At 46.2% G+C, this 112,474-nt stretch carries 110 protein-coding genes, 4 tRNA genes, 3 rRNA genes, 1 pseudogene and 1 riboswitch (2 of these 119 only partly in view); of the genes and pseudogenes, 64 read left to right on the top strand and 54 right to left on the bottom strand.

The window, feature by feature from the left end; all coding sequences use genetic code 11:
• Positions 1-228: the 3' end of a sodium/glutamate symporter gene (gene gltS / locus ACZ5ZC_RS03305; protein WP_006740924.1), read on the top strand. 999 nt of this gene lie to the left of the window's left edge; 228 of the gene's 1,227 nt are visible here — the last part of the coding sequence; its start codon lies beyond the left edge, outside the window; its stop codon occupies positions 226-228.
• 157 nt (positions 229-385) lie between these two features.
• On the top strand, positions 386-1,252 hold the full coding sequence (locus tag ACZ5ZC_RS03300; protein WP_124008201.1) for a glycerol kinase: 867 nt from the start codon (positions 386-388) through the stop codon (positions 1,250-1,252).
• A 91-nt stretch (positions 1,253-1,343) separates the two neighbouring features.
• Here the strand turns inward: ACZ5ZC_RS03300 and nagB are convergent, their stop codons facing one another.
• Entirely contained in the window at positions 1,344-2,144 is an 801-nt protein-coding gene (gene nagB, locus ACZ5ZC_RS03295; RefSeq protein WP_006740926.1) for a glucosamine-6-phosphate deaminase, read from the bottom strand.
• 374 nt (positions 2,145-2,518) lie between these two features.
• On the opposite strand from nagB, the gene ACZ5ZC_RS03290 reads away from it, so the two are divergent.
• Complete coding sequence (locus tag ACZ5ZC_RS03290) at positions 2,519-2,770, top strand: DUF3081 domain-containing protein (protein ID WP_005392042.1); 252 nt, start codon at positions 2,519-2,521, stop codon at positions 2,768-2,770.
• A 151-nt stretch (positions 2,771-2,921) separates the two neighbouring features.
• Here ACZ5ZC_RS03290 and ACZ5ZC_RS03285 read toward each other — a convergent pair whose 3' ends face one another.
• Positions 2,922-3,275 carry a MaoP family protein gene (locus tag ACZ5ZC_RS03285; RefSeq protein WP_005392041.1) on the bottom strand — a complete coding sequence of 118 codons (354 nt, stop codon included), beginning with the start codon at positions 3,273-3,275 and terminating at the stop codon, positions 2,922-2,924.
• Between the two features lie 148 nt (positions 3,276-3,423).
• On the opposite strand from ACZ5ZC_RS03285, the gene ACZ5ZC_RS03280 reads away from it, so the two are divergent.
• The gene (locus ACZ5ZC_RS03280; RefSeq protein WP_005374436.1) at positions 3,424-4,317 is read left to right on the top strand and encodes a LysR family transcriptional regulator; all 894 of its coding nucleotides are present in this window, start codon (positions 3,424-3,426) and stop codon (positions 4,315-4,317) included.
• An 81-nt stretch (positions 4,318-4,398) separates the two neighbouring features.
• Here the strand turns inward: ACZ5ZC_RS03280 and ACZ5ZC_RS03275 are convergent, their stop codons facing one another.
• The 3 genes from ACZ5ZC_RS03275 to ACZ5ZC_RS03265 all read right to left on the bottom strand — a co-directional run bounded on the left by ACZ5ZC_RS03275 (position 4,399) and on the right by ACZ5ZC_RS03265 (position 6,078).
• Positions 4,399-5,094, bottom strand: coding sequence for a pirin family protein (locus tag ACZ5ZC_RS03275; RefSeq protein WP_054866741.1), 696 nt, complete (start codon positions 5,092-5,094; stop codon positions 4,399-4,401).
• Positions 5,095-5,103: 9 nt separating this feature from the next.
• The gene (locus ACZ5ZC_RS03270; protein ID WP_006740929.1) at positions 5,104-5,547 is read right to left on the bottom strand and encodes a DoxX family protein; all 444 of its coding nucleotides are present in this window, start codon (positions 5,545-5,547) and stop codon (positions 5,104-5,106) included.
• 327 nt (positions 5,548-5,874) lie between these two features.
• Positions 5,875-6,078: a hypothetical protein gene (locus ACZ5ZC_RS03265; RefSeq protein WP_017633816.1), complete on the bottom strand. Its 204-nt coding sequence runs from the start codon at positions 6,076-6,078 to the stop codon at positions 5,875-5,877.
• Between the two features lie 194 nt (positions 6,079-6,272).
• Here ACZ5ZC_RS03265 and ACZ5ZC_RS03260 point away from each other — a divergent pair, with 194 nt between their 5' ends.
• The 3 genes from ACZ5ZC_RS03260 (at position 6,273) to ACZ5ZC_RS03250 (ending at position 9,038) form a co-directional block, all read left to right on the top strand.
• Positions 6,273-7,640 (top strand): AlkA N-terminal domain-containing protein, encoded by a 1,368-nt coding sequence (locus ACZ5ZC_RS03260; protein ID WP_464931772.1) that lies wholly within the window; start codon positions 6,273-6,275, stop codon positions 7,638-7,640.
• Positions 7,637-8,119, top strand: a complete 483-nt coding sequence (locus ACZ5ZC_RS03255) for a methylated-DNA--[protein]-cysteine S-methyltransferase (RefSeq protein ID WP_053809318.1) — start codon at positions 7,637-7,639, stop codon at positions 8,117-8,119. The genes ACZ5ZC_RS03260 and ACZ5ZC_RS03255 overlap by 4 nt, the downstream gene beginning before the upstream one ends.
• A gap of 100 nt (positions 8,120-8,219) precedes the next feature.
• Entirely contained in the window at positions 8,220-9,038 is an 819-nt protein-coding gene (locus tag ACZ5ZC_RS03250) for a hypothetical protein (protein ID WP_464931771.1), read from the top strand.
• A 79-nt stretch (positions 9,039-9,117) separates the two neighbouring features.
• Here ACZ5ZC_RS03250 and ACZ5ZC_RS03245 read toward each other — a convergent pair whose 3' ends face one another.
• The gene (locus tag ACZ5ZC_RS03245; protein ID WP_006740933.1) at positions 9,118-9,726 is read right to left on the bottom strand and encodes a DUF6198 family protein; all 609 of its coding nucleotides are present in this window, start codon (positions 9,724-9,726) and stop codon (positions 9,118-9,120) included.
• 201 nt (positions 9,727-9,927) lie between these two features.
• Between ACZ5ZC_RS03245 and ACZ5ZC_RS03240 the strand changes: the two genes are divergently transcribed.
• Entirely contained in the window at positions 9,928-10,323 is a 396-nt protein-coding gene (locus tag ACZ5ZC_RS03240; protein WP_005392030.1) for a GFA family protein, read from the top strand.
• A 37-nt stretch (positions 10,324-10,360) separates the two neighbouring features.
• On the opposite strand, the gene nhaD is transcribed toward ACZ5ZC_RS03240, so the two are convergent.
• Positions 10,361-11,791, bottom strand: a complete 1,431-nt coding sequence (gene nhaD, locus ACZ5ZC_RS03235; protein ID WP_005392020.1) for a sodium:proton antiporter NhaD — start codon at positions 11,789-11,791, stop codon at positions 10,361-10,363.
• Between the two features lie 420 nt (positions 11,792-12,211).
• On the bottom strand, positions 12,212-13,237 hold the full coding sequence (locus tag ACZ5ZC_RS03230) for an acyltransferase (RefSeq protein ID WP_464931770.1): 1,026 nt from the start codon (positions 13,235-13,237) through the stop codon (positions 12,212-12,214).
• 252 nt (positions 13,238-13,489) lie between these two features.
• On the opposite strand from ACZ5ZC_RS03230, the gene ACZ5ZC_RS03225 reads away from it, so the two are divergent.
• Together ACZ5ZC_RS03225 and ACZ5ZC_RS03220 are read left to right on the top strand one after the other, a co-directional pair.
• Complete coding sequence (locus tag ACZ5ZC_RS03225) at positions 13,490-14,080, top strand: TetR/AcrR family transcriptional regulator (RefSeq protein WP_005392013.1); 591 nt, start codon at positions 13,490-13,492, stop codon at positions 14,078-14,080.
• A gap of 130 nt (positions 14,081-14,210) precedes the next feature.
• A complete protein-coding gene (locus tag ACZ5ZC_RS03220) occupies positions 14,211-15,068 on the top strand; it encodes an alpha/beta fold hydrolase (protein WP_054866739.1) in 858 nt (285 codons plus the stop codon).
• A gap of 174 nt (positions 15,069-15,242) precedes the next feature.
• Here ACZ5ZC_RS03220 and ACZ5ZC_RS03215 read toward each other — a convergent pair whose 3' ends face one another.
• A complete protein-coding gene (locus ACZ5ZC_RS03215) occupies positions 15,243-17,789 on the bottom strand; it encodes a glycosyl hydrolase family 18 protein (protein WP_464931769.1) in 2,547 nt (848 codons plus the stop codon).
• Between the two features lie 369 nt (positions 17,790-18,158).
• On the bottom strand, positions 18,159-18,662 hold the full coding sequence (locus tag ACZ5ZC_RS03210; RefSeq protein WP_054866862.1) for a DUF2850 domain-containing protein: 504 nt from the start codon (positions 18,660-18,662) through the stop codon (positions 18,159-18,161).
• Positions 18,663-18,988: 326 nt separating this feature from the next.
• On the opposite strand from ACZ5ZC_RS03210, the gene ppnP reads away from it, so the two are divergent.
• Together ppnP and ACZ5ZC_RS03200 are read left to right on the top strand one after the other, a co-directional pair.
• On the top strand, positions 18,989-19,273 hold the full coding sequence (gene ppnP, locus ACZ5ZC_RS03205; protein WP_005392006.1) for a pyrimidine/purine nucleoside phosphorylase: 285 nt from the start codon (positions 18,989-18,991) through the stop codon (positions 19,271-19,273).
• Positions 19,274-19,404: 131 nt separating this feature from the next.
• Positions 19,405-19,686 (top strand): hypothetical protein, encoded by a 282-nt coding sequence (locus ACZ5ZC_RS03200; protein WP_005392005.1) that lies wholly within the window; start codon positions 19,405-19,407, stop codon positions 19,684-19,686.
• 3 nt (positions 19,687-19,689) lie between these two features.
• Here ACZ5ZC_RS03200 and ACZ5ZC_RS03195 read toward each other — a convergent pair whose 3' ends face one another.
• Positions 19,690-20,838 (bottom strand): GGDEF domain-containing protein, encoded by a 1,149-nt coding sequence (locus ACZ5ZC_RS03195; RefSeq protein ID WP_104973238.1) that lies wholly within the window; start codon positions 20,836-20,838, stop codon positions 19,690-19,692.
• A 533-nt stretch (positions 20,839-21,371) separates the two neighbouring features.
• Between ACZ5ZC_RS03195 and ACZ5ZC_RS03190 the strand changes: the two genes are divergently transcribed.
• Positions 21,372-22,712, top strand: coding sequence for an MATE family efflux transporter (locus tag ACZ5ZC_RS03190; RefSeq protein WP_464931768.1), 1,341 nt, complete (start codon positions 21,372-21,374; stop codon positions 22,710-22,712).
• A gap of 97 nt (positions 22,713-22,809) precedes the next feature.
• Here the strand turns inward: ACZ5ZC_RS03190 and ACZ5ZC_RS03185 are convergent, their stop codons facing one another.
• The 3 genes from ACZ5ZC_RS03185 to ACZ5ZC_RS03175 all read right to left on the bottom strand — a co-directional run bounded on the left by ACZ5ZC_RS03185 (position 22,810) and on the right by ACZ5ZC_RS03175 (position 26,087).
• Entirely contained in the window at positions 22,810-24,489 is a 1,680-nt protein-coding gene (locus ACZ5ZC_RS03185; protein ID WP_464931767.1) for an RluA family pseudouridine synthase, read from the bottom strand.
• Between the two features lie 117 nt (positions 24,490-24,606).
• Positions 24,607-25,227 (bottom strand): DsbA family protein, encoded by a 621-nt coding sequence (locus tag ACZ5ZC_RS03180; protein ID WP_182034272.1) that lies wholly within the window; start codon positions 25,225-25,227, stop codon positions 24,607-24,609.
• Positions 25,221-26,087, bottom strand: a complete 867-nt coding sequence (locus ACZ5ZC_RS03175; protein ID WP_464931766.1) for an MBL fold metallo-hydrolase — start codon at positions 26,085-26,087, stop codon at positions 25,221-25,223. The genes ACZ5ZC_RS03180 and ACZ5ZC_RS03175 overlap by 7 nt, the downstream gene beginning before the upstream one ends.
• Before the next feature lie 126 nt (positions 26,088-26,213).
• Here ACZ5ZC_RS03175 and ACZ5ZC_RS03170 point away from each other — a divergent pair, with 126 nt between their 5' ends.
• The gene (locus ACZ5ZC_RS03170) at positions 26,214-27,101 is read left to right on the top strand and encodes a LysR family transcriptional regulator (RefSeq protein WP_464931765.1); all 888 of its coding nucleotides are present in this window, start codon (positions 26,214-26,216) and stop codon (positions 27,099-27,101) included.
• A 95-nt stretch (positions 27,102-27,196) separates the two neighbouring features.
• Complete coding sequence (locus tag ACZ5ZC_RS03165; protein ID WP_046875603.1) at positions 27,197-28,000, top strand: Cof-type HAD-IIB family hydrolase; 804 nt, start codon at positions 27,197-27,199, stop codon at positions 27,998-28,000.
• A gap of 105 nt (positions 28,001-28,105) precedes the next feature.
• Here the strand turns inward: ACZ5ZC_RS03165 and ACZ5ZC_RS03160 are convergent, their stop codons facing one another.
• The 5 genes from ACZ5ZC_RS03160 to ACZ5ZC_RS03140 all read right to left on the bottom strand — a co-directional run bounded on the left by ACZ5ZC_RS03160 (position 28,106) and on the right by ACZ5ZC_RS03140 (position 32,579).
• A complete protein-coding gene (locus tag ACZ5ZC_RS03160) occupies positions 28,106-28,495 on the bottom strand; it encodes a hypothetical protein (protein WP_020838370.1) in 390 nt (129 codons plus the stop codon).
• Between the two features lie 24 nt (positions 28,496-28,519).
• Entirely contained in the window at positions 28,520-29,617 is a 1,098-nt protein-coding gene (locus tag ACZ5ZC_RS03155; RefSeq protein ID WP_464931764.1) for a GGDEF domain-containing protein, read from the bottom strand.
• A gap of 5 nt (positions 29,618-29,622) precedes the next feature.
• Entirely contained in the window at positions 29,623-30,078 is a 456-nt protein-coding gene (locus ACZ5ZC_RS03150) for a putative pterin-binding protein (protein ID WP_005391987.1), read from the bottom strand.
• A gap of 451 nt (positions 30,079-30,529) precedes the next feature.
• On the bottom strand, positions 30,530-31,369 hold the full coding sequence (fghA, locus tag ACZ5ZC_RS03145; RefSeq protein WP_464931763.1) for an S-formylglutathione hydrolase: 840 nt from the start codon (positions 31,367-31,369) through the stop codon (positions 30,530-30,532).
• Between the two features lie 61 nt (positions 31,370-31,430).
• Entirely contained in the window at positions 31,431-32,579 is a 1,149-nt protein-coding gene (locus tag ACZ5ZC_RS03140) for an S-(hydroxymethyl)glutathione dehydrogenase/class III alcohol dehydrogenase (RefSeq protein WP_054866733.1), read from the bottom strand.
• A 292-nt stretch (positions 32,580-32,871) separates the two neighbouring features.
• Here ACZ5ZC_RS03140 and ACZ5ZC_RS03135 point away from each other — a divergent pair, with 292 nt between their 5' ends.
• Positions 32,872-33,678, top strand: coding sequence for an arylamine N-acetyltransferase family protein (locus ACZ5ZC_RS03135; RefSeq protein ID WP_054866732.1), 807 nt, complete (start codon positions 32,872-32,874; stop codon positions 33,676-33,678).
• A 79-nt stretch (positions 33,679-33,757) separates the two neighbouring features.
• Positions 33,758-34,630 carry a LysR family transcriptional regulator gene (locus ACZ5ZC_RS03130; RefSeq protein WP_464931762.1) on the top strand — a complete coding sequence of 291 codons (873 nt, stop codon included), beginning with the start codon at positions 33,758-33,760 and terminating at the stop codon, positions 34,628-34,630.
• Between the two features lie 99 nt (positions 34,631-34,729).
• Here the strand turns inward: ACZ5ZC_RS03130 and ACZ5ZC_RS03125 are convergent, their stop codons facing one another.
• From ACZ5ZC_RS03125 to ACZ5ZC_RS03115, 3 genes are all read right to left on the bottom strand, one after another.
• Positions 34,730-35,503, bottom strand: a complete 774-nt coding sequence (locus ACZ5ZC_RS03125) for a siderophore-interacting protein (protein ID WP_464931761.1) — start codon at positions 35,501-35,503, stop codon at positions 34,730-34,732.
• Between the two features lie 211 nt (positions 35,504-35,714).
• The gene (locus ACZ5ZC_RS03120; protein WP_464931760.1) at positions 35,715-37,637 is read right to left on the bottom strand and encodes a S9 family peptidase; all 1,923 of its coding nucleotides are present in this window, start codon (positions 37,635-37,637) and stop codon (positions 35,715-35,717) included.
• Between the two features lie 255 nt (positions 37,638-37,892).
• Positions 37,893-38,477 carry a LysE family translocator gene (locus tag ACZ5ZC_RS03115; RefSeq protein WP_006740964.1) on the bottom strand — a complete coding sequence of 195 codons (585 nt, stop codon included), beginning with the start codon at positions 38,475-38,477 and terminating at the stop codon, positions 37,893-37,895.
• Between the two features lie 114 nt (positions 38,478-38,591).
• Here ACZ5ZC_RS03115 and ACZ5ZC_RS03110 point away from each other — a divergent pair, with 114 nt between their 5' ends.
• Together ACZ5ZC_RS03110 and ACZ5ZC_RS03105 are read left to right on the top strand one after the other, a co-directional pair.
• Complete coding sequence (locus ACZ5ZC_RS03110; protein WP_029862756.1) at positions 38,592-39,032, top strand: Lrp/AsnC family transcriptional regulator; 441 nt, start codon at positions 38,592-38,594, stop codon at positions 39,030-39,032.
• A gap of 215 nt (positions 39,033-39,247) precedes the next feature.
• On the top strand, positions 39,248-40,426 hold the full coding sequence (locus ACZ5ZC_RS03105; RefSeq protein ID WP_464931759.1) for a lytic polysaccharide monooxygenase: 1,179 nt from the start codon (positions 39,248-39,250) through the stop codon (positions 40,424-40,426).
• 116 nt (positions 40,427-40,542) lie between these two features.
• On the opposite strand, the gene ACZ5ZC_RS03100 is transcribed toward ACZ5ZC_RS03105, so the two are convergent.
• Genes ACZ5ZC_RS03100 through ACZ5ZC_RS03090 form a run of 3 tightly spaced genes read right to left on the bottom strand, consistent with a single transcriptional unit; the run spans position 40,543 to position 42,173 of the window.
• A complete protein-coding gene (locus ACZ5ZC_RS03100) occupies positions 40,543-41,163 on the bottom strand; it encodes an HAD-IB family hydrolase (RefSeq protein ID WP_046875594.1) in 621 nt (206 codons plus the stop codon).
• A 38-nt stretch (positions 41,164-41,201) separates the two neighbouring features.
• Positions 41,202-41,513: a cupin domain-containing protein gene (locus tag ACZ5ZC_RS03095; protein ID WP_054866730.1), complete on the bottom strand. Its 312-nt coding sequence runs from the start codon at positions 41,511-41,513 to the stop codon at positions 41,202-41,204.
• Between the two features lie 9 nt (positions 41,514-41,522).
• Positions 41,523-42,173 (bottom strand): Qnr family pentapeptide repeat protein, encoded by a 651-nt coding sequence (locus tag ACZ5ZC_RS03090; RefSeq protein ID WP_005391967.1) that lies wholly within the window; start codon positions 42,171-42,173, stop codon positions 41,523-41,525.
• Positions 42,174-42,669: 496 nt separating this feature from the next.
• Here ACZ5ZC_RS03090 and ompW point away from each other — a divergent pair, with 496 nt between their 5' ends.
• From ompW to ACZ5ZC_RS03075, 3 genes are all read left to right on the top strand, one after another.
• Positions 42,670-43,311, top strand: coding sequence for an outer membrane protein OmpW (gene ompW, locus ACZ5ZC_RS03085; RefSeq protein WP_054866728.1), 642 nt, complete (start codon positions 42,670-42,672; stop codon positions 43,309-43,311).
• A gap of 214 nt (positions 43,312-43,525) precedes the next feature.
• Complete coding sequence (locus ACZ5ZC_RS03080) at positions 43,526-44,551, top strand: HlyD family secretion protein (protein ID WP_054866727.1); 1,026 nt, start codon at positions 43,526-43,528, stop codon at positions 44,549-44,551.
• Positions 44,548-46,038: an MDR family MFS transporter gene (locus ACZ5ZC_RS03075; protein ID WP_253644219.1), complete on the top strand. Its 1,491-nt coding sequence runs from the start codon at positions 44,548-44,550 to the stop codon at positions 46,036-46,038. The genes ACZ5ZC_RS03080 and ACZ5ZC_RS03075 overlap by 4 nt, the downstream gene beginning before the upstream one ends.
• 96 nt (positions 46,039-46,134) lie before the next feature.
• Here ACZ5ZC_RS03075 and ACZ5ZC_RS03070 read toward each other — a convergent pair whose 3' ends face one another.
• Positions 46,135-46,380, bottom strand: coding sequence for a Rho-binding antiterminator (locus ACZ5ZC_RS03070; RefSeq protein WP_005460845.1), 246 nt, complete (start codon positions 46,378-46,380; stop codon positions 46,135-46,137).
• Positions 46,381-46,560: 180 nt separating this feature from the next.
• Here ACZ5ZC_RS03070 and ACZ5ZC_RS03065 point away from each other — a divergent pair, with 180 nt between their 5' ends.
• The 3 genes from ACZ5ZC_RS03065 to ygjK all read left to right on the top strand — a co-directional run bounded on the left by ACZ5ZC_RS03065 (position 46,561) and on the right by ygjK (position 51,717).
• A complete protein-coding gene (locus tag ACZ5ZC_RS03065; RefSeq protein WP_464931758.1) occupies positions 46,561-47,688 on the top strand; it encodes an MBL fold metallo-hydrolase in 1,128 nt (375 codons plus the stop codon).
• A 455-nt stretch (positions 47,689-48,143) separates the two neighbouring features.
• On the top strand, positions 48,144-48,911 hold the full coding sequence (locus ACZ5ZC_RS03060) for a hypothetical protein (protein ID WP_020841655.1): 768 nt from the start codon (positions 48,144-48,146) through the stop codon (positions 48,909-48,911).
• A gap of 115 nt (positions 48,912-49,026) precedes the next feature.
• Positions 49,027-51,717, top strand: a complete 2,691-nt coding sequence (gene ygjK / locus ACZ5ZC_RS03055) for an alpha-glucosidase (protein ID WP_258693044.1) — start codon at positions 49,027-49,029, stop codon at positions 51,715-51,717.
• 133 nt (positions 51,718-51,850) lie between these two features.
• Here ygjK and ACZ5ZC_RS03050 read toward each other — a convergent pair whose 3' ends face one another.
• The 4 genes from ACZ5ZC_RS03050 to ACZ5ZC_RS03035 all read right to left on the bottom strand — a co-directional run bounded on the left by ACZ5ZC_RS03050 (position 51,851) and on the right by ACZ5ZC_RS03035 (position 55,303).
• Positions 51,851-52,363 (bottom strand): O-acetyl-ADP-ribose deacetylase, encoded by a 513-nt coding sequence (locus ACZ5ZC_RS03050; protein WP_005391939.1) that lies wholly within the window; start codon positions 52,361-52,363, stop codon positions 51,851-51,853.
• A gap of 58 nt (positions 52,364-52,421) precedes the next feature.
• Entirely contained in the window at positions 52,422-52,847 is a 426-nt protein-coding gene (locus tag ACZ5ZC_RS03045; protein WP_005391937.1) for a VOC family protein, read from the bottom strand.
• 154 nt (positions 52,848-53,001) lie between these two features.
• Positions 53,002-53,844 carry a LysR family transcriptional regulator gene (locus ACZ5ZC_RS03040; RefSeq protein ID WP_464931757.1) on the bottom strand — a complete coding sequence of 281 codons (843 nt, stop codon included), beginning with the start codon at positions 53,842-53,844 and terminating at the stop codon, positions 53,002-53,004.
• A gap of 151 nt (positions 53,845-53,995) precedes the next feature.
• Positions 53,996-55,303 (bottom strand): DUF1254 domain-containing protein, encoded by a 1,308-nt coding sequence (locus ACZ5ZC_RS03035; RefSeq protein ID WP_054866861.1) that lies wholly within the window; start codon positions 55,301-55,303, stop codon positions 53,996-53,998.
• 141 nt (positions 55,304-55,444) lie between these two features.
• Between ACZ5ZC_RS03035 and ACZ5ZC_RS03030 the strand changes: the two genes are divergently transcribed.
• Positions 55,445-56,359 carry a LysR family transcriptional regulator gene (locus tag ACZ5ZC_RS03030; RefSeq protein WP_464931756.1) on the top strand — a complete coding sequence of 305 codons (915 nt, stop codon included), beginning with the start codon at positions 55,445-55,447 and terminating at the stop codon, positions 56,357-56,359.
• Between the two features lie 72 nt (positions 56,360-56,431).
• On the opposite strand, the gene ACZ5ZC_RS03025 is transcribed toward ACZ5ZC_RS03030, so the two are convergent.
• The 5 genes from ACZ5ZC_RS03025 to ACZ5ZC_RS03005 all read right to left on the bottom strand — a co-directional run bounded on the left by ACZ5ZC_RS03025 (position 56,432) and on the right by ACZ5ZC_RS03005 (position 60,658).
• Positions 56,432-56,917: a VOC family protein gene (locus ACZ5ZC_RS03025; protein WP_006740979.1), complete on the bottom strand. Its 486-nt coding sequence runs from the start codon at positions 56,915-56,917 to the stop codon at positions 56,432-56,434.
• Positions 56,918-57,055: 138 nt separating this feature from the next.
• Positions 57,056-57,373: a DUF4144 domain-containing protein gene (locus ACZ5ZC_RS03020; protein ID WP_025506254.1), complete on the bottom strand. Its 318-nt coding sequence runs from the start codon at positions 57,371-57,373 to the stop codon at positions 57,056-57,058.
• A gap of 99 nt (positions 57,374-57,472) precedes the next feature.
• Positions 57,473-58,183, bottom strand: coding sequence for an HAD family hydrolase (locus ACZ5ZC_RS03015; RefSeq protein WP_054866724.1), 711 nt, complete (start codon positions 58,181-58,183; stop codon positions 57,473-57,475).
• Between the two features lie 25 nt (positions 58,184-58,208).
• On the bottom strand, positions 58,209-58,745 hold the full coding sequence (locus tag ACZ5ZC_RS03010; protein ID WP_017447028.1) for a DUF924 family protein: 537 nt from the start codon (positions 58,743-58,745) through the stop codon (positions 58,209-58,211).
• A gap of 65 nt (positions 58,746-58,810) precedes the next feature.
• Positions 58,811-60,658: a M3 family metallopeptidase gene (locus ACZ5ZC_RS03005; RefSeq protein ID WP_464931755.1), complete on the bottom strand. Its 1,848-nt coding sequence runs from the start codon at positions 60,656-60,658 to the stop codon at positions 58,811-58,813.
• 283 nt (positions 60,659-60,941) lie between these two features.
• Between ACZ5ZC_RS03005 and ACZ5ZC_RS03000 the strand changes: the two genes are divergently transcribed.
• Entirely contained in the window at positions 60,942-61,304 is a 363-nt protein-coding gene (locus ACZ5ZC_RS03000) for a hypothetical protein (protein ID WP_047009761.1), read from the top strand.
• Positions 61,305-61,373: 69 nt separating this feature from the next.
• Here the strand turns inward: ACZ5ZC_RS03000 and ACZ5ZC_RS02995 are convergent, their stop codons facing one another.
• Positions 61,374-61,547, bottom strand: coding sequence for a hypothetical protein (locus ACZ5ZC_RS02995; protein ID WP_005391896.1), 174 nt, complete (start codon positions 61,545-61,547; stop codon positions 61,374-61,376).
• Positions 61,548-61,781: 234 nt separating this feature from the next.
• Here ACZ5ZC_RS02995 and ACZ5ZC_RS02990 point away from each other — a divergent pair.
• The 3 genes and pseudogenes from ACZ5ZC_RS02990 to ACZ5ZC_RS02980 all read left to right on the top strand — a co-directional run bounded on the left by ACZ5ZC_RS02990 (position 61,782) and on the right by ACZ5ZC_RS02980 (position 65,588).
• Positions 61,782-62,924 (top strand): annotated as a pseudogene (locus ACZ5ZC_RS02990) (sugar diacid recognition domain-containing protein).
• A 158-nt stretch (positions 62,925-63,082) separates the two neighbouring features.
• A complete protein-coding gene (locus ACZ5ZC_RS02985) occupies positions 63,083-64,435 on the top strand; it encodes a GntP family permease (RefSeq protein WP_065645272.1) in 1,353 nt (450 codons plus the stop codon).
• 16 nt (positions 64,436-64,451) lie between these two features.
• Positions 64,452-65,588 carry a glycerate kinase gene (locus tag ACZ5ZC_RS02980; RefSeq protein WP_432609845.1) on the top strand — a complete coding sequence of 379 codons (1,137 nt, stop codon included), beginning with the start codon at positions 64,452-64,454 and terminating at the stop codon, positions 65,586-65,588.
• Positions 65,589-65,684: 96 nt separating this feature from the next.
• On the opposite strand, the gene ACZ5ZC_RS02975 is transcribed toward ACZ5ZC_RS02980, so the two are convergent.
• A complete protein-coding gene (locus tag ACZ5ZC_RS02975; protein WP_464931754.1) occupies positions 65,685-67,121 on the bottom strand; it encodes an aminotransferase-like domain-containing protein in 1,437 nt (478 codons plus the stop codon).
• Positions 67,122-67,213: 92 nt separating this feature from the next.
• Between ACZ5ZC_RS02975 and ACZ5ZC_RS02970 the strand changes: the two genes are divergently transcribed.
• From ACZ5ZC_RS02970 to ACZ5ZC_RS02960, 3 genes are all read left to right on the top strand, one after another.
• Entirely contained in the window at positions 67,214-68,113 is a 900-nt protein-coding gene (locus ACZ5ZC_RS02970) for a DMT family transporter (protein WP_374071164.1), read from the top strand.
• 67 nt (positions 68,114-68,180) lie between these two features.
• On the top strand, positions 68,181-68,465 hold the full coding sequence (locus ACZ5ZC_RS02965; RefSeq protein WP_168187743.1) for a hypothetical protein: 285 nt from the start codon (positions 68,181-68,183) through the stop codon (positions 68,463-68,465).
• A gap of 238 nt (positions 68,466-68,703) precedes the next feature.
• Positions 68,704-69,231: a hypothetical protein gene (locus ACZ5ZC_RS02960; RefSeq protein ID WP_054866721.1), complete on the top strand. Its 528-nt coding sequence runs from the start codon at positions 68,704-68,706 to the stop codon at positions 69,229-69,231.
• On the opposite strand, the gene ACZ5ZC_RS02955 is transcribed toward ACZ5ZC_RS02960, so the two are convergent.
• From ACZ5ZC_RS02955 to ACZ5ZC_RS02935, 5 genes are all read right to left on the bottom strand, one after another.
• The gene (locus ACZ5ZC_RS02955; RefSeq protein ID WP_464931753.1) at positions 69,215-69,727 is read right to left on the bottom strand and encodes an N-acetyltransferase family protein; all 513 of its coding nucleotides are present in this window, start codon (positions 69,725-69,727) and stop codon (positions 69,215-69,217) included. The genes ACZ5ZC_RS02960 and ACZ5ZC_RS02955 overlap by 17 nt on opposite strands.
• A gap of 33 nt (positions 69,728-69,760) precedes the next feature.
• Positions 69,761-70,228, bottom strand: coding sequence for an HAD family hydrolase (locus tag ACZ5ZC_RS02950; RefSeq protein ID WP_104972190.1), 468 nt, complete (start codon positions 70,226-70,228; stop codon positions 69,761-69,763).
• A 118-nt stretch (positions 70,229-70,346) separates the two neighbouring features.
• Positions 70,347-70,817: a GNAT family N-acetyltransferase gene (locus tag ACZ5ZC_RS02945; protein WP_054866719.1), complete on the bottom strand. Its 471-nt coding sequence runs from the start codon at positions 70,815-70,817 to the stop codon at positions 70,347-70,349.
• A 1-nt stretch (position 70,818) separates the two neighbouring features.
• The gene (locus tag ACZ5ZC_RS02940) at positions 70,819-71,550 is read right to left on the bottom strand and encodes a glucose 1-dehydrogenase (RefSeq protein ID WP_006740993.1); all 732 of its coding nucleotides are present in this window, start codon (positions 71,548-71,550) and stop codon (positions 70,819-70,821) included.
• Between the two features lie 9 nt (positions 71,551-71,559).
• Complete coding sequence (locus tag ACZ5ZC_RS02935) at positions 71,560-72,075, bottom strand: GNAT family N-acetyltransferase (RefSeq protein WP_047009770.1); 516 nt, start codon at positions 72,073-72,075, stop codon at positions 71,560-71,562.
• A gap of 270 nt (positions 72,076-72,345) precedes the next feature.
• Between ACZ5ZC_RS02935 and ACZ5ZC_RS02930 the strand changes: the two genes are divergently transcribed.
• Both ACZ5ZC_RS02930 and ACZ5ZC_RS02925 read left to right on the top strand, forming a co-directional pair.
• Positions 72,346-73,440: a NapC/NirT family cytochrome c gene (locus tag ACZ5ZC_RS02930; RefSeq protein ID WP_005391870.1), complete on the top strand. Its 1,095-nt coding sequence runs from the start codon at positions 72,346-72,348 to the stop codon at positions 73,438-73,440.
• Positions 73,441-73,462: 22 nt separating this feature from the next.
• Complete coding sequence (locus tag ACZ5ZC_RS02925) at positions 73,463-75,910, top strand: trimethylamine-N-oxide reductase 2 (protein WP_464931752.1); 2,448 nt, start codon at positions 73,463-73,465, stop codon at positions 75,908-75,910.
• A gap of 69 nt (positions 75,911-75,979) precedes the next feature.
• Here the strand turns inward: ACZ5ZC_RS02925 and ACZ5ZC_RS02920 are convergent, their stop codons facing one another.
• The 8 genes from ACZ5ZC_RS02920 to thiD form a co-directional block, all read right to left on the bottom strand.
• Positions 75,980-76,705, bottom strand: coding sequence for a phosphatase PAP2 family protein (locus tag ACZ5ZC_RS02920; RefSeq protein WP_432609849.1), 726 nt, complete (start codon positions 76,703-76,705; stop codon positions 75,980-75,982).
• Between the two features lie 182 nt (positions 76,706-76,887).
• Positions 76,888-77,502 (bottom strand): thiamine phosphate synthase, encoded by a 615-nt coding sequence (gene thiE / locus ACZ5ZC_RS02915; RefSeq protein WP_029864819.1) that lies wholly within the window; start codon positions 77,500-77,502, stop codon positions 76,888-76,890.
• Positions 77,503-77,565: 63 nt separating this feature from the next.
• Positions 77,566-78,357, bottom strand: coding sequence for a hydroxyethylthiazole kinase (thiM, locus tag ACZ5ZC_RS02910; protein WP_464931751.1), 792 nt, complete (start codon positions 78,355-78,357; stop codon positions 77,566-77,568).
• Positions 78,358-78,375: 18 nt separating this feature from the next.
• Positions 78,376-79,038: a thiaminase II gene (gene tenA, locus ACZ5ZC_RS02905; protein WP_464931750.1), complete on the bottom strand. Its 663-nt coding sequence runs from the start codon at positions 79,036-79,038 to the stop codon at positions 78,376-78,378.
• 18 nt (positions 79,039-79,056) lie between these two features.
• Positions 79,057-80,007 (bottom strand): ABC transporter substrate-binding protein, encoded by a 951-nt coding sequence (locus ACZ5ZC_RS02900; RefSeq protein WP_464931749.1) that lies wholly within the window; start codon positions 80,005-80,007, stop codon positions 79,057-79,059.
• A 22-nt stretch (positions 80,008-80,029) separates the two neighbouring features.
• On the bottom strand, positions 80,030-80,830 hold the full coding sequence (locus ACZ5ZC_RS02895) for an ABC transporter permease (RefSeq protein ID WP_005391855.1): 801 nt from the start codon (positions 80,828-80,830) through the stop codon (positions 80,030-80,032).
• Positions 80,823-81,581 carry an ABC transporter ATP-binding protein gene (locus ACZ5ZC_RS02890; protein WP_054866714.1) on the bottom strand — a complete coding sequence of 253 codons (759 nt, stop codon included), beginning with the start codon at positions 81,579-81,581 and terminating at the stop codon, positions 80,823-80,825. The genes ACZ5ZC_RS02895 and ACZ5ZC_RS02890 overlap by 8 nt, the downstream gene beginning before the upstream one ends.
• On the bottom strand, positions 81,571-82,431 hold the full coding sequence (gene thiD, locus ACZ5ZC_RS02885; protein WP_464931748.1) for a bifunctional hydroxymethylpyrimidine kinase/phosphomethylpyrimidine kinase: 861 nt from the start codon (positions 82,429-82,431) through the stop codon (positions 81,571-81,573). Before thiD ends, ACZ5ZC_RS02890 begins: the two co-directional genes overlap by 11 nt.
• Positions 82,432-82,527: 96 nt before the next feature.
• Positions 82,528-82,635, bottom strand: a riboswitch (TPP riboswitch).
• A gap of 312 nt (positions 82,636-82,947) precedes the next feature.
• Here thiD and ACZ5ZC_RS02880 point away from each other — a divergent pair.
• Positions 82,948-84,333 carry a TldD/PmbA family protein gene (locus ACZ5ZC_RS02880; protein WP_464931747.1) on the top strand — a complete coding sequence of 462 codons (1,386 nt, stop codon included), beginning with the start codon at positions 82,948-82,950 and terminating at the stop codon, positions 84,331-84,333.
• On the top strand, positions 84,333-85,676 hold the full coding sequence (locus ACZ5ZC_RS02875; RefSeq protein ID WP_054866711.1) for a TldD/PmbA family protein: 1,344 nt from the start codon (positions 84,333-84,335) through the stop codon (positions 85,674-85,676). Before ACZ5ZC_RS02880 ends, ACZ5ZC_RS02875 begins: the two co-directional genes overlap by 1 nt.
• A gap of 80 nt (positions 85,677-85,756) precedes the next feature.
• Here ACZ5ZC_RS02875 and trmY read toward each other — a convergent pair whose 3' ends face one another.
• Positions 85,757-86,356, bottom strand: coding sequence for a tRNA (pseudouridine(54)-N(1))-methyltransferase TrmY (gene trmY / locus ACZ5ZC_RS02870; protein ID WP_005459965.1), 600 nt, complete (start codon positions 86,354-86,356; stop codon positions 85,757-85,759).
• 160 nt (positions 86,357-86,516) lie between these two features.
• Between trmY and ACZ5ZC_RS02865 the strand changes: the two genes are divergently transcribed.
• The 10 genes from ACZ5ZC_RS02865 (at position 86,517) to ACZ5ZC_RS02820 (ending at position 95,331) form a co-directional block, all read left to right on the top strand.
• On the top strand, positions 86,517-87,041 hold the full coding sequence (locus ACZ5ZC_RS02865; protein WP_054866710.1) for a DUF3087 domain-containing protein: 525 nt from the start codon (positions 86,517-86,519) through the stop codon (positions 87,039-87,041).
• Between the two features lie 505 nt (positions 87,042-87,546).
• A 16S ribosomal RNA gene (locus ACZ5ZC_RS02860) occupies positions 87,547-89,099 on the top strand.
• Positions 89,100-89,189: 90 nt separating this feature from the next.
• Positions 89,190-89,265, top strand: a tRNA-Glu gene (locus ACZ5ZC_RS02855).
• 2 nt (positions 89,266-89,267) lie between these two features.
• Positions 89,268-89,343 (top strand) — tRNA-Lys (locus ACZ5ZC_RS02850).
• 67 nt (positions 89,344-89,410) lie between these two features.
• Positions 89,411-89,486, top strand: a tRNA-Val gene (locus ACZ5ZC_RS02845).
• Between the two features lie 379 nt (positions 89,487-89,865).
• Positions 89,866-92,756 (top strand): 23S ribosomal RNA (locus ACZ5ZC_RS02840).
• A gap of 93 nt (positions 92,757-92,849) precedes the next feature.
• A 5S ribosomal RNA gene (rrf, locus tag ACZ5ZC_RS02835) occupies positions 92,850-92,966 on the top strand.
• Together the 16S, 23S and 5S rRNA genes with 4 tRNA genes alongside form the textbook arrangement of a ribosomal RNA operon.
• A gap of 100 nt (positions 92,967-93,066) precedes the next feature.
• A tRNA-Ser gene (locus ACZ5ZC_RS02830) sits at positions 93,067-93,157 on the top strand.
• A gap of 277 nt (positions 93,158-93,434) precedes the next feature.
• Entirely contained in the window at positions 93,435-94,196 is a 762-nt protein-coding gene (locus ACZ5ZC_RS02825; RefSeq protein ID WP_464931746.1) for a cytosolic protein, read from the top strand.
• A gap of 103 nt (positions 94,197-94,299) precedes the next feature.
• Positions 94,300-95,331 carry a hypothetical protein gene (locus tag ACZ5ZC_RS02820; protein ID WP_005374275.1) on the top strand — a complete coding sequence of 344 codons (1,032 nt, stop codon included), beginning with the start codon at positions 94,300-94,302 and terminating at the stop codon, positions 95,329-95,331.
• A gap of 161 nt (positions 95,332-95,492) precedes the next feature.
• Here the strand turns inward: ACZ5ZC_RS02820 and ACZ5ZC_RS02815 are convergent, their stop codons facing one another.
• Positions 95,493-95,849, bottom strand: a complete 357-nt coding sequence (locus ACZ5ZC_RS02815; RefSeq protein WP_005374274.1) for a YibL family ribosome-associated protein — start codon at positions 95,847-95,849, stop codon at positions 95,493-95,495.
• Positions 95,850-95,934: 85 nt separating this feature from the next.
• Positions 95,935-96,930 (bottom strand): 2-hydroxyacid dehydrogenase, encoded by a 996-nt coding sequence (locus ACZ5ZC_RS02810; RefSeq protein WP_054866878.1) that lies wholly within the window; start codon positions 96,928-96,930, stop codon positions 95,935-95,937.
• A gap of 289 nt (positions 96,931-97,219) precedes the next feature.
• Between ACZ5ZC_RS02810 and ACZ5ZC_RS02805 the strand changes: the two genes are divergently transcribed.
• Positions 97,220-97,702 carry a L,D-transpeptidase family protein gene (locus ACZ5ZC_RS02805; RefSeq protein WP_048624649.1) on the top strand — a complete coding sequence of 161 codons (483 nt, stop codon included), beginning with the start codon at positions 97,220-97,222 and terminating at the stop codon, positions 97,700-97,702.
• A gap of 35 nt (positions 97,703-97,737) precedes the next feature.
• Here the strand turns inward: ACZ5ZC_RS02805 and ACZ5ZC_RS02800 are convergent, their stop codons facing one another.
• Entirely contained in the window at positions 97,738-98,448 is a 711-nt protein-coding gene (locus ACZ5ZC_RS02800) for a glycerophosphodiester phosphodiesterase family protein (protein ID WP_054866988.1), read from the bottom strand.
• Between the two features lie 239 nt (positions 98,449-98,687).
• Between ACZ5ZC_RS02800 and ACZ5ZC_RS02795 the strand changes: the two genes are divergently transcribed.
• The 16 genes from ACZ5ZC_RS02795 to ACZ5ZC_RS02720 all read left to right on the top strand — a co-directional run.
• Positions 98,688-99,641, top strand: coding sequence for a lactate/malate family dehydrogenase (locus ACZ5ZC_RS02795; protein WP_054866880.1), 954 nt, complete (start codon positions 98,688-98,690; stop codon positions 99,639-99,641).
• Positions 99,642-99,711: 70 nt separating this feature from the next.
• Positions 99,712-100,377 (top strand): response regulator transcription factor, encoded by a 666-nt coding sequence (locus ACZ5ZC_RS02790; RefSeq protein WP_005393531.1) that lies wholly within the window; start codon positions 99,712-99,714, stop codon positions 100,375-100,377.
• The gene (locus ACZ5ZC_RS02785; protein WP_237305778.1) at positions 100,377-101,750 is read left to right on the top strand and encodes a sensor histidine kinase; all 1,374 of its coding nucleotides are present in this window, start codon (positions 100,377-100,379) and stop codon (positions 101,748-101,750) included. Before ACZ5ZC_RS02790 ends, ACZ5ZC_RS02785 begins: the two co-directional genes overlap by 1 nt.
• A 207-nt stretch (positions 101,751-101,957) precedes the next feature.
• On the top strand, positions 101,958-104,054 hold the full coding sequence (locus ACZ5ZC_RS02780) for a TonB-dependent siderophore receptor (protein WP_065645575.1): 2,097 nt from the start codon (positions 101,958-101,960) through the stop codon (positions 104,052-104,054).
• 74 nt (positions 104,055-104,128) lie between these two features.
• Positions 104,129-104,896, top strand: coding sequence for a DUF3450 domain-containing protein (locus ACZ5ZC_RS02775; protein ID WP_054574483.1), 768 nt, complete (start codon positions 104,129-104,131; stop codon positions 104,894-104,896).
• Complete coding sequence (locus ACZ5ZC_RS02770; protein WP_054866882.1) at positions 104,897-106,264, top strand: MotA/TolQ/ExbB proton channel family protein; 1,368 nt, start codon at positions 104,897-104,899, stop codon at positions 106,262-106,264.
• Entirely contained in the window at positions 106,264-106,818 is a 555-nt protein-coding gene (locus tag ACZ5ZC_RS02765; protein ID WP_017635540.1) for a MotA/TolQ/ExbB proton channel family protein, read from the top strand. Before ACZ5ZC_RS02770 ends, ACZ5ZC_RS02765 begins: the two co-directional genes overlap by 1 nt.
• Entirely contained in the window at positions 106,815-107,219 is a 405-nt protein-coding gene (locus ACZ5ZC_RS02760; protein WP_005374257.1) for an ExbD/TolR family protein, read from the top strand. The genes ACZ5ZC_RS02765 and ACZ5ZC_RS02760 overlap by 4 nt, the downstream gene beginning before the upstream one ends.
• The gene (locus ACZ5ZC_RS02755; RefSeq protein ID WP_006741220.1) at positions 107,219-107,839 is read left to right on the top strand and encodes an energy transducer TonB; all 621 of its coding nucleotides are present in this window, start codon (positions 107,219-107,221) and stop codon (positions 107,837-107,839) included. The genes ACZ5ZC_RS02760 and ACZ5ZC_RS02755 overlap by 1 nt, the downstream gene beginning before the upstream one ends.
• Positions 107,836-109,008 (top strand): tetratricopeptide repeat protein, encoded by a 1,173-nt coding sequence (locus ACZ5ZC_RS02750; protein ID WP_054866885.1) that lies wholly within the window; start codon positions 107,836-107,838, stop codon positions 109,006-109,008. The genes ACZ5ZC_RS02755 and ACZ5ZC_RS02750 overlap by 4 nt, the downstream gene beginning before the upstream one ends.
• Positions 109,009-109,142: 134 nt before the next feature.
• Positions 109,143-109,772, top strand: coding sequence for a PepSY-associated TM helix domain-containing protein (locus ACZ5ZC_RS02745; RefSeq protein WP_085344263.1), 630 nt, complete (start codon positions 109,143-109,145; stop codon positions 109,770-109,772).
• 21 nt (positions 109,773-109,793) lie between these two features.
• Positions 109,794-110,333 (top strand): DUF2271 domain-containing protein, encoded by a 540-nt coding sequence (locus ACZ5ZC_RS02740; RefSeq protein ID WP_006741224.1) that lies wholly within the window; start codon positions 109,794-109,796, stop codon positions 110,331-110,333.
• 15 nt (positions 110,334-110,348) lie between these two features.
• Positions 110,349-111,179, top strand: coding sequence for a DUF4198 domain-containing protein (locus ACZ5ZC_RS02735; RefSeq protein WP_054866886.1), 831 nt, complete (start codon positions 110,349-110,351; stop codon positions 111,177-111,179).
• Positions 111,180-111,221: 42 nt separating this feature from the next.
• Complete coding sequence (locus tag ACZ5ZC_RS02730) at positions 111,222-111,542, top strand: hypothetical protein (protein ID WP_046873904.1); 321 nt, start codon at positions 111,222-111,224, stop codon at positions 111,540-111,542.
• Positions 111,539-112,093, top strand: a complete 555-nt coding sequence (locus tag ACZ5ZC_RS02725; RefSeq protein WP_054866887.1) for a DUF6162 family protein — start codon at positions 111,539-111,541, stop codon at positions 112,091-112,093. Before ACZ5ZC_RS02730 ends, ACZ5ZC_RS02725 begins: the two co-directional genes overlap by 4 nt.
• Before the next feature lie 22 nt (positions 112,094-112,115).
• Positions 112,116-112,474, top strand: the 5' portion of a protein-coding gene (locus tag ACZ5ZC_RS02720; RefSeq protein ID WP_464931745.1) for a metal ABC transporter solute-binding protein, Zn/Mn family. Its footprint extends 568 nt past the window's final position; only the first 359 of its 927 coding nucleotides appear in the window; it begins with the start codon at positions 112,116-112,118; its stop codon lies beyond the right edge, outside the window.

The raw sequence follows: 112,474 nt of genomic DNA, 5'->3' as shown, positions 1-112,474 counted from the left end.
GTAACATTCCGCATGATGGGCAGTAATTACGATGCCGCGGTGATCGCCAGTGGACATTGTGGTTTCGGTTTAGGTGCCACACCGACTGCGGTCATGAATATGGGCTCTATCGTGAGTCGTTATGGTCCATCACCACAAGCATTTATGGTGGTACCAATTGTCGGTGCATTCTTCATCGACATTGTGAACTTAGTGATTTTGCAAGGCTGCATTGCTTTTATTAAATAGCCCCCGCTTCTTTCAACTTAACATAACAAAGCCAGTCCCTTGAGATTGGCTTTGTTATTTGTAACACGAAATCTTGTTTCTCTGACTTCAAGCCGTGAAATCAATACGTTACTATGATGACATAGTGTTCAGTTTTACAGCAGCATGAGGTACCCACATGTCTGAAAAAATATCGACGTCGGCATTAGCTAAAATGCGCAAGGTTGAAGCCAAGCTGTTGTTTGCCGATCTCAAACGTGCTGGCTACATTGTTCGCCAAGACGAAAAATGGATTCTGACGGAAGAAGGCGCCAAGTTTGGCGGCGAGTATGTGGATCACCCTAAATTTGGCCAGTTCATCGTCTGGCCGACCAATTTACATATTGAGCTGACTTCCAGCTCAGGGAAAACATTAAGCGCCACGCTGCTGGGTGAAAAGCTGAAACTGAATGCGAAGCGCATGAACCAACTGTTGAGTGAGTTGGGGTGGATCGCCAAATCTGAAGAAGGTTGGAGTGTCACTGAAGCTGGTATACGCGCTGGTGGCCAGCAAAGAACCGATAAAGAGACACAAAATACCTTTGTCGTATGGCACGATGTGGTGCTGCGTAATAAGCGTCTTAAGCAGTCTGTCATTGAATTTTTAGGGCAAGATGCGGAGTCACACTCCACGGATAAATCTTACTCAAGCTTTCGCCAAAAGTTTGAAGCCAAACACCGAACATTAGATGGGCATTACGTGCGCTCTAAGGGGGAGTTGCTCATCGACAACTGGCTGTACTTGGCTGGTGTGGTGCACGCTTATGAACGTCAGCTGCCGATTGACCAAGATGTCACCAGTGATTTTTATTTGCCAGGCGGTAAAGTCTATTTACAGTTTTGGGGAAGTGATACTGGGGAGATGGCTGAGGCTGACCGTGAGACCATTCGTACTGTTTATGAGCAGCATCATTTTAACCTTATCGAAGTCGAACCGAGTGAACTAGACAAGTTAGATGAAGTGCTGCCTAAGCGTCTTCGTCAGTTTGGTATTAAAGCTTATTAACGACTTAAGCCCGCTGTTCAGATAAGAAAAAACCCGTGATCAATCACGGGTTTCGTATTTTTAGCGTGCATCTAGGCTGTCATCCTATGGATTAAAAACCTTTGATGTTTTCCGCTTCTAGCTCCGAGAAGTACTTCACAGTCTTCACTTTCAGTTCTTGTTGAGCTGGCTCGTCACATACGATCACTGCTTTAGGGTGAAGTTGAAGTGCAGAAACCGTCCATAGGTGGTTTACACAACCTTCTACTGCTGCTTCAAGTGCTTGAGCTTTGTTATGACCTGTTACCAGAATCATCACTTCTTCTGCGTCTAGCAGTGTACCCACACCGATAGTCAGTGCGTATTTAGGCACTTGGTTGATATCGCCGTCAAAGAAGCGAGAGTTCGCAATGCGAGTGTCTTCAGTCAGTGTTTTGATGCGAGTACGAGAAGATAGAGATGACGCTGGCTCGTTGAACGCGATGTGACCGTCGTTACCCACGCCGCCCATGAACAGGTTGATCTTGCCGTAAGACTTAATTTTGTCTTCGTAACGCTTACATTCTGCGTCGTGATCGTCAGTGTTACCGTTCAGTAGGTTGATGTTTTCTTCTTGGATATCAATGTGATTAAAGAAGTTGTTGTACATGAACGAGCGGTAAGACTCTGGGTGATCCGCAGGGATGCCAATGTACTCATCCATGTTGAAAGTCACGACGTTTTTGAAGCTCACTTCGCCGGCTTGGTAAAGCTCGATTAAGGCTTTGTAGGTTGCTAGAGGAGTGCCACCAGTTGGTAGACCCAGAACGAATGGACGCTCAGCAGTAGGTTTAAAGTCGTTGATACGCTTAGCGATATGCGCAGCTGCCCACTTACCTACTTGTGCTGCTCGAGTTAACGGGATAAGTCTCATTTTGTGCCCCTAGTTATTGGAATTTACGATGTACCGAAACATTAATTCGCATTATAAAATAAGTAATGACGAACTGCTATTGTTTTAGGTCAAAATTTTGCTTTTTCTTTAACCAGTGTTGATTTTATCGACTGTTTTTATATCTAAATGCTTTTATAAGCCGATTTTTTACAAAGAAATTGCATTATGAAACTGACGAATTGATAGATAAAATTTATGATATAAATTAAGTTCTGTCTTCGCACTTAACCTTGTTTTTTAACAACCTACAGAGTGTGAAACCGCACACGAACTTCAAATATTATGGGATGGACATGGCACGACGCTCATTCCTTAACCATAATTGAAATGTGTAAACCAGTGAGGAATTCGGTATGAAAAATGAGTTAGATCCGAGCAAAGTACTACAGGCTTACGAATGTGTGATGAACAACGGTACACCAACCGAATTTGGCAAAATGTATGAAGGTGTAGAAGCGTTTTCCGATTACGACGGGTACAACGTTTTCTTACGAGGGAATGGTGTTGAGCTAAAGGTTGGCTTCCACAATACCTATCAATTGGAGTACGACCAAGAGCACTTGAAAGAGAGCTTTTTGAAAAAGATCGCGATGCTTGCCAAGTAGACTAGCACTAAATACTAAAAAAGCCCTTGGGAGAACGCGCCCTTGGGCTTTAGGAGAAGAAACGAGCTTGTTTTGCTCGCTCAGTCAAACCAAACGAGCTTTCGCCTACTGCCTACTGCTAGAAAAAGGCGAGAATTAGTTTATTTGGTTATTAATCGTCTTCGACCAAACTCTCTTCAATGTAATCTTCTGTCGCGTCAGGCTTATTACGACCATTTAGCGTGTGGAAGCGCTTGCGACCACGAGCAAGTTGGGTGTACTTTAGCCACGTACGCTCAAGTTTTGTTTTTGCTTTGCCTGGGTTTTCTAGCACCTTGATGAAGTGTTTCTCTTCGCTATTTTCAGGTGTTAATTCGCCTGACTCTAAGCCAAGCATAGTATCCCCATAAATTGTTAGGATTTCCTCTTCCGAGAGAGTAAAATCGCCAGACTTTGCAAAGCCGCGTGGGAATTTTACGTTGTCGTAAAAACGTTTTTTGCCATGACGGAATTCAGTGTCAGACATGTCAACAGCCTCTGTAACCGTTATTGATGAATGTAGTGAACTACGGCGAAAATTAGGCGTAAAGCTAACAAAAGAAAAACAAAACTTTTTTGTCGTCATGATTTTAATTAGTTGTTAATCTGGTTTTATATTAACCAGGAGATGGTTTATGGATGTAAAAGTCTTTCGAACATTTTTAGAGCTGGCAAGGGTTCGTCACTTCGGACGCGCCGCTGAGAATCTTTATATTACCCAAGCTGCAGTGAGCGCACGTATCAAACAATTGGAAAGTTACTTCGATACGCAATTGTTTATTCGTGATCGAAATAACATAAAGTTGACCTCTGCAGGTGAGCGCTTAATCAGTTATGCAGAGGTGATGGTCACCACATTGCAACAAGCGAAGCTAGAGTTATCGCTTGAAGATGGCAAAGCGCTGCAATTAACGTTAGGCGGTACGCCAAATATTTGGGACGCCTACTTGCAGAACTGTTTAAGTGTCGTCACGGATTCATTTGGAGGCTATGGCTTCATGGCAGAAGTGATGGGGCGGGAAATGCTCAGTCGCAGCTTGCTAGAGCGCACGTTAGATATGGCATTTGCGTTCGACCAAATCAAAGCTGATGAGCTTAACTGCAAAAAAGTGGCTGATGTTGTTCTCGTTCTGGTATCGACTGAGAAAGACTCTTTAGACACCGTTTTTGAAAACAAATACGTGTATGTGGATTGGGGAACGCGCTTCTCATCAGAACATTCTGAGCGTCACCCTAAGATCCCGGCTCCGTATCTGCGCACCTCAACAGCGCGTATAGCATTGGACTTTATTTTAGAGAAGGGCGGTGCCGCTTACTTACCCATCTCTCTGGTAGAGCCCTTTATCGCCAACGGGCAGCTTCACAAGGTGTCTGGCGTAGAAGATTGGTGTCGCCCTATCTATTTGAGCTATCGTAAAGCTAGCTCGTCTGTAGACGCGATTAAGCAAGTGGAAGAAATTGTCAAAGAGATTGATCCACTGACGGCTTACAGTTTTCAGCAAATTGGTTCCGGCACTTCCGACGAATAGCGTTGAGTGAAAAGTCAGAGAAATTAAAAAGCCGCCTTGGAAAATCCAGGCGGCTTTCTTTTTATCTCGATGAATCGATAGTTATGGCAAGTCAAATAGCAGGGCGGTTGTGCTCTCGTTTGATGTATTGCGTAAAACAACCTTACTTTGCTGTTCGACCTTCGCGCCGTCGCCCGCCGTCAAGGTGGTATTGTCGATGCTAAGGCTTCCCGTTACTTGGTGAACGAATAAGTTTCTACCCGATTCTATCTCAAAGTTAAGTTCGCTATTTGGTTCAAGAATTAACTGATGTAATGTGGCATCTTGCTTAATAAGTAGCGTACCGTTTTCTCCTGTTGGAGTCGCGATAGTTGTTAATCCAGGCGTGCGACCAAAGTCTTTTTGCTGATAACCTGGTTTGGTTCCAAATGTATTTGGCTGAATCCAAATTTGTAGAAAGCGCAGCGTGTCGCGGTTCGACGCATTGTACTCACTGTGGTAAATCCCTTTCCCTGCCGACATGAGTTGGAATTCCCCGGCGGGTAATGTTTTCACGTTACCTTCGCTGTCTTTGTGCGCGATAACACCTTCCAGCACATAGCTGATGATCTCCATATCACGATGGCCATGTGTATCAAAACCTGCGCCAGGTTGGACTACATCGTCATTAATGACTCTCAGCTCAGAAAAGCCCATATGTTGTGGATCGTAATAGCTACCGAAAGAAAACGTATGTTTGCTATCAAGCCAGCCAAAGTTTGCTCGACCTCGGTCTGCTGCATGTCTTACCGTAATCATAGAGCCTCCTTAAGAGAGCTTTTTGTTTAAGAAGTTATCTAATGCTGCTTTACCTGCGCCAGAAAACGCCAGTGAAACACTTGCTGCCAGTAAAGCTAAGCCAAACTCGTAACCGTTGTTTGCCATGAACAAACCGTTTTCAAAGTGGACGGAGAATATCGCTACCACCATCGTGAACGCTAAAGCAACGGCTGCTGGGCGAGTTAGCAGGCCAAGCAAGATGAACAAGCCGCCAAAGAACTCTGCGCTGCCAGCAAGGAATGCCATTAGCACGCCAGGACCTAAACCGATGGATGCCATCCACTGACCTGTACCTTCTAACCCATAGCCACCAAACCAACCAAACAGTTTTTGTGCGCCGTGCGCCATAAAGATAATGCCGATTGGAATGCGAAGTGATAGTGCGCTGTAACCTGCGTTTGAAGTGGTGATTTTCTGTAATAGTGCTTTCATGATTCTGTCCTCTGACTCTTTTCAATGAGTGGGAAGCGTGTACTCCCGTGCTGTTGAGAACAGTTTAGGTGGCGGTGAGAATAAAAATAACGGGAGTATTTTGATAAACTCGTTCTAAAAAATTGAATAATGGATTTTTGTTATTTTTAATCAGTTGCTTGAGTGTTTTTTATGAGTTTTTTTATGCCAGTTTTGTCGTGTTTTAAATCAGGTTCCATCATTATTTTCGATAAACATTTTTGCTGTTAAACAAAAAAAAGAGCACAGGTTGCTGTGCTCTATTGCTTTCGCTATTAACAAGGGAGAAAGGTGTGTTAAAGAAAACCGTCAGAGGTTCATTAAGCTCTCTAGTGACTCCTCTACATTGTTGTAGTGATAGGTTCGAATATTACGTCCATCCGTGGCATTAATTTGAATTTCTGAGATCTCGTTATCTGAGTCTCGTTCGATAATTCCAATTGAATGATCTACGGATTTACTGGTAATAACCTTTTGGTTTCTTAGTACAATTACGCAAGTGTGTAAGTCCATGCCAATTCCCTTTAGCCGACGTTGTTGTGATGTTCTGAATCTAACTTTAGTGTACAAAAGCGCTAATGCCAATAAATCTCAATATTGAGTTCCGAAAATGGCTAATGGTAGGCGCTTAAGCAAGCTACAATAACACTATATTGAACGATGCCTATGAACAATAAATGACAAAAGGCATGAGCAAGGAAAGCACTATGTTTATTCACCCCCATACCTCACTGACTTTCGAGCAGTGTCATAAGGCGCGAGTCGCGCGAGACAGCCGTTTTGATGGGCGATTTTATGTGGCAGTGAAAACAACGGGGATCTTTTGTCGCCCAATTTGTCCGGCTAATTTACCTAAAGAAGAAAATGTAGAGTACTTCACCGATAAAGCGCAAGCTCTCCAAGCGGGGTACCGTCCTTGCTTGCGCTGTCGACCTGATAGCGCGCCGGGTTCTTGGGCATGGAAAGGCGTAGAAACGACCTTTCAACGAGCGATTTCGTTAATTGACCGAGGGGAACTGCATCACCACTCGGTGTCTGAGCTAGCAGAGCGTGTTGGGATTTCGGATCGCTACTTACGTATGTTGTTTGAGCAGTATCTAGGCATGTCACCCAAGCAGTATGCGCAATATCAACAATTAATGTTCGCCAAACAGTTGCTTCATTCCAGTTCTATGTCGGTCACCGAGGTAGGGTTTGCGTCTGGTTTTAACAGTACGCGCCGTTTTAACGATGCTTTCCAAAAGTTTCTCAAGCTGACGCCTTCTCAAGTCCGTCGCAAAGAGTTTGACGGTATGGGTAGCAATCGAATTGCCTTGCCTTATCGAGGTGAATTGAATTGGCAGCACATGTTGAACTTTTACCGTTTACGAGCGATTGAGGGGGTTGAGCTGGTGAGTGATGAGAGTTATCAGCGCAACGTTTGTCTGGATACCAGTAAAGCGTGGTTTAAAGCAACCAAAGGTGAAGGGTACCTAGAGCTAGCGTTTGAAATTGAAGACGTAACGAAGCTGCAAAACTTGGTGTCTGACATTCGTCGTATGTTCGATCTCGACGCCGATATTTGTACTGTCGAGCAGCATTTGGATTATGTCGCACCAGGGCTTGTGTCGAGTAAAGGTATTCGGATTCCTGGTGTATGGAATGGATGGGAGGCCGGAGTTCGAGCGATTTTAGGCCAACAAGTGTCGGTTAAAGCGGCGATTGGTCAACTTAACTTATTGGTGACCACACTTAGTGGAGAGTCAGAAAAACGCTTTTTCCCGACACCAGATGCGATAGCGAATACCGACGTGAGCTTTTTGCGCATGCCGCAAAGCCGTAAAGAGACGCTAGTGCGCTTCGCCCAGTTCATGCAGGACAACTCAGAAGCCGACCCCCAGCAGTGGCTAGCTTTGAAAGGCATTGGACCTTGGACAGTCAGTTATGCTCAACTGCGAGGGCAATCTCAACCCGATTGCTTTTTAGATAAAGACTTAGTGGTGAAAAAGGCGATGCAGCGTTACCCATCACTGAATACGCACACTGCGGCCCCTTGGGGAAGCTACGCAACGTTTCACTTATGGAATCAATCATGAAAACATTTTATACCGAAATGCCGAGCCTATTAGGAACGGTGACCATCCAATCTAACGCTGAGGGCTTGCTTGGCATTTGGTTTGAAACATGCACCACTAAGCCGAGTGAACTGGGAGCGCGAGACGATCAACACCCAGTTTTGTGCCAAGCTGTTACCCAGTTGAATGAATATTTTTCTGGCCTACGCAATGAATTTGATCTGCCTTTGTCGGCTACAGGAACGGATTTTCAAAATCGAGTTTGGCAGGCACTAACGACCATTCCATACGGCGAAACGTGGAGCTATCAAGATCTCGCCAACGCGATTGGCAACCCTAAAGCTGTGCGCGCTGTTGGGTTGGCAAACGGCAAAAATCCTATTTCTATCGTGGTGCCTTGTCATCGCGTTATTGGCAAAAGCGGTAAATTGACAGGGTATGCTGGTGGAGTAGAGCGCAAGCAACGTTTACTTGCGTTGGAGCAAGGTACACCACTTTAAGTGAGGCGATTCTCATATTGTGATTAAGCGTGCTTCACAGGGGAAACGATAGTGTAGAGTTTCATATTCGTTATACGAATAGAAAAAGGATAATAAGGACATGCCTTTCAAAACGGATTTTGATGCATTCATGAGTGAGTGTTGGCAGCATCACGAAGCACAGCCCGAACAAACTTATGCTCAATTGGAAACGGCTCTGAGTGAGGTGGAAAACGTTAGCCACATCGAGCGAATATTCGCATTGATGCTGCACACCGCGATTGGGCACCTCCAGCGTCCAGAACCGTTTCTTGCTTGTTTAGAGCGCTTTGATGAACGCAAGGTTGCCGAGAGTTCGGCATTGCAACGCAGTATTGCCGTTGCGCGCTACTTCGTAGATGGCACTGACAATATGGAATTATTGGAAGAGCAAGACCAACGCCGAGTTTACGCTCTGATTTCGAATGAACTTTCTGCGCTTGCTCAGCTTGAACTGGCGAGCCAATGGCTGGAGAAAGCCGCGCTAGGTATGACACCACAAGATGCTGAAGGGCCGCTAGCGCGCTCTATCGCAATCACAGCAAACAACTTGGCGTGTCAGTATGAAGCGCTGGCTGAGCGCACGGATGTGGAAAAATCGAGGATGCTAGAAGCGGCGAAGCTCGCGTTGGATTACTGGAAAGTGGCGGGTGGTTGGATGCAAGAAGAACGTGCTGAGTATCGCTTAGCGATGAGTTTACTCAAAGCGGGTGAAGCCGGACAAGCCAAGCAGCATGCCGAGCGCTGCGAAGCCATTTGTCAGCAAAATGGTGGTGACGCGTTTGAGCTGTTCCATGCGCATGATTTGCTGATGCAAGTGCACTTCCATCTTAGCCAGAAATATAAAGCTCGAGTGGATGTGGGGATGCAGCAATACTGCACAACGAGTTCGTTGACATGATCTCAACGTTGAATAAAAAAGCCCCGAGCGAATGGCTCGGGGCTCATATTTTGTAAGTTCACTCATTACACGATGTTGATTATGCTATTTGCGCTTTTGCCTGGTATCGTCCTGGTTTATGGTTCATCGCCAAAATCAAGTTTGTCGCCACGGCACCCAGGACGGATAGAGCGATAAGGTGCACATCCACAATGAACAGCGACATCACTACGATGGCACAATCGAGCGCCATCTGAACTTTACCAGCTCGAATCCCAAAACGTTCCTGAAGGTACAACGCTAGAATGTTAAAACCGCCTAAACTCATCTTGTGACGGAAAATCACCAACATACCTATTCCAATTAACCCACCACCTAGAAGTGCTGCATAGAAAGGTTCGATTCGTGAAATTTCAATCACATGGTGCAGATGATCGACCGCAAAAGAAACAATCGAGACCGCAATGAAGGTATTAATGGTGAAGCGCCATCCCATGCGCATTACAGACAAAATATAAAAAGGGAGGTTGAGAGCGAAAAATATCTGACCAAAGCTGAAGTCACTCACTTTGGTAAGGAAGATCGCCAAACCAGCCGTACCGCCGGTGAGCAATCCTACTTTGCTGAAAAATATTACCCCAAGCGACACTAACGCACTGCCGAGCGTCAGAGCCAAGAGGTTCTCTCTTAGGCTATGATCTTTATCCATAAAATTTTTTCCTTGGTTTAAAAACCGCGCCGGAGACAACACGTCCATCCAGCGAGATAAACAGTTGCCAAAACAGCAACTAACAAATCGGCCAATAAAATGTCGCGAAAAGTGATGAATGTCGAGTTTTTGGACAAGATTGTGCTGATGCTAGCCTGTTTAACATAATGTACACAGGTAGAAAAACGACAAGGAAAAGTTATGATTAAGAAAGTCGGCACTACCCAAATCAACGCATTACATCGACTGAGTTGTCACTGCGGAAAAGTTGAGCTGGAACTTGCATTACCTAATGGTATTGAGAAGCCGAGACGATGTGATTGCTCCATGTGTCGACGTCGCGGCGCGATTGTGGCATCTGTGCCTCTGAATGGTATTCGTATCGTGCAAGGCGAAGACGTTTTGAAGCAGTATCAATTTAACACTCGCACAGCGAAGCACTTTTTCTGTGGCGAATGTGGTATTTATACGCACCATCAGCGTCGCTCTGACCCGAGTGAGTACGGCTATAATGTCGGCTGTTTAGAGGGCGTCAACCCATATGAATTGGGAACTATCGAAGTGATGGATGGCGTTAACCATCCATCCGACCGTTAGGTTGCATTGCAAGTTAAGTGACTAATTCTAGGTGTTTTTAAGTAAATAAACCGCTATTCATCCACAAGTGTACCGCAATACTGGCGGCATAACCCAAGGCGATGACGGGAGCCCATTTTAGGTGGCCAAAGAAGGTATATTGACCACGCGCGGCTCCCATTAATGCGACACCAGCAGCAGAGCCAATTGAAAGCAAGCTGCCCCCCACACCCGCAGTCAATGTGACAAGTAACCAGTTTCCCATCGACATGCTTGGTTCCATGGTCAGTACAGCAAACATAACCGGAATGTTATCGACGATGGCAGACAGAACACCAACCATCACGTTGGCCCAGACAGGATTCCATTGGTTGTACATGACGTTTGAAACCAGTTCGAGATAGCCAAGTAAGCTCAAACCGCCGACACACATCACTACGCCGTAGAAGAACAGCAAGGTATCCCATTCTGCTCGAGATACACGGTGGAACACGTCAAACGGAACGACTGAACCTAAGCGTTTTAATGCGTGATCGTCGCCATTGGCAATTGCCATGGCCGCTTTTTTTGCCAAGGAATGTTTGAGTGTTTGGCGTAAGAAGTAGCCGAAAAATTGTAAGTAGGCCAAGCCCATCATCATGCCCATAACTGGTGGGAAGTGCAGCAAAGCGTGGAAAGAGACTGCGGTGGCAATCGTCAGAATGAATAGTGCGACAATACGTCTCGCGCCGCGTTTCAGTTCTACGTGTTGGTGAATCGTATTCGGTTTGGTGTTTGGAACAAAGAGTGACATCAAAAACGCAGGAACCAAATAGTTCACCAGTGACGGGACGAATAACGGGATGAATTCAGCAAAGCTGACATGCCCGGCTTGCCACACCATCAGGGTCGTAATGTCACCAAATGGGCTGAATGCACCGCCAGCGTTGGCAGCGATAACAATGTTGATACAGGCAAGATTCACGAATCTAGGATTATCACCAGAGACTTTCATCACCACAGCGCACATCAAGAGGGCTGTGGTTAAGTTATCGGCAATCGGTGAAATAATAAAGGCGAGAAACCCCGTCAGCCAAAACAGCTTTTTGAAGCCAAAGCCTTTGCCGACCATCCACGCCTGTAAGGCATCGAAGAGTTTGCGCTCTTCCATAGCATTGATGTAAGTCATCGCTACTAACAAAAACAGCAGCAGTTCCGCGTATTCCAACAAGTTGTGTTCTAGTGCGGATTTGGCGATTTCTGGCTGGTTGTGTTGAGCAAAGGTGTAGCCAATCAGAATCCAAATTAACCCTGCTGCGAGCAGCACAGGCTTGGATTTTCTCATTTTCAGATACTCTTCCAACATAACCAGTATGTAAGCAATCGAAAAGATAATGAGAGCCGCGTAACCGACACCAGAATTAACAAGGTTCAGTTCATTGGTGGGGGCAGCAAAGGTGGCGCTAGAGAACAACAAACAGCAGAAAGCTACAATTGGATAGATTGGCATAGACATTTCTCCTTTGTCTGGTTGGAGAAATATTAGCCACAAATTAATGAGTTAGTTGTGAGAGAGCTCGAATTAACAGTAGGAGTTAGGAAATGATAGTGTGCGCCACTATTTTCTGAGTGACGCAATGCTTGCTGCGCCAAATAAAACCACAGCGGCATACAAACCGTAAGTTAACCAATGGCTAATCTCTAAAAAAGGAACGAGTCCTTGACCTGCCCACATACAGCCTCCGTTTAATGAGCAATGTTGTAATAGTCGAGCCAATTTAAAGGAAATGAACAATGTTTTTTGTGAGTGACGGCAAATTCTGAAGGATTAGAAAGTCAAAAATTGGTCAGTGAGAGAGAAATCTCATTTTTAACTGGCTAGCTCTAACCCTTTTGAGCTAGAGCTAGCTATATCGAGCGCTGAATGGATTTAGCGCAGCAGCCATTTTCTCAACGGCGAAGCCTCAATTGCTTTCACAAGCAGTATGGTTGCGACAATCGTTGTAGGATAAATAAATGCGTCTTTCGCGAGGTGTTGCAACCCGATAAATCCAGCGACATTCATCATAATAATTATCACAAGCAGATGGCTAACATAAATGCCTAACACGCTAGGAGATAGTTTGAATACCCAAGGCATATCGCCAAAATGTGGGTGGACTAAGAGCCACATGAAGACACCCACGGCCCAGATAACAGTACCAAACAGGAAGTCGTGAGAATTAAAAGCGACCTCGTGTTGCATTAGCCAATAAGCTTCACCAAAATGCAGCGCCATACCAAGAAGAATGCATCGAATCGTATTGTTTCGCGACCATCGCCACTGTTCTTCTCGTGCTAGATAACCCAGTGTTACCAGCAAAGTACTGAAAAACGGCCCATTACGAGTAAAGAAAGGCGCTGGCAGATCGGTAATGGTCGAATAACTGCCAGCAAACACGCCGTATATGTATAGCAATACGGCGGTTGGCAGTACCAATTGAGCCATATTGATATGCACGAGGAAGGCAATTAAGGCAACGGCAATGACCAGAGCTGGAATAAACCACAGGTGAACGAGCCCGCCTTCGACGAGTGAATTGAACGGGGTCGACATTAAGTAGCCCCAGTAGCCCTGCCTTTCGGCGAGATACCCCGCCTCAGCGACAGTTTGCCACTGGAATGGCATCAATAAACTGATCACGCTCCAAATGAGCCAAACCTTCATCAGTGGTTTGGCGTAGTTTTTTAGTGTTTCGATAGGTGCGCGGCTTAACTTGGGCTGGATAAGATAACCAGAAATGAGAAAAAACAGTGGCACAGCAAAACGAGCCAATTGGTTGAGCATATAACCAACCCACGGTATTCCATCCCATTGCCAGTATGTCAGGGCCATCTGGCAGTGCAATCCTATAATTGCAAACATCGCAATAATACGCGCAAACTCTAAGCTGGCTATTTTTTGTTTCTTTGCCATTACATTACTTACCTAAATAAAAAAAACTTAGGTGAAAGTAGCAGGTTGTGGCTGAATTAATGCGAGAAAAAGTCAACAGACTCGCGCTTACACTGAAGCTGTGTTTAAATTTAAGACTTACTTCAAACTTCTTAATTATTAACCTATTAACCAACTCAATACGTGATTAGCGAGTCGAAAATGACACTAATGTATGGTTAGACCAGTTAACTCTAGATTGAAAAAAAGAACGATCGTGCTAAAAATAAGATTATGCAAAAAGGAAAAGTGACAAAAGAGTTTATTCTGCAACGGGCTTTTGAGATCGCCAGCGAAGACGGATTAGAAAGTCTTACGATTGGTGAGTTAGCCAAGCAATGCGGTATGTCGAAAAGTGGTCTGTTTGCCCACTTCAATTCGAAGTTGAATTTACAACTATCGGTATTGGAGCACGCCAATAAAGTGTTCGCCGCCCGAGTTATTGAGCCTGTTCGTGAAGCAGGGGATGGCAATATCGAACGTAAAATTCGAGGGTTGCTCGACTCTTGGATGACTTGGAACCACGCATTTCAAGGAAGTTGTATGTTTCTAGACGCTTGGAATGACACGGCAGATAAAGATTGCCCACTTCAGGCCGGACTGCGTAAATCCATAGACACTTGGCTGAGCTACTTGGAGATCCAAATAACGAAAGGCAAAGAGAAGCAAGAATTTGCAGCAGACTTAGATACACGCCAAGCAACGTTTGATTTATACGGTCTTTATTTGAGTGCGCATGTTTTTTACTCAATTAAAGGTGAGGAAGAAAGCTTGCGCCTGTTTTGGCAAGGGATCGACAACTTATTTTCTCGCTGGAAAGGCTGATACCAGTTATTCGCTTTCCAGATTTGTAGACATAAAATCATAAAGAGCGGCTGAGTTCGCTCTTTCTTATCAGTATAAAAAGCACGACCGTTCTATTTTTTGTGCGAAGCTGATAGTTAAGGACATAATCATGAGTGAAAAAATTTACTTTAATACATCGCAACGTTTCAGTATTAAGCGCAGTTTGGTGAACATCAGTACGCGTTTACACCATACGCTGGCCCCTTCCCATGCAAAGAATACCGCGCGTAAGTTGCTCCTGACACCTGCTCGCTCAGCACCTAAAAACACCGAACCTCAAGGACTTGCCAAGGGTGAAATTAAAGGGCATGCAGGCATTATCAAAACCTACACTTTGGGCTCTGGACCTATTTGGGTGCTAACTCATGGTTGGTCTGGCACCGCAAGTCAGTTTTATCCGTTGATGGAACATATTGCGTCGAAAGGGTTCACCGCTTTGGCATACGATCATCCAGCACATGGTGAGAGTGAAGGGCAGTATGGGCACATTCCGGGTTTTGTCAAAGGGTTAGAAGATGTGTTAGATACGGTAGACGATATTGTTGGTCTAGTTGGGCACAGCATGGGCACCGCTTCTGCTCTTGAGTGCAGACATAGCAAATTAGAAAACAAGCCTTTACTGCTTATTGCACCGGTATTGAATTACGTAGAGAACCTATTCGGTAGCATTGCGCGTTCAGGTTATTCGATGAAGCTTTTTAATGCTGTGGTTTCAGAAGTTGAAGATCAATTTGGTTACCCATTACAGTCAATTGATCCGCTGAAGCGTTTGGCTGAGCGCTCGTCTCCAGCCATCATTGTTCATGATGAGCAGGATAAGTTCACTAAGTACAGTATTTCTGCACAAGCCGCTGAAGAGATTGAAAATGTTGAGTTAGTGACAACGCAAGGTCAAGGCCATGGCCGAGTGATGAAGTGTGGACAAGTCTTCAGTAGTTTTGACCGTTTACTCGATCGTGCTTGGTAATCTTCATGCTTGCTAATTGGCTCGGTCCGTTTTGGGCTAATTCGATTTGAAATCAATACCTCGGATTGTTTTTCGTCTATGGTATCGCTTTTCTCGTTATGAGATAAAAACAAAAAAGGACAGCCGAAGCTGTCCTTTGATCGTTAACTTTACAGAAAGTCTGCAAGGTTGGGCTTAGTTACAGTTAGCTACGCCAACTTCTTTCCAAACGCCCCATTCGCCAGATTGGCTAGGATCGTCACCCTGAGTCCACCATTTCGCTTCCCAAGTTTTACCTGCATGAGTGACTTGGTTGCCGCCTGTGTACACTGCGCTTGCATCCCATGCGTTGTCACAGGTACCAGGGTTTGGATCGGTTGTATGCTGTGCAACAACAACAGTTGCGCTTGCCGTTGAAGACGCTTTGCCGTCGCTCACACTTACGGTAAAGCTTAGGCTAGTGTCTTGCGGGTATTCAGCAGCAGTGAACGTTACTTTAGAACCTTCAACCGTTGCGTTCAAACCTTGAGGCAGCGTCCAGTTGAAAGTAAGAGTATCGTTGTCTGCATCGCTAGAGACTGACGCATCTACAACCACAACGTCACCAGCGTTTGCTGTTGCTGGAGCAACAACTTGCGCTACTGGCGCGGTGTTCACAGGGTCAACCACACCTGCTGGTTTCACCGTTACCACAACGAGATCAGATGCTGTCGCACCTTCGTTGTCAGTCACCGTTAGCTTGAAAGTTAATTGCTCCTCAACGGTAACTTCTGCTGCATCAAAGCTTGCTTTCGCAGTGTTGGCGCCTGCTAGTACCACTGCAGTACCAGAGACTTGCTCCCAAGCGTAGCTTGCGATAGTGCCGTCAGAGTCTTTCGATAGGCTACCATCTAGAACCACACTTGCAGGGCCAGTTACAGATTGATCTGCGCCAGCAGCTGCGGTTGGTTTACGGTTTGGTTGAGGAACTACACCGCCAGCCATACCTTCGTGCATTGCGTTGAGAATGTCACCATTATCCGCGTCGATTTCCCAAGAGAATAGACCCGCAAGACCTAGAGACTTCGCGTAGTTACCTTTTGCTAGCACTGAGCGGTGGTCATCAAATGTGATCAACTCACCCGTTGTGCGGTTCCACACCCATGGTGCTTCTGCTTGTGCATCATAGCCGTACTCGAAACCGTTAATGCCAGTGTTGTTGGCACCTAGCATAAATGACTTAATGCCTTTGTAGTCGATTACGCCATCTTCCCAAACACCTTGCGCTGTACTGCCCTTCAGTTTACCTGTAGCAGTACCTGTCATTGGGTCATTTGGATCGGTTAGCGTATCTGGAGTTACGCCTTCCCAGCCACGACCGTACATTGCTGTACCAAGTACTAGCTTGTTCGCAGGAACGCCTTGAGCAAGAAGAAGCTGGATGCCGTTATCTGCTGTGTAAGCAGGACCTTTGTACGGTTCGCCGTTCTCATCTACGCCACTACCGTCACACTGACCAGGGCGCATGAATGAACCACAGTAAAGCGCAGTCTGGTGACCAGGAACATTGTTCCAACCGCCATAGAAGTCGTAAGTCATCGCGAAGATGTAGTCCATGTATTGAACCGCATCTGCATAGTCTACGTCTTCAATCTTGTCGTAACCGACACCGATAGCTGACGTTAGCTCGTAAGTACGGCCTGTCTCAGCTTCTAATTCATCAAGCATTACGCGCAATTCGCGCATCAGTGCGATGTAAGCTGGGCCATCGTTTACAGGGTCGCCCTTATCCGCGGCTGCACCGCCACCACCAGGGAATTCCCAGTCGATATCAACACCGTCGTAGAATTTCCAAGTTTTCAGGAACTTCTTAACCGATGCGACGAATGTGTCTCGGTTTTTCTTGTCCACGAAATCGAAGAATGGGTCAGACAGTGTCCAGCCACCGATAGATGGGATGATTTTTAGATCAGGGTTACGTTGTTTCAATGCCATTAGCATTGCGTAGTTACCCTTGATAGGTGTGCTGTATTCATGACCAGCTTGTGGGAAGCTCTTCTGATAAGCGGCCCAAGGGTCGTGGATCACGACTTCGTAGTCAGGCACGCCTGTACAAGCGGTTTGTAGTGCATTGAAGCTGTTGCCGCCAACAGACTTCACAGACTCATTTGGGCCACAAATTGGGATAAAACCGTAAAGGATGTGAGTCAAGTTGTCGACTGGCATGTTATCGACCGTGTAGTCACGACCATAGATGCCCCACTCAACAAAATACGTACCCATCACGACGCTTGGATCGGTATTGTACGTTTTGTTGTTTGGATCAACATTCATCGTCAGTGGCTTCAAGTGAGAACCATCGGTATCTGCAATCGTGATTTCAGCTGGTGCGCTTTTCGCACAACCTGTCGCATCACACGCCTCGATTTCCATTTGGTATAGGCCGCCCTGACCATATTCAAATGTCGCTGTTGTTTGGCTACCAGTGATTGGGCCGGTTGCTACTTTTGCACCATCAAAATAGACGTTGTAAGTATCACCTGGCGTGCCACTCCACTGGTTAAACTTAACAGTGATCTTCGCTTGCTCATGGTATTTCACCATGTCGTAGTAGCCTGACGTGGTTTCCATCGCGAGTTCAATTTTAGAAAACTGAAGGTTGTTGGAACCGTACATATCGATACTTGGCGCGGTTGGAGCCGCAACTGCAGCACCTGATAGTGCTAAAGCAACGCCAGCTGCACATAGGTTAAATCGAATCATAACTTCTCTCTCAATCCTTGGATTCATGTTCTACCTAGAACATAGGCTGCTCTTGCACCAGATAAGATGATTGGATTTACTCCATGTGCAAAAGCATCACACTCAGCATTTCAGAGAGTTTTTTTTCGTCAAAAAAAATTAAGACGGTTTTCGAGGCACTTGAGAGAACTTAACTAAAACTCGCACTCTGTTACACAGAAAGTGTCAGACTGAGTCAATAATTTATAAAATCTCAGCAGAAACTAAAATTATTGTTTACTCAGTATCGGGTGGGATAAATGCGATGAATACCTTATTTCATTGTTTATTAAGGTTTTGTTTCATCGAAGTAGAAAGAGAATTGAAAGGAGAAATAGCCGTGAAGACGTGCTAGTCACGGCTGAAATGTTCACTTAATGCAGCGCGACGTTTTGAAGCCGCTCCGGTTTCTGAGCCTTGAACGGTATGCTCAAATCCCTTACGGATGAATCGTTGATCTGGAATAAGAGGCTCAATACGGCGAATCTGAGGTGAAAGGTGAGAGCCCGAGATCTGGTACGCGGTTTTTCCTAATCCAGTGTTCAACGTGATGACCTTTCCATCGAATTCAAATTCTGTCGTGATGAGTCGATGGTTTCGATATACCCCATCCTCTGTGAAAGTCAGACGTTCTGTTTGGTAGGGTGGCGCGCCGATCTCAATCCACTCGCCGTAGACTTTTTCCGGGTCAATATGGTCTTGATAGGATAGGTGGATTTGATAGCTGAAAAACGTCAAAAGACCCACCCCGAAAACGGCAAATGCGCTTTTGAGGACTTTGGATTGGTGGCGAGCCCAAAATGAAAGTTTTGGTTCCTGTCTTGTTTTCCGCCTTCGGCGAGCTGAGTCCGTCATTGGTCTACTTTTCTTCCCTTTTTTAATATGGTGGAAATCTTCCTTCTCAAAAACAAACAATCCCGCCATTAAGACTAAGAAATTATGATCTAATGTCCACTTTTACATTCGGATACACTCTTATTGATGGTTTTATTGTTTGCTAGCGTTAACTAATTCACCGACTTTATCTCACTAATTACGTCGTCTGGTTAAGCCTAGAAAAAGGTGGCCTCGCTCAGTAGCAAAGGATGTGCTTTATAACGTTGAGCTTAATGGCTTTCAGAGCTTGAGTAACAGGAAGAAACAAGGTAAAAAAGAGCGGACTTTTGATAAGGAAACCAATAATGAGTATTAAGGAAAATAGCTATTTTGCAGGTAGTGTAAAATCACTAGGCTTTAACCAGAATGATCAGGACGTTAGCGTTGGTGTAATGCTTCCTGGTGAATACACGTTCGGCACTCAAGCGCCTGAGCGTATGACGGTTGTAAAAGGTGCACTTGTGGTCAAGCGTGTCGGCGAGAGTGATTGGACGACTTACCAAAGTGGTGAGTTTTTTGAAGTGGAAGGGAACTCCTCATTTGAGCTTCAAGTGAAAGACGCGACTGCGTATTTATGTGAGTACTTCTAAAGCGTCCTTTTTGCCTGTAACAAAGCCACCTTCGGGTGGTTTTTTCGTCTATGTCCTTCACTTATAACGCATCTTTTGGTTATTTGGGTATATACTTAATAAAAATGTACCCATCGACCAGGGAGGAAGTGATGGCAGTACAACGCAAGCATTCTGATCTCCCTCCTCGTTACGAGGATAAAGATCTCACCAATGAGCAAAGACATCGTTTTACCGAGGTCGCCAATGCAGCCCATAAGAGACGTGAATTCTATCGACGTGCTCTAGGGAAAGGTTTAATGGGCAAAGTGAAGGACCGTGCGTTTAAAGGCCAATTCAGTCGCCAGCAAGATAAGCCGAGCAGAGTGCTGCAAGCTGTGTGGCTAATCGTATTTCTGGTGCTGGGGCTATGGGTGATGCATGTATTCGCTTAACCATTAGCAAGCTTCTGATACAGTCGGCGTTTCAGAGGCTGACTTCTCTTCGGTATTGCAGTGCTCGTAATACGCGTATTGGTTTTTCCCTGTGTGTTTAGCCGCATACATTGCTTTATCTGCGCACCGAGTCAATTCAGATAAATCCTTCGCATCTTGTTTGTAGATAGCAGCGCCCACACTCATTGTTAACTCGTTAATCATATCGTAGCTTCGGTAGCCTTTTGGGAATAGATTCACAATACGCTTCAAAATGCTGTCGAGGTCATCTTTACTGTTTATGTCGTACAGCATGAGCACAAACTCGTCGCCCGCAAATCGAGCGATGGAGTAGTCGTGTTTGTCGGTTTTTCTGTCTTTATGGCGAACATTGTTTTTTAATCGAGTTGCAAAGGCTTGAAGCACTTGGTCACCAATATCGTGTCCGTAGGTGTCGTTAATATGTTTGAAGTTATCAATATCTAGGAAGACCAGAGCAGTGATGCTGTCATCAGATGAATGGTTGATCTCATCGAGCTTTGCTCGCGCCCAAGTTTCAAAGCTCCAGCGGTTGGCAAGCCCTGTGAGTTGGTCAAAATACGCCAACTCTTCAATCCCTTCACGATAAAGTGTTTGAATGTAGTTGAGGACTTTTGTGTAGTAATACGAGAATGTGTGACACACAAATGCAGTTGCTATCAGGGTCAGCATAAATCGTCGTTCTATGATGTCACTGGCTGTTGGTAGCCGATCTAAAAAAACGACGCCAAAAAAGATCAGTAAGATATAGGTGCCACTAAACAGCAGACCGACTTTAAACTCATTGATCAGCACCAGAGTGGCGACAATGGGGTATAGCCATAATAGTTTACCTGAGGGGGCATCGTTATACAGAAGTAGCAATAACCCTTCGAACATCAAGACTGCACTCAGCCATAGGTCGGCATATTGATGATGTCGTTGGACCTTTATTACATAACTGATACCTAAACAGGCTAAGGCACACAGAGCATGGAAAAAGCTTAATCCCCAATTATCCTCAAACAATTGAGCAATGGAGCCATAAGTTAAACATGCCGCGGCGATACTGGAGCATAAAAAGACAATTTTCTTTTTTCTTGTTGAGCGGATATCCGCCATTTCCTCTAAGCGTGCTCCAGCCAATGTCGACATTACGTATCCTTGCTTAATTAACGTGTACGCTTATTCTAGGCGGTATTTTAGCGATAAATAGAACAACAAAGTTTCCAAATGTGATGTCAGTCATTTTTAGTATGGGCCTAGAAGTGTGGTTTGGTGAGAGTGCTCAAAGCACAACAAAGGCTTATAAAGTTTTCCATGGCGGATCTTTATGGTTTCAGATGGTTCGATTAATAATTCAAAGTAATGCATTTCCACCGCTGTATTTGCAGGGTCTATCCTGACTGAGCTCTGTTGGGAGTAGCATGAATGGCACCTTCTACTTATTGATCTCATTGTTCGTCAATCGACGATCTCTAAGTTCCGTCAATGAGTTTTTCGTTGTGAAAAAGCATTAGAAATATTTTTCCGAAACAGAGCGAAATATTGTTGTCGTTGTGACCAATATGCGACTAGAATCCGCGCTAAATCACGACCTCATCTCGAGCTTCGTTCTAGTTACTCTTTTTCCAAACTGCCTCACACATTTTGTGAGGCAGTTTTTAGTTGTAGGAAAGGTTACAAACATGCCTAAAAGCCAGAACATCAACCAGCGAATGTCTATTGTGGCGTTAGCTTGGCCGATTCTTGTCGAAATTTTGCTACGGACGGCTTTAGGAACCAGTGACGTGTTCATGCTGAGTGGATACTCAGACAAAGCGGTATCCGCTGTTGGTGTGATCACGCAGATTACCTTTTTCTTAATCATCGTTTCGACGTTTGTCAGCAGCGGAACGGGGATTTTGATTGCCCAATACAACGGTGCTGGGCGCGAGCAAGAGTCTGTGAACGTCGGCGTTGCAAGTATTGCGCTGTCCGTGATTGTCGGTGCGTTCTTGAGTGTGATTGCCGTGCTTGGCGCGATATTCCTGCTCCCGTATTACGGTTTGGAGGCACAAGTCGAGCAATACGCACGTGAATATCTGCTGATCAGCGGTGCGATGACGTTTAACGTTACGATTGGCGTTGTTTTTACGACCATTCTGCGTAGCCATGGCTATTCACGCTCTCCAATGGTGGTGAACTTGATCTCGGGTGTGTTCAACATCATTGGTAACTATATTGCGCTTTACCAGCCATTCGGTTTACCTGTGTATGGTGTGCAAGGTGTAGCAATAGCAACCGTCGTCAGCCAAGTCATCGGTACGTTAATGTTATGGTTTATTCTAGCTCGCAGCAGCATTGAACTACCAATGTCGACCATGAAACAAGTGCCCGCAGAAATTTACAAAAAGATCTTAAAAATCGGCGGTATGAACGCGGGTGAAGTGCTGTCTTACAACGTGGCGCAAATCTGCATTGTGTACTTTGTGGTGCAAATGGGGACGGCATCGTTGGCGGCTTTCACTTATGCACAAAACATTGCCCGTTTCTCGTTTGCTTTCGCGTTGGCAATTGGTCAGGCTGCGCAAATTCAGACTGGTTACTACATCGGCAAAGGTTGGGTGAGCAGCATTTTAAAACGCGTACAAATCTACTTCTTAGTGGGATTTGTGGCATCAACGGCGGCAACCACACTGATTTACCTGTTTAGAGAAGAGGTTCTGCGCGTATTTACCGATCAACCAGAAATACTCGCATTGGCAGGCTCGTTAGTCATGGGCTCAATTTTGCTCGAGGCCGGACGTGTGTTTAACCTGATTTTTATCGCGGGGCTGAAAGGCGCGGGTGACATCAAGTTCCCAGTGCAAATGGGGATTTTGAGTATGTGGGGACTAGGCGTGCTTTTCTCTTACATCTTTGGCATCCACTTGGGTTATGGCGTTTTAGGGGCTTGGATGGCAATCGCTCTCGATGAATGGGTGCGTGGTATCATCATGGCAAGGCGTTGGCGCTCTCAGGTGTGGACCAAGTTTAAGGTGAGCTAACGGTTTGCTGTATCGCGCATCACGCTTATTCTGTTGTTAGAAACCAAAAAAGGCACTGATAGTCAGTGCCTTTTTGTTATTTAAAATCTGGAAGAAGTTAGAATTCGCACTCAGCTCTGAACACCATGCGCTCTTTGCTGTATGGATGATCCAGCTCTAGCATCTCAGCATGCAGGTGTAAGCGATTCGCTTTTTCGCCGTATAAACCATCACCAACCATTGGCATGTTTAACCCCATGTGATGAGCACTGTGTACACGTAGTTGGTGAGTTCGCCCGGTTTTCGGATACATGTATACCTTGCTGCGTCCATCTTTGACTTCAATCAGTTGCCAGTAGGTTTCTGCATGTTTACCGTGTTCAAAACACACCAACTGACGTGGGCGGTCGTCTGGGTCGCCACGCATTGGCAGTGAAATTTCCCCTTCCGGTTCGTTCAATACGCCTTCGAGCTGTGCCATATAACGTTTTTGTACGCCGCGAGCCATAAACTGTTTTTGCAGACTTTTGTTCGCGCGTTTAGTTAAGGCAAACACCAAAATGCCAGAGGTCGCCATGTCGAGGCGATGAATCACACACGGCCCTTCCACATCAGGGAACATCGCTTGTAGGCGCGTATAAGCAGAGTCTTTGATGGTTTTACCCGGCACTGAAAGTAAGCCCGAGGGCTTGTTGACGACGACCATAGCGTCGTCTTGGTAGATTATCTCTAGCTCTTTGTCTTCTGCCCAATTCTCCGCCAATGGGTTGGGTTCGACATCCAGCCCTTGCATCATATGGCCTAAAATCGGCTGACATTTGCTGTTGCACGATGGGTAGAATTTTTTGTGTTGGCGAACCTCAGACTTTGGCGAAACACCCCACCAAAATTCTGCCAGCGCCAGCGGTTTGAATCTGTGTTTAAATGCGTATTGGAGCAGTTTTGGCGCAGCACATTCCCCCGCACCTGCTGGTGGGATTGGGTTTGTGGTGTCCGCAAAAATGTCCACCAAGTCGCGTGTTTCGCCATGGCTGTTTAGGAAGCGGTATTGTTTATGCAGTTTGTGCTGTAAAGCGTTGGAGAGCGTCTTGCGCTGCTCTTTCAGGTGAGCAAGTTGCTGCTCTAACTCGGCCAATCGTGCTTCTTTGGTTGCAAGCTTTTCATCCCACGATTGCTTTAAGTATTTGAGAACATTTTTCTCGGCGACACTTTGCTTACCCAATTCATCCAACAAGATTTTGAGATCATCGGCATTGAGCGTTTGCTCTCCCTGTTGGCGCTGTCGTTTGCGTGCGGCGCGGCCGTCTATCATCACTTGGCGCTGTGTTTGCTCTTCTTGCTGATAAGCGGCTCGGTCGGCTTGGATTTGCGCTTTAAGATCTGCCAATTCCGGATTCGCAGCACAGGTTTTGTACTCCGCATTGGCGGCGTTGATGGCATCCGTTTCTGCGCGGAAGAAGCCTTCATCGGTCAGCATGTCGTACACAGGAGGGACAAATCCTGGAATCAAGTTTTGGTCAGCAATTTTGCCAGAAAATGCACTTAAAAAGCCGAGCTCGCCTTGAGGGCTTTCTACCAGCAATACGCCAAACATTTTGCCTCGCCCCGTTTCTTCATTAACCAAACCAAAATCGTGTTCGAAGTCGGTTTGCGCTAATAAGTGCTGTTGCAATTGCTTTGCGGCCAAAACGCAAAGAGGATGCGGCGTGTAGTAGAACGGAAACGTAAACTGCGTTGGTAATTCATAGTCAGAAGTATCAGCAGTAAAACGTGTAAAACAATGTTCAGGCGAGTGCATGGTGGGTATCCGCGCGAGTAAAAATTCGAGCGAGGATTGTACCTGTTTGAGTCAGGATTGCCATGTCGGTGTTGGCACTCGCTCTTGGCTTAAGAACAAGAGCGAGTGGGGAAGAGCTTATTGCAGTTTTCGTAATGCAAGCTTCCACTGTGCCGGTTTGTCGTAGTAGGTCGAGTGCGGCAAGGTCAGGTACTCGCCATTTACTTCTGCAATCAGGGTTGGATAACCACCAACGTGTAACTGGCGCATCAACTGTCGGCTAGAGCGAATTCTCTCGTTTAGCTCGGCTTCGCTTAACGTCATGTTTTGCTCCCACGCATCGTTTGCTAAACCTAGCGATTCTGCAATGGCTTTGAGCGTCGATGCTTCATTCACTTTTAACCCGAGCTGATAATGCGCGGATTGGATGGCCTTTAGCATGTGCCATGGATTCAGCCCCATTTTCTCCGCACTCAAGATCGCTTGTGTTGGTAGATAAGAATCAAGAACAAACGTATCTTCGCTTTTCACGCGTTGCAGATATGCTTCACCAAACGTTGCTCCGGTTTCGGTTGCGATACGAGCGTCACTGTTGATGATGTGCTGACGAAATTCAGGCTCAATCGCGCGTTTCTCGATCATGCCGCCGGGATGAAGCACCACCTTAAATTGAGAGGTGTTCATCAAGGCTTCGATGAGTGGTGATGCCCCGTAGCACCAACCACACATGGGATCGAAGAAGTAATGCACGGTTACCATGACATTTCACCAGTATGCACTTTTGCACCGATTTCTAGCGCGATTGGCAATTGAGCTTCTGGGTATTTCGCTGACATGGTGTCAATGAGTTGAGCGCTGTTATTGCTGTGTTTTTTCGCTTGCTGAAAATCCTGCAAGTATTGTTGCGAGTAGCGAATGGTGTCTGCGTTCAGCTTTGTGCCTGCTTTCATGTGACCAGGAATGACCAATTGAGGTTTAAGCGCAAGCATCTCGCTAAGTTGTTGCTCCCAAGCATTGATAGCGGTTTGGTCAGCGGCATCGGCCATCCACAAATGTACGTTTGAGTACACGGCTACGTTACCTAGAATCGCTTTGTTATCTGGAATCCATAGGTAAGGGCGGTGTGCTGATGTGCCATGGTTACCACGGATTTCAATCTTATGACCTTCTAGCTCTAATGATGCTTTATCGTACGCGACAGGGATCACTGGTTTTACCGGTGCGTTTGCGCCAAGCTTTGGCCCCCAGTACGCCAGCTTTCCAGCCAACTTCTCTTTAATAATTTTTTGAACCGCTGGCGTTGTGATGATCTGCGCATCAGGGAACTGTTGGTGTAAGGCCTCTGCGCCAAAGTAGTAATCTGGGTCCGCTTGGCTGATGAAAATGGTTTTAAGCGTTTTGCCTGAGTCCAACACTTTGGCGGCAATGCGCATCGCGTCAGCTTTGGTGAAGCCAGTGTCGATGAGCATGGCATCAGTCTCACCGTATACCAAGGTTGAGTTAACGTGGAAGCTGTTACCATCGGCGTTGTAAACCTCAAGATTAAGGGGAGAGTGGTTTGCCGCTAGGGCAGGGCTTGCCATTAAAATGGATGCAGCAATCAAAGTGAATTTTTTCATAATAAGCTCCTAAAGAATTTGGGGCCAAGCGACGATGGCTTGGGAACGGGAGCTATATTAGAAAATTGATACGCTCGGAAAAATACACAATAATGTACATCACTATTTCTTATTTCGAGCAAATGTATGGACAGAGTAACGGCAGCAAAAGTATTTGTGGATGTGGTGTATTCTGGCAGTTTTACCGCGACCGCAGAGCGGTTAGACATGTCTCGGCCAATGGTGACTCGTTATGTAGAGGCGATGGAGAACTGGCTGCAAACTCGTTTGTTGCACCGCACTACGCGCAAGGTGTCACTCACCACCGCAGGGGAGCGCTGCTTGCCTCAGATTGAGCGCTGGTTAAAACAGGCCGATACGTTGACGTCGAACATTGCCGTTGATGGTGAGCTGTCCGGAAAAATCCGTCTCGCGTCTAGCACTTCATTTGGGTTCTCACAGTTGATCCCAGCCGTAAACAGTTTTATGCAAAAGCACCCCAAAGTGCATATCGACATTGATCTGCAAGATTCAGTGAGTGATCTAACCGAGCAACGCATCGATCTGGCAATCCGAATTGCGTCAGATCCCGATCCTTCTTTGATTGGTAAGCCGATTGCGGTGTGTGAATCGGTGTTGGTGGCATCGCCGCAATACTTGCAAACTCATCGCGCGATCGCGCATCCGCGAGATTTATCTTCACACGACTGTTTGGGTTACAAAAACTTTGAGCGTCACGTGTGGCATTTGTCTCTGGGCGAGCAGTTCGAATCGGTGGGAATTGAGTGTCGCCTAACCAGCAATGAGGCCACAGCGTTATTGCATGGCGCTTTGCAAGGCATGGGTATTTCGATGCTGCCAACCTATTTGAGCAATATCTATCTGCAATCGGGTCAGCTTGAGTCGGTGTTGCCGGATTGGAAGCCAAATGATCTCAACATTTACGCGCTATATTCATCGCGTAAACACTTGTCTCCTGCGGTGAGAGCCTTCATCGATCACAGTGAAGATTACTTTAAACAGCACCCTTGGTAATCGCGAAAGGCCTCGTCATCCCGACTTGAGATTCATACAAGATCCTGTACCTTACATGGATATATTTTTCGCAGCGTCATTTAGAGTTTTAGTTAATGTCACAAGTTCGCATCAAATTTATTGCTTCCGATATGGATGGCACTTTGCTTGACCAATACGGTCGTTTGGATCCAGAGTTTTTCGACCTGTTTTTGCAACTGGAAGAGCAAGGCATTTTGTTCTCCGCTGCGTCTGGTCGTCAGTATTACAGCCTGCGAGACACGTTCGCGCCAATCAAAGATCGAGTGTTGTATGTGGCCGAAAACGGCACCTTGGTGATGTACCAAGACAAAGAGCTCTACAGTTGCACTATTCCTAAAGCGGAAGTGGCGGAGATTGTGAAAGCGGCTCGTGAAATTGACGGAGCAAACATCGTATTGTGTGGCAAGCGCTCGGCGTACATCGAAACGCATGATCAGCAATCGCTGGAAGAATTTCAAAAGTACTACCACCGCTGTGAATATGTGCCGGATTTGCTTGAGGTCGAAGACGAGTTTATTAAGGTAGCAATTTGTCACTTTGACGGTTCGGAAGAGCTCCTGTTCCCGACCATGAACGCGAAGTTTGGCGCAACGCATAAAGTCGTAGTGAGCGCAAAAATTTGGCTGGATGTGATGAATGCCGAGGCGTCTAAAGGCGCGGCCATCCAGCACCTTCAAGAGACGATGAATTTTACTCCGGCAGAAACCATGACGTTTGGTGATTACCTCAACGACCTCGAAATGCTGCAAGTCAGTGAGCATTCGTACGCGGTTGCCAATGCGCATGAAGAGATTAAGAAAATCGCTCGTTATTCTGCGCCAAGCAACCAAGAGGCTGGGGTACTCAAAGTGATTAAAGAGAAAGTGTTAGCGAAGTAACGCCCCCCTTTCGATGTTACTTTCTTCTTAACGTAAAAAGCCCTGCAGTGCATGCGGGGCTTTGTTTTTTTGTGTGGTGGGAGGGGGTAGTAATGTTCCCGTTTTTTAGCGCACGTAGTTGGCAGTTGCGCTGACCAAAAAGTGCTGCAACTTTCCATCCGATTTTGGCACCCACAAGTCGTTGTGGTATTGGTAGATACGGCCATTGACGGTAACAGACAAGGTGTTATCACCCGTTTGTTCCATGCGAATAAACTGATCCGAAGTGACCAAAAACGGCTCTTGTTCTTCAATGCTCTGTCCCGTTGCCAATACGAAGTAGCCGAATCGGTTGCCAGCATCCGGATCGGTTGAGTAGATTCGATGCCCAACGAGGCTGTAGTCATCGTTGAGTGCCTGCTCAAGCGTTTTTTGCCCGATGGTTTCGTGCGATGGAATAAATACCCAAGCCAACACACCTGCCGCAATGACTGCCAGTAGAAGCAGTATTTGCATGAACTTTCTCATCATAAATACCGTTTAACGTTGAAATTTCATTTTGTACATGCGCTTATCCGCTATGCTGATAAGAAAGTCAACATTGTTACTGTCTTTTGGGTATTGGGCTAAGCCCATGCTGGTTGATAGTGTCGCGACGTTGTCGGAGTTTAGTATTGGCGCATCAAATACCGCATTGATATGCTCACTAACGCCTTCTTCATCAACATGCTCCCCTTCGAGGATGACGGCGAACTCATCGCCTCCCATGCGATAGACGGTAAAATCATTCAACGCCATAGATTTAAGCCGTCTAGCAATTTCACGCAGTACGGTGTCTCCCACTTGATGACCGTGTGTATCGTTGACGCTTTTAAAACCATTTAAATCTAAAATCCACAGAGAAAAAGGCCTTTTCTCTTGAGTGAGCTCATTCAGGTTGATAAATAGTGCATTGCGATTTCCAAGATGAGTCAGTGGGTCGCTGAGCGCCAGTTTTCTATGGAAATGGGATTCACGATAAAAGAAATAAGTCAGAGACAGGATCGACAAAACGAATGTAGCAAACAGCATATACTGCGCTTGCATTAACCGTTGCGTTTCTCCTTTCTGTGCCTCATAGACTTTGCTGCTTAGGCGAAAGTTCTGATTAACGAAATCGACCAAGCTTAAGTACAGTGTTTGAGTGGATCGATAAAATTGAGCCGCAGCTTGGCTATCGCCAGTTCTTGCTTCAACTAATTGCGCTTCCAGCCCCTGAAATTCCTCAAAAAGATCAATGAAATACTGATGCATATTATTTCGAGAGAAAAAAGTGTAGGCTTCATTACTACTAATTAATAAATCGAATCTACTCCAGGCCAATTCATATTGCAGCTCTGCACCTTCGATATTTAATACATTTTCATCGACTCGTCTCGCTTCTCCGACAAGTTCCGAAAGCTCTTTAGAGAGTTGGAATAAAAACCAGGTTGCTTGTTTTTGCTCATTATTAAAGTTTTGTGACAGTGCGCGTGTCTGCTGCAGAAGCAATACATTTGCGAGAAGCAAAGAAGTGGCAAACACCACAAGCAACATTTTACTGGTTGTAGAGTATTGTGGTGATCTCTGCTTTTGAGGGGTGGGTTCTGATAACTTCATTCTTATTATTTTGCTTTCATCTCATTTACTTGCCAGACCATTTGCGCGTGATATTTATTGTAGTTGAGCTCAGGATAGAGACTAAGAGAGTATATTACCCAAAATGGCCCCTTATTCCTGACTTTTATATAGTGTTGATCTTGTTGGTAAGCCAGTATTGGTTGGTATCTAAGAATGTCTTGTCGAGACAGTGTCGAGTGATAGTCATTCAAGCTACTGACATCAACTTGTTCTGGCACTTTGCCATAGACGTGGGTGAGGAGCGTGCTAAGTTTGACCCCAAGAAATTCAGAAGAAGCAGGGATCCAAGGCAGCGTGGTTGTGTAGCTGGTGGTTGGTAAAGATTGAATCTCTTCCAGTTTTAATGTGACACTAGGTTGTTGGCTACTGCTAAATACGATCGTACTTGCAGATAAGAATGGCGCAACAAAAAACAGACCTAGCGCGACTATCTTTTTCATCATATGCCCTTTGAGTTTTATTCTTTTTGCTGAGCTAGGACAAAGGTGCTAGCAGTACTTTATTTGTAATTGTAATGATAGAGCCAACCGGATGAGATTTTATAATATGTTATGTTTGAAAAGTAACTGTCGGTTTACTGTACGTCAAGGTTATTAAGTGACTTCTTAATTAAAAGGTCAGAAATATGCGTTATTATTTCGCTCTATAACGAATTCGCGTCAGTTCGCAGATTTTTAATGGAAATTAATCCTATTTTCAACCGATGAATTGTATTGTGAATGAGAATTAGAAGGGCTAATGATTGAGGTATAAGCAAACCCGATTTCATCCTTACATTGTTCTCTATCTTTATTCCAATGTTATTTAAGATTGGTATGTTAATACGCACCAAAAATAAAGCCACCTAGGTAGGTGACTTTATTTTTTAATTCATCAAGTTACTTCTATGAATTAGGCAAACAAATACTTCGCATGGAAGTTGAGATGATCGTCAATAAAGCTTGAAATGAAATAATAGCTATGGTCATAACCAGATTGCATTCTTAAGTTCAGGTTTGAATCATGCACTTTTGCTGCAGCAACCAGCGCTTCTGGCCTAAGTTGCTCGTTGAGGAAGCCATCAGCATCACCTTGATCAACCAAAATAGGAAGTGGTGATGGTTTTTGCTTGAGAAGCTCACTTGCATCGTATTGCTTCCAGCTCTCAATATCTTTGCCTAAGTAACCAGTAAAGGCTTTTTGTCCCCAAGGGCATTGGACTGGGTTACAGATAGGGCTAAACGCCGATATTGAGCGATATTGTTCTGCGTTTTTCAGACCAATGGTTAATGCTCCGTGACCTCCCATGCTGTGCCCAGAAATCGATTTTACTTCTGAGACAGGGAAATTGCTTTCAATGATCTCTGGTAACTCTTTAGTCACGTAATCGTACATGAAGTAATGCAGTGACCAAGGTGCTTGAGTCGCATTAAGGTAAAAGCCAGCTCCTTTACCCAGGTCATAGTTTTCATCGTCAGCGATACCTTCGCCTCTTGGACTCGTGTCTGGTGCAATGATCGCAATGCCAAGCTCGGCCGCCATACGAAATGCGCCCGCTTTCTGCATAAAGTTTTCATCGGTGCAGGTTAAGCCCGACAACCAGTACAAAGCGGGTACGGGGTTCGATTTAGTGGCATTTGGTGGTAAGAAAATCGCAAAGCGCATCGTGCAGTTTAGGGCTTTGGATTCGTGTGTATATTGTTTGTGCCAACCGCCAAACACTTTGGCCTGGCTTACATTTTCAATGGTCATGAATAAACTCTCTAACAACAGAATGAATTCAGGCTCCCCAAAAGGAGAGCCTGAGGCAGCATTATTGATCCATATGAATAACAGTACGGATGCTCTTACCTTCGTGCATCAGATCAAACGCTTTGTTTACATCAGCCAATCCCATTGTATGAGTAATGAACTCTTGCAAGCCAAACTCACCAGCCATGTAACGGTTTACGATTTCTGGAAGCTCAGAGCGGCCTTTAACACCACCGAAAGCCGAGCCACGCCATACACGACCAGTTACTAGCTGGAATGGACGAGTTGAGATCTCTTGACCTGCACCCGCAACACCGATGATCACCGATTCCCCCCAACCTTTGTGACAACATTCAAGTGCTTGACGCATCACGTTTACGTTACCGATACATTCGAATGAGTAGTCAACACCACCGTCAGTCATCTCAACAATCACTTCTTGGATAGGCTTGTCGAATTTCTGTGGGTTAATCACATCGGTTGCGCCTAGCTGTTTTGCAAGATCGAATTTGCTTTCGTTGATATCGATACCGATGATGCGGCTTGCACCTGCCATGCGCGCACCGATGATCGCTGAAAGACCGATGCCGCCCAGACCAAAGATCGCAACCGTGTCGCCTTTTTCAACTTTTGCCGTATTCATAACTGCGCCCATACCGGTTGTTACGCCACAACCTAACAGACACACTTCTTCAAGTGGCGCATCTTTGTTTACTTTCGCTAGCGAGATTTCAGGGAGTACCGTGTACTCAGAGAAAGTAGAACAACCCATGTAGTGGAAGATGGTTTCACCGTTGATAGAAAAACGGCTTGTACCATCGGGCATCAGACCTTTACCTTGTGTTTCACGAACGGCCTGACAAAGGTTGGTTTTGCCCGATTTACAGAACTTACACTCGCCACATTCTGCGGTGTAAAGAGGAATCACGTGGTCGCCAACCTCAACGCTGGTAACGCCTTCGCCAACCATTTCAACAATACCGCCACCTTCGTGACCAAGAATCGAAGGGAAGATGCCTTCTGGATCGTCGCCTGACAGAGTGAACGCATCAGTATGACAAACACCTGTTGCGACGATGCGCACTAGCACTTCACCCGCTTTAGGAAGCTGTACATCCACTTCTTCCATTTTCAGTGGTTCGCCAGCGGCCCATGCAACCATTGCCTTGGATTTGATGTGAGTTTGACCAGGTTTGATTTCAACAGTCATTGGATTTTCCTTTATATTCTCAGTATATGGAGTGACGTAATAAGCGTAGTTAAGGTTTGCTTACTGCGCTGCGTCGTTTTGTTGGTATCTATTCTAGGTGTTTCAATAAAAATGATAATCCGTCCATTTTGAAAATGATTTTTACATATACGTAATAATGGTAAGGTAAGCAGATTATAAGAGTGTGACGTCTCCTCAACGCGGCAGGGAAAGCGGAAAGGCAGTTGACCTGAAGTTAGGTAGAGGGGCTAGAGTAGAACGCAATCAACCCATCAGCGAAGTAAGAGTGATTATGAACAAGACGGATCTGAATGCCTATTTAACCAAGCTCGGTTTGCCAAGAGAGCTACCTGCCGATTTAGAAACATTACATAAAGTACACGTGGCGCAGCACCGCAGCCTGCCGTTTGAGAACTTTGATATTGCGTTGCAGCGCGGCATCTCTGTTGAGATTGAAGACATCATTCAAAAAACGGTGTATCACTCTCGCGGTGGTTACTGCTTTGAATTGAATGGCTTAATGCTTGAGGTACTCAATACTCTCGGATTTGAAGCACGCAGTTTACTAGGACGTGTGCATGTGTCGGGCACACCAACGGGCCGTAGTCATCAAATCACGTTGGTAACGCTGGATGAACAAGCATGGATTGTCGATGTAGGCTTTGGCTCCAATACGCCGCGCGCGCCATTGCCGTTTATCCTCAACCAAGTGATTCAGACGGATTTACAAACCTTCCGCTTTGTCGAAGATGCTCAGTTTGGTTACTTCCTTCAAGTGTTGTCAACGGATGGAACGGACACATGGAACAACCTTTATAGCTTCGATTTAGAGTTTGTGTTTGCGGGTGATATCGCGTGTGGCAACTTTTTTACTTCCACTTCTCCTCACTCGCGTTTTACCAGCGCAAGAGTCGCGGCGAAAGCAACAGAAAGTGGGTTGGTGACATTGCTTAACTACACACTCAAATACACTAGCCAAGGTGAGCAGACAGAATTGGAGTTAGAGCCAGGCCAAGCTTATCTGGATGCCTTGAAAGAACACTTCGGCATTGAACTTGATGCGCAGTACGGCGATCTTCGTCCGTTGCCTGAGGTGTAAACTCTCCCGTTTTCAAAGCGTAGCGCGACGAGAACATTTTCATCACTATTTGTCTAAAAGAGGTCGACAGGAATACAGCATGGCGAATTGGGAAGGGGTCAGCGAATTTGTTGCTGTGGCGGAAACCAACAGTTTTACCGGAGCAGCAGCTAAGCTGAAAACATCGGTGGCACAAATCAGTCGTCGGGTATCTGCACTTGAAGAACGACTTGCGGTGAAATTGCTGCATCGTACGACGCGGAAAGTCTCCTTGTCTGAAGTCGGACAACTCTATTACCAGCAGTGTAAACATTTGGTGGAAGGGTTAGAACTGGCCGAACTTGCCGTAACGCAAATGCAGACCGAACCGCGCGGTTTGCTGCGCGTGACGGCTCCTGTGACGTATGGGGAAATGAATCTCGCGCCGCTTTTGCATCAGTTTTTGGAAAAGTACCCGCGTGTGGATCTTGATTTAGTGCTGACCAACCAAAAGCTGGATTTGATTGAGCAAGGTGTGGACGTGGCGATTCGTCTTGGCCGCTTGCAAGATTCCAGCATGATTGCTAAACGTCTTTCCTCACGTCAAACCTACGTGTGTGCCAGTCCGATGTACTTGGAGCGTTTTGGTGAGCCACATACGTTGTCGGAATTGGGACGGCATCAGTGCTTGGTTGGCTCGGTCGACTATTGGCACTTTAAGGAAAATAAACGCGATAAGTCTTTACGCGTGTCGGGACGGATTAAATGCAACAGCGGTTTTGCTTTGGTGGACGCAGCGAAACGCGGTCTGGGTTTAGTGCAGCTGCCGGATTATTACGTTCAAGAAGCGTTAGACAGTGGTGAGTTGGTCGAGGTGCTGACCGATTACCGCGACGATCGCGAAGGCATTTGGGCGCTGTATCCGCAAAGTCGCAATTTGTCGCCAAAAGTGAGGTTGTTGATCGACTTTTTGGCGCAAGAGCTTGTTGATTAGCGGTTTAAAGTGCCTCATTACAAGGTATGTTGCTAAAACGCCCGGTGATGCTGGGCGTTTTTATTGGGATGAGAGCTGGAATCGAAAAGACATGAACCACTATTGATTGGATTCCGCGTCTTCACGTTTAATCACTTTGTGCCCGTCTTCCGACACGCCTTGTTTCCAATAGCTGCTGATGTAGATATTTTCACGATCAACTTCTTTCTCGTTGCGGAAGTATTGGCGTAGCGCGCGCATTGAATCGAACTCACAGGCACACCATACTGCGGCGTCCCCATCTAGCCATTTTTGTTCGCGTACCGCTTCTGCTAGGGTTTGACCTTCTGTAAGCCAAATTAGCTCCATACCAGCTGGTGCGTGCAGAGGCTGGATGTCTGCCGCAGACATCACACTGATCACGGCATAGCCTTTTGCCTCTTCTGGTAGCGTACGAATTTTCGCTGAAAGAGCAGGAAGTGCTGTCATATCGGCGGCCATAAAGAACCAGTCAGCCTCGGTATTCAAATTAGAGATACTGCCTGGACCTACGATATTAATCGTATCGCCTTTTTGTGCGGCCATCGCCCAACGCGCGGCAAAGCCACACTGTAAATCTTGTGTGGTGTGGCGGACAAAATCGACTTCGATGGTGTGTGTTTCCGGATGGAAACGACGAATAGTATAGGTTCGCATTAATGGTCGGTCATCGTCGCTTAGCGTGCTCAAATCGGTACCGCCCATCTCATTGAACAATAGCTTGATGTAGCTACCTTCGCAGTCGCGTGGAAACTGGCTTAGCGCTTCACCTTGCAAAGTAATACGCTGCATATTTGGGGTAATTGTCTCTGTATCTGTGACAACAGTCGTTTTAGGTTGAGGCTTCTTCTTCATCTTTGACTCTACTCGATAATTATTCTCTTTCTCATTTAAGGTTATCAAGATCTCTCATAAGAGGGTAGTGTCTTTATATAAATTTACACTGTGAATTGAGCTGGATTATTGGAGTATTGCAGTAGTACTGTGGACTGGGTCGAGCAAAATACGTAGAAAAAATAAGAAAGGGCACGCCAACATGCCCTTTCGAACTTAGCGATGTAAAGGCTTACTGAGTCTGCTCAAGTAAATGTGTTTTTAGGAATCTATCCATCGCTTGGTAACCATCAAGACGGTTCTCTAAAGAGCGGAATCCGTGCCCCTCATTTTCCTTCACGATGTATTCGACCTCGACGCCTCGTTCACGCAGTGCACTAACGATTTGGTCTGACTCGCTCTTCACCACGCGTGGATCTTGTGCTCCCTGTAGAACCAATAAGGGTGCCTTAATTTGGTCGACATGGAACACTGGTGAGTAGGCTTTCATCATTTTCGCGTCTTCAGGATCATTCGGATTGCCTACTTGCTCGTGTAACATTGCAAGGAATGGTGCCCAATAAGGTGGAATGGAGTCCATAAAGGTAAATAAGTTCGATACGCCAACGTAGTCGATTCCGCACTTATATAAATCCGGAGTGAATGTCACCCCCGCCAGAGTTGCGTAGCCGCCATAAGAGGCACCATAAATACATACGTTGCCATCTTGTGCGTAACCTTGTTCGGTAGCCCATTTGACACCGTCGGTAATGTCATCCTGCATGGATTGTCCCCATTGCTTGAACGACTTCTCCCAAAACTCGCGACCATAACCAGTTGAGCCCCTGAAGTTCATTTGCAGCACGGCGATACCACGATTAGCGAATAATTGTACCTCAGGCTGAAATCCCCAGTGATCACGAGCCCATGGACCACCGTGTGGGAGCACAAGCAAAGGCAGATCTTTGGCTTCTCGACCCTTCGGCAGCGTTAGGTACCCATGAATGGTTTCTCCATCGCGAGCGGTGTATTGGATAGGCGTCATCTTCGCCATATGTTCTGGCTTATGCCATGGAGCGTTTTCTGCCAATTTCTCCAATTTGTCTGCTTTACGATCGTAGAAGTAGTAATTTGGTCGATCGACATCGCTGTAGGTGACGACAATCATTTTACTTTCATCTCGCGTCGCACTGGTTACAGAAATTTCTACATTTGGCAGTTTGTCTGAGAGGCGCTCGAAGGTTTGTTGGTAGGAATCATCTAAGAAGTGATAGTGGTTTTTATCTGTCACGTAAGAGACTGAAACCAGCTTATTAAGCGCTTCAGAGTAGTGAGCGCTATTCACGTCAACTTCCGGGTGAGAGAAGATTTCTCGTATTTCTTTATTGGCTTTTACATCGTATTCAACGATGGCTGATTTATCACGCGTAATTCGTGATGCCACATATAAGTTTTTGTTGTCCGGCGTGAATGAAATGGGGCTAAAGCTCTCTTTGAAAGTGAGATTCTTTAGCGGCTTAAATTCATCTTCAACCGTATCGCGATATAAAACGGAGGTATTAACACCATCTGATGTGGTGATGACACGAATGTTGCCATCGTGATCGGTACCCCATGAGCGCACATTGCCCGGGTTTTGCGCGACGAGAGTATTTTCGCCTGTTTTTAGATTATGTCGATAAACATCAAAGACTTGCGGGTTACGCTCGTTACTCGAAATCAAAATGTCATCGGGTTGATTGTCTAGTGTGTCGATAACGTATGCCACAACACCGGATGTCGGTGTGATGGTTTTCTCTTCGCCTGTTTTGACATTAACCGTCACGAGATAAAAGTTCTCATCTCCTCCCGTATCACGAGAGTAAATTACGGTGTCTTCGCCAACCCAGTAGTAGTATGCGATGTCACGCCCTGTTACGGATGTGACGCGTTTTATCTGATCGGGGTTATCTGTGGGATAAACAAAGACGTTCTTACGGTCTTGCCATGGCTTCATCATTGAGATGTAGCCACCAGCAGGAGAGATTTGATAGCTAGAAACTTCGCTGTTTTTAAAGAAATAATCCACTGGATACTCGGGTGGAATGACTTCAGTATTGGTTGTGGTGGATGTTTGACTGCAACCCGCCAATAATAATCCAAAAGTGGCAGCAAGAATAAGCTTGCGAGTGTGCATTGTGTAACGCTCCTTGTGTAAAGGACCTTAAGCTCATGAGCTTTTGGCCAGGGTGATAGATTCATCGCAGTTACTGCGAGCAAGCAACGAACATTAAAATAGCTCTGGCTTATGATTAGTGTGCTTTTAATAAATAGCGCATTGCTTCGCTACTATGACCCTGGCATTGTCCAAAAGTGGCGTTAGATTGTGATTATTGATTCAGTATCTACCTGAACTTTGTATTAGATCACGGTTTTACGGCTATTTTGTCTTCTATATCATTGGGATAGTCGACAGCAGTAAAAGCGCTGCCATCCCATAGTTAAACCCTTTTACACGCCTAGATGTGGTCAACCAGCGTTGAAGTTGCATGCCTGCCGCGGTCCAAAATGTTACCGATGGCAAGTTGGCTAAACAGAAGATACCGGCGATAAAAGTCAGTTCAAGCCAAGAACCGCCACTGGTGTATACCGTAATGGCCGTCAACGCCATCGACCAACCCTTCGGGTTCACCCATTGGAATGCCACCGCCCCTAAAAAAGACATTGGGCGAAAATCGTGTTTTGCTTCGGTTTTGCCGCTCGTGGCGATTTTGTACGTCAAGTACAGCAAATAACTCAAGCTCAATACTTTCAAAATGGAGTGAGTAATCGGGTAAGCGTTGAAGAGGCTCATCAAGCCAATGCCCACCAAAATTAGCATGGCACCAAAACCGAAGGTAATGCCCAACATGTGTGGAATGGTTCGTTTAAAGCCAACATTTGCCCCTGAGGTCATCAACATAATGTTATTGGGACCCGGCGTAAAAGTGGAGACAAAAGCGAACAACGCCAAAGCGCCCAGTTGATGATATTCCATAGATTGTTCCTTGAATCAGTTCTCGATAAGTTGAGAACAACTATAAGTAGAACTGAGGTCAATATTGTGCTTTTATTTGATGATTAGAAACTAAATAAGCAATGAAACATCATCATGGATAGATTTGACGAAAGAATATTGCAAGTGCTCAAACGAGACGGAAGAATCTCCAATGTAGAGCTGTCGGAACGCGTTGGTTTATCTCCGTCTGCAACCTTACGCCGAGTGCAAGATTTAGAGCGTAAAGGCGTGATCAAAGGCTACCGAGCAGTACTGGATAATCAGCAACTTGGCGTGGGTTTTGTCGCTTATGTGTCGATTGGTTTGGCCTCGCACTCTAAGCAAGCACAGCTTGGTTTTGAAGAACACGTGCGCTTTGTGGATGAAGTGGTGGAATGTCACAACATTACGGGAGCCAACGAATATTTAATACGCGTAGAAACGCAAAGTTTAGCCGCTTATAAAGCGTTTCACGCTGATGTGTTGGGTGAGTGCGAACACGTCAAGTCGATCACAACCATGGTGGTGATGGATACACCGAAAGACGAACGTTAGTCGGTCAAGCGTGGCATGGTTTTGTGGCACATGAATTTGAAGTGACTCGAAAGAGTCAGTCGAGTATGAGATAAGTACACAACAAATGCTGGAAAGCAGATGGCACTCTTACAATTTCCACCTTTATTCTCACCTTCGAAATAATCTCATCCTGCTAGTTTTGCTTAAACCGCTTGTGTTCATGAGCGGCGAGTCAGCAAATTTAAGGATGAACGATGAAATCACATGTAACACTTCCTCTTTTGAGCTTAAGCGCTGTTGCCGCATTGAGCTCATTTAACGTCAACGCCCACGGCTGGGTAGAATTTCCAAGTGCTCGTCAGAATACGTGTTATTTAGACGGTGGTTTTTGGACCAATGAGATCCCCAACCAAGCGTGTAAAGCGGCTTTTGAAGAATCTGGTGCTTACCCGTTTGTGCAACGCAGTGAAATAGCAGCAAACGTACCAAATTACCGAGATATGGAGCATGTTAAAGCCGTAGTCCGTGACGGCGAACTGTGTTCTGCTGGAGATGCGGCTAAGAAAGGCTTGAACATTCCTTCTCCAAACTGGCAGCGCACCAATGTTACGCCAGATGCAAATAACCAGATTGAATTGGTGTTTTACGGCAAGGCGCCGCACAACCCATCATACTGGGAATTCTATCTCACCAAGCCGACCTATGATGATTCAAAACCGCTTACTTGGAGTGATTTAGAGCTGATTGACACCGCAGGTGATGTGTATGTTGATGCGGAAAAACGCTACCGTATTCAGGTGACTTTCCCAGCTGAGCGCTCGGGCGATGCGGTGCTTTATACTCGTTGGCAGCGCATTGATGTCGCTGGTGAAGGTTTCTACAACTGTAGTGACATTACGTTAAACGGAACAGGTACGACGCCGCCGACTGACCCCGTTGATCCAACCGAACCGGGTAATAATCTGACATCTCTGGGCTACTTTGTTCAGCAAGGTTTTGGACCAGTAGAAGCGGGTGACACCATCCGTTTCCGTACGTTTAATGCGACAGGCAATGAAATTGTTGATATTTCACTGCCAACCAGCGCAAACAATACGACGACTTGGGCGGCAGAAATTGCGGATCAATTTAACGCGCAGCAAACGGGCGATTGGTATGTAGGCATTTGGCATCAAGAGATGAACCACTACATGTTCGATAGTAAGAACGTGAATGCGAACCAAGTATTAGCGCCAAGCGCAGACTTCAGTTATGCGTTGTCACTGATCAAAGCGGATGTACCGCCACCAGTTGAACCAACCAACTTGTGGGACAAGACGGCCGTTTACGACCAAGGTGATGTGGTGACGCACAACGGTAAAGAATGGACTGCCCAGTGGTGGACGTCTGGTGAGGAACCAGGCACAACGGGTCAATGGGGGGTATGGCGTTAAGCCAGTTATTCGGGCCCTGATCAATAAAACCCTTCTCATGTGAGAAGGGTTTGTTTTTTCAGTCTAAAACGACCACTTTGGTGGAGTGGTTGTCTTGAAAATCAGAGCACATATCGTTATTCGCTTGCTCTCCACTCGATCCAGTTGAGCATCGCATAGTCTGCCAGTTTGAGCATCGGAATGTCTTCGTGTGTATCACCGTAGGCATAAATAGACTCAAACTCGTCGAGCGAAAACGCCGCCTTAACGCGCGAGACTTTTCTTTCTAAACTGCAATCACCTTGCTGGTAAAAGCCACTCAGTTTTGGCTGTTCTGAGATCAGTTCACTGCACAGCAAGCGGTAACCGTTCGCTTCACACCAAGGCTTGAGATACGCATTGAGTGATGCCGACACCACCACAATGGTATCGCCTCTGTGTTGATGCCACGCCAACCTTTCCATCGCTTCTGGCCGTAAGTACAGCGGGATCACTTCATGGGCAAACTGAGCGCCAATCGCTTCAATTTGCTGCTTTTCTTTCCCTGAAAATGCAATAAAACTGCTGAGCGGACGCATAAGACGAGCGGGTAACACTCCGAGTTTGTACAGCGCATAAAATGGCATGATAGCGACCTTTCCTACTCGCTTGCGCAGGCCATAAGCAGAATAGTGGAGGAAAAGGCTAAACATATCCTCTCGGGTAATGGTGCCATCAAAATCAAACAGTGCCAGTGACGGCTTGGTAGTATCGAGCAAATTCAGCGCCTATTTTTCGATTTAAGATCGTTTTGTGTTTATTGATAAAACACTGCCAACCAAATGGTTTCTTGCGTTGGGTCAGTCCAGCTCACTTTGTGTTTGGTATGAGCTGGAATCGTAACGTGATCGCCTGCCTCAAGTCGTTTCACTACACCTGATTCAAAAGTCAGCTCTCCAGCTCCTTTAAGAACCAATACCCATTCATGTTCTTCTTGATCGTACCAGCCACTTTGGGGCGAGGTTTGCCCTGTTGAGACAATGCGTTCTATACGCAGGTTTTTGTGGGTCAGCAGGTCTTCGAACACTTCCTCGTCGAGGTTATTCGGTAAGTCTTTAAACAGGTTCATGGCCTTTCCTTAGATAATGATCAGTCCAAAAGGCGCAAGCAATTGCTCTTGTTGCCAATCACAAATTTTAACACCAAACAGAGAAACGCGGCGAACATCCAGCCCGTCTAGTTCGACATGAGTCAGATCACATTGCTCAACGTTAAAGGTTCCCCATTGTTCTGGCGAGAATTCGCAGCGAGATAAATCCGAGCCTTTAAGAGTTGCCCCCGCGAGGTTCGCTCCGTTCCAACGGTTTTCAAAGAGGTCACATTTTTCTAGTAACACTCGCTCGAAGTTACAGTAGGTAAGGTTGCAGCCAGTAATAAAAGCAGAACAGAAAAACATGGTGTTACTGACGCGATTAGCAAAGTTCGCACCTTGGAAGTTTGCCCCTTTGAGATCGCACTTACGCAGCTCCAAGCCCATACAATTTGCGCCGTTAAACAGGCTCATCGCCAACATACAGTTCGTAAAGCTGGCATCTTTTAAGTTCGCGAAGCGAAAACTACACCCTTCTAGCGCTTTGGATTCGATAAAGCGACAGTCGATGAACTTAGCATCGCGCAGATCGGCATGGTCGAAACTGCACATATAAAAGTGGCAGTTTTTAAAGGTGGCATTCTGAAAATCGTGGTGAGAAAAGTTTTCTCGTTCAAAAATGAGATCGGTTTTTAACATGTCTTCTCCTTAGCTGCGAGCAGACTAGCACTCCAAGTAACTGATTTTCCAGAAAAATAACTTCTTGTATTTCAGTGTTTTACAAACCCCTCAAATCGCGATTTTAAGGGGTCAAACGAGCGTTTTAAGTGGGTTATTTTTTGAAAATAGAAGACGTAGAGGAAGAAAAAAGTTTTTGCTGGCTACGGACCTTAGCGAGAGGATTCGTGTTTTTGAGCATGCATAGCTTCTCACACGCACAGTTTGCATTACAGAATTGTATCCGATTTGCATAATTTGTTGATCGGTATGGCGTTTCTCTATACAAAAAACCTATATTTTTCACAAATTGATTTCCATCAAAATAGTAGGGTTTCTATGTGCTAGATTGCGCGCAGCTCAAAAAAATATAGATGCCCGTGTGCTTCAAGGCGCTGAGTTTACTTGAAATCTAAGGCCAGTCAGCAGGCACACCTTTGGGTACGACATAACGAAGCCCTATAAAAGGAAATAAAAAATGAAAAAAACAATCTGCAGTCTAGCAGTGGTTGCTGCACTCGTGTCACCAAGTGTTTTCGCTCATAAACAAGGTGACTTCGTTCTTCGTGTTGGTGCGGCGTCTGTTGTTCCAAATGACAGCAGCGATAAGATTCTTAGTTCTCAAGAAGAGTTAGAAGTTGACTCAAATACGCAGCTTGGTTTGACATTTGGCTACATGTTTACAGACAACATCAGTTTAGAGCTTCTAGCAGCAACACCATTCAGCCACGATATTTCGACAGATTTGGTTGGTAGTGATATCGCGAAAACCAAACATTTACCACCAACGCTAATGGTGCAGTACTATTTTGGCGAGTCTCAAAGTAAGTTCCGTCCTTACGTTGGTGCAGGTCTGAACTACACCATATTCTTTGATGAAGATTTCAATAGCACGGGTAAAGGCGCTGACCTTTCAGATTTGAAATTAGATGATTCATTCGGTCTAGCAGCGAATATTGGTGTGGACTACATGATCAACGATCAATGGTTCCTCAACGCCGCTGCGTGGTACGCAAACATTGAAACAGAAGCAACTTATAAAGCGGGTGGAGTGAAGCAAAAAACCGACGTCAAAATTAACCCTTGGGTATTTATGATCAGCGGCGGTTACAAGTTCTAAGAAAAACCAGTAGTTACACGCACATTACTATTATTGGCATGACTTTGGGGGCGGTTACGGGGACTGCCCCTCTTTTTTATCCTCGTTTTGATTGCACATCATTTACTCCACTTAGCAACATGCAAAATTGGATCTTTACCTTGCAGATCATTTTATTGTCGGAAGATCGAAAAGTCCTACACTGATCACATAATTGAACAAGTGGACAATATAAATGAGCGGCGACATCGCGAAGCATTCTTCCTCCAGATCTAAGCTGGTAAAAACTCTTTTCTTTACTCTCTGTGTTATCGCATTTGGTGCGATGTATTGGTCTTGGCAGTATTCAGATAGTCATCCAAGCACGGAAGATGCCTACGTTAGGGCAAAAATTTTATCGGTAGCCCCTCAAGTAAAAGGCCAAGTGGTTTCTGTGGATGTCAAAGACTTCCAATCTGTTAACAAAGGTGACCTACTGCTGAAGATTGATTCGCGCCCATATCTGTTGGCAGTGAAGCAGGCAAAAGCGGCATACCAATTGGCGGTCCAGCAACATGACGTTGCCGATAAGCAGGTAACTGAAGCCGTTGCGGGCTTAGATGCGGCGCGCTCTAACCTGACAGAAGCGCAAGTAGAGTACAAACGTACGGATTCCCTAGTGAAACGCAAACTGGCGTCGGACCAAGATTTAGATACGGCAAAAAATAAACTTGCCAATGCCCAAGCGAGCCTAGAGCAAGCGCGCGCGACGGTAGAAAAAACCATTGCGAACCGTGGTGAAGAAGGCGCAGAGGCGGCAATCGTTCAACAAGCAGCGGCACAGTTAGCGCAAGCGGAGCTGAACTTGAGTTACACCGACATTACTTCACCAGTGGATGGCATTGCCGGTGAAATCAGTACACACGTAGGCTCGGTCGTTAGCGTGGGTCAAACGCTGTTCCCTGTGATTTTAAAAGACAGCTATTGGGTACGCGCGAACTTTAAAGAAACCGATCTTACTCATATTAAAGCTGGCATGCATGCGGATGTGGTGATTGATATGTACCCAGACGTGGTGTGGAAAGCAACGGTAGAACAGCTGTCGCCTGCGAGTGGTACATCGTTCTCCTTGATGCCACCAGAAAACGCAACGGGTAACTGGGTTAAAATCAAACAGCGTTTCCCTGTACGTTTGGCATTAGAAGTACCGGCCGATGCGCCGCAACTTCGCGTAGGTGCGAGCTCAGAAGTCACAATTGATTTGCAAAGTAGCGTGCAATGAGTCATCAAATTACGGCAGACAAACGGGGGATTGCCACCGTCGCCGTGATGCTTTCTGCCATCATGGTGTTAATCGATATGACCGTTGCGAACGTGTCGCTATCGCACATGATGGGCGCATTGGGCGCAACGGCAGACCAAATTACTTGGGTGCTGACGGGTTACAGCATGGCGGAAGCGATCTTCATTCCGATGACCAGTTTCTGGGTGTCGCGCTTTGGTGAACGCAAAGTCATGCTGGTTGCCGTGATCGGTTTTGTGATTGCCAGTGCGCTTTGTGGGCAAGCACAGTCTCTTGAAGAGATGGTGCTATTTCGCATTATCCAAGGCGCTTTCGGCGCGTCGGTGATTCCATTGGCGCAGTCGACGTTAGTGCAGATTTATCCGTACGAGCAAAAAGGCAAAGCGATGGCGATTTTCTCCATCGGCATTTTGCTTGGTCCTATTTTGGGCCCAGTCGTGGGTGGCGTGATCACCGACAACATCAACTGGCGCTGGATATTTTACATCAACTTGCCATTCGGTTTGATCTGTACCTCTTTGATTTATCGCTATATCCATATCGACAACAAATCCAAACCTAACTTTGACTGGTGGATCATCGGTTACATGGCGTTAGGTGTGGGCGCGTTGCAGTTTGTGTTGGATAAAGGTAACGAAGAAGACTGGCTCAACTCACGCATGATCCAGACGGCGATATTGCTCGCATTCATGGGATTGGTGATGTGGATCTATCGTAGTTGGAAAACCAAAAGCCCAATAGCGCCATTATGGCTGCTTAAAGACCGAAATCTTATGGTCTCGTCGTTGATGATTGCCGTGGTGTCGATGGCGATGTTTGGTCTGACGACTCAACAACCGATGTTGTTGGAAAGTTTGCTGGATTATCCGGTCTCAACCACTGGCTTATTAATGGCACCGCGTGGGTTGGCGTCAGCGGCGATGTTGATTTTGGTGATTAAGCTCAATCCGCAATTCGATCCCAGAATCAAAATAGTCTTTGGCTTGAGCTGCATCGGGATTGGTAGTTATTTGATGACGCAATACTCACTGCAGATCGATACATTTTGGATTGTGATGCCGAGTATGATTCAGGGCATGGGGCTTGGTTTAACCTTCTCGACGCTATCCACCTTGGCGTATTTAACGATTCCGAAAGAGCAATCTGTCGCGGCGGCAAGTATTTACAATCTGTTCCGTACTATTGGTAGTTCGTTTGGTATCTCTATCGCCACCACGTTCCAATATCGTGATAGTCAGCAGCAATGGCATGCGCTGGGAGAGGGTATTAATCCTTATAATCCTAACTTGCATGACTGGGCGGCCAATCAGGGGCTTTCTATTACCGATCCGGTTGCGTTAGACCAATACCAACAGATGTTGCAGCAGCAATCGCAAATGGTCGCGTTTGTGCACACCTTCCAGCTTGTGGGAGTGATGTTCGTGATCATGATGCCGATGCTGGTTTTCATCAGGTCGCGTGAATAACAACAAGTTCAGGTGAACGGTGTAAGAGAACGCCTCTCAAGTTGTGTCAGCTTGAGAGGCGTTTTTTATTGGACGGCGTCAGTGAAAGAAGAACGTTTACTCAAACGTCACTTCGTCAAAATGCGGATTGGCTTTGAGCGCGCGCATTGCGACTAATTGTTCAGTCGGGAAAGCGGTGTGCTCACCATCCATATCTAAAAACAAGCACTCTTGTCGCTGCATGTCGTAGCCTGTGTCGAACGCGTTGCCCTGATGAGTTTCACCATTTTTTAGCGTGATCTCGATAGGGAGCTTAAACATACAGGCGATTTCAATAAAATCGTATTGGCTGCAAGTCACCATAGTTTTCTCCTTTCAAACCGACGCAGTATTCAGAAGGTTTGAGAACCGCTTCCTTAAATAGAAGACGTTTGATTGAAACTGAATCTTCATCTTACACCTCATTTTGGTCACGAAATAGACATACACGCACGTTTTAATAAACCTACTGTTGAGCGTTCACAAGTGAGACAAAATAACGATATGTCTGAGACGATACTTAAGCGCACATACCTAACGAGTGAACAAAAGCCAAGTTCACTGATTCCGCCTCAAACCTACCATGCGCAGTTGGCGCACCGTGTTTACCACTCGCCTCAATTTGAAAACGGCCGCGTTAAAAACGAGATGCCAAATGTCCCTAGTCCGCAATCATTCTGGCAGGTGTGTTGGAGTTATCTTGGTGGTAGAACGCCGTTGAGTCCTAACGAACATCTGCCACATTCCCCAATTCAACCTACGCAGTTTGAGCAGCGAAGTGAATCGATGCGCCTTACTTGGCTGGGCCATTCCACTATGCTGGTGGAGGTCGATGGCATTCGAATTCTGACCGATCCGGTATTTGATTACGCTTCTCCGTTCATCGCAAAAGCGTGGTTTGAACGCAATATTCCCAATACTCACGCCAGAGATTGTTTGCCGATTCCTGAAATTATCGTGATTTCGCACGATCATTACGACCATTTAGAAGCGTCGACCATACGTTTCTACGCCGATAAACCCGTGACGTTTTATGTACCCTTAGGGGTTGGCAAGCATCTGATAAAGTGGGGCGTTTGCGCAGACAACATCGTGGAATTCGATTGGTGGGATAGCGTGCACTATGCCGGAATCGAACTGATTTGTACGCCCGCTAACCATAATTCGGGTCGTACTTATTTCGATAAAAACTCGACCTTGTGGGCTTCTTGGGTCATCAAAGGCAAAGAAGAGACGCTCTATTTTAGTGGCGATTCAGCTTACGATTCGCACTTTTCTGAGATCGCACAGCGATGTGGGCCAATCGACATTGCCTGTTTGGAAGTGGCTGCCGATGTGAAAGACCAAGGTTATCCGGTCGAAAACTGGGGGCACATGCAGGCTCATCATACCGTGCAAGCGTTTCGCGATTTAAATGCGAAAAAACTGTTGCCAGTACATTGGGCTACATACGAACTGTTTACTCACCGCTGGGACGAACCGATTTCAGATTTGCTTACCCATTGTCAAAAAGAACATATAACGCTGCTGACGCCAATGCCGGGGGAGAGTTTTTACGTTCATCAAGAACATATAAATAAACAATGGTGGCGAGAAAAAGAAATATGTGAGCCAGATATAATTTTGACTTAATAATATGATCTTACTTCAATAATTATTTTATAAATTAACCTTGTTATTTTCAGAATATAACAAGGTTTTTACTGGTCATTGAAATTCAAAATTTCCATAGGTTCACTTGCCAATTGTGATCTCACGCTTTTATAAATCAATTGGTGTCATTTTTTGATACTTTTCATCTGAAAATTTGCGCTCTTATCAGAAAAGTTTTAGTAAAAATCTTTGCCATCTTAATTTTACTCTTCAAAACAATTATACTGACTATTATCTTGATAAGCCCATAGAGCAAAGGCTATAACTTGTTCTGGATGGGTAAAATGTATCCAGTTAAAGAAAAGTAAAAAATCTAATGGATAAGACATGTTTTACGCCAACAAGATAGAATATTGAGACCAAAATCACAAGAGTAGGACTCTCTTGAATTTATCATCATGGATGCTGAATAAATAAAATACAGGCATTGTTAGATGAATAATTCTGCAACGTATTTACTTGCTGCTTTACGAGAAAAAATAAAAGAAAAAGGCATTGGATATTCTGAGCTTTCTATTGGACTTGGAATCCCGCTTTCTACTATAAAAAGACAGCTTCACAATACGTCTCTTGGTTTAGATAAAATCTTGTTGTACGCCACGCACCTAGATACGGATTTGGTTGAGTTATCCATGCGAGGTAAGCAGCTGCAGCAAGAGAGTGAACAGTTTATCACCGACACCAACAGTGAGATTTTTCATCAATATCCTCACTTATTTGATTTTCTTTATCTTTTGCGTCGACCTGAGTGGTCTTTAGAAGAGATCGCTCGGAGATACCAGCTAAGTGATACTTCCGTTGCGCTCTATTTACGTGCACTAGAAATGATGGATTACATTGAACTGAAAGGGGATAAACACTATCAATTTAAAGATACAGGCCGCTTTATTTTTGAAGAAGGTTCAAATTTAGACACGCTATTTGCACAGCGCTTTCGTGAAGAAGTGTTTAGCCACGATATTCGACCTCCAATTTGTGTTGGACGTATTGCGATTACCGAAGAACAAGAAGAAAAACTGGCAAATGAAGTGTACAACAAACTAATTGAGTTTGATGTTCAAAATAAAACCAGCGAAAACAGTCAACGACTAAAAAACGTTTTACTCACTTTCACACCTGGTAATCAGATATTTTTGGCTGACACAATTCCGAATATTAATGGCGATTTATTAAAAGCCATCACTATCGCTAAAGAAAAATAAAAGAATAATTATCGGAAGCTTGTGCTTATTTAGTGCGAGCCGGGCTTCTGCACACTAAAAATACTCATTTATATAAATGAGAATATAAAAATAACGTAAATAATAGGGAAAAAGTATGTTTAAAAAGAGCACACTTGCCATTCTGATCGGGGCTACTATTTCGCTTGTTGGATGTGGTTCCAATGATAAAACTGAAATCCGTTTGCCACAGGCGCCAACTTCAGAATTTACTAACGTGATTGATCGTACTGGTAATCCAACTTACCTGCGTGATTACGACAGTTATTCGAACCTGAAGTACAACGCACTCACGGACAACGGCGCGTGGCATGGCCATTTGCTACCTGAAGATGCGGCGGGTTATGGCGCTTTCGGCGGTATTATGCAAGTGACGCAAGAGTACGCGCATTTTATGTCTGGCCAAACGTTCGACAAGCTCACGTTGACCGACAAAGTGAGTGGCCAAACTTACGACTTATCGAACGCAGAAGCGAAAGTCTATTCCATTCCAGGTGCGTTAGTGCAGGTGTTGGACTTGGAGGATATTCACGTGCAAATGGTGCTGCGCTTCGTAACTGACCGTTCTTCGTTGGTAGAAACGCTCATCACTAACAAAACTGATCGTGATATGAACTTGGCGTTGGAGTGGGACGGCGAGTTGGTGAAATACGCGCTGTCGACGCGAAAAGACCAAACCGTGGCGCAGTACTACCCAGATTACAAGCGCCAGATTTCGACCATCGAGAACGGCATTAAAATTAACTTTAGCGAGATGAAAGACAACTGGGCGATCCGTAATGATCGCGATGCCGAGTTCCGCATTACTCGTTCTCTACCGACGAAGACGTTCACCAACGAAACCTCATTCAGTTCTACCGCGGAGATGAGCCTACCAGCTGAGCAAACATCGGCGGTTTATACGGCGTATTCTAACCTGCATAATGCGAAAGAAGTGCAGTCAGAATCGTTGAAATTGCAAGATGTATTGGCGAATCCAACTCAATACATGGAAGCGTCGAAAGCGCGTTGGGACGGCTATTTAGCGAATGGTCTTATCAACAAAGAAGCGACAGCAGACCAAGCTCGCGTAGCGGTAAAAGCGATGGAGACCCTAAACGGTAACTGGCGCTCTGCGGCGGGCGACATTGAACAAGCGACAGTCACACCATCGGTCACTGCGCGTTGGTTCTCTGGTAACTTAACGTGGCCGTGGGATTCGTGGAAACAAGCGTACGCGATGGCGCATTTCAACCCAGATGTTGCGATGGACAACATTCGCACGGTATTCCAAGAACAAGTTCAAGCTGATGACAAGATTCGTCCGCAAGACAAAGGCTACTTGCTGGATGTGTTGACGTACACCAAACCTGTTAGTCGTGGTGGTGCTGGCTCTGAAAACTGGAACGAACGCAATACGAAACCATCGTTGGCGGCATGGTCTGTGATGGAGGTGTATCACGCTCTCGTGAACCAGTTTGATCGCCCAGAAGACGCGCAAAAATTCATTGATGAAATGTATCCGAAGTTGGTGGCATACCACGATTGGTGGCTATCAAACCGCGACCACAACCAAAATGGTGTGCCTGAATACGGCGCGGCAGTGGACCCAGCACACAACACGGAAGAAGGCGTGATGTACGTTTGGGTAGAAACGCGCGATCCTAACTTCACGACCATTATTCCGGCAGAAGACATCATCGAGCAAAACGGCAATTCTTATAAAGTAAAAGGCATGGCGTCTTACAATAAGATTCTTGATGAAGTGGATTACATGACGATTCACGTCGGCGCACAAGAAGCGGCGGGCTGGGAATCGGGCATGGATAACGCGGCTCGTTTTGGCTTTATCTACAACATCCACAACATGAATTCGCAAGCTGAAGACATCAGCAATCCAGACAAAAATGTGGATCAACTTGGTCGCTACGCGGCAAGTGCGTACGGCTTTGATAACAGCATCAAGCTGGAAGGCGAAGAGTGGGTGTACAGCAATACGTCAGCGGAAAACTTAGCGAAACTCGATCTTGCGAAGAAAGATTGGGAAGTTCGTTTTGCAGAAAATCGCACCAACAATAATGCTGCGGACGGCGAGCTGCTTGGCTTCTCTATGTTGCAAGAATCGGTGGATCAAGCCTCTTACATGTACTCAGACAACAAATACTTAGCGGAAATGGCGAAGTTGGTGTCTGATGGCGTAGAAGGTAAAGATCGAGCGCAAGAATTCCTTAATGGCGCAGAAAAAATCAAGACTTACATTAACCAATGTATGTTTGATGAAAGCACAGGATTCTTCTACGACATTCACTTGAATGTGGCTGAAGATGGCACTACTCCTGCGCCTCTTGCAAATGGCTGTGCGGGTTTGCCGATTGTAGAGCGTGGACGTGGCCCTGAAGGTTGGTCGCCGCTGTTTAATGGTGCAGCAACGCAAGAGCATGCCGATAAAGTGATCGCGGTAATGCGTGATCAAGACGAGTTCAACACGCCAGATAAATTCCAAGGAACGGGTGTGCCTTTGCCGACGGCATCGCAAACCAACCCTGCTTACGGTAAAGATGTGTACTGGCGTGGTCGTGTATGGCTAGACCAAGTGTACTTTGGCTTCCGTGCGATGGAAAACTACGGCTACAAAGAAGAAGCGATTGCAATGGCGAATGAGTTGTTTAACAACGCAGAAGGAATGACGGGTGACATGCCAATCCGTGAAAACTACAACCCAGAGACGGGCGCGGTACAAGGTGCGTCGAACTTCTCTTGGTCTGCGGCGCATTTGTACATGATGTACAACGGATTCTTCAAAAACTAGATCGCACACATTAGGCGCTTTGGATGACCCCCCTAGCATTCGTAGCGCTTAACGAACGATAATTCAGTGACAAATAAGACAAACCGGACTGTATTGGCAGTCCGGTTTTTTTATGTCTCTTGTCACAAAGATTTTAGTGCTGGGTCAGGGCGTGTTGCCATATCGAAAGCATCTCTTCACTAAACAAGTAAAAGCGCATGTCGAGTGCCGCGTATTCCGGTCTTTGACAAACGGCCATCGCGACTTCTGCTGCTTCTTGAGGTGGGTAACCATACACTCCGCAAGAAATCGCAGGCAGCGCCACACTTTGGCAGTGGTTGGCGAGCGCGAGATCCAGCGAACGTTGATATGCAGATTCCAACACCGCTTTTGGATCGGCGAATTTATCGTAAATCGGGCCAACGGCATGAATGACGTAACGCGCGTTTAAATTGCCAGCCTCAGTAATGCGTGCGTCACCAAACGGGCATCGAATACCGTCGACATCATCAACGGCATAACACGCATTGATAAGCGCAGGCCCAGCTGCGCGATGAATGGCACCATCGACGCCACCTCCGCCGAGCATTCTCGGGTTTGCTGCATTCACGATGGCATCGACATGTGCGGTGGTGATGTCGCCTTGGACTAACGAGATCGCGTTCATTTTTTGAGCCTTCTACAATGATGAGAAACAAATGGTCAGTAACACAGTTAAGTGTAGCTTACTCATCAATGACTTGAGGTTTTAACTCGACGACATTTCCTTCCGGATCATGTATATAGAGTGATCTACCGAACCCTTGTGCGCCATACCGCTTCGCAAACTCTTCGGTTTCAATGCCGTTCGAACGCAGATATTCCAGTATTTCATTTTCGGAAAAAGGCGCTAGTTGCAGGCAAAAATGGTCAATATTACGACCATTTTGAACTGGTGGCTTTCCGCCAAGTTGCCCTAACTCGCTGTCCACCGTCACCACATCAATCAATGCGTTACCAGCCCTGAGCTGGGTTAAACCAAGCTCCATTACTTCGCGCTCGACAGGGCAGCCCAAAATATCTCGATAGAAATGCAACATGGCGTCGAGGTTGCACGTTCTTAACACGACATGATCAAGGGCTTGGATTGCGATTGGGTTGTTGGTGGGCATGCTTCACTCCTTTTGTGCGGTTATGGAAAAGTATACGACCTGAACGTCCATATTGATCGTTAAGCCATTTTTAACATATGCGCATTTAGTCATAAAGAGTGCGTTTAAGAAGAGAGAAAGAGTTTTTGGCGAAATGCCTTGATGTGCGACCGAGTCAGGCGTTTAGGCCTGTAGCAAATTGGTCACGCGCCCAAGCTCGCAAACATTGATGGGAAGTGCTGGATTCATCTCGTTTATGGAAAATCAGCTTATAGCTGACTGGCTCGGAAAACATTGGAGTTTGAATGACTTGCAGATTCAAAGCCGATTGCCATTTCTGCGCCAAAGACAGGGGAAGCACGCCTAAGCAATCGTGTTTCGCCACATAAAGCATCATGCCAGAGAGCGATGTTGTCATCATTTCCACATCACGCTCTTGCAGCCCTGGCTGGTGAATTTCGGTGTTGCTAACTGGGAAGTCTTCGTCTCCGACAAACCGACAGTGCTTTTCAGAATAAAACTGTCCTTGTTCGATTTTTCCTGCGATACGTGGGTGATCTTGACGACAAATCACCACCATTGGCTCTTCAAAAATTGACTCACTGATAAATGATGGGTCATGAATGGTCGTTGGGCTAATAATCAAATCGATCTGTTTAAGTCGTAGATCGTTCAATAACGAAGGTAAATCCGTATCGGCGCAAATGCTGATCGTGTTGGTTGGTGTGATGCGGTGGAGCAGCGCTTCGTTACAGCTCAGGCGGAAAGTGCTTTGATCGGAAATGGCATCATTGATCATCGCAAACGCCTGATGAAATTTAGGTAGTAACTGATGCGCTACTGAAGTGAGTTTGATTTGTCGCCCATCCTTCACAAATAACGATTTGTTGGTTTCTTTTTCCAAACGCTTCATGGATGCGCTAATCGCTGGCTGAGTTAGCCCTAGGTGCTCTGCGGCGCGAGAGTAAGATTGATATTCAGCAACAATTAAAAAGGTTTGGATTAAATTAAAATCCATACGATACCTAAATAAAAATAATCACTAGATTCAGTGGGCGTCTCTTTGATTTTTGGGCTTGATGTTCGCCCTAGACACCCACCTTGAAATAAGCCTCCTTAACGTACTTACGAGCTAAGGAGGCGACAGAGCAGTGGTTCGTTAAAACGAATTATTTAACTACTTTGATCTCAGGCATTTGATACTCACCACTTTGGATTGCATCGTCAGCGCCGTAGAAACGCATGATGGCGTAGAACGGTTTTTCAGGTACTGGCAAGAAGTTTGGATCGTCTGCACGGCCTTTCTCGTTCGCACTCATGTAAATGGTGTAGTAACCGTCTTTGTCCGCTTTCATGGTTCGGTCGCCACGGCTGTGACGGTTTAGGTCGTTTTTCGCCATCAAACGGTTGTCGTTGCCGTAAATAGTAACAGACCAGAATTCGCTGACGTTCGGCGCTTTAAAGCGCATCACGTAATCATGCTTCGAACCATCCAGTTTTTGACCAGTGCTGTCGAAATCTGATTTACGGTAAGACGCTTCGATAGGTGGTAAACCCCACTGACCAAGGTAAGTACCTTCTGCAAAAATATCGCGTGGCGCATCACCCAAGGTATCGCGTGTACCAAGCAACGTACGAGCATCTGTCATTTTAGGTGCAAGTTCGACGAGGTGTTCCATGCCTTTCTTCTCACCAACTTTTGCCAGTTTTAGCTGCTCAGGTGTTAAGTCAGTTTTGCATGGTTCAACGCCGATAGATTGGTATTTGTCCAACCACTGTTTGTCTGCATTGCCCATCGAGCCATCACATAGCACGAAGTTCACGCGTTCAAGCCATGTTGAATTTTTTGGATCTGGATACGTTCTTTGTACTGGTTGTGGCCCGTTCTTACCTAAATATTCCGATAGGGTACGAATGTTCCATTGGTCCATGTAGTTAAGCGCGACTTTTGCGTCTTCGTCATTCACTGCCATGATGCGACCCATCAGCTTCACAAGATTGCTGTCTACGCGAACCACTTCGTCGACAGACGCTGGCACTTCACCTTGCCAATCTTGTGCTGCAAACATGAACTGGCCGCCTTTTGTGCCGCGAGTACGAGAACTGAACGCTGCGTTGGTGTAGTGGCCCATGTCCATTGTGTGCAAGATCCAGTAACGGCCTTCATCCATATCAGGCACGCTCACAATGACAGGTTCTGCAGCAACATCTAACCAGCCCATAAGGTGAAGCGTATCGTTATTAATGGTTGGGTGAGCGGTGTAAGAGTCATCAGCTAGAGCACGAATATTCTGAAAGCGGTTCAGTGGATAGTTGTTTTCTACCGCCGTGTGATAGAAAAACTTGTACGCTTCATCGATAGAGTAGCCGTAGATATAAGCATCTTCTGCAAGATCAACATTGGTGTTAGCCGCAAATACAGAGCTGGCTCCTAGCGCTGATAATCCCAATAGAGTAACGAGTAATTTTTGTTTCATGGCTGGTTTCATCCATTTGTTTGTGAGGATATGTTTCCAGCTAAGCTTAGTCGTTCACCCGTTTATTACAGAAATGAATTGTGGGTATTTAGTCTATATCAAAAGTGATATGCTTTGAGGAAAGTTAAAGAGATAACGTTGATGAACTTTGATTACAATTTGCTCAAGGTGCTTGCGGTGATTCTTGAAACACGCAACACCACAACGGCTGCGGAGCGTTTGTGCACCAGCCAGCCTGCTGTGAGCCGAAGCTTGCGTAAAATTCGGGATTTGTTTAACGACGACATTTTAGTGCGCAAGGGCACCAATATGGAGCTCACGCCGAAAGCCGAAGAGATCAAAGCGCAGCTTTCTGGGATCATCAACGACATCGACAAGCTAGTGAATGTTTCTCATAGTTTTGATCCCGCGACCGAAAGCGGTGTTCTGCGTGTTGCGATCAACTCGTCCATTGCGCAATGGTTTTCTGCCGCGTTTACTCAGCTGCTAGCCAAAGAAGCGCCGTTTATGAACTTGGTGATCGAAGACTGGACGGAAACCACGCCAGACAAAATCGATGCGGGTGAAATCGCTTTTGGTATCAACTATTTCCCTATGGAATTGCCGAAGCATCTGGTTCAGAAAAAAGGAGGGCGGGACGACTTTGCTCTGGCCTGCCGCGCGACGCATCCGCATGGTGGCAAACGCATGTATTTGGATGACATTTCAGAGTACGCGTACGCGGTTCACATCATCCAACATTGGAATGAAAAAGAAGATCACATCTCGCGCTTATTACAGCCTTTTTCAGTTGTCCCAAGAATTCAACTGCGTACCACGCACATCAACACCATTTTGAATTTGGTTGCGGATAGCGATGTGCTGTTTCCTTGCTCGCGTCACTTGATCAATCAGTTAGATAAGCGTTTTTCTTTTATCGAATTTGATAACGCGCTGCCGAAATTAGAGGGTAACTTCGGTTACGTTTACAGCGTAAAGCGCCGCAATGATCCGTTGATATTGTGGGTTAACAATACCGTTGAATCGTTGATGAAGTCGTTAGGCATTGAGTCGTAACAATAGTTGGTGAAACGGTTTGAACAACCGGGTTCGATAACGCATTGATCCCGGTTGTGTTGCTTGATGTAATTACTCGTATTCAGAAGCGTAAGTTTCTTCATAAGTGTGCGAGTAAAGCTCGAACAGGTTGCCGAATGGGTCTTCTAGATAAACCATTTTCGCAGGTTTGTTATCGTCTTCTGGGTGGTAACGCATGATGTCCATACGCACTTTGCCACCAAACGCTTCAGTGCGCTTGATTGCACCTTCAAAGTCGTCCGTCTGCAAACAGAAATGGAAGATACCGATGCGAGAAAAATCCACTTCATGGCGTTCTTGACGCTCTTTCATTTCAAATAACTCAAGTCCGATGCCATCGCTTGTCACTAGATGCGCAATGTTGAAGCCTTTAAAGCCCTCACCAAAGACCGCAATACACATTCTGCCAATTGCGGTTTCGCGTTCTTCAATCACTTTCGTGTTACCCATAACGACTTTTAGACCAAGCGCTTGTGTGTAAAACTCAACCGCTTTATCCATATCTCCGACCATAATACCGACATGATTCATTTTCATTTGTTTGCTCCCAACATGTGTGCTTAAACGTTGTTTTGTTTCGATGTGGGAGAGTATATGGCGCGGTTTTAATTACATGAAATTATCATAAATTATAAAAATAATAATTTTGTGTAATCATCATGAGCGGGGTTCGAGCTAATTGGCTAATGCCTCAACAGCTTGCTGTACCGAGGTGAAGTGAATTTTGATGATGCATCTTTGTGCGAGACTAAACTCATGCGACTGGATGAGTGACGTAACTTCCTCGACGGACAGAGTGCGTTCTTCCGGTTGTAAAACGGTGGTGTTCGAATCGTTGTATTGCAACCCGAACGTGTTGCCATTTGAGTCAATTACGTAATCATCTGGCCCCAAAATGAGCGCTTCGCATTCGGAATCAAGATCGGCATGAGAACGCAAATAGATAAGTTCATCGTCGCCATCGAGTTTCAATAAACATGGCCATGTAACCATGGGGCCTCCGGTGTAGTGGCTAAAATTGTTTCAATGTCTGAAAGGGCAAAGTGAGTGCTGGCAGCATTCAAGGTGTTGGCCTTAAACCGCAGTCAAAAATTACGTGTGTTGAGCAATAATCGAAAACAGCTCGTCAACCGTTCTTGCCACGTAATCTGGTTGCACGCTCCAATGCTCTGGCATCGCGCCACTGTACGCTGCTGCAACGGCAATCACCTTACTTTGGCCACCCAACTGCTGTTCGATGTTGCGTGCGAATTGCGTGTCGGCTTCATGGTCACCGATGTACATCAGCTGTCGATTTTCTGCGTGACCAAAAATCGACTCAACGCATTTGATGCCACTGTACGCATCGGGCTTTTGGTGCCCATTCGAGACGTCATCATACCCGACGATGGATTTAAACGGCGCGCTGATGCCGTTGTCGGACAGCACTCGACGAATATTGCTTTGTGAGTTTTGAGAACAAATGCCGTGAGGCAGCTGCACAAACTCTTTAATGACGCCATCAATGCCTTCAAACAGGGTTACTGGTGTTTGGTTTTTCTCTTGATGCTCTGCCCATAAACCGCCAGCTTTTAGCATTTCATCATGGGACATGCCGTAGTAATCCACGTACAGCTCTTGCCAGTTTTTCGCCGCGTGGTTTGCGTAGTGATAGTTGGCTTCTGAATGGAGATATTTCGGTAAATTATTGCCAGTTAAATGCGGGACAACGATGGATAAGATCGCTTTGGTGATGTCGATGTTTTTCGGTACAGAGTTTACGAGTGTCCCATCGTAATCCCACAATATGGCGTCTAATTTCATTCAACGTTCTCGTTGTTATTGATGGTTAAAAGCTGGAGCCGGGTTGCTGCAAAAATGCTAACTCTTCAGGTGTGCTTTCTCTACCCAAGATGGCGTTGCGATGTGGGTAACGTCCAAATTGGTCGATGATGGCTTTGTGTTTTAGCTCAAAATCGTAGTTATTTTCAAGCCCTGATGCGCGAAACAATTTCTCAGCTTCGACATGAATGAGGCGAGATTCACTGTGCATAAACGGCATGTACAAAAAGCTTAGCTGCTCAGGCGCTAATTCTTGATCGTGTCCTAACCGAATTGCTTCTTGAACCAATGCTAATGCGAGCGGGTCTTGCGCAAACGCTTTTGGGGTGTTGCGATACACATTACGTGAAAACTGGTCGAGGACGATGATTTCGGCCAATCGTCCTTGTGCGCTGTCACGCCAATTAAACAGTTCACAACGAGCGGCTTGTTCGAGTACCGAGGCAAATCGTGACGCAATATGTTTGTCCAGCTCTGGGTTGTTTTCAAACCAGTTTTGAGGCGTTAGCTCTTCGAACCAGAACTTGATGATTTGTTGATGCATAGCGCTTCCTTTTGTTGTGCCTTAATAGTAAAAAGCCAGAAGCGTGGCTTCTGGCTCTTGGCGTGTTATCGACCGTAAGTCTCTACGATGTAACGTTCAAAATCGTCACACATTTGTTCGTCAGAGATGGCGTTGCTTGCCAGTTCTTTACTGCCGTCGACGACTTTAATCGTCGCGTCCAGTGAAGCGACTGGTGCTCGCTTTCGCGTCGCAAGTGAGTCGATTTTCTTCTGCTGCACTTCCCACGCCTGTTCTGGGGATAGGTTACACACGTCTGCAAGGTACTTGGCGTTAAAGCCTTCACCAGTCAGGCTGAAAATGGTTTCGTTGTGCGACAAGTGATTGCCTGCGTGCCAGTAGTGTTTTGCCAGCAGTGGGCCAATTTCTGGGTTATCCGTCAGGTAGCCAAACTTCTCAAGGAAGTATGCGCGGGTCTGATACACCGCCATGTGCGCGAGTAGATAACCTTGATACGCGCAAGCCGCTTCATCGGATAGCAAATGTGGAATCGCCATCAGTGGGCGAGGGCTGCATTCCAAACCAAGGATCTGTTTTTCACAATCGCGAGCCAGCTTAGTGATACGCTCTGGCGTTAACTCATCATCGCTCAGTTGATATAACGCGCGCTCAAAGTAAGGCACAACCAAGATGCTACGTTCTTCATAAGCTTTGAATGGCTGACGACTGTTGATCATCGCTTGAATTGTCTCATCAGGAACCGAATTCCCTTCATCATCCAGTGCGTACTGTTTTAGCCAATCGGCATCGGTTAACAGGCTGTCACAGAACATCGACTGAGTTTCTGCATAAGCCATCGACGTCGGCGCAAACTCCTGCGAAAAACAAGGCGCGTTCATTTTTACGTTCGCAAAGTGTGCTGCGTGGCCACCTTCGTGGAACAGTGTGTTTATGCCATCGTAGCCGCTGCCCACTTGGTCTGGTTTGGCATTGCTGGTGAAGTTCACCTGTGCTGCGACCCATTCGCCTTGATTGTAGAAAGAAGGGATAGGGCCATGGCAGAACCCGTTCGGGTACTTACCTTTTCGGTCTAACAAATCCAGCGTTAGCGTCGCGCCAGAGTAATCAATATTTAGACGACCAAACGATTCTACCCAGCGTCTCAGAGATTTAGAGAACGGCACGTATGGGTCAAGGTCACGCATGACGTCACCCGCGAACGAGTAAACAAAGTTGTAGCCTGTTAGTGCGCTTGCGCCTTTCTCTTTCGCCAAGTTTTCTAAGCTATTTAGGTGCGCATCTCGCGTGCGTTGTTCGAAATCTTCCAAAATCTCGAATAGCTGCTCAGAGCTCATCTTTTCCGTTTTTTGCACGGAGTAATCAAAGAAGGTCGCATAACCCAGTGAGCGAGCGAACTGGTTGCGCAGTTTGATCAGTTCTATAAAGCCGTTTTGCAGTAGCCATTGTTCAAGGTTCAGCAACGCTTGATGAGCCGATTGGCGAACTTCTTCATGATTGCTGGTGCGAATGGTTGAGCTCAATACTGGCAGTGAACCTTCCACTTGCTTGCCGTTTTCATCGGTAAACGTTTGTACGTGGTTCTGTTTTTTCTCGAATAGTTCAGCTTCAAAGGCAATGAGCTGATTTTTCAACGCTTGTGCTTTTTCTCCCTCGATTGCGTGAGATTCAAACATCGCTAGCCAACCAGAAAGGCCCGTAATGGTTTGCTGTTTCTCTTGTGGGGCGGTAATTGAGTCCGCGGCTTCAAGCTGTTGTTTGATGGCAGTAATTTGCTCGGCGTTGCTCAAAAAGCTTGTCCACGCCGTTTGTGCTTGCGTTGAGCCATCATGGTCATCGCTGATCCCCATGTAAGTTTCCCAAAAGAAATCTTCTTTGGTGCGGTGAATCGCGAGGTAACGTTGATTGAGGTCGTTGAGATAATCCGTTGCGGTCATTTTGATCCTTCAAATGGTTGGGAGTAGACCCCTAATTATTGCACGCTTGTTGATAATAAAGGAGGGACAAATTAATTTGCTGGTAGTGTACTGCGTAAACGTGATTTTACTATTTGTTTACATTTTAATGAGTTAGCGAGAGTTGTTACGCGTTCGGAGTGCGCAGTGTTAAGGCTGGCACGGGTTTTACAGTTCATCAGTTAATTAATCTGCGAGGCGCTCTCGATGATCTTTGTCATGTGTAATAATATTTCTATATCGCGGCAGTACATATGGAAACGATATGATAAATAAGACAAAAGTTACGCTATTGGCGCTAGGTACGATTTTGGTTGGATGCTCTTCTGTCACGCCGCCAAGAAATGATGCGGTTGAGAACATTCAACAAAAGTGCTCTGTAATTTTAAGCAGTGATGTTTCAGGTGAACAGCGCTGGCAGACATACAACGGCTTGCTTGTAGAATATGCTGTGCATGGCATTAAGACTCAGGCGCAGTTAGAACGCTTTGAAGCGTTTGTGCAGCGAGTACAAAATGATGAATCTGGACAGTTAGTTACCGAGCTGATTGAAGTCACCGATTGGGGATGCTCAAACGGCAATTATCTTGAAGAGATGGGCTTGTTTATTCAAGAAGTTCAAAAGTAAAAAACCGAGCGTTAAGTCGCTCGGTTTTTCTGTTTATGGAGCGCTTTGTGCGCTGGCCCGTCAGGACGTTTACTCCTCTGGGTACTCGCCCATACCTTGCGTTTTACCTTCCGCTTTCCAATGCTCACCGGGGTCAAATGCTTCATCGCATAAATCTACGGTGTAGCCCATTTCTGTGATTTCCTTCAAAGTGAGATTATCTGCAATTTTTGCGACTTCACCCGATTTATTACGTAATTCCATGTTGTTTCCTCCTCTGTAGGTAGACGAGCGGTATCGATGCACAGTGACGAATGCATCGGTGACCTTTGTTATAAGTATATAACTCTCAGCTCAAAATGAGGGTTTAATCCATTTTTATCGTGTGGTTAATTGAGTAATGCTTTGAGCTGCTTCAGTTATTTTTAACTGCATCATCGCGACAGTTGGCTATTTGTGATTTATTGAATGATTAAATTGTCAATCTGGAAAATCGAAATGGTTATTCTCGACCACTCCCTAGCACAGCAAATTGTCGATCGAACCATGTCCATCATTGGTCACAACGTAAATGTGATGAACTCAGCAGGCATCATCATTGGCAGTGGCGATCCCAAACGCGTTGGGTAAGTGCATGATGGCGCGGTATTGGCGTTGAATCACGGCGATTCACTAGAGCTGAATGAGCAGCAATGTTTGACGTTGCAGGGTGTCAAACCCGGAATCAATATGCTGTTGAAATTGCATGGCGACGTGGTCGGTATTGTTGGTGTGACAGGCGAGCCGGAGAAAATCCGAGATTTCGCCAAACTGGTCAAAATGACCGCTGAATTGACAATCGAACAAGCCGCGCTGGTGGAAAAATTTCAGTGGGATAGACGTCATCGCGAAGAGTTTATTCTGGCTTGGATCAATGGCAAATTGACCGATGAAGAGCTGAAAGATTGGGCGATGCGTCTTTCTATCGATGTTACTCAACCACGGGTGGCAACGGTGATTGAAGTCTCGACGCCGTCCGCCTCTAAAAGCATGAAGAGTGTGCGCAATATTGTTGAGTTGCTTGAATACCCAGAGCGTAACAACCTAGTTGCGATTGTCTCAGTGAATGAAATTGTGGTGCTGAAACCGTGTCATTCCGCCAAGCAATGGGATAGCCAAATCGAAAGTGAACGCATTGATAAGTTGATGTCGCGTTTAAGCGATCACGATTCGCATACGTTTCACATTGCGCTAGGGCAGTTGTTTAATGAGCCTAAAGATGTTGCTTTGTCATACCAAAGCGCAAAGCAGGTATTAGCCATTGGCAAGCAGTTCTACCCAGAGAAACGTAAGTACCTGTTCGATGAACTTCGTTTGCCTGTGCTGTTAGCGCCGTTGGCGGATATTTGGCAAGGTGAACAAATTATTGATGGCGTGAAACGGTTGAAAGAGAAAGACAAATCTGGGCAATTACTGAAAACCCTAGATGCGTTGTTTGAATGCAATGGCAATGTGACGGAATGCTCTAAAATGCTGTTTATTCACCGGAACACTCTGCGTTATCGGTTAGAAAAAATCACCGAGATAACAGGGCTGCCAACCACCAATTTTGTGGGGTTAGCGGAGCTTTATATTGCGACTCGGCTCTCAAAAATGGCGTGATATTGTGCATTTGCACAATACGCGTCATTTTTTGACCACATCATTTGTCACTCCGCCTAAAGGAATTCGAAAGCAAACGATTAATAATTCATGCGTCCCTACATGTTGAGTGAGCCAACACGGACTCGCTCAGCAAAATAAGAATAAATGGAGTTATCATGAACCTTATATTAATCCTGCTCGGGGTGATCGCATTTATTGTGCTCACGACCACCAAATTCAAATTACATCCCTTTTTAGCGCTGATCATCGCGGCGTTCCTTGCGGCATTTGCTTACGGCTTACCGGCAGATAGCATTGCCAAAACCATTGCTTCTGGCTTTGGCGGCATCCTTGGTTACATTGGCTTGGTTATCGTTTTAGGTACCATCATCGGTGTTATTTTGGAGAAAAGTGGTGCGGCGATCACCATGGCCGATACGGTCATCAAAGTGTTGGGTGAGCGTTTCCCAACATTGACCATGAGCATCATCGGTTACATCGTTTCTGTTCCGGTATTTTGTGATTCAGGCTTTGTCATTCTGAACTCGCTCAAAGAATCACTCGCGAAGCGTTTAAAAACCTCAAGCGTTGCAATGAGTGTGGCGTTGGCAACTGGCCTATACGCAACACATACGTTTGTGCCGCCAACTCCTGGCCCTATTGCCGCTGCGGGTAACTTAGGCCTGGAATCTAACCTTGGTTTAGTGATTGGTGTGGGTGTGTTTGTTGCAGCAGTTGCGGCGTTAGCGGGTATGTTGTGGGCGAACCGATTCCAACATGTTGAACCAGATGGCATTGAAGCCGCAGATGAAATTCAGCATGACTGGCAAGCACTCAAAGCGTCTTACGGCCAACTGCCAACGGCGAGCCAAGCATTCGCTCCTATTTTTGTTCCAATCTTATTGATCTGTTTTGGCTCTATCGCGAAATTCCCAAGCTTACCGCTAGGCGAAGGTTTTGTGTTTGATGTTCTGACTTTCTTAGGACAGCCACTAACGGCGTTGGTGATTGGCCTGTTCCTTTCTGTTCGCCTACTAAAATCAGACAACAAGATTGAAGAATTTGGCGAGCGAATCAGCCAAGGTATTACGGCTGCTGCGCCTATTCTTTTGATTACCGGTGCGGGTGGTGCATTTGGCGCGGTATTAAAAGCAACGCCGCTAGGTGAATACTTGGGTACGACGTTATCGGCGCTGGGCGTGGGTATTTTCATGCCATTTATCGTTGCGGCTGCGCTAAAATCGGCGCAAGGTTCGTCAACGGTTGCATTGGTGACCACATCGGCTTTGGTTGCGCCTATGCTTACGCAATTGGGTCTAGATTCAGAAATGGGCCGCGTATTAACGGTGATGGCGATCGGTGCAGGTGCGATGACGGTTTCTCATGCAAACGACAGCTTCTTCTGGGTAGTTTCGCAGTTTAGCCGCATGTCGGTGGGCTTAGCCTACCGCGCGCAAACCATGGCTACGCTCGTTCAAGGTGTCACGGCAATGGCATTGGTGTACATTTTGAGTCTCGTTCTCTTATAAGTCTCTGGAAATACGTATGAAAGTGGTAATTGCACCTGATTCATTTAAAGAAAGCTTAACCGCCAAACAAGTGAGCGAGGCGATCAAAACGGGTCTTGCTCGCGTATGGCATGATGCCGAGTTTGTTACGGTTCCGGTCGCAGACGGTGGCGAAGGCACGGTTCAATCTTTGATAGATGCAACTCAAGGCGAACAAGTCTTCACAACGGTGACCGCACCATTAGGGAATGATGTTGAAGCGTTTTATGGCATCCTCGGTGACGGTGAAACCGCGGTTATTGAAATGGCGGAGGCCAGTGGGCTACACCTTGTACCGAGTGACGCTCGCGACCCAAAACTGACCAGCAGCATCGGTACCGGACAGCTGATCAAACACGCGCTAGACCGCGGTATTCAACGCTTAATCATTGGTTTGGGCGGCAGCGCTACTAATGATGGTGGCGTGGGCATGTTGACCGCGTTGGGGGTAACGTTTCTTGATGAATCTGGTCATGCAATTACCCCAAATGGAGGCGGGTTAGCGGCGCTTGCCTCCATCGATATTTCTGGTCTTGACCCACGTTTAGCAACTTGTGAAGTGTTGGTAGCATGCGATGTTGACAACCCACTCTGTGGCGACAAAGGCGCGTCGGCTATCTTTGGCCCGCAAAAGGGAGCGACGACGTCAGACGTCACTCTGCTCGATAACGCATTGCGCAAGTTTGGCGAGTTGACGGAACAAGCGACGGGTAAGCATGTACTGACTCGTGAAGGGGCGGGTGCTGCTGGTGGTATGGGCGCGGCCTTGCTCGGGTACACGCCAGCACGTTTGCAACCGGGAATTGAGATTGTGCTTGAAACGGTCAAGCTTGCTCAGCATGTTGCGGATGCGGATATTGTATTCACAGGCGAGGGTCGAATCGATCATCAAACCGCACATGGCAAAACGCCGATGGGGGTTGCTCAGGTGGCCAAGCAGTTTGATTTACCAGTCGTTGCATTAGCAGGTTGTGTGGGCGACAACTATCAGGCGGTCTATGAATGCGGCATTGATGCGGTGTTTGCTTGCGTGCCAAAGGCGATGAGCTTATCTGAGGCCATGAAAGAGGCCGACGTCAACGTTGCCAATTTAGCCGAAAACGTCGCGAGAATGTGGCAAATTCAGTCGCACTGAGGGCGATAGCGATACGAGAAAACTCCACCTTTGCGTGGAGTTTTTTGTTGTTACCTGTTTGCGTGTGTGGGCATAAGTTCATTTATTAAGAGTGAGTTAACAGACATGCTTTGCTATCAACTTTGCCAATGTTTGCATCGCTTGACTCCAATCGGTTTCACTACCAAAGTTTGCCACGCTGAGGCGCACGCAATGTCGATATTGCCCTTGAGTGCCAAATACGGTACCGGGAAGTAGGCTGATTCTGTGTTGATTACACGCTTGATACAACGCATAGCTGTCCGTTTCTTTGGGCAGGCGCAACCAAAGCAAGAACGAGCCTTGCACGGCGTTGATCTGGTATCGATGTTTTAGAGATTCGTATTCATCCAAGTATTGATGAAGCATCTGGATAAATCGGCGCATGTTGTTTTGATAAACCCGACCCATTCGCGAAGTATGCGTTCGATACTTGCCTGACGTTAGAAACGTTGCCACGGCTGATTGCATCAGGTTCAAGCTGCCCATGTTTTCACACAGTAGATATTGCTCAATTTGATCTCGATATCGCCCCGCTAACATCCAACCAATTCTCAAACGCGAATCGAGCGTTTTGGATAACGAATTCACGTAAATTACGCGTTGCCTGTCATCGAGCAAGCTCAAGCTTGGCAACGTCTTATCATAACTTAACCCGCCAAACACATCGTCTTCGATAATAGGAATATTGCCGGACACCAAGAGCAATTGCTGGCGCTTTTCTAGCGGCATCATGGCACCAGTTGGGTTGGTGAAGTTTGGCGTTACGATGATCGCTTTTATGTCCCATGTCGCCATTGCTGTTGCTAAGGCTTCGGGGCACATACCGTCTCGTGGGCAACTCGGAATTTCCACCACTTTGAGGCCGAGTGATTCGAGCATCAATAAGTTGCCAAAATAGCAAGGGGACTCCACCGCGACAATATCGCCTTTTTGTGTCGTTGCGCGCAGCGCTAGGCTAATTGCTTGTTGCGCGCCGTGCGTCACCATGATCTCATCCAACTTGGCTGGCGTGCCCAAATCTTGCGTGATTTTCGCCAGTTGTTTGATTAAGAGGTGATCACCGGGTGGTAATTGGTAATGGCTCGGTACATGCGTTTGCTGGCGACTGTGGCGGCCAATCTCGGCGTACAAGCTTTTGATCGCGGGGGAGTCAATATTTGGGTGGGCAGAGCCTGCGGGCAAACGCTCTTGGTATTCAGGGTACGTGAGGATTTCTTTGCAGATCGAGAGCAAATCCACGCGAGTCGGATCCGGAATTGAGCGAGAAGTCGGCAAGGCGACTTTAACTCGATAACCCGATTTGGGAACCGAGTAAACCAAGTTTTGCGCTTCCAACTCTTGATACGCACGAATCACGGTGTTTTTGCTGACGCTTAATTCTTGGCTCAATGAGCGAATGGAAGGCAGTCGATCATCCACTTGGTAAACGCCACCATTGATGGCTTGTTTAAGGTGCTTTTCCACCACGAGGTACTTATTCCCTTCACCGCTTTCCAATAAATCTGTACCCATAAAAACACTTCCATCTGTCACTTTTTGAAAACACTGTACCTAATTACATTAACAGTATCTCAAAACATAAAACAAGCGTGAGTGAGGCGATCATGTTAATCCGAGCCATCCCTTTTGTATTTGTCATCCTTTGGGCTTCTGGATTTGTTGGTGCGCGTTTTGGTTTGCAGTATGCCGAGCCAGCGACACTACTTTCTATCCGTATGGCATTCAATGTCCTACTGTTTTTGGTTCTTGTGGCGGTATTGCGTAGAAGGTTGCCGACAGGGAAAGATTTTTGGCACAGCTGCGTAGTCGGGGCGTTGATCCACGGTTTCTATCTGGGCGGTACTTATTTCGCTATCGCCTTGGGTATGCCTGCGGGGTTGAGTTCGTTGCTGGTGGGCATTCAGCCGATTTTAACCGCGGCTTTGTTGGTGGCGTTTGTTCGTGAGGAATTTAAACCCTCGCAATGGCTGGGTTTGGCTCTTGGCTTTGTCGGCATCGCCATGGTGCTGATGGGAAACATGGAGTGGCAGTCGGAGCAACATAAGTTCTTAGCCATTGGAGTCTGTTTACTGTCTTTGGTTGGTATTACGTTAGGGACGCTGTATCAGAAAAAACATTGCCAACAGGTGGATATGGTTGGTGGTGCGACGGTGCAATATTTGGCCGCACTCATCATGTTTCTGCCTGTTGCGATGCAGTTTGAAACCATGCAAGTTCAGTGGGAACTGGAGTTTATTTTGACCGTGTTGTGGTTGGTCGTCGTGCTCTCTTGTGTGGCTATCCTGCTGCTGCTGTACATGGTGAGAAATGGCGCGTCTTCGAGTGTGGCGTCTGTGTTTTACCTAGTGCCGCCAACAACCGCGATTCAAGCTTGGCTCGCGTTTGGTGAGTCGTTTGATTGGATGGGCATTTCTGGCTTTGCATTGGCGGCCACTGCGGTCTATCTAGTGGTTAAAAAGCCAGAGCTGACGATAAAAAAATCGGTTCAAACAGAATATACCTAAATTGGGTAGGGACATTCACGTGCCAGTGAGTACAATTCTGCTTCATCTTAATCCGTGGAGCAGAGTGATGACGGCAAAGCCAGACCGAATGACCGCGATGCGTAATATCATCGAGCAAGTAAAAGCTGAACTACCGATTTACGAACCGGAAACCTTTGTGTGTGGGCCGGAAGGGCAGTGCATCGGTTGTCCAAAGAAATTATTAGAAATGGTCGATTCAGAGGTTACTTATTGGGAGTCGGCAATGGGGCGGGGTGTGATTCCGCAGTTTGATGAGATCCGTCGTTTCGGGAAGATGTGCACTAACGTACGTCGCGGACTTGTTCGTAATAACGTTCCACTACTCGGGTAATCTACTTCAGTAAATAAGTGATTGATAAATAAAGTCCTAAAATTGACACATAAATGTGTGCGTTTGCATAGTAACTTGGCGAGCGGTCTCAACTTTGGCCCATGACTCTTGTTTGTCATCTACTAGGGCTTTAAACGTTTTAAATCAGCGATATATTGGCAAGGTCTCACATGGATGTGAGGCAAACGACCATTCATTCTGCTGAGATAAAAAAGTGAGATTAAAGGGATTTACTCTGATGGAAATCACCATAGTGCTCGCCACTTTGGCTTTCATCGCTTTGGCTGCGTTGCCAACACTACTCCACATTCATCGCCAAGCCTATGCGTCGATGTTACACAGTTCCAATTCGTCATTGGGTACCGCGCTTAAATTTTTTAACGCCCGAGTGGCGATAGACAATGCCGCCGAGCAAAACCAAGTCCACTATATTGATAGGAACGTAAAAACCTTAAGTGGTATGCCAGAAGCGAGCGCCAATAGCATTGGCGCGTTATTAGAAATCGATTTGCCGCAGAGTGGCGTGTCCAAAATTGATGTTCCCTGCAAAGGCAGTGACTTTTGTATTATTGGTCAGCAACACCCAAACAGTACCCACTTTGTGTCTATTCCCGATTATCAATTTGTCGACCAGTCAGGTCTTGATCGGGTGGTGTACATTTGGCCGCAAGGGTATACCTTGGCAGAAGAGGCATGCTATTTCTATTATGTAAATCAAGCATCCACAGAGTCTATCGTCCGAGGGCACGTTACTGAGGGTTGTTAGGCGCGCTTAACATCATCTTCTGACTCATCAACACTTCGCCATTGGGGAGAGTGACTTCCCCTAGTTCACTATGGTGCTCAAATCCAAATCGTTCGTACAACGCTATCGCGGCAAGGTTGTCCTTATAAACATTAAGTACAATGGTGTCGTAACCATATTCCCAGGCACTTTTAAGTGCGACAGACAATAGCTGCTTACCTAGCCCTTTTCCTCTGAATGTTCTATCGATATGAATACCTAAAATGCCTGTGCTAGTGAGTTGACCGCCTTCATAACCGCACAGTTCGGCAGGAAAAATCTCTACACTACCAATCAGAACGTGATTGTCCAAAGCAACAAATTGAGGAATCGATTCAAGTTCTACGCGACGTAAAATATTGGTCAGGGTGTCTTTATCTGGAGCCGGACTGCGCAGGTATTTACCTTCGGCATAGACTCGGTTCCACAGTTCGGTAAAGCGCTCGATATCGCTTACCTGGATGGGTCTAATTTGCATTCATCTTCCTTGATTAGTGCAGGTTAGTGATGGTTAAGGTACGAGTTCAGATAAACAGCGAATTTGATTCGGAATGGGATCGGCTGGCGCATTGGCTCCTGTTGGATTAAACCAAATCGTATTTACGCCAGCTTGCATTGCAGGGTAAATGTCTTTATGGGGCAAGTCGCCAACCATGGTTAACTCACTCACGTTGACCCCTAGCTGTTTTGCGATAGCAAGATAAAACTCAGGTTGGTTTTTAGCGATGCCGAGATTGGCAAAACAAAAGTAGCCATTTAAGTGCTGGTCTAAGTCGACGCGGACGAACGCACGCTGAACCTCTTCCATGTTGGAATCAGACGCACTGGTCGCGATGTAAATAGCATGATTTTGGGAAAGTGTTGCCAGTGTTTCTTTGGCCAGAGGAATCGTTTCTACGTGTTCCCAATCGCACATTTTTCCTTGTGCGTGAGGGAAATCCACCATTAAGGTGTTCCCCCAATCGAAAAGATAAATCATGTTCGAATCTCCTTTATCCGCACATCATATCGTCTTTTCTAAAATCAGGGGATAAATTGCATCGATAAATGCGATTTAGGTGGCTTTAGTCGTGAAAAGCGCTTAATTGTCGTTATCGTTACAAATGTTTCAGCATAATGCGTGAGTTAGTTTTAAAACCTTGCTTGTCGTAAAACCGCTGTGCTGGTTGATTGAATTCCATCACTTCTAATCGAACTTGTGTAGCATTGGCATCGCGCGCCCATTGCTCACAGGCCTCAAGTAGTTGGCGACCGATACCCTGCTGCTTTTGTTCTTCATTGACGACAATCGTTCCTACTCGACAAATTGGATCTTTGATCAGAAAGCTGACGGTTTCATTCTGAGTGATCATCGCGGTTAAAAAGCCGACTACCTCCTTTTCATGTTCTACGACTAAAAACAAGCGTTCATCATTCTCGAGAGCCTGAGTGAGGAACGCTCGGTCGTCTTCCGAAGGTGCTACAAAAGCTTCAGGCGCGTTGGCAAAATGCAGTGCGTTGATTTGTAGGTTTAATTCAAAAATTGCATCCAAATCGTCAGGAGTTGCTTGTCGAATGTTGACTTCCATTTTACTTACCGCCTGAAAGATCGATAAAAGAGCCTGTAACATAAGAAGCTTCATCACTGAGTAGCCAAGCGATCGCATTCGCCACTTCTTCTACCGTACCGCCCCGTTTCAGTGGAATTTGAGGGCTGAGCCTATCCACTCGGTTTGGTTCTCCACCATCGGCGTGCATATCGGTATAAATGAAACCAGGTCGAACGCCATTGACGCGAATATTTCGGTCTGCCAATTCAAGCGATAGCCCTTTGGTTAAGGTATCCATTGCGCCTTTTGATGTGGCGTAATCGACATATTCGAATGGCGCGCCTGAGCGTGATGCCCCAGAAGAAACATTCACAATTGCGCCACCAGTACTGAATCGCTTCGCCGCTTCTCTACAACAGAGAAAGCAGCTATTCACATTAGTGTTCATTACTTTCTGAAAGCGTTCCAAGCTGATTTCCGCCAACGGTGACTGAGTAAATAGAATGCCAACGTTGTTGACCAAATGGGTGACTGAGCCTAGTGCGTTTTCTGTTGCATCGAAAAGATTGAGCACTTGTTGCTCGTCCGATACATCTGCTTGAACGGCGATCGCTTTTCCGCCATTTGCTTGTATGTCTCTGACCACTTGGTGAGCTGCTTCACTTTGCGCACGGTAATTAACACACACGGCATAGCCTTGCTCGGCCAGTTTTTTCGCTGTTGCGGCTCCAATGCCTCGGCTTGCGCCAGTAACGATGACTACTTTATTCAAAATACATCCTTATTTTTGTAGCGAGTAGATTTTGTCGGCGTAACGCTTGTCGCCAATTTGGTATGCGTCAGGAATGACTTCAGATAGCTCGAATCCGCACTTCATGAGAACACGCTCTGAAGCAATATTCCCTTCAGTGACCGTAGCGGAAAAGCGGTCGATGTCATGTGTTGCTCTCGCCCAATTTAGAAGCGCTTGAAGGGTTTCTGTTCCAAACTGTCGGCCATGAAATTCAGGCAAAAGTAAGTAACCCACCTCTGCGTTACCTTCTTCAATGGCAAGGCCTGTGACGCCAATCGGTTGTTCAGATTGCTTATCGAGTATGACGAGGCAAAGCCAGTGCTGACTGTCTGGTGTCCATGGTAATAATCGCGAAGCAAATTTTTCTTTTATTTGTTTTTCGCTCGGGCGATCAAAACAGAGCTCAATGATCTCTGGTTCGGAATGTAATCGCTGAAATAGTTCCCAATCGCTGGCTTCGATAGGTCTTAATCGGCTTCGGTGAGTCTCAATATAAACTGACATGCGTGTCCTTACAGCATTTATGTAGAGAGCCAGTTTCTCATCCTCTTATCTCTTTAATCAAACGGTTGCACTTACAAAAGTGATTTGTGTGGTGAATGCCTGGTTGGGTAATGAATTCTTACTGAATATTCATTTATGGGATGAAAATAACGAAATTTCATACTTGAGACACTTAGAGCAACACGGAAATGATGTGGATCAAGAGAGAACTACCCATAAAGTAGTATTTTGCGATCTATAATTACATTTTATTTGGAAGTGTTGCTAATTATGTCAATAAAAAAACGATATGTTGCACTGCTGGTTGCTGCCGGCATTGGTGTGGGCTGGTTAACATTAGGTGGTACTGCAGCGGTAATGCATTACACCTCTGATACTGAGTTCTGTCTCTCGTGCCACTCTATGGAAATCCCTTACAAAGAGTACCAAGGCTCAGTGCACTTCAGTAATGCGAAAGGCATTCGTGCCGAGTGTTCTGATTGCCACATCCCACAAGAACCGATGGACTACTTGATCACGAAGATTCGTGCATCGAAAGACATCTACCATGAGTTTGTGACTGGCAAGATCGACACGCCAGAAAAATACGAAGCGCACCGCAAAGAGCTTGCGGAGATGGTGTGGGAGCAGTTCCGTGAAAACGACTCTGCAACGTGCCGTTCTTGCCACGACTTTGACGCGATGGAAGAATTTGAGCAATCTCGCGATGCAGCGAAAATGCACGAGTACGCAAAAGCGAACGATCAAACGTGTATCGATTGTCACAAAGGCGTTGCTCACTTTGCACCAGAAGCTGAGCTAGACAGCAAGGCATTTGAAACGTTGATGAGCTTCACCACAAAAACATCACCTGGTGCCAAAGTCGTTTACCCTGTGACTGAAATCGCAATGGGTGAGATGGGTAAAATTAACCCAACCACGAAATTAGAAGTAATCAGCTCTGAAGGTGATGAACGTACTGTTAAGTTGGACGCATTCCAAATGAAAGGCGCAGAGCAAGTGCTGTACATGGGTGAAGGTCAACGTGCCATCGTAGCAACGCTAACCGAGCAAGGTCAGCAAGCTCTTGAGGGCGGTGAGTTTAAGGCCGACGTTTACGGCAACGAATGGCGCGCAGTGTCACTAACAGGCACGATCGATTCTCCTGTTGTGGATACGCTTGACCCAGTTTGGTCATACGCAGAAGAGCTAGACAACGTTTATTGTGCAACTTGTCACGCGAAAATTCCTTCAAATCACTTCACGGTGAACGCATGGGGACCAGTGGCGAAGAGTATGGGTGATCGAACAGACATCACTGCCGAAAACCTAGAAATTCTTACTAAGTTCTTCCAGCACCACGCGAAAGATGTGGTTGGTCACTAACGATAAATAGAAGGATAAGATTATGACTAATTTAACCCGTCGTGGATTTCTAAAAGGCACAGGTATGGCGGCTGGCGCCATGGCATTTACTTCTTTTGCACCTATGTCTGTTGCGTCTTCAAACCAGCGTGGCAAGGGCATTTTGACAGCGGGCCGCATGGGCCCAATGTTATGTGAAGTGAAAGATGGTAAGTTGGTTTCGACTACTAATGCTCTTCCACAAACTGTACCAAATAGTCTACAAACTACTGGGCCTGACCAAGTGCATACCAAGGCGCGTGTGAAGTACCCAATGGTACGTAAAGGCTACTTGGCAAACCCATCGTCGCCAGAAGGTGTGCGCGGTAGTGATGAGTTTGTGCGTGTGTCTTGGGATGAGGCTTACAAGCTGCTCCACGAACAGCACATGCGAATTCGCAAAGAATATGGCCCGGCTTCTGTGTTTGCTGGCTCTTACGGCTGGCGTTCAAGTGGCGTGCTGCACAAAGCACAAACCTTGCTGCAACGTTACATGAGCATGGCGGGCGGCTATTCAGGCCACTTGGGTGACTACTCAACGGGTGCTGCGCAGATCATCATGCCGCACGTTGTGGGCTCTATCGAAGTGTACGAGCAGCAAACCACGTACCCAGTGGTACTAGAGCACAGCGACGTGGTTGTGCTTTGGGGCTTAAACCCAATTAACACCTTAAAAATCGCGTGGAGCTCAACAGACTGCGCTGGTCTTGAGTTCTTCCATCAATTGAAAAAATCAGGCAAGACGGTTATTGCAATTGACCCTATTCGTTCTGAAACCATTGAGTTCTTTGGCGAGAATGCGGAGTGGATTGCTCCTCACCCAATGACCGACGTGGCAATGATGATGGGTATCGCACACACCTTGGTGAAACAAGGTAAGCACGATAGAGCCTTCCTCGATAAATACACCGCAGGTTATGACAAGTTTGAAGCGTACCTGATGGGCGAAGAAGATGGCGTAGAAAAATCAGCAGAATGGGCATCACAAATCTGTGGCGTACCTGCGAAGCAACTTGAGCTACTGGCGGACATCTTCAGTAAAAACCGCACCATGTTGATGGCTGGTTGGGGTATGCAGCGCCAACAATACGGTGAGCAGCGTCACTGGATGCTGGTTACACTGGCAACGATGTTGGGTCAAATCGGTTTACCGGGCGGTGGTTTTGGTTTCTCTTACCACTACTCAAACGGTGGTAACCCTGCTCGTGATGCTGGTGTACTTCCTGCGATTTCGGCATCACTGGGTGGCGGCTCTTCTGCGGGTAACGACTGGGCGGTGTCTGGCGCGGTGCAAAGCTTCCCTGTGGCGCGTATTGTCGAGGCGTTGGAAAACCCAGGTCAATCCTACCATCACAACGGTCATGAACTGACGTTCCCAGATATCAAGATGATTTGGTGGGCAGGTGGTGCGAACTTTACTCACCACCAAGACACCAACCGCTTGATTAAAGCATGGCAAAAGCCTGAACTGATCGTGATTTCAGAACCTTACTGGACAGCGGCTGCGAAGCACGCGGACATCGTCCTACCAATCACCACATCGTTCGAGCGCAACGACTTAACGATGACGGGTGACTACAGTAACCAACACTTGGTGCCAATGAAGCAAGTGGTTGAGCCACAAGGTGAAGCGCGTAATGACTTCGATGTATTCGCGGACATGGCGGAGATGCTAGCACCGGGTGGACGTGATGTGTACACCGAAGGCAAAACCGAAATGGAATGGCTGTACGGCTTCTACAAGGTGGCGCAACAAGGTGGCCGTGGCTCTCGCGTAGCAATGCCGAACTTCAGCAAGTTCTGGGAGGATAACCAACTGATCGAGATGAAGTGGAACGAGAAGAACGCACAGTTTGTTCGTTACGCGGATTTCCGTGAAGACCCGATCATGAACCCGCTAGGTACGCCAAGTGGTAAGATTGAAATCTTCTCGAAAACCATTGAAGGTTACCAGTTGGAAGATTGTCCTCCACACCCTACGTGGATGGCACCAACCGAGTACACCGGCAATGCAAAAGATGGCGAGTTGCAGCTAATGACCGCGCACGCAGCGCATCGTCTACACAGCCAGTTTAACTACGCGAAGATTCGCGAAGAGTACGCAATTGCAAACCGTGAACCTATTTGGATTCACCCTGAAGATGCGAAAGCGCGTGGTATTAAAACGGGCGATCTAGTTCGTGCGTTTAACAACCGTGGCCAAGTATTGGTTGGTGCAGAAGTGACTGACCGAATCAAGCAAGGTTCAGTGTGTATTCATGAAGGCGGTTGGCCGGATTTGGATCCGAAAACCGGTATTTGTAAGAACGGCGGTTGTAACGTGTTAACGTTGGATATTCCGACCTCTCGACTTGCAAACGGCTGTGCGGCGAACTCGGCATTGGTTCGTATTGAAAAATACACAGGCCCAGAATTAGAACTAACAGCCTTTGAACCACCAAAAAATGGCTAAAAAAAGTAGCGCTTGAAAGCAAGAAGCCAGCGAATCGCTGGCTTCTTTTTTATCTAGTCATCGTTCACATTAGCGCGAAGCGAGAGAAACAAACGGCATCTGTTTCTTAATCTGAAATGTCGGGAGTAAAGTAAATACAATCACGACAAACAAGACCGAGCCTATTAAATCTTCAGGGCGATGCATGCCCAGCCATAAGCGGCTATATGCGACACTCATTCCCCACATCCATAATGACAGTGCAGAGATATAGTACTTGTTCTGCAAGAACAACCCACCAAAGAAAGCCAGACAAATCGAAACGAAAATCGTATGACCGGATGGGAAAGAATAGTCTTTCTCGCCTTGCCAATGGCGCGTCCGCCAATCACTGACGTGTTCAGAAATCTGGTTAATTACGTTGGCTTGTTGCTTTGTATCTAACTGATAAAACGTTTCTGGTGTTTCAATCAATTGTTCTGCTGCGAGCAATTCCGTGTATGGGCGCGGGCTTTCTGTCATCAGCTTTAGCCCCGTTTTGCTGGCAAAGCCAATCACAAGTAATAGCCCTAACATTGAGAGTTTTTGCATCCACTCAGTGCGACTTGGCTTAAAGCGAAATAAAGAAAGCAGTAGCAGTGTTAACGTAATTAAAAAGCCTTTGCTGCCAGCAGAGTCAGTGAGCAAAGTAAAAGTAATACCCAGATTTTCAGGCACCTGTGAGGTGAGATCGTGATAAGAGCCAAACAGCGACATTGGGATGATGCCAAGAACAAACAAGGCGAGCATCATCAATCCATATTTTTTGGTTTTCATTGAGAGCGTTTTGTTTTTATTGAGGGTTATTCAACCACGTGAAAATAAGGGGCTTATCTTACGTTATCTGGCGTGAAAAACTTATCAACGCTTTGTTAATTTGACGAGAGAATGAAGGTTGAGTGATGAATTGATGACATTTATCCGGAAGGTAAAGGCGCTCATCCTTAAGCGTTGGGGTCTTAATCCATCAGAGAAAGTAAGTATTCTGCTGCTTTGGTTGGGTTTTCTGCATGACAAATGGCAGAAACCAAAGCCAAACCATGTACACCTGTCGCACTCAGGGCAGGAATGTTGGTTTCGTTGATGCCACCAATAGCGACGATTGGTAAGGACGTGGTGTTCAACGCCATCTTCAAACCTTCAATACCCCAGTGTTTTTTGGTGTTGGTTTTGGTCGGCGTAGCGAAGATGGCACTCAAGCCGATGTAATCAATGGGCAGAGAATCCGCCTCTGCCAGTTGATCTTCAGTCTCAATCGATAAGCCGAGAATCTTGTTTGGGCCAATCAATTGACGAGCGATCTCTGCTGGCATGTCTGACTGCCCGAGGTGAACACCATCGGCATCGACGGCAAGGGCAACATCAACACGATCATTGATGATTAACGGGACGCCAGTGTCTTCAAGGATCGTCTTCACGGCTTGAGCTCGTTCAATAAATGCACGAACGTCACCATGTTTTTCGCGCACCTGTACCATGGTGACCCCACCTTCTACCGCCTTTCTTACAACGTGTTTAAGAGTGGATAAATCTTGTTGGTCGTCGGTGACCAAATACAAACGATAGGCGTTCATTGTGTTTCCTTTTACCTCTCACTCACCTAGGAGTGAGAGGCGTTTAAAGCATTGAGAAGAGGTTTATCTCACCTGTAATTTAAGACGTGTTGCCAGTGTTTCTTCATCCAGTTGGTAAAGCTCATCCAAAAGATGCATTTGCAAGCTACCTGGCCCTCGCGCTTGCTCAGCCGCAATTTCACCCACAACGCCAAGCACCGCTGCCGCAGCAAGGCCTGTTTCGTCGCCGATTGCTGCGAAAGCGCCAGTCAGTGCCGTCAGTGTGCAACCCATGCCCGTTACGTATGGCATCATCTCGTGACCATTATTCAGCTGGACGGTTTGCTCTTTTGTCACGATGTAGTCAGTTTCGCCGGAGATCACCACGCTCGCTCCGTATTCTTCAACTAAGAAGTGAGCCGCCCCAAGGGCCGCATCACTACTGTCGAGTGCATCTACACCTTTGCTTTGCGCTTGCTCACCAGCGAGAGCAATGATTTCGGAAGCATTACCACGAATGATTAACTTGTTTGCAAGGCGGGCGATTTCGCGCGAGGTTTCGGTGCGCAGTGAACTTGCACCGCAACCGACAGGGTCGAACACAACGATTTTACCGTTCGAGTTGGCTTGCTCGACGGCATAGCTCATGCGCGGTGTCCAAACGCTGTCTAGGGTGCCGATGTTGATCACCAAAGCGCCAGCAAACGACATCATTTCTGCCATTTCTTGCTTTGAATGCGCCATGATAGGCGAAGCACCGATAGCCAGCAAAGCGTTCGCCGTGTTGTTCATCACCACGTAGTTGGTAATGTTCACGACTAAAGGCTTTTGCTGACGCACTGCGGTTAATGCTTGAGTGATTTGTTCTATTAACATGAGATTCTCCAATTAACCTTATTGCGCGTTTAGACCTTGTTGCCAAAACGCCACTTCCATACGCGTTGCGGTTTTGAAGACCTGAATTAGGTTTTGACCGCGCTGGCTGTGGATGTCGATTTCAGCCAGTAGCTGGTTAAAGTGTTCGGCCCCACTTGCCACGCCAGATTGGAACTCTTCACCGCCGTACAAGTTAATCCAACTTGCGTAAGGATTGCCTTCGAATACCGTGTTTTCATCTTCAATCAGCATTTTACCAATGACGGCGTAGCCGATGGAGCAAGGGGCGAGCGCGGCATACAAGTCAACTAAGTCGCCCGTCATGCCCGCATCCAATACGTAGCGCGTGTAAGCCACCGTGCCAAAATCTTCCGGCTCGTTTTCGAGATCAGATTCCGTTAATCCCCATTGACCGCAGTAGGTCACATGGTGGGCAATCTCTGAATCTAAAAGCGCATGTACGCTTGGTAGTGCGCGGCGCATATCGTCTAACGTACGCGCTTTGTAGATTGCCAGCGCATAAGCTCGTGCGTACTGTTTTAGGAATAAGAAATCTTGCTTTAAGTAATGCAGAAAACAAGGTTGAGCCAGTGTGCCTTTGGCCAATTGCTGCACGAAGGCATGCTCAATGTATTCTTGCCAATCTTGGCGGCAAGCGTCGATCAAATCTTGGTATTTCATAATGAGACTGCCTCGTAATTAGTCAAAGCTTGGTACGTAATCTTTCGCTTTTGGTAGCGTTTCGATGATTTTTTGTGAATACATGAACTCGGCGTAATCGTCGTAGCGTTTTAGATCAACTGCCGATGGGCGAAGCGCGAAACGAGTTAACGTGTCATTCCAAGCGCGTTGGTTGAGCTCGTTGTTTAGCGTGTCTGGCGAGTAAGCGACAAACTCTTTCCAAGACTCTTTAGGATGGTTGACGATGTAAGTGGTCGCTTGCTCCAGCGCTTTGTTGAACGCTTTAATAGCCTCTTTGTCGTAGGTTTTTGCATTCGCCACAAACACCAGTTCGTCATACGCTGGTACGCCGTGCTCTTCTGGGAAGAAGGCTTTGGCTTTGTAGCCTTCTAGCGCAAGTTGGTTGGTTTCGAAGTTGCGCAAGCCGCCCCAAATGGCGTCCACTTTGCCTGATGCGAGAGAGGAAGAGAGTGCCCAACCGACGTTGATGATTTGCACGTCAGAAAACTTCACGTTCTCCTGCGCAAGCATGGTGCCGATTGTCGCCTCTTCGTTACCTGCGATAGCAATACCGATTTTCTTGCCTTTAAGGTCGCCAAGGTTGTCGTTCTTACCGTTATCCAACACCATCAACGTGTTGAGGGGAGTAGCTATCAAGGTCGCAGAGCGAATTAATGGCAAGCCAGCCGCTACGTCGATGGTCAGGCTAGGTTGATATGAAATCGCCATATCGACTTTGCCAGCCGCAACTAGTTTAGGTGGTGTGCTTGGATCTGCGGGCTCTTGAATGTTGACCTTCAAACCTTGCTGTTTAAAGTAGCCTCGCTCTTGTGCGATCACGATAGGACCATGGTTCGGGTTAACGAACCAATCCAACATTAAAGTAAGCTCTTTGTCGGCAGCAAGTACGTTAGTTGAAACCATTGATGCGAGCAGAGCAGCAGCGCTCATGAGTTTGTTTTTATTCACGGGGTTCTTCCTTTTTCTTTCCCTATTTGTTTTCCCAGGGAATGGCTTTTTTCAGTAATTTGTCAGTAGTGAAATAGAGTGCGATAGATAGCGCGGCGAGAATAAACAGTGCCGCGAACATTTCATCGATGATCATGCGAGCGTTGGCTTGCAGCATCAGATAGCCTAGGCCCTCACTTGAGCCGACCCATTCACCTACCACAGCACCAATCGGCGCAATAACCACGGCAACACGAATACCAGACGCTAACGTTGGTAGGGCGGCAGGTAGTTGAATATGGCGCAGTAATTGCCATTTCGATGCGCCCATGGTTTTGGCAAGATCGAGATAGCCGGTGGGGGTGTTGCGCAGTCCGTCGTAACAACAAGTTGTTACAGGGAAAAAGATGATGATCGCCGCCATCACCACTTTTGACGCGATGCCGTAACCGAGCCAAAGCATCAATACGGGCGCGATAGCAAATACTGGAATGGCTTGGCTAGCGATAAGAATCGGCAATAGCCAGCGTTTGAGCGGCTCGAACATCAGCATTTGCAAAGCGAATAGCAAACCCATTGATAAGCCGAGTGCGAGGCCAAGTAGGATCTCTTGTGCGGTAACCCAAGTGTGTTTGAGTAGCACGTCGTATCGAGTGACTAATCTATCCAATACTTCAATCGGCGAAGGCAAGATGAAGCTTGGCATGTCAAACACCACTACAATGAGTTGCCACAAACCTAAGATCACGGCTGCGCTGATTAGCAGACGCAATGCCGGATGAGTTACGCGTTCCTTTTTACTGATACGCGCCGAAACGGAGTTGTACTGAGTCATATCACTCATAGTCTTTCTCCAATTGATTCAAAATCGCTTGTTGTAGAGTTGCGCATTCTCCATCGAGAGATCTTGGTGGCTTGGCGTCCGGAACAACCAAGTGCTGCGCTTGAGCAGGCGTGCCTTGTAACACATAGAGTTGATGCGCCAATCGCACTGCTTCTTGCGGATCGTGCGTAATCAAGACAACGGTTTTGTCCTTTAGTAGCTCGGCAGAGAGAGTTTGCAATTTGTGGCGAGTCACGGCGTCCAATGCTGAGAAAGGTTCATCCATCAAAACCAAAGGTTTGTCTTGCATCAGAGTGCGAGCAAGGGCTACGCGCTGTCGCATACCTCCAGAGAGTTGAGCGGGTTTGGCGTAAGCGTAATCTGCTAACCCAACGTGCTCTAACAAGTTGAGAGCACGTTGTTTCTCATCCGCTGGATTTGAATTGGCGTAAGAAAAGCGCGAGCTAAGGCAGACGTTATCCAGCACGTTAAGCCACGGTAGCAATAAATCCTGCTGAGCCATGTAAGCGACACGGTCATGCAGTGCGGCGCCATCGGTTGTGATGAGTTCGCCATGCCAGTCAACTTGGTCATCCAGTAGGCCAGCTAAGTAACGCAATATCGTGGTTTTTCCGCAGCCACTTCGCCCGAGTAATACCGTCCATTGACCGATAGGAATGACCATGTTCACTTTCGCTAAAGTCGGTGTTTGGCTGTCTTTGTATTGCAAACTGGCGTCGGAAAGCTGAATGCCAATCGCGTTAGCGAACATAGGTATGACCCGCAAAGAAGTGATGTACTGGTCCGTGACCTTTCCCCACTTCCAACTCATCCGCATGAGCGATGGCTTGGCTGATGTACTGTTTTCCTAAATGCACAGCTTTGTGCAGGTTGTTGCCTTGACCAAGGTAAGACGCAATAGCGGAAGACAGTGTACAGCCCGTACCGTGGGTGTTTTGGGTTGGGAAACGCTTGGCGCTGATTAACTCGGCACTGTTTTGCATGATCAGCAGATCGTTGCTGTTTTCATCTTCTTCAAGGTGACCGCCTTTGAGCAGAATGGCTTTGGCACCAAGCGCACGAAGGTCGTCAATCATGTCACTCATTTCTGCCTCAGATTGAGGTACAGGCTTACCTGTCAGTGCTGCACCCTCTGGCAGGTTAGGAGTGATGATGTCTGCCAAAGGAATTAGTTCTTCTTTTAATGTGCTGATTGCTGATTGCTCAAGCAGCAAATCGCCGCTGGTGGCGACCATGACAGGATCAATCACAAGATGTTTAGGTTGGTATTGCTTAATCTTGTTAGCAACGACTTTAATGATATTCGAATCCGCCAGCATGCCGACTTTTACCGCCACAATATTGAGATCGGTAAACACCGCATCGAGTTGGCTTTCAACGTGATCAAGTGGGATCGGGAAAATCGCAGAAACGCCTTGCGTGTTTTGTGAGGTGATGGCGGTAATCACTGAGCAGGCAAAGCTGCCAGTGGCGGACATCGCTTTGATATCGGCTTGGATGCCTGCGCCGCCGCCGCTGTCGGAGCCTGCGATGGTTAAGACAACAGGGGTGGTTATAGGTGATTGTGCCTGCTGTAAAGATGGCTGTGATTGCTGCGTCATGGTCGCTCCTACTACAAGACGTATAGGAACTGACTTTGACCGTTGTGGATAGATCGATTGTTCGATCGTTTCGCTCGCCGAAGAGGAGCGGCGAAAGGCAAAGTGCGCATAGTTCCCTACGTCAGTGCTAACTGAATCAGGTTCAACGGGTCTCGAATCTCGATCTCAGCCAACGCTTATCGCGTGGCCCCCCGACTATTTCGCTCGGATGATAGCAGGACCCTTGTAGAAGGGATACGTTTTTTGAGAGTAATTATTATTGAGTATTCAATTATGCGAGGTGAGTGATAGAGTAAGCATCTAAATGGTTCGTCGTGTGGAATTTACTAGTGCAACGCTCTGGTGAAAGAGCTGAACCTGGAATATTTAATAAATAATCGTGGTCTCGCTAAGCAAGGATTAGCACAAAACAAGGTTAAAAAACTGTTAAAATTTAACGCGTTGCCAATTTAACTTTGTTGAACTTTTCGACAGTTAATTAGGAAGGCTAAGACGATCATCGAGCAAGGAGACTTCATGCTTAATTCTGCAACAGCGAAGTCAGTGATCGATCATGCTCTCTTTTTAGGGGCTGATTTCGCTGAACTATTCGTTGAACATCATCAAACTAACACCGTCCAGATCGCATCTGGTGAGGTGGACAAGATCAATTCGGGGATTGATTTTGGTATCGGTATTCGCCTCTTCTTCGGTCACAAAGTGCTTTATGGATACACCAATAGCACGGACGAAGCCGAGCTAAAACGCGTAACCTCATTGCTTGCGGCAAAAGACAAGCGTGAGCAAATCGCGTCAGCAGGTTCTTTAAATTTGAACCGCTACCCAATCCAACACGGTTGCCGCATGCCGTTAAGTCAGGATGCCAACTTAGATTCAAAAATCGCGTTTCTATTGAAAGTTGACCAAGCTGCGCGTGCAGAAAGTGAGTACATCAGCCAGTTCATTGGTAGTGTGCTTCAGCGCGAGCAGCAAGTGTCTATCTTCAACTCAGAAGGTTTGCATGTAGACGATACGCGTCACTACATTCGTGTGGCGGGTAACACCGTTGCTCAAAAAGGTAATGAGCAGTCTTCTGGTATGGAAGGTCCTGGCGCTCTTGCGGGTTGGGAGTTCAGTGAACAGCTTGATGCAAAAGAGCTAGGTCAAACTATCGCGCAACAAGCGTTAGTAAAACTTGGCGCGGATGCTTGTCCATCGGGTGAAATGCCGGTGGTGATTGGTAACGGTTTTGGCGGCGTAATCTTCCACGAAGCTTGTGGCCACTTGCTAGAAACCACTTCGGTTGCGAAGAAAGCGTCCGTATTCCACGACAAGATGGGCGAAATGGTTGCTCACACCGCAGTGAATGCAGTCGATGATGGCACCATGACCAACGAATGGGGCTCGATTCACGTTGATGACGAAGGCATGAAGACTCAGCGCACTCAATTGATCAAAGACGGTAAGCTAACCAGCTTTATGGTCGATAAAATGGGTGGCATGAAGACAGGTTATGAGCCAACAGGGTCTGGTCGTCGCCAAAACTATAAGTTCGCACCAACCTCACGCATGCGTAACACCTTTATCGAAGAAGGCGAGCATTCGCTTGATGACATGCTGGCAGGCATCGAACGTGGTATCTATGCGAAGAAGATGGGCGGTGGCTCGGTTCAACCAGGTACGGGTGAGTTTAACTTTGCTGTTCGTGAAGCTTATCTCATTGAAAATGGCAAAATCACCAAACCTCTGAAAACAGCAACGCTGATCAGCACGGGTCCAAAAGTGTTGAAAGAAATCAGCATGGTCGGCAAAGACATGGCGCTTGCGCCGGGCATGTGTGGTTCAGTAAGTGGTTCAGTACCAACAACAGTCGGTCAGCCAACGCTGAAAGTCGATAGCATTCTGGTAGGAGGCGGTAACTAATGAGCCAAGAACAACAACTTCTTAATGCGGTTAATTACGTCCTATCAGAAGCAAAACGCCAAGGTGCAGAAGCGGACGTCATTGTAAACCGCAACAGTAGCTTTTCTTTGAAAGCGAACCAAGGAAAGCTAGATGAGTACAAAGTAAGCTCAAGCCAAGTTCTGGGTGTTCGTGTTGTGAAAGATGCGCGTGTTGCAACAAGCTATTCTGAGTCGTTAGAGCAACCAAGCTTAGATTTGATGCTGACCAACGCACTACAAAGCGCTCGCTTTTCCAAGCAAGACGAACATCAGACAATTAGCTGCGTGAACAGCCAAATCACGACTGACGTAGCTGAGATCGCCCAAGAAGACACAACTTCGGTTGATGAAAAGATTGAACTGTCTCTCGCTCTTGAGCAAGGCGTAGTCGCTCTGCCTCACGCTTCTAGCGCACCTTACAATGGTTATAGTGATGGCGAAACACAACTGATCATTGCCAATACTCAAGGCACGTTGTGTCAACACTTCGAGCGCTCGTTCACTTGTTACGCGTATACCTTGTTTGAAAAAGACGGCAAACAGTCAATGGCGGGCAGAATGTCACTTGGTCGCCGTTTTGATGAGTTGAGTCCAGCTTATTGTATCGAAGGTGGCTACAACCTTGCTCGTGATCTTCTTGAAGGCGCTCCGGTTGCGACAGGTAACTACCCTGCTATTTTCCACATCAATGCGCTAGCAAGTTTATTCGGCGCTTTCGGCAGTGCTTTCTCTGGTGTAAGCGCGATGAAAGGCATAACGCCACTGGGTGACAAGCTTGGCCAACGTGTTGCGAGTGACTTGATTACCTTTACCGATGCGGCATACATGCCGAATGGTATGGCAATCGCGAGTTTTGATAGTGAAGGCTTTGCTACTCAAGACAATGTCATGATTGCTAATGGTGAGTTGAAAACCTTGCTACACAACAGCCAGACCGCAAGTTACTTGGGCGCAGTCTCGACAGCAAGTGCTGCTCGCGGTGCAAAATCGAGCCTAGACGTATCAGCGAATCACAAAGTGATTGCGACAGGCAACAGCAGTGCGTCAGAAGTAAAAGCGGGTGAGTACCTAGAGCTAGTCGAACTTCAAGGTGTCCATTCTGGTGCGGATGCAGTGAGTGGTGATTTCTCGTTTGGTGCGAGTGGTTTCTTGTGCCGTGATGGTGAGCGCATTCAACCAGTACGTGGTATCACGGTAGCGGGTAACTTCTACAAGATGCTGCAAGAAGTTGAGGCTGTGGGTGATACTCAGCTAATTAACGATAGCCGAACTTTCTTCTCGCCAGACGTTCGTTTTGCTCGTTTGAGCATTGGTGGTAAATAAGCGTTGCGTAGAAAGTCAGAAACAAAAAAGAGGACTCAATCGAGTCCTCTTTCATCATCTAGCAACGTGTACGCGAATAACTAAAATTCGCGGATGTCCAACTCATTGTGGATCAATACTACACACTGAGAAGCGAAAAGCATCTTAGGACCTAAGCTGATCTTCTCTGTGCCAAGGCGCTTTAAGCTGTTAAAAGACTTTTTCGGCATCGGTATATGGTCAGTTAGCAAGAAACATGGATTTTCACCAATTTCTGCATCACGAACAAATTCGCCTTTCTTATCCAGCATATATAGTTGGTGATCTTCTGCCAGCTCTTGTACTAGGCGTTCAAAGCTCACTGTACGAACGGTAATACCAGGTTCGACTTCACGAAGTTGCTCTTTACCCATACCAACCGAAGCATCCAAAGCGCGAGCCACTGCTGCAATCAACGTTGACTCGTGAAAACCGCCAATATTGGTAATGTCGTTTGAACGAATGGTAATCGTGCGCGAGTAATCCTTCGTGCTCTCTAATACTAAGTGGACAACCACATCTTCACGGTGAGATTGTGCAACGAACATGGTGTTCATCATGGTATGAGCAAGGATCTCGGTATGCGCCTCGTTACCAACACCTTCTAATAGTGCTTTGCTGGTGGTTGGCGCCGCGCGAGCTCGTAAAACAAAAGAGCGCATGAGTTTAGCCTCTATATAGGAAGAGTGAATGCGCGGAAGTATATACCCAAGCAGGGAAGGGATGCGAGTTTAATAGTAAATGTGAACTTACTTACAAAGCTTCGATTGTCGTGCGGAGTGTGCTGGTTAGAATAGGAGACAACCCTGTTAGGAGCGGTATATGGAAATCAAAAAGATAAATAAAGACATTTATAAAAAGAAAGTAAACCTGGTGATTGGCGGTTTTGTTGCGTTGCTCGCTATCTCATCTCTTGCCTTTAGTACCTTGCTTATTGTTTTGTTTGGCAACACTGAAGTCGTACCTGAACAATCAACGGGAAACTTTCATTGGAATTTGATTGGTGTACTTCTGTCTCTCGCGACGTCCCTCTCTTTGCTAAACCAATTTAAAACTCACCCTTACATGCGAGAAGTACTGTACGTTTGGAAGCTCAAGCAGCTACACAATAAGATTTATCGCAAACTAAAAAATATTAAAGCAGCCGCGAGCAATGACGATGTAAAAGCGCTCACTACGCTTAAGTTCTATTACACAACGCAACAACAAGTGTTTGAGTTAGACAACAACACATTGACGATGAGTAGTGTAAATAAAGAATTAGAGGCAATTGAGCAAATCGAAGCGGAGCAATCACTGGATCTTGATATCACCAGCTTTAAAGAGAGCTGGGTAGACACATACTGATTGCCTATTTGCTACTTGAAGTTAACAACTGAGTGCTAAAAATAAGCGTTTGAGTGAGATTTAATCACTCGACGCTTTTTTTTAGTTTTTTTTCTAAAAAGGGGTTGCCAAGAAAAATCATCTCCCTATAATGCGCCTCCGTTGTCAGGGCAATGCGGAAACGCAAAAGCAGTTGGCAACAAGGCGAATAAAAAGCTTCTAAAAATTAATTTAAAAAGTGTTTGACACCAAGAATTAGTTCATTAGAATACGCCTCCGCTTTGAGAGAAAAACTTCTCGTAAAGCAAGCTCTTTAACAATATAGACCTATCAATCTGTGTGGGCACTCGTTGATGATAATCCAATTAGAAACTTCGGTTTCAAATTAGGTTTCAATGATACGAAGTGACCATTGAGTCGAAAGACTCAGCACAGTCAATTCAAACATTACTTTAGCTATTTATTAGCAAGAGCAATGTTCAGTATTCATTGAGCCTCCCCTATTTATTTAGGGAATCAAAACTTTAAATTGAAGAGTTTGATCATGGCTCAGATTGAACGCTGGCGGCAGGCCTAACACATGCAAGTCGAGCGGAAACGAGTTATCTGAACCTTCGGGGAACGATAACGGCGTCGAGCGGCGGACGGGTGAGTAATGCCTAGGAAATTGCCTTGATGTGGGGGATAACCATTGGAAACGATGGCTAATACCGCATGATGCCTACGGGCCAAAGAGGGGGACCTTCGGGCCTCTCGCGTCAGGATATGCCTAGGTGGGATTAGCTAGTTGGTGAGGTAAGGGCTCACCAAGGCGACGATCCCTAGCTGGTCTGAGAGGATGATCAGCCACACTGGAACTGAGACACGGTCCAGACTCCTACGGGAGGCAGCAGTGGGGAATATTGCACAATGGGCGCAAGCCTGATGCAGCCATGCCGCGTGTATGAAGAAGGCCTTCGGGTTGTAAAGTACTTTCAGTCGTGAGGAAGGCGGCGTCGTTAATAGCGGCGTTGTTTGACGTTAGCGACAGAAGAAGCACCGGCTAACTCCGTGCCAGCAGCCGCGGTAATACGGAGGGTGCGAGCGTTAATCGGAATTACTGGGCGTAAAGCGCATGCAGGTGGTTTGCTAAGTCAGATGTGAAAGCCCGGGGCTCAACCTCGGAATAGCATTTGAAACTGGCAGACTAGAGTACTGTAGAGGGGGGTAGAATTTCAGGTGTAGCGGTGAAATGCGTAGAGATCTGAAGGAATACCGGTGGCGAAGGCGGCCCCCTGGACAGATACTGACACTCAGATGCGAAAGCGTGGGGAGCAAACAGGATTAGATACCCTGGTAGTCCACGCCGTAAACGATGTCTACTTGGAGGTTGTGGCCTTGAGCCGTGGCTTTCGGAGCTAACGCGTTAAGTAGACCGCCTGGGGAGTACGGTCGCAAGATTAAAACTCAAATGAATTGACGGGGGCCCGCACAAGCGGTGGAGCATGTGGTTTAATTCGATGCAACGCGAAGAACCTTACCTACTCTTGACATCCAGAGAACTTTCCAGAGATGGATTGGTGCCTTCGGGAACTCTGAGACAGGTGCTGCATGGCTGTCGTCAGCTCGTGTTGTGAAATGTTGGGTTAAGTCCCGCAACGAGCGCAACCCTTATCCTTGTTTGCCAGCGAGTAATGTCGGGAACTCCAGGGAGACTGCCGGTGATAAACCGGAGGAAGGTGGGGACGACGTCAAGTCATCATGGCCCTTACGAGTAGGGCTACACACGTGCTACAATGGCGCATACAGAGGGCGGCCAACTTGCGAAAGTGAGCGAATCCCAAAAAGTGCGTCGTAGTCCGGATTGGAGTCTGCAACTCGACTCCATGAAGTCGGAATCGCTAGTAATCGTGGATCAGAATGCCACGGTGAATACGTTCCCGGGCCTTGTACACACCGCCCGTCACACCATGGGAGTGGGCTGCAAAAGAAGTAGGTAGTTTAACCTTCGGGGGGACGCTTACCACTTTGTGGTTCATGACTGGGGTGAAGTCGTAACAAGGTAGCGCTAGGGGAACCTGGCGCTGGATCACCTCCTTATACGATGATTATTGCGATGAGTGTTCACACAGATTGATATGGTTTATGAAGTTTAAGAGATAGAACATCCCCCAAGATGTTCAACTTAGTGTCCCGTTCGTCTAGAGGCCTAGGACACCGCCCTTTCACGGCGGTAACAGGGGTTCGACTCCCCTACGGGATACCATTGGGTCGTTAGCTCAGTTGGTAGAGCAGTTGACTTTTAATCAATTGGTCGCAGGTTCGAATCCTGCACGACCCACCATTCTTCTCCACGAAGCATGGCTCTTTATTTTCACTTTTTAAAAGTGAAGTAAAAGGGAAACTTATGTGGGCGATTAGCTCAGTTGGGAGAGCACCTGCCTTACAAGCAGGGGGTCACTGGTTCGAGCCCGGTATCGCCCACCATTCTCTAAGTATTTTTGGAATAAAACGTCCAAACCAGAACAACCAATTGATACTGGTTGGCATTTTTGACTCTGAAAGTCTTTAGAAAATGTAACTTCCTTGTGAAGAAACATGGCTCTTTAACAATTTGGAAAGCTGACAAAACAACAATTTATTGTTGTTTGTAAAGTTCTCAAAGTATTCCTGATGGAATACAACTAAAAACACATTCAAGTGTTCTTGGGAATAGCATGAAAATGTTATTCATATTTGAGTCCGGCAAAATCGAAAGCTGTCTCGCTCATTCAAATAATGAGACAGCAACTTTGGTTGTTTGACCGTTTGATTTCACTTTTTAAAGTGAAGACAAAATGCAATTCGAAACTCCTTCGGGTTGTATGGTTAAGTGACTAAGCGTACACGGTGGATGCCTTGGCAGTCAGAGGCGATGAAGGACGTATTAACTTGCGATAAGCCCAGATTAGGTAGTAAAAACCACTTGAGTCTGGGATTTCCGAATGGGGAAACCCACTTACATAAGTAAGTATCGTTATGTGAATACATAGCATAACGAGGCGAACCGGGGGAACTGAAACATCTAAGTACCCCGAGGAAAAGAAATCAACCGAGATTCCGAAAGTAGCGGCGAGCGAAATTGGACTAGCCCTTAAGCTTTATAAGCGTCAGGTGAACAAGCTGGAAAGCTTGGCGATACAGGGTGATAGCCCCGTAACTGACGACGCATATTCAGTGAAATCGAGTAGGGCGGGACACGTGATATCCTGTCTGAATATGGGGGGACCATCCTCCAAGGCTAAATACTACTGACTGACCGATAGTGAACCAGTACCGTGAGGGAAAGGCGAAAAGAACCCCTGTGAGGGGAGTGAAATAGAACCTGAAACCGTGTACGTACAAGCAGTAGGAGCAGGCTTTGTCCTGTGACTGCGTACCTTTTGTATAATGGGTCAGCGACTTATATTCAGTGGCAAGGTTAACCATCTAGGGGAGCCGTAGGGAAACCGAGTCTTAACTGGGCGTTCAGTCTCTGGATATAGACCCGAAACCAGGTGATCTAGCCATGGGCAGGTTGAAGGTTGAGTAACATCAACTGGAGGACCGAACCGACTAATGTTGAAAAATTAGCGGATGACTTGTGGCTAGGGGTGAAAGGCCAATCAAACCTGGAGATAGCTGGTTCTCCCCGAAAGCTATTTAGGTAGCGCCTCGGACGAATACTACTGGGGGTAGAGCACTGTTAAGGCTAGGGGGTCATCCCGACTTACCAACCCTTTGCAAACTCCGAATACCAGTAAGTACTATCCGGGAGACACACGGCGGGTGCTAACGTCCGTCGTGGAGAGGGAAACAACCCAGACCGCCAGCTAAGGTCCCAAATTACTACTAAGTGGGAAACGATGTGGGAAGGCTCAGACAGCCAGGATGTTGGCTTAGAAGCAGCCATCATTTAAAGAAAGCGTAATAGCTCACTGGTCGAGTCGGCCTGCGCGGAAGATGTAACGGGGCTAAGTAGTAAACCGAAGCTGCGGCAATGCACTTTTGTGCATTGGGTAGGGGAGCGTTCTGTAAGCGGTTGAAGGTGTGTGGTAACGCATGCTGGACGTATCAGAAGTGCGAATGCTGACATGAGTAACGATAAAGGGGGTGAAAAACCTCCTCGCCGGAAGACCAAGGGTTCCTGTCCAACGTTAATCGGGGCAGGGTAAGTCGACCCCTAAGGCGAGGCCGAAAGGCGTAGTCGATGGGAAACGGGTTAATATTCCCGTACTTCTTACAATTGCGATGGGGGGACGGAGAAGGCTAGGTGGGCCTGGCGACGGTTGTCCAGGTTCAAGTGCGTAGGCTGAGAAATTAGGTAAATCCGGTTTCTCTTAAGGCTGAGACACGACGTCGAGCTACTACGGTAGTGAAGTCATTGATGCCATGCTTCCAGGAAAAGCCTCTAAGCTTCAGATTGTAAGGAATCGTACCCCAAACCGACACAGGTGGTCGGGTAGAGAATACCAAGGCGCTTGAGAGAACTCGGGTGAAGGAACTAGGCAAAATGGTACCGTAACTTCGGGAGAAGGTACGCTCTCGACGGTGAAGTCCCTCGCGGATGGAGCTATTGAGAGTCGCAGATACCAGGTGGCTGCAACTGTTTATTAAAAACACAGCACTGTGCAAAATCGCAAGATGACGTATACGGTGTGACGCCTGCCCGGTGCCGGAAGGTTAATTGATGGGGTTAGACTTCGGTCGAAGCTCTTGATCGAAGCCCCGGTAAACGGCGGCCGTAACTATAACGGTCCTAAGGTAGCGAAATTCCTTGTCGGGTAAGTTCCGACCTGCACGAATGGCGTAATGATGGCCACGCTGTCTCCACCCGAGACTCAGTGAAATTGAAATCGCTGTGAAGATGCAGTGTACCCGCGGCTAGACGGAAAGACCCCGTGAACCTTTACTACAGCTTGGCACTGAACATTGACCCTACATGTGTAGGATAGGTGGGAGGCTTTGAAGCGCAGTCGCTAGATTGCGTGGAGCCGTCCTTGAAATACCACCCTTGTAGTGTTGATGTTCTAACGTCGACCCCTTATCGGGGTTGCGGACAGTGCCTGGTGGGTAGTTTGACTGGGGCGGTCTCCTCCCAAAGCGTAACGGAGGAGCACGAAGGTGGGCTAATCACGGTTGGACATCGTGAGGTTAGTGCAATGGCATAAGCCCGCTTGACTGCGAGAATGACAATTCGAGCAGGTGCGAAAGCAGGTCATAGTGATCCGGTGGTTCTGAATGGAAGGGCCATCGCTCAACGGATAAAAGGTACTCCGGGGATAACAGGCTGATACCGCCCAAGAGTTCATATCGACGGCGGTGTTTGGCACCTCGATGTCGGCTCATCACATCCTGGGGCTGAAGTCGGTCCCAAGGGTATGGCTGTTCGCCATTTAAAGTGGTACGCGAGCTGGGTTTAGAACGTCGTGAGACAGTTCGGTCCCTATCTGCCGTGGGCGTTGGAGAATTGAAAGGGGCTGCTCCTAGTACGAGAGGACCGGAGTGGACGAACCTCTGGTGTTCGGGTTGTGTCGCCAGACGCATTGCCCGGTAGCTAAGTTCGGGATCGATAACCGCTGAAAGCATCTAAGCGGGAAGCGAGCCTTGAGATGAGTTCTCCCTGATACTTTAAGTATCCTAAAGGGTTGTCGTAGACTACGACGTTGATAGGCAGGGTGTGTAAGCGTTGTGAGGCGTTGAGCTAACCTGTACTAATTGCCCGTGAGGCTTAACCATACAACACCCAAGGGGTTTTGATGGACTCAATGAAAGAACATTGAATGTGTAAGAACGAGAATTAAGAAACAGCTTTCCAGATTAAAGAATTTGCTTGGCGACCATAGCGTTTTGGACCCACCTGATTTCCATGCCGAACTCAGAAGTGAAACGAAATAGCGCCGATGGTAGTGTGGGGTTTCCCCATGTGAGAGTAGGACATCGCCAGGCTTTAAATATCGCTTTCAAGTTTTATCTTAATTGAGATAACTTAAGGCAAAACTAAAAATTAGCATCGATAGTATAAGACTAAGTTTTAGTGACAATTTTTGGAGAGATGGCTGAGTGGTTGAAAGCACCGGTCTTGAAAACCGGCATACGTTAATAGCGTATCTAGGGTTCAAATCCCTATCTCTCCGCCACCTTTAAAAAACCGCTGTTCTTACAGCGGTTTTTTTGTATCTGCTGTTTTTTAACAGCTGTTATCGAAAACTTCTAATTGGCTTTTCTCCGGCCCTTTCTCTAAGTTCTTTAGCGTACTCACTTTGGGTTTAGTTTACGCAGTAATATCTGCAATCGAAGACATTTTCATAGGTCATTTAGGCTTTAAGTAGAGCTTTGTTAAGTCTCAACGTGGGATGCTTAAAAGCATTTTGATAGAGTTTCAGTCTAAATACTGCGGATGCACTTGGAGAAAAAATGAAGCTACTTTACTGGTTAGATGAATGGCAAGCGCTTACTCAAGAAGAACAAGAGATGGCTTTACCTATCTCTGGCTACGATTTACTTGATGATGTATTTGTGAAGTATGAACTCGTCGATCTTAACAAGCCATTGTTGTTCACATTTTCTCCTTCCGGCACTGATGTGCAGGTACAAGATTTAACTCCGAATTTTTCTCCTTGGGGCTACGAGCTCGGAATACAACAAAAAGTAAACATTATTGCCTTTCAACATTTAGGACAAAGTAATTGGTTCCGTAGTCGGAATTTGATTTTCTTTCTGGAGCAGCTGTCTGAGTTGCTTCATCCCTTCCAATGTCGTTTGGGTTATGGGCAAAGTCGAGGTGGCTTTGCAATTGGCGCGTTCGCTAACTTGCTGAAATTAGAACATCTTTTGTTGTTTTATCCTGTGAGCACAAAAAATAAAGCGTTAGTGCCTCGGGATGATCGGCCCAGCACTGAGCTTGCTCAGCAGTTTGCTTGGGAAAGCGGCTACCATGATCGAGATTTGGGCAATGCCAAAGGTTATATTATTTATGACCCATCCAATCGTATTGATCGTCTTCATGCTGAACGTTACCCAGAGCTAACTCATTTAAAAGTCGTCGGTATGGGGCACGGCACTCAATCCACACAATTAGATAAATTAGAATTTTTTAATCTGGTGGCGAAGGAGTTTGTTCGTCATCAAACCATAGATATTGACCAATTTAATAAGCAAATTCACGCTTTGTTTTAAAAGAGGACTGATATCAGAGTCCCCTGTAACCAGGGGGAGATGATCACACACTAAAAACTAGATTTTTAACACAATTGCTAGGCGCAATTTAGATGGAGGATTAATGAAGTTACTGTACTGGTTGGATGAATGGCTGGCTCTTTCTCGTGAAGAACAGCAAACCAGGCTACCGATGTCCGGGGAGGACTTACTTGATGATGTGTTTGTTAAGTATGAGTTTGTCGACCGAAATAAACCGCTGTTGTTCACCTTTTCCCCTGCTGGTACGAATCTACAAGTACAGGACTTACACTCAGACTTTGCGCCTTGGGGCTATCGATTAGCCCAGAAACAAAAAGTAAATATTATTTCTTTTCAGCACCTTGGGAAAAGTAACTGGTTTCGCAGCCGTAATTTGATTTTCTTTCTAGAGCAGTTATCGACATTACTTGAGCCTTTTGAATGCCGTTTAGGTTATGGCCTTAGCCGCGGTGGTTTTGCTATTGGCGCTTTTTCCAATCTATTAAAGTTGGATCAAGTATTGATGTTTCACCCGGTCAGTACAAAAAACAAAGTGCTAGTGCCATGGGATGACAGGCCAAGTACTGAACTTGCCCAACAATTTGATTGGGAAGGAAAGTACCACGACCTCGACCTTGGAGATGCAAAAGGTTACATCATTTATGATCCAACTAATGAAATCGACCGCCTTCACGCCAAACGCTACCCAGAGCTCACTCACTTGAGAGTCTTCGGTATGGGACATGGTACCCACGCGACGTATTTGAATAAATTCGGTTTTTATAAGCAAGTAGCCGTAGACTTTATACGTTATCAGAAGATAGATATAGCGCAGTTTCGTCATCAGACCAAAACGCTGCGCTTAAAAGAAGATTACTATCAGTGCCTTAACAAGGCGAATGCGAGCTCACAGCATCGTTTAAACTTACTGAGTACCGCTCATAATGTACTAATTGAAGAAAAGAAAGAACATGTGAAGGAGCATCAAGCGCAAATCGATATTCAGCCACTTGTTGATATTGCACTTAAGCATGAGTATGACAACCCGCAAGATGCAGTACAGCTTTTGGAAGTAGCTCAACAGCTGGTTCCGAATGATCCCGTTGTGGAGCACAAGTTGCAGCAACTGTCGTAGCGTTGAGCTGTAATGCAGAGTGGCATTTTGAATTTGGTCAGTGGCTTTTGTCGCTGGCCTTTTTAAGAGCTTATGGGTTGATATTTCGATGAAATTTAATGAAGCAGTACAAAATAAAAAGCCCAAGCAAATGCTTAGGCTTAACGAGTATTAATATGAGTTTAAAACTCTTTTGGCGCAAAACCTGTCATGACATCGAGGCGAAGCTCTTTACCAACTTTTGTTAGTGGGTGAACGATTACTAAGCCGCGTACGCGTTTTTTCAGTTTGCCGATGTCCGCTTGTTCTGCTTTGGTGATTTCACGAGAGAATGGCATATCAAGTAAGCTTTTACGTTCTTTGTTCAGCTCATAGTTTTGCTTATGCTTTAACTGGTTAAGCTTTTTGGTTAGCTGTTCTACTTCATCCGTGAACTTTGTAATCATTTCGTGATCACCACGAGAACGTGCCGCATCAAGTTTACGTTGGCATGTATCTAAACGGTTGTGCAGCTTTTGAATATCAGTTTTTATGCTCATGGTAATTTGGCTCAAATTTTAAATAGTCGAGAAGTATAGCATAGCTGAGATCACACGCTCTACTATACTTCTCGATTGTCTGGCTTTAGTTAATCAGTTCATTGCCCGATACGTTACCAGAGAAAAAGGCTTCGACGTTATCAAGCGTCACAGAGGCAATATTATTAAGTGCTTCGTGAGTCAAGAATGCTTGGTGGCCAGTAAACAGCACGTTATGACAAGCCGATAAGCGACGGAAAACATCGTCTACGATGACATCGTTAGATTTATCTTGGAAGAACAAGTCTTTTTCATTGTCATACACGTCTAGACCAAGCGCGCCAATCTTACCTTGTTTCAAGGCTTCTATCGCCGCTAGTGAATCCAGCAACTCGCCTCGACTAGTGTTAATGATCATCACACCATCTTTCATTTGCGCGAAGGCTTTTTCGTTCAATAGGTGATAGTTTTCTTCACTCATTGGACAATGGAGAGAGATAATATCCGCATTAGCGTAGATTTCTTCAAGCGAACAGTAACGCGCTCCCATTTCTAGTGCTAATGGATTTTCGTAAGGGTCATAGCAAAGCAGCTCCATGCCAAGCCCTTTGAAGATACGCATCGTCGCGATACCAATCTTACCTGTACCAATGACACCAACGGTTTTCCCGTAAAAGTTAAAGCCAACTAGGCCCTCTAGCGAGAAGTTGGCGTCACGTGTACGTTGGTAGGCTTTGTGAAGGCGACGATTTAGGCACATCATCAAACCGACTGTGTGTTCAGCCACCGCTTCTGGTGAGTAAGCAGGAACTCGAACCACTTGTAAGCCAAGTTCTTTAGCGGCTTGTAGATCAACTTTATCAAAACCCGCGCAGCGCATGGCAATAAGCTTAGTTCCGCCTAGAGAAAGCTGTTTAAGAACGGGAGCTGAAAGGTCATCATTGACGAAAGCACACACGACATCGCAACCATGTGCCATTTTGGCGGTTTTTTCGGTTAGCCGGAAGTCGTGATAGTGGAATTCAAAATTTCGGTTATTTTTAATTTTATTAAAAGAGGCCTCGTCGTAGGATTTTGCACTAAAAAAAGCAATATTAATCATGGTTCCCTCTCAAAAAGTGCGGACTTTATAAATAAATATACTTATAAAGTAATGCAACTTAGGCGGAATGAATAGAGAAATCTTCTCTTTAACTTTTGCCATATCAAACAACGATAACGATCACGCCTTTCAATGAGTATTATCTTACGATTCTGCACTTGTGCGTTCATCCCTTTAGCTCCTGGGGTAATACAGGTTCTACCCTAGATACTGTTTGCTTTACGGGCGCTAACTGACTAGCATAATCGCTCTTTTCTTGTTCACTTTAGTTAGGTTAGGCGTTCCGGCAATGTCAGTGAAATGGTGCTCTATGTTCTTGTGTTGTGTGTTGGCTTCTGGCGTCCATGCAGCTGTAGATTTTGTTAAAGTCGACAAGTCAAAGCGTCGAATGTATTTAATGGAACAAGGCACAATACTAAAAGAATACCGCATTGCTTTAGGAGCGAACCCTAAAGGGCATAAACAAGAAGAGGGAGACAATCGTACACCTGAGGGCGAATACACCTTAGATTACGTCATAGAAGACTCGGCTTTTTATCGTTCTGTGCATATTAGCTACCCTGATGCGATTGATACGTTGGAAGCGAAGCGCCGAGGTGTGTCCCCAGGAGGGAACATCAAAATTCATGGTTTAAAAAACGGTGAGAGTCAGTTGCCGATTTATATCCAAAGCTTTGATTGGACCAATGGGTGTATTGCGATTACCAATGAAGAGATGGATGAATTTATCCAGCTTGTAGAGATGGGGACACCAATTCAGATTGAGTGGTAACGAAATGGTGCCTCTGAAGCTCAAGGTGGTATGTGCTATGGCATAAAGCGTTGTGGATGATCACTGAATATACAGTCTAACTGAGGTAGGTACTTCAGTTTGTTTGGATTGTTCACTGTATAACACATCACTTTGTAACCCGCCTGCTGGAGTTTGTTTATTTGGCGCGAGCGAACCCAGTTAATGTTTAGGTTGCAGCTATAGGCGTTAACTTCTTCCAAAAGGCGTTTATCTTTTCTCGTTAAGAATTCACTCAATACACCTAATCGATACTCATTGCAGTATTTATGCAGCGCTCTAATGACATCATGACTAAAACTGGAGAGTAGTACCTTCTCTTGCGGCATGGGACTTTTTGCTAGTACGTTGGCGAGAGCTTGTGCCACTTCTTCTGCTGGGTGGCGATCTACCTTAACTTCAATATTCAAGTTAAGCTTGTGCTCAGTAGCTAAAGTGAGCAGCTCATCTAATGTCATGATTTTCTCACCTGAAAAATCTGCGCTGAACCAGCTACCAAAATCCAACGCCTTTAACTCTTCCAGAGTCAGTTCATCGACACGCCCTTGTCCATTACTGCATCGATTTATGGTGTGATCATGGCAAACCACTAAAACATTATCTTTGGTCGGTTGTACATCAACTTCAACCCAATTTAATCCGAGGTCAATGGCGGCCTGAACGCTCACTTTTGTATTTTCTGGGTATGAGCCAGCAACACCACGATGACCAATTACTAATGTTTCCATGTTCTTCATCTTCTGCTTTGTGTTGAGCAGATTGTACTCGTTTTTTGCTTTGAAGATATACCTCAAGGTGCATGTTGTCAGATCGTCTTAATAAAAGCCAAATCGCCCATTCGTCAAGGTAGGTCGTTGGAAGCACTCCTGTCGAATCATGAACCAAAGTTGGACTTTTATTCTCCTGCCGCTCATTTTTAAAGAGCAAGGTAGTTGCGAATGCATCATGGTTATCGGGAGAGAGAAATATGAAGATCGGTGTTATTGGTGCAGGTGCTGTTGGTGTGGGAGTATGTAATTACTTACTCACTCTGGGTAGTTTTAGTGAGCTTGTTCTACTTGATAAAAATTTAGAACGTGCCGAGGGTGAAGTGTTTGATTTTCGTCACACGATGGCACTGACTTTTTCAAAAAACACACGCATTATGCCGTCGGATGATTACTTAGATTTACTCGAAGCCTCTCTTGTTGTTATCACCGCTGGTACGCAGATTAAACAAGGACAAACTCGTTTGGATATTGCTGAGGTTAATGCTCAAATTGGAGTTGATATTGCGCGTCAAATAGAACGCGTAGCGCCAAATGCGGTGTTGATTGTTGTGTCAAACCCATGCGATATCGTGGCGCACTTTATTGTCACCAACACCGGTTTTGAGCCGAGTAAAGTTATTAGCAGTGGCTGTGTAGTTGATACCGCTCGTTTAATGAGTATTGTTGCTGGCCGTGTAGACCTAGACCCGAAGAACGTGTTTGGTTATGTATTAGGAGAGCATGGTAGCCATTGTTTTACTCCTAAGAGCTTAATTTCTATCGCTGGGCAACCGGCCGACTATTACTGCGATACCCATAACATTGAGAGAATTGATCCGCACGCACTTCTTGAGGCGGTGAAACAGGCGGGATACGAAATCTTTCGGCGTAAGCAGAACACCGTTCATGGCATTGCCGCCAGTGTCTTTCGAATCATTCAAGCTGTGACGATTAACGAACGATCGGTGTTGCCCGTCGGTACGATGATGTCGGGGCAATATGGTTTGCATGATGTTGTTCTCAGCCTACCTACGGTTATTGGAAAAAACGGAGCAAATTCAGTTCTGATGCATCCCTTCACTGAAGAGGAGCTTGTCACATTAAAAACGATCAGCGCCCACTTAAAACACATCGTCGAAAATGTCGCTAAGCAGACGAAGCTAAAGCCCTAGGATGTGTAGTTGTTTAATTTGTAAATGAGTAATAGAATGCGAACCATTTTTATTTGAATGGTGAGTGGTAATGTCTCGAGTTTTGATAGTGGATGATGACGTTCCTTTGTGTGAGCTATTAGAAGCAGTTTTGCAAGAGGAGGGCTATATTGTCTCTTCTGTACATTGCGGTGAAAGTGCTTTGCAATATATGGAAAAAACGCCGGTAGATCTTGTACTGCTTGATGTCATGTTACCAAACCTTAACGGCATGCAAGTTGCCCGTAGAATCTGTCAACGCTTCGCGACACCTATTCTAATGCTTACTGCTCTTAATGATGAAAACTCGATGCTTGATGGCTACCAAGCGGGAGCCGATCAGTACATAGGAAAGCCTTTTAATGTTGCTGAGCTTCTGATGCGCATCAAAGCGATTCTTCGTCGTGTTGGTTTAGAGCGCCAACGTCAGGCGATGTGCAGTACCGTTCAAACGATCAGTGCTCAGCTCAATAGCTTACCACTCACAAGCACGGAAGCCGAATTACTGAGCTATTTAGTCAAAAACCAAGGTGTGGTGATTTCAAAAGCGGAACTCCAAACCGAAGTATTAAAGAAAGAGCTAAGCCCTTTTGACCGCAACCTTGATATGCACATCAGTAATATACGTCGCAAGCTAGTAGAAGCAGGGCTCTCTAAGCAACATATCAAAACCTTCCGTGGCAAAGGTTACAGCTACCTAGAGGCTGTAAACAATTAATGAAGCTCACGTGCCCACCTTTTATCGCGAAACGTAAAGATAGCTTAGCGTTTAAGTTGTTTAGTTATATGACTGCAATTGTGATAAGTATTTTGGTCGTACAAGCAATGGCTGAGCAAGCTCTCGTGAAAGCCATGCTAAAAGTGCCGGACAGTGTGCGAGAAGAAATGCTTGATCTTGCACATCAAGCCAATGTGCTGATTGAGCACGGAGATATGGACGAACTTGCGGATTGGGCGAACGCGCAAAACTTTTATCTGTTTGTGCTGAATGAGCACCAGCAACCCGTCACTCACCGTTTAATGCATCCACACTTCGAGTTCAAACTTCAATTTAAAAGAAGTATTGATGATCAACTTGAGGGAAAGGTAAATCGCCCGATTATCAATATCCCTTTGGTAAAAGATAATAGCTTGGTAATTCAACTGCCACATCGACTGCATCCCGCACATGACTTCATTTTATATTTCTCTATTCTCAAAGTGGTGATTGCGGTAGTTATTTTGGCGTTGTTCTCATTGCTAATGGCACGCAACTTACAACAGCCGCTTGATCGCTTAAGAGAAGCAAGCAAAAAGCTATCTAACGGTGACTTTAATGTCAGTGTGGTGAAAGAGTTAAAATCGAATACGCGCGAGTTTAACGAGCTGGCGCAAGACTTCGACCACATGACACAGCAAATTCATTCTCTTGCCGAAAAGCAGCGATTGCTTATAAGAGATGTCTCCCACGAGATCCGAACGCCGTTAGCAAGACAGAATTTAGTTCTACACCTTTTACGGAAGCGAGTTGGGGAGAACGAGCAAAGCTTGGTGACCAGGCTAGAAGACGAAGCTAAAGAGCTAAACCATTTGATAAGCGATATCTTGGAGTTCAGTCGCTTGGAAAATGCGCGTTTCGACAAAGGTGCGAAACGCCGTGATTTAGAGGTGTTGCTCGCACCGCAAGTAGAGCGGTGCAAAATCGATTTAAAACCAGAACAAACATTGTCATTCCGTTCAGAAGCAACATGCGCCAAAGCTTTTTGCGAAGAAACGCTCATCATTCGTTGTTTGAATAACCTTGTTGGAAATGCCATCAAATATTCAGGGCAAGCATCTCAGATAGAAGTTTCTCTGGCTAATCATGTCAAAGATGGGCAGCAATTGATTTCCATGTCTGTATCCGACAATGGGCCTGGTATTCCAGAGAACAAGTTGGTCGATATTTTTGACCCGTTTACTCGCTTAGATGCATCAAGAGATAAGAAGCTTGGCGGCTATGGTTTAGGTCTCGCGATTGTCAAAGAATCCATGCGCATTATGGGTGGATCTGTTACGGCGAAAAATCGTGAACAAGGAGGTCTGAGTGTTACTTTGGTGTTCAAGCAGTAAGTATGGTTAAGTCTTATTAACCGTGATGCTGATCACGTTATTGTGGTTCGTCATCAGAGAGTACTTTACAAAAGTTTGCAAATGCAAAGAATGTAAATTTAATGCAAATGGTAATACTTATCACTTATATTCACCCGCGAAATAACTAAGAGGGAATCGCATTCAACAAGCATGTGACCCGAAAAATAATAATCGGAGTGAAAGGATATGTTTACTAAGAGCCATTTGGCGCTAGTGATCGGTGCGGTGTTAGCAACACCTGCAGTGGCGGACGTTCAAACAGACGAACATGTAGTTGTAGAAGGTCGAGAGTTCGGCTACAAGGCGGATACAAACAGTACAGCAATGCGCATGGAAATGACGCAGCTGGAAACGCCAGGACAAGTAGCGGTTATCGATGAAACGGTAATTGATGAGCAGCGTGCAAGTACACTTGGTGAAGTGCTACGTAACGATGCAAGTGTTAGCGCGGGTGGTACAAGCCGTAACCGCGAACGTTTCTCTCTACGTGGTTTTGAACTTAGCAGTTCAGACGGTTTTCTTCGTGATGGCCGTCAACACTGGTCACACTACCGTCAGCCAATTGAGCTTTTAGAGCGTGTTGAAGTGCTTAAAGGTCCATCAGGCTTGCTATACGGTAAATCTGAGCCGGGTGGCTTGGTAAACATGGTTTCGAAAAAACCAACAACTCAAACACAAGCTAGTTTGAGTCAAGATCTAGGTTCGAATGATCACTCACGCACGGTGCTTGATGTGAGTGGCGCGCTAAATGATGCAGAGACACTGCGCGCGCGCGCAATTTTTGCCAAAGAAAGCTACGGCTCTTGGCGCAGCTACGGCGATGGTACCGAGCCAGAAACGGATCGTACGGTTGCGGGCCTAGTGGTTGAGTACGACATCACCGACAACTTTATGGTGTCAGCGCATTACGATCGCACGAAAGACGATGGTAGTGTGGATTCTGGTGCATACATTATTGATGGCAAAGCGGTTCGCGGTGATAAGTATATCTGGGATGCGCAGTGGTCTGAAATTGATAACGATGTAGAAAACTATGGCATCGATATTAATGCTCAAGTGACTGACAATGTAAACGTAAAAGCGGGTTACAACCGCCAAGACTTTAAGCGTTTTGATGTAGAGTCTTACCCAGGTTTCGATACTTATGACCAAGATACTAAGATCGACCATTCTGGTAACGAACGCAAAGATAATTGGGTGTTTGATACTGCATATATAGATGTGACGACGGACTTTTCTCTGTTTGGTACAGATAACACGTTTTTGGTAGGTGCGAACTATCTAGAGTATACCTATGACCGTTTCCAAAAGTATTACAACCCTATAAGTATAGAAGCCGGTCAGTCTGTGCCTCGTCCTGGATACTCTGGGAAAGTTAAACAGTCCACAAGCGAGCACGACACTTGGGGTATCTACGCGCAAAACATGATGACGATTAATGATTACTGGCAAGTGCTTGCAGGTGTTCGTTATGACGAAAAGCGTGACGATGACCTGACTGAAAACCAGGTTTCTCCAAAATTTGGTGTAATTTTCCACCCAGCGACGAATGGCTCGGTTTACGTTCAGTACTCTGAAAGCTTTATGCCGCAAGGTGAAGTCAGCAGTGGTCGTGGCAAAACTTACGTGAACGATGGCGAGAAGCTAGATGCAGAGCGCGGAATTTCTTATGAAATCGGTACGAAGTGGGAACTGTTTGATCAGCGCTTATTTGTATCAGGTGCTGTGTTTGATATCACATTAGAGAACATGTCGCTGGATGTTGAAAGTGGTAAAGATGCTAGTAATAAGGTTCTACATAAGAAAACTCAAGGTGGTGAGCAAGTACACAAAGGTGCTGAGCTAATGGCCCAAGGTTTTGTGACCCCTGAGTTGTCGCTAACCGCTTCTGCAATGTACTTGGATGCAGAGCTTAAGAAGGCGGAAAGATATGAAGGTAACCGCCCTGTAGATGTGCCAGAGTTCTCGGCAAGTCTATGGTCTAGCTACAAGGTTCAAGACAACACTAACTTAAACCTCGGTTTGATTTATGAAGGTGATCGCTACGGTGATGCAGCGAATACCTTCAAGAAAGATGGCTACGCTCGCGTTGATATGGGCGTGTCATACAAACATAAGTACGATGAAAACTTGGATATCATTGCTCGATTCAATGTCGAGAATTTATTCGATACCGACTACTTCGCAGGTGGTGGTAGCACGAATAGCGAGCAAAAAGGTGCGAGTGGGGTTGTGGTTGGAGAAAGCCGCAACTACATGGCAACAATCCAGTTCAAGTACTGATAACAATTTGATTATTAAAGGGGAAGGGTAGTCTTCCCCTTTGGTCGTTTTTGGAACACAGAAATATAACTCGTATGAATCTAATGAAATCAAGTATCGCTCTGTTGATATCATCGGTTTTGATTCCCGCTCACGCGGCGAACTTAAACGATGCACAAGCTGTGCAGAGTAAAACAAACCAGTCGTCGGCGGTAAGCCAAAAACGTATTGATGCAAGCGCAGAAAAATCACTTACTCTAGAAGCTGAAATTGAGCAGCTGCAAGAGGAAGTCGGTAACTTGAAGATTTATCGCGATCATCTTGCAAGCCTTGTTGAGAGCCAAAATCAAGAAGTTGATAGCTTGAACGAGCAAATTGAGCAGATTGCTCAAACTCGTCAAGGTGTCGTGCCTTTGATGTATCACATGCTTGAAGGCTTAAAAGCGCTCGTTGCTAACGACAAACCTATACGCAAAGCGCAACGTGAGGAACGAATTGCAAAGCTGGATTCCATGATGACGCGTGCAGACGTTGCGGATGCAGAGAAGTTTCGTCGTATTTTAGAAGCGTACCAAATTGAAATGGATTACGGCACCAAGCTTGGCGTTTACCAAGGCAAGATTAACCTGGGTGACAATGAAGCTGTGGAGGCGGACATTCTCTATTTAGGGCGTTTGTCTTTGGTAGCACGTAGCTTATCTGGTGAGACATTCTGGAGCTGGTCACAGCAACAACAAGCATGGCAACAAGTGGGTTCTGAGCAAAAATCAGAGCTAGATAAAGCGTTCGCTATGGCGAATAAACAGATCGCGCCGAGTATGTTAACTCTGCCAGTGTCGTTAACCGCTGCGGAGGGCAAATAAATGATGAAAAAATGGTTATCGGTTGCACTAATCTCGACAGCCGCATTAATGCCTCATACAACTGTTGCTAGTGATGCGTTGTTACAAAAGGCGCAGCAAGAAAATCGTCAACAGCAATCGCACAATGTCGCGCGTGAATCAGGTTTTAAGAAAACAGAGCAAGAGCTACAGGCTATAAAGAATAAATTGGCCGCAGAGCGAGCGGCTCTTCAAGCAGAAGCGGACTCATTAAGTGTTACTTTCGGTGAAAACGAAGCGGAACTGGCGCAGCTAGAAGAAAAGCTACGTCTAGAAACCGGGAGCTTAGGTGAGCTATTTGGCGTCGTTCGCCAGAACGCAAAAGAGCTAGAGTCAGAGCTCAAGAGCTCAGTAACGGGTGTTGATGCAAATTCATATCAGAAAGATATCGATGCTATTGTTGCAGCTAAATCACTGCCAACGTTGACCCAACTTCAGGCGATGTGGCGCAGCATGGAAGAACAAATCAAAGCAAGTGGTGAGATGGCAAACGTCTCTTTCACACTGCTAAATGGCGAAGGTCGTGAACAAACGGTTAATGGTGTTCGTCTTGGTTCTATGGCGCTGCTGGATGACACTGGCTACGTTAAGTGGAATGGTCAACGCGGAGATGCGGTAAACTATCTTCGTCAGCCTGAAAGCGGTCCAACAGCGAATACTATTTCCTCTGGTGACATTGATGCGCTTGTCATTGACCCGTCACGCGGCATTCTTCTTGAGCAGCTCGCAAACTCACCGACTTTGGCTGATCGCCTAAATGCAGGCGGCGTTGTCGGTAAAATCATCCTTGGTTTATTAGCTATCGGCCTATTGATTGCTCTCGTACGTGGTGCATCTCTGATGATTTCGCGCCAGAAAATCATGAAGCAACTGAAAACTCCAGCACAGCCAGGAGACAACCCTTTGGGTCGTGTGCTTGCGGTGTATCAGAAAGATAAGCATCGCAGCGTAGAAGCGTTAGAACTACGTCTTTTGGAAGCCGTTGTTGATGAGCAAACCCACCTAGAAAAAGGGTTGTCGATGCTGAAGCTTCTTGCTGCGCTGGCTCCTATGCTTGGTCTACTGGGCACGGTAACGGGTATGATCGAAACCTTCCAAGTCATCACTCAATTTGGTAATGGTGATCCGAAAGTAATGGCGGGTGGTATTTCGATGGCGCTTGTAACTACTGTACTTGGCCTTGTTTCAGCCATGCCATTGTTATTGGCGCACAACGTATTGAGCTCTCAAGCAGAAAATATTCGCAGTATCTTAGAAAAGCAAGGTATCGGTTTAGTTGCAGAACAAGCTGAGCGTGATATGCCGAGCAACAAAAGTCATTCTAACACCTTAGCGGAGAACGCAGCGTAATGGAGCAGATCCTACTCAGCACATTGGGTTTGATCAGTGAGGATTGGGCCACAACCTTGATGAGCTTTATGCAGCAAGGTGGTCAAATCCTATGGTGGCTGGCTGCCGTCGTGGCGGTGTGCTGGCTGTTGGTTATGGAGCGAGTTATTTATCTCACAACGGTTTTCCCTGGGGTAAAGAAACAGCTTTGTGAGCAGTGGCAAGCAAGATCAGAGCACCACTCTTGGTACGCGCATCAAATCCGTGAAGGATGGATTGCAAAAGCGCAAATCGAACTGCGCCAAAACCTATCGACTATTAAGCTGCTTGTGGCGGTTTGCCCAATGCTAGGGTTGTTAGGGACGGTGACGGGCATGATTACGGTGTTTGACGTAATGGCATCGCAAGGCAGCAGCAATCCGAAATTGATGGCTTCTGGTATCTCACTTGCTACGCTGCCAACCATGGCGGGTATGGTAGCAGCGCTGGCGGGCATGTTTATTCATGCTCGCCTTAGCAAAGTGTGTGAACGAAAAGCTATCCAGTTAGAACAATCTTTAAGGAGTCAAAAGTGAGACTCGGACGCAGACCTAACCAACAAGATGAAGCTCAAGTCGATTTAACGTCGATGCTTGATATCGTCTTCATCATGTTGATCTTCTTCATTGTGACCAGTTCGTTTGTACGTGAATCCGGTGTAGAAGTGAACCGCCCTCAGGCTTCTAATGTGGTAAGCCAAAAAGATGCGGGCATTTTTATCGCGGTAACGGCAGCAAATGACGTGTACATCGACAAACGAGTGGTTGATATTGAGCGTGTTGAGGCCTCTATTGAGCACTTGTTACTTGATCAGCCTGATGCTTCGTTAGTTATCCAAGCTGACGAGCATGCTTATAATGGCACTGTCGTGAAAGTGATGGACGCTGCAAAAGCGGCGGGCGTGAAAAACATCGCATTGGCGGCGGAGAAACCTTAATGGGCAGGCTGTTACTTGCACTACCAGCATCACTGTTAATTTCTGTGAGCCTGTTTAGCTTTATGGCGTGGATGGTTGATAAAGGCAACCAGCGTGCGCCAGAAGCTTCAGAAGCCGTTCGTTTTGATATGGTGATGGTAGAGAATGAAGCAGACGTGCAGCGCCGTCAACGTTCAGTGCCGGAGCAACCAGAACCACCCCAAGCGCCGGAGCCAATGGATCTGTCTCAAGCTGACACTCAAATGGAGCCAATGAGCCAGATGACGCCAGTCAGTGCTTTAGGTTTGAACACTGCCCTTGAAGGTATCGCGATCAGTGCGCCAAACTTGAAGGGAACAATGGGCAACCAACAAGCACTGCCGTTGTATCGTGTTGATCCTCGCTATCCAAGTAAGGCGCTGAAACGTAGAGTTGAAGGCTATGTCATTATGCGTTTCACGATCGATGCAACTGGACGACCAAAAGATATTGAAGTGATCGAGGCTGAGCCACAGCGTATGTTCGAAAGAGAAGCGATTCGTGCGCTTAAAAAATGGAAGTATCAGCCAAAAGTTGAGGATGGTGTGTCAATTGAGCAGTATGGACAAACCGCTAAAGTGGAGTTCAAGTTAGCCAAATGATGAAAAAATTCTTAATCGGTACGGTATTAAGCCTGAGTGCACTTTCAACCATTGCCAGTGAGTTAAGCCAATACACTGCCGCGAGAGTTCAACGAGCACACAACTTGGCTCAAGAGGAGAAGCTAAAAGAAGCGATTTCATCTCTTGAAGCTATGGAGCTTTCTCGTGGATATGACCAAGCTTATGTCGCTCGAATGTTGGGTATTTTTTACTGGCAGAATGAACAAACTCAAGCAGCAATTAAGCAACTTGAGTTGGCAGTCAATAGTGGTTTGCTACAAGATGAGCAAGCATGGCAAACCCGAAAAATGTTGGCCGATATACTGCTGAACGAGCAACGCTTTTCTAAGGCGTTACCTCATTACTATGCCTTGAGCAAAAACATTCCTAAAGGTCAAAAAGCGCATGAGCTATGGCTGCGTATTTCCCAATCTCATTATCAACTGAGTCAGTGGCAGAAAGTGCTTTCAGCAATGGCTCGTTATGAGAAGTTTGGTCAGCCAGACAAGCTTGGCGCATTGTCGATAAAGCTTTCTGCTGAGCTAGAACTGAAAAAGTGGAAGCCGGCAATCTCGACCATCAAACGATTGATCGCGATTGAACCCGAGCGAATTGAATGGTGGCGTCAGCTTGTTGCTCTTTACCTGCGTGTTGATGACAACAAACGTGCTCTGGACTCTTTGGCGTTGGCAAAACTGAAAGGGTTACAACTTAGCCAAGATGACTTAAAGCTGCTGGCACAATTGTACGCGAAACGAGGTATTCCTGAGAGAGCTGCGTTGGTGATGAACGAGCTAGAGGATGTAAACTCGAATAGTAAACTGAAAGCTCAGCAAGCGACGTATTGGCAAATGGCAAAAGAGTGGGAAGAGTCTATCGATAGTTGGCGTGTTGCTGCTCAGTTAGACCGACAGTATTACTGGAACTATTCTCAATTATTGGTGCAAGAAGGCCACTATAAAGATGCCCTTGCCGCGCTCGATAAGGTCAGTGGTCGTAAGGCGGATGTCGCACTTATCAAAACTCGCGCTTACTACAAACTTAAGCGGTTTGACGATGCGCTCGCTAATGCCAAAAGAGCGAATGAGATTAAACCGTCGAATCAGGCAAAAAGTTGGGTTAAGTATCTATCACAGCTACGCAAAGTAGAATCGACGCAGAACTCATAGCGAACACTTTTATTAAATACCCGAGCTCAGTCTCGGGTATTTTTTTTGTCTAAAGTAAACAATGTAAATTAAATGCCAATACGAATGATTATCACCTAAATTATGCCCCACATTTATTGGTGATGATTGTTTCTATGTTGCTTAAAAGCAAAGGTGTTCAAACTTGGGCTCGCCGCCTACATATCTATATTTCGATGGCTCTTCTCTTAGTTACGCTGTTTTTTGCAATAACTGGTATTACCCTCAATCGCCCCGAATTATTTGAACGCCGTGAACCTATCATTCAACAACATACTCTTACGGTTCCACACTCAGTTCTATTCTCACATTCAGATACCTTTCAACCTAATCGTGAAGGGCTGGTGGCTTTCTTGACTAAAGAAACCGAGCTTCGCGGCACTCCCTCCGCACTAGATGTGTATACCGAAGTTGAGCAAGGTGAGTTGTTACTCGGAGAGCTGTCTATGGATTTTAAAGGCCCAGGTTATAACGCTACGGTCTTTATTGATATGACCACCGGTGCGGCAGAGGTTGAAACGACGCACTACGGTATTGTTGCGCTGCTGAACGATCTACATAAAGGCCGCAACAGTGGTGGGATTTGGAAGTGGTTTATCGACGTCACTGCGCTTTTGATGGTGTTTTTTGTTCTAACAGGTGTGTGCTTATTACTGCCTAAGAAGAAGACGCTTAGAACGTCAATGCAATGGATGAGCTTTGGTACGTTACTGTCGCTCGTGATTTATTTTGTTGCTGTTCCATAACAGCTTTTTTTGAGAACACTTATGTTGAACACAGGAAGATTTTTCCGCCGTAATCACTTTTGTAAAGCCGCTTTGATCGCGGCTTTTGCTCCTTTCTCTCTTTCTGCGGCTCCTCTACCAGATAACGCGAAGATCGATTTCGAATTCGAACTTCCAAAGATAGACACTTCAATGTACGCACGCCCTTATGTGGCGGTGTGGGTTGAAAATGACCAGCGTAAACCGGTTAAAACCATTCAGCTATGGGTAGGAAAAGACGAATGGCTAAAAGACCTGCGCAGCTGGTGGAGAAAAGCGGGTCGTTATGATCGTGAACTTGTTGATGCGGTGACGTCTGCAACGCGCCCTGCTGGACAGTACCGTTTTGTCTGGGACGGAACCAATGATGCAGGAAAGCGTTTGGAGCAAGGAAATTACACGTTGTACGTCGAAGTTGTTCGTGAACATGGTGGGCGAAACTACTTACGTCAAAAAATAACGCTAGCGGACAGTGAAGTGCGCTATGAGCTTAAACCAACTCAAGAGACGGGTGTCATCACCGTCAATTATCAAGTTAAGTGATTAAAGGACACAACAATGAAAACCAAAATCAAAGCAGTGGCATTGGCGAGTGTAATGGCAATGGGATTGGCTGCAACAACCACCGCACAAGCGCATCCACGTTGGGTTCTGCCTTCTCACTTTACGGTTTCAAAAGAAGGCGGTGACTGGCTGACATTTGATGTTACTGCTTCTCACGGGACGTTTGTTTTTGATAAGCCTGCGGGTAGTGACCAAGCGTTCGTGGTGATGCCGGATGGCCGTTCTGAGCGTCCTAACTTTGTTGTTCGTGGCAAACGTCGTTCTATGTTTGATTTCTTTTTTACGGAAGAAGGCACGCACAAAGTCGCGATCAATAATCAGCTGAGCTACTACACCCAATACAAAGCGGGTCGTCGTGATACGGTGAAATGGGCGCGAGCAAACAAAGCTGAGCGTCATGATGTACTTCCAAAACAGGCGCGTGATGTGGTTACACAACTGAGCTACACCCGAGCAGAAAGCTACATCACGGTTGGTATGCCAACGGAAAAAGCGTTGGAGATTGAAGGAAAAATGCTGGAGATGAAGCCAGTCACGCATCCATCGGACATCATTGAAGGTGAACCAGTCACTTTCCAGTTTTTCTTCAATGGTGAGCCACAAGAGGGCGTCACAGCGGAGATCACACGTGAAGGCACTATGTACCGAAACCATCAAGAACAAATCGATGTGGTGAGTGATGAAGATGGCAAAGTGATCTTCACGCCAGAGGTCGCAGGGCGCTACTTAATGAAAGCGAACTACAAAGGTGAATTAAAAGATAATCCATTGGCGGATAAAGCGAGTGCCAATGTTCACCTTACGTTTGAAACTCAACTTAACTAATCGAATTAGGCTCAGCAATCGCTGGGCCATTTTGGAATCATCATGAATAACACTTCTCTTCTCAAAGCTGCTTTGCTTTTTTCTGGATTTGCTTCTTTTCACGCTGCTGCACACTTCCCTCTGATGAGTTGTCACTTGGCGCAAGATAAAGTGATTTGTGAAGCGGGCTACTCGGATGGATCGACAGCGGTCGACTACGATGTCGAAATGTACGATTACGACGACAATCTGATCGCCAAAGAAAAAACAGATAAGCGTTCCATCGCAGAATTTACTCACCCTGAAACAGATTTCTATTTGGTATTTGATGCCGGACATGAAAGCCCGGTGGAAGTGGATATCGTTGAGCTGAAAGAGAAATGAGTGTACAGAAAGTTCGCCCTGATGATGGTAACCGAGAAGGAAAGTGGGTCGCACTGACAATCGCAGCGATTCTCAGTTCAGCAGCCATACTTATGCCCTACCATCAGGTTGCGACTGAAAAGCCAGACATACAGGCTCATCAAGTTTTAATCACGGACTTACATCAAAACGAGTTGGGTTTGATCGCTGAACTTAAGCTTGCTCATGAAGAGATTCGTGATTTGCAGCTAGAAACTGGAACTTGGCCTGAGGTCTCTGACATGGAGGCGCTTTGGATTGCTCCATTCGTAAAAGACCAAAACTGGAAGCGCAAAGGGTCTCATCAGTGGAAACGAATCGATGACGGAGTCTACATTGGCATGAAGAAAAATGCCCAAGGTTCTGCCTCTATGCTTCTGGATAGCCGTGGCTCTCAAGCTGATATTTGGTTTAGTGATTCTAGCCGATCGTTAAATGCGGAGGTACTAAGCGATCTAGCAAAACGCCGCCAGCATGGCTGGCAACAAATCGTTCTGTCAGATTCCTCTTCTTCCCATTCTCACGCCCATTAAGACAACATAATTGATAAGTACTATGATCAAACGCTCTCTTTTACGTCGTATTCTTACAGCCACCGTGTTATTGACGGTGTCTTCTACAGGCTTTGCTGCCGATAAACTCAGTATTGGTATTACGCTTCAACCTTATTACAGCTATGTCAAAGCTGTTGTTGATGACAAGGCGAACATCATTCCTCTGGTCGATGCTGGTTTTAACCCTCATAACTATTTACCGCAACCCAATGATCTTAAACGTTTGAATGAAATGGATGCGATAGTGATCAATGGTATTGGTCATGACGATTTTGCACTGAAAGTGATCAAAGCCTCTCAGCGTGATGATCTCGTGGTTATCGAAGCGAACAAAGAAGTGCCTCTGTTACCGGCGATGGG

The organism is Vibrio sp. JCM 18905 (assembly GCF_055393305.1).
Note: the sequence above shows the minus strand (reverse complement) of the source record. Positions and strands in the feature narration are given on the sequence as shown.

Excerpts from the sequence above, each read along its gene's own strand:
- ACZ5ZC_RS02935 (WP_047009770.1), bottom strand. The coding sequence starts at position 72,075 with ATGTCAGTTTATATTGAGACTCACCGAAGCCGATTAAGACCTATCGAA.
- ACZ5ZC_RS02995 (WP_005391896.1), bottom strand. The coding sequence starts at position 61,547 with ATGGAATTACGTAATAAATCGGGTGAAGTCGCAAAAATTGCAGATAAT.
- ACZ5ZC_RS03190 (WP_464931768.1), top strand. The coding sequence starts at position 21,372 with ATGCCTAAAAGCCAGAACATCAACCAGCGAATGTCTATTGTGGCGTTA.
- ACZ5ZC_RS02970 (WP_374071164.1), top strand. The coding sequence starts at position 67,214 with ATGTTAATCCGAGCCATCCCTTTTGTATTTGTCATCCTTTGGGCTTCT.
- ACZ5ZC_RS03105 (WP_464931759.1), top strand. The coding sequence starts at position 39,248 with ATGAAATCACATGTAACACTTCCTCTTTTGAGCTTAAGCGCTGTTGCC.
- ompW (WP_054866728.1), top strand. The coding sequence starts at position 42,670 with ATGAAAAAAACAATCTGCAGTCTAGCAGTGGTTGCTGCACTCGTGTCA.
- ACZ5ZC_RS03115 (WP_006740964.1), bottom strand. The coding sequence starts at position 38,477 with ATGGAATATCATCAACTGGGCGCTTTGGCGTTGTTCGCTTTTGTCTCC.
- ACZ5ZC_RS02775 (WP_054574483.1), top strand. The coding sequence starts at position 104,129 with ATGAATCTAATGAAATCAAGTATCGCTCTGTTGATATCATCGGTTTTG.
- ACZ5ZC_RS02785 (WP_237305778.1), top strand. The coding sequence starts at position 100,377 with ATGAAGCTCACGTGCCCACCTTTTATCGCGAAACGTAAAGATAGCTTA.
- ACZ5ZC_RS02880 (WP_464931747.1), top strand. The coding sequence starts at position 82,948 with ATGCTTAATTCTGCAACAGCGAAGTCAGTGATCGATCATGCTCTCTTT.
- ACZ5ZC_RS02820 (WP_005374275.1), top strand. The coding sequence starts at position 94,300 with ATGAAGTTACTGTACTGGTTGGATGAATGGCTGGCTCTTTCTCGTGAA.
- ACZ5ZC_RS03285 (WP_005392041.1), bottom strand. The coding sequence starts at position 3,275 with ATGTCTGACACTGAATTCCGTCATGGCAAAAAACGTTTTTACGACAAC.
- ACZ5ZC_RS02895 (WP_005391855.1), bottom strand. The coding sequence starts at position 80,830 with ATGAGTGATATGACTCAGTACAACTCCGTTTCGGCGCGTATCAGTAAA.
- ACZ5ZC_RS03210 (WP_054866862.1), bottom strand. The coding sequence starts at position 18,662 with ATGACGGACTCAGCTCGCCGAAGGCGGAAAACAAGACAGGAACCAAAA.
- ACZ5ZC_RS02865 (WP_054866710.1), top strand. The coding sequence starts at position 86,517 with ATGGAAATCAAAAAGATAAATAAAGACATTTATAAAAAGAAAGTAAAC.
- ACZ5ZC_RS03125 (WP_464931761.1), bottom strand. The coding sequence starts at position 35,503 with ATGAAGAAGAAGCCTCAACCTAAAACGACTGTTGTCACAGATACAGAG.
- ACZ5ZC_RS03220 (WP_054866739.1), top strand. The coding sequence starts at position 14,211 with ATGAGTGAAAAAATTTACTTTAATACATCGCAACGTTTCAGTATTAAG.
- ACZ5ZC_RS03250 (WP_464931771.1), top strand. The coding sequence starts at position 8,220 with ATGCCTTTCAAAACGGATTTTGATGCATTCATGAGTGAGTGTTGGCAG.
- ACZ5ZC_RS02815 (WP_005374274.1), bottom strand. The coding sequence starts at position 95,849 with ATGAGCATAAAAACTGATATTCAAAAGCTGCACAACCGTTTAGATACA.
- ACZ5ZC_RS02765 (WP_017635540.1), top strand. The coding sequence starts at position 106,264 with ATGGAGCAGATCCTACTCAGCACATTGGGTTTGATCAGTGAGGATTGG.
- ACZ5ZC_RS03000 (WP_047009761.1), top strand. The coding sequence starts at position 60,942 with ATGATAAATAAGACAAAAGTTACGCTATTGGCGCTAGGTACGATTTTG.
- ACZ5ZC_RS03015 (WP_054866724.1), bottom strand. The coding sequence starts at position 58,183 with ATGAAATTAGACGCCATATTGTGGGATTACGATGGGACACTCGTAAAC.
- ACZ5ZC_RS03030 (WP_464931756.1), top strand. The coding sequence starts at position 55,445 with ATGAACTTTGATTACAATTTGCTCAAGGTGCTTGCGGTGATTCTTGAA.
- ACZ5ZC_RS03170 (WP_464931765.1), top strand. The coding sequence starts at position 26,214 with ATGGACAGAGTAACGGCAGCAAAAGTATTTGTGGATGTGGTGTATTCT.
- trmY (WP_005459965.1), bottom strand. The coding sequence starts at position 86,356 with ATGCGCTCTTTTGTTTTACGAGCTCGCGCGGCGCCAACCACCAGCAAA.
- ppnP (WP_005392006.1), top strand. The coding sequence starts at position 18,989 with ATGAGTATTAAGGAAAATAGCTATTTTGCAGGTAGTGTAAAATCACTA.
- ACZ5ZC_RS02875 (WP_054866711.1), top strand. The coding sequence starts at position 84,333 with ATGAGCCAAGAACAACAACTTCTTAATGCGGTTAATTACGTCCTATCA.
- thiE (WP_029864819.1), bottom strand. The coding sequence starts at position 77,502 with ATGAACGCCTATCGTTTGTATTTGGTCACCGACGACCAACAAGATTTA.
- ACZ5ZC_RS02950 (WP_104972190.1), bottom strand. The coding sequence starts at position 70,228 with ATGATTTATCTTTTCGATTGGGGGAACACCTTAATGGTGGATTTCCCT.
- ACZ5ZC_RS02770 (WP_054866882.1), top strand. The coding sequence starts at position 104,897 with ATGATGAAAAAATGGTTATCGGTTGCACTAATCTCGACAGCCGCATTA.
- ACZ5ZC_RS03280 (WP_005374436.1), top strand. The coding sequence starts at position 3,424 with ATGGATGTAAAAGTCTTTCGAACATTTTTAGAGCTGGCAAGGGTTCGT.
- ACZ5ZC_RS03180 (WP_182034272.1), bottom strand. The coding sequence starts at position 25,227 with ATGGTAACCGTGCATTACTTCTTCGATCCCATGTGTGGTTGGTGCTAC.
- ACZ5ZC_RS02795 (WP_054866880.1), top strand. The coding sequence starts at position 98,688 with ATGAAGATCGGTGTTATTGGTGCAGGTGCTGTTGGTGTGGGAGTATGT.
- ACZ5ZC_RS02975 (WP_464931754.1), bottom strand. The coding sequence starts at position 67,121 with ATGGGTACAGATTTATTGGAAAGCGGTGAAGGGAATAAGTACCTCGTG.
- ACZ5ZC_RS03195 (WP_104973238.1), bottom strand. The coding sequence starts at position 20,838 with ATGTCGACATTGGCTGGAGCACGCTTAGAGGAAATGGCGGATATCCGC.
- ACZ5ZC_RS02745 (WP_085344263.1), top strand. The coding sequence starts at position 109,143 with ATGTTGCTTAAAAGCAAAGGTGTTCAAACTTGGGCTCGCCGCCTACAT.
- nhaD (WP_005392020.1), bottom strand. The coding sequence starts at position 11,791 with ATGCCAATCTATCCAATTGTAGCTTTCTGCTGTTTGTTGTTCTCTAGC.
- ACZ5ZC_RS03035 (WP_054866861.1), bottom strand. The coding sequence starts at position 55,303 with ATGAAACAAAAATTACTCGTTACTCTATTGGGATTATCAGCGCTAGGA.
- ygjK (WP_258693044.1), top strand. The coding sequence starts at position 49,027 with ATGTTTAAAAAGAGCACACTTGCCATTCTGATCGGGGCTACTATTTCG.
- nagB (WP_006740926.1), bottom strand. The coding sequence starts at position 2,144 with ATGAGACTTATCCCGTTAACTCGAGCAGCACAAGTAGGTAAGTGGGCA.
- ACZ5ZC_RS03265 (WP_017633816.1), bottom strand. The coding sequence starts at position 6,078 with ATGGACTTACACACTTGCGTAATTGTACTAAGAAACCAAAAGGTTATT.
- ACZ5ZC_RS03040 (WP_464931757.1), bottom strand. The coding sequence starts at position 53,844 with ATGGATTTTAATTTAATCCAAACCTTTTTAATTGTTGCTGAATATCAA.
- ACZ5ZC_RS03065 (WP_464931758.1), top strand. The coding sequence starts at position 46,561 with ATGTCTGAGACGATACTTAAGCGCACATACCTAACGAGTGAACAAAAG.
- ACZ5ZC_RS02725 (WP_054866887.1), top strand. The coding sequence starts at position 111,539 with ATGAGTGTACAGAAAGTTCGCCCTGATGATGGTAACCGAGAAGGAAAG.
- ACZ5ZC_RS03175 (WP_464931766.1), bottom strand. The coding sequence starts at position 26,087 with ATGAAAAAATTCACTTTGATTGCTGCATCCATTTTAATGGCAAGCCCT.
- ACZ5ZC_RS02945 (WP_054866719.1), bottom strand. The coding sequence starts at position 70,817 with ATGGAAGTCAACATTCGACAAGCAACTCCTGACGATTTGGATGCAATT.
- ACZ5ZC_RS03050 (WP_005391939.1), bottom strand. The coding sequence starts at position 52,363 with ATGAACGCGATCTCGTTAGTCCAAGGCGACATCACCACCGCACATGTC.
- ACZ5ZC_RS02825 (WP_464931746.1), top strand. The coding sequence starts at position 93,435 with ATGAAGCTACTTTACTGGTTAGATGAATGGCAAGCGCTTACTCAAGAA.
- ACZ5ZC_RS03270 (WP_006740929.1), bottom strand. The coding sequence starts at position 5,547 with ATGAAAGCACTATTACAGAAAATCACCACTTCAAACGCAGGTTACAGC.
- ACZ5ZC_RS02800 (WP_054866988.1), bottom strand. The coding sequence starts at position 98,448 with ATGGAAACATTAGTAATTGGTCATCGTGGTGTTGCTGGCTCATACCCA.
- ACZ5ZC_RS03225 (WP_005392013.1), top strand. The coding sequence starts at position 13,490 with ATGCAAAAAGGAAAAGTGACAAAAGAGTTTATTCTGCAACGGGCTTTT.
- ACZ5ZC_RS03240 (WP_005392030.1), top strand. The coding sequence starts at position 9,928 with ATGATTAAGAAAGTCGGCACTACCCAAATCAACGCATTACATCGACTG.
- ACZ5ZC_RS02805 (WP_048624649.1), top strand. The coding sequence starts at position 97,220 with ATGTCAGTGAAATGGTGCTCTATGTTCTTGTGTTGTGTGTTGGCTTCT.
- ACZ5ZC_RS03275 (WP_054866741.1), bottom strand. The coding sequence starts at position 5,094 with ATGATTACGGTAAGACATGCAGCAGACCGAGGTCGAGCAAACTTTGGC.
- ACZ5ZC_RS03120 (WP_464931760.1), bottom strand. The coding sequence starts at position 37,637 with ATGCACACTCGCAAGCTTATTCTTGCTGCCACTTTTGGATTATTATTG.
- ACZ5ZC_RS03215 (WP_464931769.1), bottom strand. The coding sequence starts at position 17,789 with ATGATTCGATTTAACCTATGTGCAGCTGGCGTTGCTTTAGCACTATCA.
- ACZ5ZC_RS03005 (WP_464931755.1), bottom strand. The coding sequence starts at position 60,658 with ATGACCGCAACGGATTATCTCAACGACCTCAATCAACGTTACCTCGCG.
- ACZ5ZC_RS03155 (WP_464931764.1), bottom strand. The coding sequence starts at position 29,617 with ATGAAGTTATCAGAACCCACCCCTCAAAAGCAGAGATCACCACAATAC.
- ACZ5ZC_RS02955 (WP_464931753.1), bottom strand. The coding sequence starts at position 69,727 with ATGCAAATTAGACCCATCCAGGTAAGCGATATCGAGCGCTTTACCGAA.
- ACZ5ZC_RS02735 (WP_054866886.1), top strand. The coding sequence starts at position 110,349 with ATGAAAACCAAAATCAAAGCAGTGGCATTGGCGAGTGTAATGGCAATG.
- ACZ5ZC_RS02730 (WP_046873904.1), top strand. The coding sequence starts at position 111,222 with ATGAATAACACTTCTCTTCTCAAAGCTGCTTTGCTTTTTTCTGGATTT.
- ACZ5ZC_RS03025 (WP_006740979.1), bottom strand. The coding sequence starts at position 56,917 with ATGAAAATGAATCATGTCGGTATTATGGTCGGAGATATGGATAAAGCG.
- ACZ5ZC_RS03090 (WP_005391967.1), bottom strand. The coding sequence starts at position 42,173 with ATGTTAAAAACCGATCTCATTTTTGAACGAGAAAACTTTTCTCACCAC.
- ACZ5ZC_RS02755 (WP_006741220.1), top strand. The coding sequence starts at position 107,219 with ATGGGCAGGCTGTTACTTGCACTACCAGCATCACTGTTAATTTCTGTG.
- ACZ5ZC_RS03075 (WP_253644219.1), top strand. The coding sequence starts at position 44,548 with ATGAGTCATCAAATTACGGCAGACAAACGGGGGATTGCCACCGTCGCC.
- ACZ5ZC_RS03010 (WP_017447028.1), bottom strand. The coding sequence starts at position 58,745 with ATGCATCAACAAATCATCAAGTTCTGGTTCGAAGAGCTAACGCCTCAA.
- ACZ5ZC_RS02965 (WP_168187743.1), top strand. The coding sequence starts at position 68,181 with ATGACGGCAAAGCCAGACCGAATGACCGCGATGCGTAATATCATCGAG.
- ACZ5ZC_RS02740 (WP_006741224.1), top strand. The coding sequence starts at position 109,794 with ATGTTGAACACAGGAAGATTTTTCCGCCGTAATCACTTTTGTAAAGCC.
- ACZ5ZC_RS03140 (WP_054866733.1), bottom strand. The coding sequence starts at position 32,579 with ATGACTGTTGAAATCAAACCTGGTCAAACTCACATCAAATCCAAGGCA.
- fghA (WP_464931763.1), bottom strand. The coding sequence starts at position 31,369 with ATGACCATTGAAAATGTAAGCCAGGCCAAAGTGTTTGGCGGTTGGCAC.
- ACZ5ZC_RS03160 (WP_020838370.1), bottom strand. The coding sequence starts at position 28,495 with ATGCAAATACTGCTTCTACTGGCAGTCATTGCGGCAGGTGTGTTGGCT.
- ACZ5ZC_RS02960 (WP_054866721.1), top strand. The coding sequence starts at position 68,704 with ATGGAAATCACCATAGTGCTCGCCACTTTGGCTTTCATCGCTTTGGCT.
- ACZ5ZC_RS03110 (WP_029862756.1), top strand. The coding sequence starts at position 38,592 with ATGGATAGATTTGACGAAAGAATATTGCAAGTGCTCAAACGAGACGGA.
- ACZ5ZC_RS03095 (WP_054866730.1), bottom strand. The coding sequence starts at position 41,513 with ATGAACCTGTTTAAAGACTTACCGAATAACCTCGACGAGGAAGTGTTC.
- ACZ5ZC_RS03045 (WP_005391937.1), bottom strand. The coding sequence starts at position 52,847 with ATGCCCACCAACAACCCAATCGCAATCCAAGCCCTTGATCATGTCGTG.
- ACZ5ZC_RS02925 (WP_464931752.1), top strand. The coding sequence starts at position 73,463 with ATGACTAATTTAACCCGTCGTGGATTTCTAAAAGGCACAGGTATGGCG.
- ACZ5ZC_RS02985 (WP_065645272.1), top strand. The coding sequence starts at position 63,083 with ATGAACCTTATATTAATCCTGCTCGGGGTGATCGCATTTATTGTGCTC.
- ACZ5ZC_RS03260 (WP_464931772.1), top strand. The coding sequence starts at position 6,273 with ATGTTTATTCACCCCCATACCTCACTGACTTTCGAGCAGTGTCATAAG.
- ACZ5ZC_RS03185 (WP_464931767.1), bottom strand. The coding sequence starts at position 24,489 with ATGCACTCGCCTGAACATTGTTTTACACGTTTTACTGCTGATACTTCT.
- ACZ5ZC_RS02980 (WP_432609845.1), top strand. The coding sequence starts at position 64,452 with ATGAAAGTGGTAATTGCACCTGATTCATTTAAAGAAAGCTTAACCGCC.
- ACZ5ZC_RS03150 (WP_005391987.1), bottom strand. The coding sequence starts at position 30,078 with ATGAAAAAGATAGTCGCGCTAGGTCTGTTTTTTGTTGCGCCATTCTTA.
- ACZ5ZC_RS03070 (WP_005460845.1), bottom strand. The coding sequence starts at position 46,380 with ATGGTGACTTGCAGCCAATACGATTTTATTGAAATCGCCTGTATGTTT.
- ACZ5ZC_RS02920 (WP_432609849.1), bottom strand. The coding sequence starts at position 76,705 with ATGAAAACCAAAAAATATGGATTGATGATGCTCGCCTTGTTTGTTCTT.
- ACZ5ZC_RS03135 (WP_054866732.1), top strand. The coding sequence starts at position 32,872 with ATGAACAAGACGGATCTGAATGCCTATTTAACCAAGCTCGGTTTGCCA.
- ACZ5ZC_RS03060 (WP_020841655.1), top strand. The coding sequence starts at position 48,144 with ATGAATAATTCTGCAACGTATTTACTTGCTGCTTTACGAGAAAAAATA.
- ACZ5ZC_RS03245 (WP_006740933.1), bottom strand. The coding sequence starts at position 9,726 with ATGGATAAAGATCATAGCCTAAGAGAGAACCTCTTGGCTCTGACGCTC.
- ACZ5ZC_RS03080 (WP_054866727.1), top strand. The coding sequence starts at position 43,526 with ATGAGCGGCGACATCGCGAAGCATTCTTCCTCCAGATCTAAGCTGGTA.
- ACZ5ZC_RS02780 (WP_065645575.1), top strand. The coding sequence starts at position 101,958 with ATGTTTACTAAGAGCCATTTGGCGCTAGTGATCGGTGCGGTGTTAGCA.
- ACZ5ZC_RS02930 (WP_005391870.1), top strand. The coding sequence starts at position 72,346 with ATGTCAATAAAAAAACGATATGTTGCACTGCTGGTTGCTGCCGGCATT.
- ACZ5ZC_RS03200 (WP_005392005.1), top strand. The coding sequence starts at position 19,405 with ATGGCAGTACAACGCAAGCATTCTGATCTCCCTCCTCGTTACGAGGAT.
- ACZ5ZC_RS03255 (WP_053809318.1), top strand. The coding sequence starts at position 7,637 with ATGAAAACATTTTATACCGAAATGCCGAGCCTATTAGGAACGGTGACC.
- ACZ5ZC_RS02890 (WP_054866714.1), bottom strand. The coding sequence starts at position 81,581 with ATGTTCGCTAACGCGATTGGCATTCAGCTTTCCGACGCCAGTTTGCAA.
- ACZ5ZC_RS03230 (WP_464931770.1), bottom strand. The coding sequence starts at position 13,237 with ATGGCAAAGAAACAAAAAATAGCCAGCTTAGAGTTTGCGCGTATTATT.
- ACZ5ZC_RS03300 (WP_124008201.1), top strand. The coding sequence starts at position 386 with ATGTCTGAAAAAATATCGACGTCGGCATTAGCTAAAATGCGCAAGGTT.
- tenA (WP_464931750.1), bottom strand. The coding sequence starts at position 79,038 with ATGAAATACCAAGATTTGATCGACGCTTGCCGCCAAGATTGGCAAGAA.
- ACZ5ZC_RS03290 (WP_005392042.1), top strand. The coding sequence starts at position 2,519 with ATGAAAAATGAGTTAGATCCGAGCAAAGTACTACAGGCTTACGAATGT.
- thiD (WP_464931748.1), bottom strand. The coding sequence starts at position 82,431 with ATGACGCAGCAATCACAGCCATCTTTACAGCAGGCACAATCACCTATA.
- ACZ5ZC_RS02750 (WP_054866885.1), top strand. The coding sequence starts at position 107,836 with ATGATGAAAAAATTCTTAATCGGTACGGTATTAAGCCTGAGTGCACTT.
- ACZ5ZC_RS03020 (WP_025506254.1), bottom strand. The coding sequence starts at position 57,373 with ATGGTTACATGGCCATGTTTATTGAAACTCGATGGCGACGATGAACTT.
- thiM (WP_464931751.1), bottom strand. The coding sequence starts at position 78,357 with ATGTTAATAGAACAAATCACTCAAGCATTAACCGCAGTGCGTCAGCAA.
- ACZ5ZC_RS03165 (WP_046875603.1), top strand. The coding sequence starts at position 27,197 with ATGTCACAAGTTCGCATCAAATTTATTGCTTCCGATATGGATGGCACT.
- ACZ5ZC_RS03130 (WP_464931762.1), top strand. The coding sequence starts at position 33,758 with ATGGCGAATTGGGAAGGGGTCAGCGAATTTGTTGCTGTGGCGGAAACC.
- ACZ5ZC_RS02790 (WP_005393531.1), top strand. The coding sequence starts at position 99,712 with ATGTCTCGAGTTTTGATAGTGGATGATGACGTTCCTTTGTGTGAGCTA.
- ACZ5ZC_RS02810 (WP_054866878.1), bottom strand. The coding sequence starts at position 96,930 with ATGATTAATATTGCTTTTTTTAGTGCAAAATCCTACGACGAGGCCTCT.